We start from the raw sequence: 110,523 nt of genomic DNA on the forward strand, positions 1-110,523 counted from the left end.
CGCATCGAGCCCATGCGCACGGTGGAGATGGGTAACGAGCGACGCTTTGGCCCTGGCTCCATCCACCTGTGGCTGATGCTGGCGCTGGTGCTGGCAGGGCTGGCCGCTGTGGGGATTGGACAGCTTCTCTACCAGAACCTGCTGGCCCTGTTCACCCCTTTTCAGGGTCAGGTGGTGCGTCCGGTATTCTATTTCCTGCTGGGCGTATTTGCGCTCCTGATTGCTTACCAGAATGTCAGCCGAGAAGGTATGCAAAACGCCCTAGGGCCGCGCTCGAGCTGGGTCGAGGGCACCTGGGCGGGGCTGGTTTTGCTGGCCTTGCTGGCTCTGTATGCCTATATGGCCAAACCCCTGGGGCTGAGCGGACTGGGCACCATGTACCCCATCTTTTTTGGGCTGGCCTTGTTGGAATTGGTCATTCGTGGGGTGGGTTATCCGGTCTTTAAGGAGCGCTACAAAGAGCTGAGCAACTTCATGATCCCGGTGCTGTTTGCCCTGGCGATTCCCGGCCCAACGGCCTTCTTCCTGATGGCCAGCCTTTTCCTGGGATGGCTCTATATGCGTACCAAGGGGGCCCTGGCCGGTGCTACGGCCTGGGTGTTGGCTGGGCTGATTCTGGCTTTGATTGCCAACCTGCCCCTTACACGCACGTTGCTGGGTAGCTGAGGTGAGGCCCAAGGCTTAAAGCGCCTGTATTGTGAGATTGATCAGAGTGGTCAATACCCGATAGTCCACGGCCTGTAGCTGATTGACCTGCGCCCTGCGACATTTTTTTGGATAGACTGCGGGTAGATGCGGGAAATTTTCTTTCTATCTGACTTTGGTCTGGCTGATCCCTACGCCGCGGTGGTCAAGGCGGTAATGCGACAAACCGCCCCTGGGGTGGCCGTGCACGACCTGGCCCATAACCTCCCCCCAGGCGACCTGAACCGGGCTAGTTACATTTTGTATGAGTCGGTGCCCTATCTACCTCGGCAGTCGGTGGTGCTGGCGGTGGTTGACCCGGGGGTGGGCTCGAGCCGCAGGGCAGTCTTGGTGGTAGGGGAGCGGCTTTGCTATGTGGCGCCGGACAACGGGCTCCTCACCCTGGCCTATCTGCAAGACCCGCCCCGGAAAGCCTATCTGCTGGAGAACCCCGCCTACCACCTGCCCCGCAAATCGGCTACCTTCCACGGGCGGGATGTGTTTGGACCGGTTGCCGCTCACCTGGCGGCGGGGGTTGAGCCTTCGCGCTTTGGCCCGGAGCTGCCGGTATCCGAACTTGTACATTTGCCCATTCACTTGAACTTTGGCACCCACGGCGAAATCCTGACCTTTGACCGTTTTGGTAACGCCATCACCACCCTGCTGGCCACGCCTGCCCAGATTCGCGGTAAAACGGTACGCATCCGCTACCACCGCATCCCCGTCGCCACGCACTATGCCGAGGTGCCGGTAGGGAGTGCCCTGGCCTATGTGGGGAGTGCGGGGCTTTTGGAGGTGGCGATTCACCTGGGCAACGCCCGCGAACAGCTCGGCCTCAAGCAGGGCGACCAGGTGGAGCTGGGTTGACCTTTTGGGCTTCAGCTTGTAGATTGGAGAGCGGTTTGTCGGAAGCAACCCGCCGGGGTTGTTCATTACAAAAGGAAGTGACCTGAGATGGCCAAGCACCCAGTACCCAAGAAAAAAGTATCCAAGTCCCGTCGGGACATCCGCCGCGCTGCGGTATCCACCCTGACGGCCCCCACCCTCATCAAATGCGCCAACTGTGGGGCCATGATTCCCCCCCACACCGTTTGCGATAGCTGCGGCTACTACGCTGGGAAAAAGGTTCTGGAAATCCGGGCCTAGGTCCTCAAGTTCTTCAGCACCCCAGACCAACAGAAGTTGCCGTCTGGGGTGCTGTCTTTCCGGTGCATTGAGGGCAGGCGTTGGTTTAGGGAGATGGCAGGGGAAATCCCCTGAGGTTATCCTCTAGATTGAAGATGAAACAAGCGCATCATCTGAACTTGGTTCAAGCCACATCCCGGCACGAAAGTGTGCGGGGGTGTTATCTTTGTTGGAGTGCCCAGAGCTTTATGGGCGGTTTTAGGAGGCAACGTTGAACATCGGTATCCTTGCCCTTGGCACCTATGCTCCCGAGCGGGTGATGACCAACCACGACTTCGAAAAGATTCTGGACACCTCCGACGAGTGGATCGTCAGCCGTACCGGTATCCGTGAACGGAGACTGGCTGCTGAGGGGGAGTTTACCTCACACCTGGCTTTTCGGGCAGTAGAAGACTTGATTCGCCGCCACGGGCGCAGTGCCCTGGAGGGGGTGGATCTGGTAATTGTGGCGACCAACACCCCCGATGCTCTTTTCCCGGCTACGGCGGCCCTGGTGCAGAACCGCTTTGGCCTGAACGCGGGAGCCTACGACCTTCTGGCCGGCTGCCCCGGCTGGGGCTATGCCATTGCCCAGGCCCACGCCATGGTGCAGAGTGGTCTGGCCCGCAAGGTGCTCACCATTGGTTCAGAGACCCTCTCCAAAATCCTCGACTACACCGACCGCTCCACTGCCGTGCTGTTTGGCGATGGGGCCGGGGCGGCAGTGATTGGCCCGGTGCCCGAAGGCTATGGTTTCAAGTCGTTTGTGCTGGGGGCCGATGGTTCGGGGGGTAAGGAACTCATGTTGCGTTGCATTGCCGACAAGCTGCCCGATGGCAGCCCCATGGGGCAGTACGCCTACATGAACGGGCGCGAGGTTTTCAAGTTCGCGGTGCGGGTGATGAACACGGCCACCCTCGAGGCCATTGAGAAAGCCGGTCTCCAGCCCGAGGACATCAAGTACCTGATTCCCCACCAGGCCAACGCCCGTATCATCGAGGCTGCCCGTGAGCGCCTGGGGTTGCCCCCTGAGCAGGTCTGGGTCAACGTAGACCGCTATGGCAACACATCTACGGCCTCCATGCCCATCGCCCTGCAAGAGGCCCTGGATGCTGGCCAGATCCACAACGGCGACCACATTCTGTTTGTTACCTTTGGCGCCGGTCTGACCTGGGCAGCCAGTGTGATGACCTGGTGGCAGCCGGATTGAGGCGGAATGCCGAAAGCCCCCAACAGAGTTTGCGGTGCAGCTTCGCCGTTTTTGAGATGGAGGTGAGGAATGATTGCAGCGTTGTTCCCCGGCCAGGGGTCGCAAGAAATCGGTATGGGCAAGGCTTTGTACGAGGGCTCGAGGGCGGCCCGCGAGGCCCTGGATCGGGCGGAGGTGACCCTGCCCGGATTACTCCGTCTGATGTGGGAAGGCCCCGAAGAAGAGCTCAAGCTAACCGCGAACCAGCAGCCCGCCTTGCTGGCCGTGGGGTATGCGGCTTTTGAGGCCTATCGGGAAGCGGGTGGACCTCCCCCCGATTTTGCGGCGGGCCACAGCCTGGGCGAGTGGACGGCCCACGTGGCAGCCGGAACCCTGAGCCTGGAGGATGGTTTGCGCCTGGTACGTAAACGCGGCGAGTACATGCAGGAGGCTGTGCCGGTGGGGGCAGGAGCGATGGCGGCGGTGCTTAAGGTGCCGGCCCAGACCCTTCAGGAACTCATTGCTGGCATAACCGGGGTGGAGGTGGCCAACTACAACTCACCCGAACAAACCGTAATCTCCGGAACCGCTGAGGGGGTGGCCCAGGCTGCCGAGGTGCTCAAAGGCCACAAAGCCCGGGTGATACCCCTGCCGGTTTCGGCTCCATTTCACTCCTCGTTAATGCGGCCTGCGCGGGATCGTCTCCACGCCGATTTGTTCCAGGTGGAGATGCATTCGCCTCGCTTTCCGGTTTATTCCAATGTGCTCGCCCAGCCCGAGACCCGGCCCGCCCTGATTCGGGAACTGCTTTTGGAGCAGATTACCCATGCAGTGCGCTGGGTAGAAATTTTGCAACATCTTAAGCAGAAGGGGGCCAAGACCTACCTCGAGTTCGGTTCGGGTAAGGTTTTGACTGGCCTGGTAGGGCGGACGCTGGATGGGGTTGAAGCCCGCAGCCTTACAAACCCGAGGGAGATTGCCGAGCACCTGGCGGTGGTCAGGTAGGTTCTCTGGCATGGAGCAGATACCTTTTTGGATTGCCCGACATGATACCGGATTCAAAAAGATAATCATCCAAACTAAAGACCCCCAGAGGCTATCTTTTTGAATCCTAGAGCACTCCCTTCGGTCGGGTTAGTTCGCCGCCGGATGGCGGCGAACTAACCGAATCTGGTATAAGGCCTGCGACAGGGGCCTACAGGCTCAAAAATGACAGCCAGAACTGGCGTTTGTTGGGCAAAGGAGAGGAACGATGCGAAAAGCGCTGGTAACAGGTTCTTCGAGAGGAATCGGTAAGGCTATTGCGCTCGAGCTGGCCCGTCGGGGTTATGCGCTGGCCGTACACTATGCGGGCAACCAGGCGTCTGCCGAGGCTACGGCTGCCGAAGCCAGGGAGCTTGGTGCGAGCCAGGTGGTGGTTCTGGGGGCCGACCTGAGCAGCCCGCAGGCCGCTCAGAAGCTTGTGGCGGATGCTAATACGGCCCTGGGGGGCCTCGAGGTTCTGGTCAACAATGCCGGCATCACCCGCGACACCCTGCTGATCCGCATGAAAGACGAAGACTGGGACACCGTGATCGCCACCAACCTGAGCGCCATCTTTCACACCACCCGCGAGGCCATCAAGCTCATGATGCGGGCTAAATGGGGCCGGGTGGTCAACATCAGCAGCGTGGTGGGCATTCTGGGTAACCCTGGTCAGGCCAATTATGTGGCGGCCAAGGCGGGTCTAATTGGCTTTACCAAATCGGTGGCCAAGGAGTACGCCACCCGGGGCATCACGGTCAATGCAGTGGCGCCAGGTTTTATCGAGTCGGACATGACCGCCAAGCTGCCGGAGAACGTGGTGGCCGAATACCTCAAACAAATTCCCGCGGGGCGCTTAGGCCAGCCCGAGGAGGTGGCCAAGGCAGTAGCTTTTTTGGCTTCGGACGATGCCGCTTATATCAATGGACAGACCCTGTGTGTGGATGGCGGGATGACCCCACACTAAAGCCAAGTCCCTAGGCTGGTTTTGATGTGGTAGAATCCCGCACGGTAGAGCAAACCCTGACCGATGGAGGTTGAAGTATGGCTATCCTAGACGATGTAAAAGAAGTAATCGTAGACAAACTGGGCGTAGACGCAGACAAAGTAGTGCCTGAGGCTCGCTTTATTGAAGACCTGGGCGCAGACAGCCTCGATACGGTAGAACTCATCATGGGTCTGGAGGACAAGTTCGGTCTGGAAATCTCCGATGAAGACGCGGAAAAGATCCGCACCGTACAGGATGCGATCAACTTCATCCAGAGCAAGCAAGCCTGAAGGTTGTTCTGCTCGAATAGGCTTGAGCAGCTGATGTAGCGGGTTGGCATACAACTGTCTGCCAGACAGAAAAAGCGGTTCTGGGAGCGCAAAGCGCCCTTCATACCAGATTCGGTTAGTTCGGCGCCGGATGGCAGCGAACTAACAGGGCCGAAGTTATCCGCGTAGCGGAGGGCGATACCGCCCCTTGGAAGGGAGACGCTTTTTTCGCCGACCGACAGGGAGGGGTGTGCTCTAGGATTCAAAAAGACAGCCTCTGGTGTTTTTCTATTCCTTCGTGTGCTACTTGATCTGGACCCTCGGGGTGTGAAAAAAGAGGGGGTGCTATGCTTCCAGACCGAGAGCACCCCCTTTACTATCTTGACGCGGAGACCCTCTTGACGGCTACCTACGTCTGGGTGGATGACGAGCTCAAGGCTTTACAGGCCCAGAGCTTCAAGCTCCCCCCAAAGCAAAAGCATCAAAAGGCCACCCTGGCCGAGCTCCTGACCCTCGCTATCTTTTTGCTCCTCCAGGGCCAGGACCTCGCCAAAGGTTACCTGGCCGCCAAGACCACCCTGAAGGCTTACTTTCCCTCCCTGCCCCACCTCTCCCGCTTCTACCGGGTGCTCCAAAAAGCCCACGTCCTTTGGGCCCATCTCGCCCATCGTTTGGCCGGGGGAGAAGGCTTGCTCCAGGTGGTGGACCTCAAGCCCCTCCCCCTGGCCCACGGACAGCGTATCCACGGCCTCGCTCTCCCCGACGCCGCAGTAGGGGTAGGACCCTTGGGGGCCTTCGGCGGATACGTCCTCATGCCGGTGATGAACGAGCGGGGCCTCTTTTTTCGCTGGCTCATCCTGCCCGGCAACGCCCGGGAGACCTGGGGGAGGGAGCTGGTGGAGGGCTTGCCTGCGGTCTTGGGAGACCGAGGCTTTCGCTGGGTCCAGGGGGTCAAGACGCCGCCCTATCGGGTCAGGGGAGGAAGGGTGGTGGAGACGGGGTGGAAAGGGTGGATGGGGAGGGTCAGGAACTGGATAGAGACCCGCTTCAGCGTGATGGTGCGGTCTTTGGGGCTTCACCGGATTGAAGCCCGCTCCTACTGGGGCTTGGTGGCCCGGGTGAACCTGATCCTTCTGGTGCACAACCTGATTCGGAGCCGGGTACTGCTGAGGATGGCTGGGGTGGAGCTATGAGGTAGCACACGAAGGTATTTTGCAAACTGTTTTTTTTGAATCCGGTATAACATGCATCTCGACCCAGACGCATTCTCGTGTTTGCGGGCAGCAAAGTCTGTGAAGGGTGCGATGGACTTTGAGTTTTAACACGTGCTAGACACACCGCACTTCGGAGTGCTATCTTGAGGCGTCTGGGAGTTCTCTGAGGTGGCCCATGTTGTTCGTCCGCAAGGTCTGGCTATGGTAGGTACTGTCTCCATGGCCCAAAAGGCGGGCGGGTAGTCTTTGGGTAGTTCAGCGCCTTGGTCCTGGGCCGGGTTACGTACTGTAGCAGGGGTTGCCCGTGGTAAGGAGCAGTATGCAAAAAGGCAAAGTGAAGTGGTTCAATGCGGAAAAGGGCTATGGCTTTATTCAGCGTGAAGAAGGAGAGCCGGACGTATTTGTGCACTACAGTGCTATTCAGTCCCGTGGCTTCCGCACCCTGAACGAAGGCGATGTGGTGACCTTCGAGATTGAGCCGGGCAAGAATGGTAAAGGCCCCCAGGCCGCCAATGTAAACGTGGTGGAAGCGGCCAAGCGTTTTTAGTTAGATATCTCGGCTAAAGAACCCTCGGGAAACCGAGGGTTGTTGTTTTGGGGAGCGGCATTGTGTGCTCGATCAGGCACCCAGGGCCATTCTCCTTAATACCCGGCCCTGCGGTTTTCGCTGTACCCTAACTACTCACCACATGATGTCAGACCCATGTTCAATCGTGCGTCACAATGGGAAGCAGCATCACTTCCTCGCCTTCCGACAATACTCGAAGCCAAAGATTACCTACACGTGATTAACTGCACGAGCCCTGGGTTGCAAATTACAACCAAATCTAATGTTAGCCAATACAATCAGGGCAAACTATGAAAGTCTCTGCACATCTCGACTTCCTGCCCGTTAGTACCGATTCGGCTTCTGTTGTGCATAGCCTTTACTTGAATTGCCCCACTTATATCGCCCTGATTGGGGGCGACACGCCTACCCTCAACGATATTCAGCGCGAGCTCGAGACCCTGCGCCACGATACCCGGCGGCAGGCTTTGTTGTTGCGACAAGAGGATCTTGTGGTAGGTTTCCTCGACTACAAGGTAGCCTACCCCGATCTGCACTCGGCTACCATCAGCCTGTTGCTGATCGATGAAAGCCTGCAAGGACGGGGCCTGGGCAAGGCTGCCGTGGAGCAGCTCGAGACCCTGCTACGTGGCCGGATGGATCGGCTCTACGCTGTGGTGTATGGCAACAACGAACAGGCTAAACGCTTCTGGGAACGGGTCGGCTTTGAGCACCTGCGCGATAGTGGCCCCACCCTGAGCTGGTATGTAAAGCCCTTGAAGTAGCCGTAGCAAGGCTTATCCTTATACCTGGGCCATCAAGGGAACCATGCCCTTTGGCAAAACTGCATTTCCCAATACCTCAGGGAAACTGCAGGGCTTTTGGGACAGCTTCATTGTTCCGAGCTTCCGCTTTCCCCCAGGTAGCGAAACCGGGGCACGGGCTTGCCATCGACCTCCACATCCTGCAAAAACATGCTAAGCGGGCGCACCCAGAGGGTTTCGGGCTCCGTGCCGTAGCGGGTTTCGTAGACCACGTACCACTCCTCGGTCTCGGAATGCCGGGCCAGGCCATGCACCCAGTAGTGCTTGCCCTTGTAGTGTTGGTAGAGGCCAGGTTTGAGTTGCATCTTTACCCGCCTTGCGAAACTTGTCTTATGTAATCTTTACACAAACTACGGCCGGTAACCAGAGCTGTTGTGCGCCTAGTTCCAATAAGGGCGCACCGACTCCAGCATCCGCTCGGTCACCTGGCGGTTGCGTCGCTCAATTTCGGGTTTGCGGGGAATTTCGGGGTAAGCCCCCTCGGGGTCGAGCAGGGTGTGGGTGAGGAAGTGGCCGAGCTGGGTGCCCCAGCGCCTGAGCCAGGGTTCGGGAAGGTGATCGGGCAGGGGCAGGCCTTGCAGGGTCAGGTAGAGGATGGCCCAGATGCGGCTGGTGGCATCCAGGCTATACCCACCGCCCAGGGTATAGAGGGCATTTCCGCCGGAGAAATGGGCAGCGTACTGACGCAGGAGGGGGAAAATTTTGCTATAGGCCCGGGTGGTGAGGAGAATTTCGGCCAGGGGGTCCTGGTAGTGCGCGTCGGCGCCGCACTGGATGACCAGAGCGTCGGGGCGGAACCAACGCAGGGCGGGCTCGAGGCCCATCTGCAGCACCTCCAGGTAGGAGTCATCCTCGGTAAAGGGTTCCAGCGGAATGTTCAGCTTGCGGCCGGTGCCCAGGGCCTTGCCGATTTCGTGGGTGTGACCGGTGCCGGGGTAGAGATAGCGGCCCGATTCATGTATCGAGAAGGTGAGCACACCCGGTTCGTCGTAGTGAATCCACTGCACCCCATCGCCGTGATGCACGTCAATATCAATGTAGGCGACCCGCAGCCCCTGGTTGGTGAGGTGGCGAATGGCCACGGAAAGGTCGTTGTAGACGCAAAAACCCGAGGCCAGGTCTTTCTGAGCATGGTGCAGACCGCCCCCCAGTTGCAAGACCTCCTTGGCCTGGCCGCTCGAGATCATCCGCGCCGCTGTAAGGGTGCCCCCCACCAGCCAGCGGGCGGCCTCGTCCATACCGGGAAAGATGGGGGTGTCGGCGGTGCCGATGCCGTAGTGGTCGAAGTCGGGCGAGTGTTCGCCCCGCCCGGCGGCCTCGACGCGCCGCACGAACGACTCCAGGTGCACGCTGCGCACGTCCTCGCGGGCGGCCTGGGCCGCTTCGACAAAATGCAACGGGTGGCCCAGGTGCTCCAGCAAGTCCAGGAGCATCTCGAGCCGCACCGGGCTAAAAGGATGCTGCGGTCCAAAGTTGTACAGCTTGTACTGGGGGCTATATACGACCGGAACGCTCATATGCTCTTGCCAGGAATTTCGGGGGGCCAGCGCACCTCGTAGCCCTTCTGACGCAGATCTCGGGCTATCTTACGCGTATCCAGTGTGCCCACCCGCACCACTGTGGTGACGGTACCTTCGCCACAGGGGTAGGTCAGCAGGGAGTGGATGTTGATGTTCTGCCGGGCCAGCTCGCCGCTCAGCCGGGCCAGCTCGCCGGGCCGGTCATCGAGGCAGACCTCGAGCCGCCCGCTGGGCTTTTGCACCCCGGTCAGGCGCAAAAGCGCATCCAGCAGGTCAATCCCGGTCACGATGCCCACCAGCTCCTGGCCCTCGAGGATGGGCAGGGCTCCAATTTTGCGCTCCCGCATGACCCGGGCCGCCTCCTCGACCGCATCCAACGGTTCGCCGGTGAACACCGGCCGGGTCATCACCTGCTCGACGGGGGTCTCGGTGGATTTAGCTCCCCCGGGAGCAAAGGGGCTGGTGGCCAGCCGAATGTCGCGGTCGGTAATCATGCCGACCAGGCGGCCCTCCTTCATCACCGGAATGTGCCGAATGTTGCGCTGTAGCATGATGTGGTAGGTGGCCTCGAGGGTTACCGAAGCATCCACCGTCAGCACCGGGCTATGCATCACGTCTTTGACTAACATTTGCTTCAGTCTACGGTATGGCCACCAGGGGCATTTGTCAGGAGGCTGAAAACCAGGAGCCAAACGCTAAAAGCTCTATACTTTGAGCTTGGCAGCGCAAACGCACCAAAGGTTGGCCCTGGATGCTCTACACTTTAGGCTGGATGATTACCCTGCGCTTGCAACTTCTGTGGAACGGCTTTCGCCAGGCCCCGGCTTCAGCCCTGATGGGTCTGTTGCTGGGGGCTGGGCTGGCCTATGGGGCCTGGGCAGGGACAAGCTGGTTTCTGAGCTTCATCTCCAATGAACTCTTTGGCAGCAATACATTTGTGAACCGCCTGGCGGCGGCCTTTACCCGCGATGTGCTGGTGGAGCGCATGCTGGGCAGCCTGCTGCTGGTGCTCTCGAGCTCGGTGGTGCTTTCTGCGCTGCCCAACGCGGTGGCGGTGCTTTACACCTCCGAAGACCTGCCCCTGCACCTGGCCCTCCCCCAGAAGGCCAGCCGGGTTTTTATGTTCAAGGTGGGCGAGGTATTCGTGACCACTGCCCTGCTCCCCACCCTGCTGGTGCTGCCGGTGCTGTTTGCTTATGGGGCACATTACGGCGCACCTCCACTGTTCTTTGCGGGCGCAACCCTGGTGGCCTTAGCCCTGTTCGCCTTTCCGGTGGTGCTGGGGGTGGGGCTGGCCCTCCCGCTGGTGCGGTATGCCCCCGCAGGCCGGGCCCGCGAGTGGGCAGCTGCGCTGGGGGCAGTGCTGGGGGGGCTGCTCATCTTCCTGCTGCGGGCTTTGCGGCCCGAGGTGCTACTCCAGACCAACTTTGCCAACCCGGAGGAGCTCGACCGCTTCCTCCAGACCTTCCGCGACCCCAGCGCCCCCTTTTTGCCTTCGGCCCTGGCCCAGCAGGCCCTCAAGGGGCTTTCCAGGGGCGAGGTAGAGCCACAGTTCTGGTTGTTGCTGGCCCTCTCGGGGGGGCTGCTGATGCTGGCAGGGCTGGTAGCGGGCTATGCCTACCAGCAGGGCTGGGTGCGGGCTTTGGAGGGCACCGTGCGTGAACGCGGGATTTTGCGCCCTGGCCTGCTGGACCGTGGGTCGGCCTCCAGTGTGGCCCTGGCGCTGTGGGTGCGCGACCTGCGCCTGTTCTTCCGCGATGCCAACCAGGCCTCGCAGCTCATTCTGGTGGGGGTGCTGGTGCTGCTATACACCACCAGCCTGCAATACCTGCCCCTGGGCGATACCCGCTTCCAGCTGGTGGCGGGTTTCATGCACCTGGCCTTCCAGGGGTTTGTGATTGGGGGGGTAGGGGTGCGGCTGGCGTATCCGCTTTATAGCCTCGAGGGCCCCGCCTACTGGATGCTCCAGACCGGGCCGGTTTCCAAGCTAACCCTCCTGCTGACCCGGTTTGGGCTGGCCCTGTTCTTCCTGTTGCCGCTGGGCCTGGCCCTGGGCTTGTACTCCCCCCGGGTGATTGGCCTGGACGACAACCTCACCCAAATCTCCTTGATTTTGGCGCTGGCCTCGGCCATTGCAGCCGCTGGCCTGGGGGTGGGCCTGGGGGCGGCCTTCCCCAAGTTCGATGCCTCCAACCCTGCCGAGGTGCCCGTTGGCATCGGCGGCTTTTTGTACATGGGCCTCACCTTGCTGCATGCGGGGCTGCTGGTGGTACTGGCCAGCCGCCCCGTGTACCTGGCCATTACCCAGCGCCAGTCCGACTACCTGGGGAGCGGAGAAGGCCCCTTATGGCTATTAATCGTGGTAGCCACAACCCTTGTTCCGGCTGTACTGATGCTGTGGTTTGGCTACCGCAGAATGGGAGAGAGATAAACTATGCGCATACTGTTAGCACTGCTCGTGTTGGCCCTGGGGGTTGGGCTGGCCCAGTGGCAAAATCGTCAGGCCCTCATCACCGATTTTCGGCAGATGCAGGGGGTCTGGACGGTCAAGCTCGATTATGTCGAGGTGAAGGACTGCAATCGAGACGACTGTCCGGCGGGTATCGAGGTTTCCAACCAGAACCCCCTGATTCGCACCTTTCGCTTCACCCCCAGCACCAAAATCTGGCTGCTCAAAAATGCCGGGGAATACTTCCAGGCCACCCCCCAGCAGCTTATCCAGGGCCTGGGGGGCCGGAATTTTGGCTGGTCTTTTAATAAATACACCCCCTTTTACATCAAGGTTAACGAAGCCCGGCGCGAGATCCTCGAGCTCAAGCAAATGTACCTGCCCTGAGGTTGGTGGGGGGGGGATCTGGGATTGGCTATTCGTTTTGTGGGGCTTGCCTGAACAGGCATTTTTCTGCTACGGATAAAAAATACAACCCTCTGCGCCTGATGATCTTGGCCAGCCTGGTACTTTACTTTATCTACCTGGCCAACAAGCCACAAAATGAAGCTGTTTCTAGCCAAGCACAGCCAGTCCCGGTTACAAAACCAACTACCTGCAATGCCCGGGTTGAACAGGTGGGGCTATCCAACTACGAACTCCGCCTCCGCATCAGCGGGGCCGCCGAAAGTATCGTCGTTTACACCGAGCAGGGCAACCTGACTGCCAGCACAACCGAGGTCGGCAGCGCCGGTGAGTATCGTATCCGTACCCCTGGCCCGGCTACGGCTATTCAAATCGATGACTGTTCGGCGCTTAACCTGAGGTAAGCGCCAGCCCTGGACGATCTGCCATAAGGCTAGATCGATTTGATATCTCTAATCAGCATGGAAGGCAGGGGCTGAAGTAGAATTGCCCTCGAGGTTCCTTATGTTCGACTTTTTCCAAGTTGCCGACCTGCTTACGCCCGAGGAGCGGGAAATCCAGAAGGCCGCCCGCAAGTTCCTGGAGGCTGAGTGCCTGCCCCATATTGCCGAATGGTGGGAAAACGCCGAGTTTCCCACCCACCTGATTCGCAAGTTTGGCGAGATGGGCTTTCTGGGCACCACCATCCCCACCGAGTATGGGGGCATGGGCGCCAGTGCCGCGGCCTACGGGATGGTGGGGTACGAGCTCGAGCGCATAGACTCGGGCCTGCGCAGCTTTTGTAGCGTGCAGAGCAGCCTGGTGATGTACCCCATCTGGGCCTATGGCTCGGAGGAACACAAACGCGAATACCTGCCCAAGCTGGCTACCGGCGAGTACGTGGGCTGCTTTGGCCTCACCGAGGCCGATGGCGGCAGCGACCCCGATGCCAACATGAAGACCCGCGCCCGACGCGACGGCGGCGATTATGTGCTGAACGGTTCCAAGATGTGGATTACCAACGGCAACCTCGCCCACATTGCGCTGGTTTGGGCCAAGGACGACGAGGGCGTGGTGCGGGGTTTTATCGTGCCCACCAGTACCAGAGGCTTTAGGGCCAACAAGATTCAGCACAAAGCGTCCTTGCGGGCCTCCGTCACCAGCGAGCTGGTGCTGGAGGATGTACGGGTTCCGGCCAGCGCCATGCTGCCGGGGGTGAAGGGCCTCAAGGGGCCGCTTTCCTGCCTAACGCAAGCCCGCTATGGCATTGCCTGGGGCGCTTTGGGGGCGCTGGAGGCGGTGTATACCGAGGCCCTCGAGTTCGCCAAGAGCCGCACCACCTTTGGAGCGCCTATCGCCAGCCGACAGCTCGTGCAGGAGAAGCTTGTGCGCATGGCTGCCGACCACACCAAGGGCCTGTTGCTGGCCTGGCGCCTGGCCCAGCTCAAGGACGCCGGGCAGCTCAAACCCGCCCAGGTTTCGCTCGGCAAGCGCGACAACGTGCGGGCGGCTTTGAATGCGGCCCGTGCGGCACGGGAAATTCTGGGAGGTAGCGGGATTACCCTCGAGTACCACAGCATCCGCCACATGCTGAACCTGGAGACCGTGGACACCTACGAGGGTACCCACGACATCCACACCCTTATTCTGGGCCGCGAGTTCACCGGCGAGAACGCCCTGGGCGAAAGCCCCAAGCCTAAAGCTGTAGTAGGTCGCTAGGGGTCTGGTAAGCAAGAATTCAGTATGCGTTTTGAGTCTCCCAATGAGCCGCAGATCGCAATTATGGTCAGTCGGCGCGCTTCATAATGCGCCGCAAAACAAGTTACCTGTGCATTAGGCACCAAAGCCTGCCTCCCATAGCCAGCAAAGCTGGCCGGATGGGGCTGGTGTTGGTGGTCTCACCCACGGCTGATATACTGCGGGAATATGCTCGAGGCTCCCAGCAAATCCCGTTCCAGAACAGAAAAAATCCAACAAGAGGGCCTGACCTTCGACGATGTGCTGCTCATTCCCGCCTACTCGGAGGTGCTGCCCCGTGAGGTGGATACCCGCACCCGCCTGACCCGGAAGCTCTGGCTCAACATTCCCGTCCTCTCGGCGGCCATGGACACCGTGACCGAGGCCGAGATGGCCATTGCCATGGCCCGCGAGGGCGGTCTGGGGGTTATTCACAAAAACATGAGCCCCGAGGAGCAGGCCGCCATGGTGCGTAAGGTCAAGCGCAGCGAGGCCGGCATGATTCAAGACCCGGTCACCCTGGCCCCCAACGCCACCCTGGAAGACGCCGAGCGGCTGATGCGCGAGTTCAGAATAGGGGGCCTGCCGGTGGTGGACTTTTACGGCAAGCTGCTGGGCCTGGTCACCAACCGCGACCTGCGTTTCGAGCGCGATATGGGGCGGTTGGTCTCCGAGGTCATGACCCCGGTGGAGCGCCTCATCACCGCGCCGCCCGGCACCATTCTGGAAGAGGCCGAGGCCCTGCTCCGTCAGCACAAAATCGAGAAACTTCCGCTGGTAGACCACGAAGGGCGACTCAGGGGCCTCCTGACCCTCAAAGACCTGACCAAGCGCCAGAAGTTCCCCTTTGCCGCCAAGGACGCCCAGGGCCGCTTGCTGGTGGGGGCCGCCGTCGGGGTCTCGAAGGATTTGAAGGCCAGAGCCCAAGCGCTGGTGGAAGCCGGGGTGGATGTGCTGGTGCTGGACAGCGCCCATGGCCACAGCCGGGGCATCCTGGAGGCCCTGCGCAACCTCAAACAAACCTTTGGCGAGGCGGCGCAGGTTATCGCTGGCAACGTAGCCACCGCCGAAGGGGCACGGGCGCTGGCCGAAGCTGGGGCTGATGCGGTCAAGGTGGGGATTGGGCCGGGCTCCATCTGCACGACCCGGGTGGTCACGGGGGTGGGGGTTCCCCAGATTACCGCCATCCTGGAAGCAGTAGCGGGTCTGGAAGGCCTGGACGTACCGGTCATCGCCGACGGCGGCATCAAATACTCCGGCGACGTGGCCAAGGCCCTGGCCGCCGGGGCCCACACGGTGATGCTCGGCTCGATGCTGGCCGGCACCCAGGAAGCCCCGGGCGAAGAAGTGCTTAAGGATGGCCGTCGCTACAAGCTCTACCGGGGTATGGGCAGCATGGGGGCCATGCGCCAGGGCTCCGCCGACCGTTACTTCCAGGACTCGGGTGCACCACCCCACAGCGCAGGCTCAGGCCAGGTGGAAGCCAAAAAGCTGGTTCCCGAGGGTATCGAGGGCATGGTGCCCTACAAGGGCCCGATAGGCGATGTGCTCTACCAGGTGGTGGGGGGCCTGCGGGCCTCGATGGGCTACTGCGGTGCGCCCGACCTCGAGACCTTCCGCAGGGAGACCCGCTTTACCCGCATCTCCAGCGCAGGCCTGATCGAGAGTCACCCCCACGGGGTCACCATTACCAAAGAAGCACCGAACTACTCGAGGTAGCTCACCTCGAGCCCTGCGCCCGCAACCCTTGCAACGCCAGGGCCGCTTCGCGGTAGCCGGGCTTGTAGCGCAGCGCTGCCTGAAAATCGGCCCGGGCACCATCCAGGTTGCCCAGGGCTTTGCGGGCCAGACCGCGCCAGTAGTAGCTTTCCTCGTGGTCATTCACCCGGCCCAGCACATCGCTGGCCAGTGCAACAACCTCAGAGAAGCGCCCGGTTTTGAAGTAGGCCTCGTAGGGGCCAAACTGGTACCAGAGCATCCGCCAGGGCCAGTTGCTCACCGCATTGGCCGGGCGGCGGGGGTCAAGGGTGCGGCTGGGGGCAATTTGGCGCGAGCGGTCGTAGGCTTTGCTTGCTTCCGCTGCATTACCCAGGCGCAACAGGCTGCTGCCCAGGTTGAACCAGGCAAAGGTATTCTGGGGGTTTTGCTGGGTTTCGCGCCGGGCCTGCTCCAATGCCAGTTGCCACTCGACCCCTTCCTGCATCCGGTTCCCTAGAATGGCGGCCAGTTTGTCTTGCTGGCCCCCGGCAAACACCACCAGGTAGGTGCGGTTAAAGACCTGCCACAGCCCATCCAGCTCGTTGTAGCGCAGCGTGACCTTGGGGCCATAGTAGCTGTCGAAGGCGTTGAAGAGGCCCTGGCTGTCGTTGTAGCCCACCAGCAAGCGGTAGTGCCCCATACCGCCGTGGTCGGGGGTCACGAACCAGGTCTCGATAATCACTGGGAAACCCGCGGCAATCAGGCGTTTGAGTAGGTTCAGATCACCCGCCACGCCCAGGTGCACCCCAAAGCCGCGGCTGCGGGCATACGATGCCATCTCGTCGGCGTTCACGTTTTTGTCGTTTTTGTTGGGTTTGAGTGTGGGGGCAATCTGGTACTGCGTGTCGCGACTGCCCCAAAAGCTCATAGCCATTCCCAGCGTGACGGGGCCGCAGTTGTTGTAGCGCTGGTATTCGTGGCGGGCGCCATTCAGAAAAACATTCGCCGGCTGAGCGAACGCGGCGCCTAGCAGTACAAGCAATAAGAAGAGCGTTGGATACACCCGTTCAGTATGCCAGATGGGCCTTGGGCCCGATTGTGGCCTCAAACCTCGGCGGTCTGGGTGCTGCTTTTGGGAATAAGGCCCTTTAGTTCCAGCTCCCGCACCCACTCCCGAACCTTGTGGGCAACCTGGTCTCGCACCTTGCGAAAGACCTCGAGGCGCTCGGCATCGCCGCCCTGGGCGGCGCTGGGGTCTTCGAAGGGCCAGAATAGCCGGTAGGTGCTGAAGGGGAACAATGGACACTCCTGCTCGGCCCGGTCGCACACAACCACCAGGTAAGTGAAGCTGTACTTGCCGCCCCAGTACTCCATCAGGCTTTTGGCGTGCTGTCCTTCCATGTCCAGATCCATCTCCGAGAGCACCTGGCGGGTCAAGGGGTTGATCTCGCTGGGGTGCAGTCCGGCGCTATAGACCTCGAAGCGGTCGCCCGCGTAATGGCGCAGCAGGGCCTCGGCCATCTGGCTGCGGGCCGAGTTGTGGCTGCACAAAAACAGCACCGAGATTTTGCGTTTTCTCATACCGACCTCCCGCTAGCGTGCCTGGGTAAGCCCTGCGGCCTCCGCCAGGTCATGGTCGCTTGGCACCTGACCCTGCGTCAGGCTTTGAATCAGGCCCTGACTCATTCGGCCCAGGGCATCGCGTACCCTGCGCCATTCCCCCAGGCCCTTGCCGGAAGGGTCGGGGAAGGAAACATGGAGCTTCTGGGTCTGGGCCGGGTAAGCCGGGCAGTTCTCGGCAGCCAAATCGCAAACCGTGAGCACGAGATCGAAGTTCCAGGGGTCGGGCAGGTCGTAAAGGGTCTTGGAGGTGTGGGCGCTCAGGTCTATGCCCACCTCGCCCATAACCGCGATGGCATCGGGCTTGACAAGGGTTTTCTCGGTGCCGGCCGACCAGATTTCGGCGGGAAGCTTTAGCTGCTCGGCCCAGTACCTGAGCCAACCTTCGGCCATCTGGCTGCGGGCAGAGTTGTGGGTGCAGAGTACCAGAATGCGCATCGAGTTACAGTATCGGCCTTTTTTCATGGAAATGTCAGGACGTGAGAGGTGTTATTAAACCACCTCGCCTGAACACTTTGCATACCGCAGTGGCGATGGAGGTAGGGAATAGGGGGCAGGGGTTTGAAGACAGACGTAGGAACCCCCTACCCACCTCCTACCACCCACTTCCATATGTGTATCGTTAAATGTTGATTATTCGCCTCGAGTTGCCATCGGAAACGTCTGGAACTTCCTCAGGGTTATGCCAGCACTGCTCTGGGCCGGGCCTGCCATATCGCCAGTGCTGAAATTGCCCCCAGTGCCGCAAAAAGCCATAACACCAGATTGTAGTTGCCGGAAAGCCCGTGCAGGGCGCCTGCCCCAAAGGGGGCGATGGTCTGGGCCACCGCCACAATGGAGGTCATGCTACCGTTGATGGTGCCATAGTGCTTTGCACCGTAGATCTCGGCCACCAGGGCAGGTTTGGCCAGGGAGATGGAGCCGTTGGCCAGGCCAAAAAAGAGCACAAAGGCCCAAAGGCCCGCGCCCTCCGGCAATAACAGCAGGCCAAGCAGACTCAGGGCGTAGCCCCCCAGAAAAGCACCGCTGAGGTGAAAGAGCGAGATGCGCTCACTGAGAGGTGTATAGAAGATGCGGCCTGCCAACTGCACCACGCCTACCCCTCCGGCAGCCAAGGCCACCAGGGCGGGTGTGTAGCCTTTCTCGGTCAGCAGAGGCACCATGTGGGCGGTGAGGGCAATGCTGGTGGCCCTGGACAGGGCAAACCCGAGCGAAAGCCACCAGAAAGTGGGTTGGCGCAGGGCCTCTTTTGCGCTGAGGCTGTTTTCCAGGGCCGGACTCCTAGAACCCGGCGCTACAGCCTCGCCGTCTGGCACCTGCCCTATGTCTTCTGGCCGGCGGCGCAAAATCAGGGCGTGCAGGGGGATGGTGCCCAGGGCAAAGATGAGGGCCAGAATTTCCAGCGCCCCGCGCCAGCCCGCAAGCTGCACCAGCCAGGTGGAGAGGGGCACAAAGATGGTGCTGGCCAGTCCGGCCATCAGGGTGACCACGAGCATCGCCCGCGGGCGGTAGCGGCGAAACCAGACCGCCAGCACCGCAAAGGCCACTTCGTAGAGCACCATGGCCATAGCCAACCCCAGCCCCGCCCAGAGCAGGTAAAAGGTGGTCAGGTTATGCACATGGGCCCAGCCCCAGACCAGCAAGGCGCCCCAGATAGATCCTGCGGTCATGAGGGCCCGGGCCCCGTGTCGATCGAACCAGCGCCCTACCGGAATGGCCGCCAGCCCCGAGATCAGCAAAGCTAGCGAGAAAGCCGCCGAGGTCTCGGCCCGGTTCCAGCCCAGCTCGGCTTCCATGGGCTTCACAAAAACGCCAAAGGCATAGTATAGGACGCCAAAGCCGATGGTCTGGGTGAGGGCCAGTGCCCAGGCAATGCGCCAGCCGTAATAGGCGGTAGTGGGGGAGGGGTGGGTCATAGGCTGGCTAGGAGTCAGGTGTTTGTGAGGGGGTCAATCTTCTGCGCTAGAGACCGTCGGGGCCCCAAGGTCCAGGAGGATTTCGCGGGCTGGATTGGGTGATGTGATGGTTTTCTAAAAAAAAGTTGTGTTTCTCAGGTCTCATGCGGCATGTCCGAAGGCTTGCGGCTACTCGAGTTTGAGCAGCATGGCGGTGGCGGTGTCCGGGCATGCACCCTGGAGTTCCTCTGAAGCACTCAGGGCTGCAGGCAGTTCTGCATGCGTGACCTGCACAAAGCCAAAGCGAGGAAAGTAATCCTGGGCTGTCTCGGTCAGGAGCGAGATAGAGGTCAGGCTTTTTTGTTGGGCCAGCTCAATCATGCCCTCGGTCAGCTTGGCCCCAATTCTGTGGGCGCGATAGCCCGGCGCGACCACCACAGAGCGCAAGAGACCGCTATCTTGATGGACTTCCAGGCCCGCGCACCCCACCACCTTTTCGCCGTCGAGGGCCAGGATGAAATTTAGAATGTGTGCTTCCAGACCTGCTGTGGGCAGTTGGGCATCGTTTAGCAGGGCCTTTATCTCGGGCAAATCGTCGGTAGTGGCGGTGCAGTAGGTAATCATGATTCCTCTAGCTTATGGTTCAAAAGGGTTTGTAATACCAGATTCGGTTAGTTCGTCACCCTTTGGTGACGAACTAACCCGACCGAAGGGAGTGCTCTAGGATTCAAAAAGACAGCCTATGCTGTTTTTGGTTTTGTAAACTGTCTTTTTGAATCTGGTATAAGTATGGGCTGAACCGTTGTTCACAAGGGCGATTCATGCACCCACCCACACTCAGCAGCAACGAGCAGACGGGGTTGTCATGTCCAGCTCGAGCAACGCTCCACAGCACGCATTGCTGGCCCGCTCACGGGCCTTGCAAGTTACGCCGGGCGGCATCAGGTGCACCACCAGATGGTCGCCCTCGAGGGCAATCGAGCCCACATGGTAGTGAATGGCGGGAAGGTCAGTATTCCCGTACTCGAAGCGAACTTCTGTATCTGGCTGTACCGGCACCAAGGCCGCGACCCGGTTATAAATGCTAAGGAACTTTTGTACTGTCATGAATTCGGGTTTGTCGTCCGGGCCTGGCCCCATAAGCTGTACCACGGTCTCGCGCCAGAAGTTGGCCTGTCCGCCGCAATCCATGCTCTCGTAGGTGACATTCATGACCTCGGTAACGTGGTAGCCGGGGGCGATCTGCTGGCCCTGGGCATACTTGAAGACCAGCGGTTTGTCCTGGTGGGGAGCCAGGGCCTCGAGCAGTTCTTGTGTTTTCATACGTTCCTCCCTGCGGTTTTTGAAATTAACCACCGATAGTCGGTAAAAAGGTCTTGATCAGGGCAAAACCCCTAGGGTCAATCCGGTAATACATCCATTTGCCCCGTTTTTCGCCCTTGACCAGATGGGCCGAGACCAGGCACTTCATGTGGTGCGACACGGTGGGCTGAGAAAGCCCGGTCACGGTTTCCAGGTCGCAGGCGCACAACCCCGGTTGGGGGCCACAACAGGCGCCATCGGGGTTTTGGTTTTGGGCTAAGTGGGCCAGAATCTTGAGCCGGGCTGGGTCGGAAAGGGCTTTGAATACTAAGGCGCTGGCCTCGAGCGCACTTTCTTCCGGGTCTCTTGTGTCTGGCTGCAATACCAGTGAACTCATATCGCCACAATACATTGATAAATCTAAATGTGTCAATACGATAAGTTATACGGGACTTATCCGAAACGTTCCTTTGGGCAAAAAAATCACCCTGTCAATACAAGCAATCCAAGGAAGAGCGGCCAACAAAGAATCTGGTGGTGCCGAAGAATCTGGTGGCGCGAAGGGACATTGAACGCAAGGGGGCGCTCGCGTATCACAAAACCAACAAGGTCATGGCCTAATCTTTGAACAGGTTATCAAAGGCCTGGTGGCTGCATTCCTTGCGCTTGAGGCGGAACAGGTCGTTTTTGAGCTCGAGCTGACCCTCCTTGAGCAGGTGCTCGAGGGTACGCTGAAGCTCGTCTTTGGACAGGTTTTCGCCTTCCTCGTCCAGCCAGCGCACAATTTCTTTCTCGCTGGCAAAACGCAAACTCTCGATGGCTTTGAGAACCCAGCCTCGGGTGTCCATACCTGAATATACCGCGATACACACACACTAAATCATGAGAACAATACCGGATTCGGTTCGTTCGGCGCCGAACGGTGGCGAACCAACAGGGCCGAAGTTATCCGCATAGCGGAGGGCGATACCGCCCCTTGGAAGTTATCCGCGTAGCGGAGGGCGATACCGCCCCTTGGAAGTTATCCGCGTAGCGGAGGGCGATACCGCCCCTTGGAAAGGGAGACGCTTTTTCGCCTATCGACAGGGAGGTGCTTCAGAATTCAAAAAGACAGCCTTAAGAGCTTTTGGATTTGACAACGGTTTTTTTGGATATGGTATAACCCCACGAACAGGGGTAATCTTCCATTAATTTGCTCCCATGTCGCACAATAGGGTTGTGGATCCCTTCCGGGAGTACCAGGACTATGCCATGGCGCACCGGCTGCGCGAGGCCCTGGACTTTTACCCCGGTAAACTCTACTCGCTCAGTGAGTACGCGACCTTGCGCCTGCGGCGCAGTGAGCTGGTACGCAAGCTGGTGGGCCGTCAGGGCGACCCCGCCCTGCTCTCCCGTATCGAACAGATCACCGACGACCTCAACTACGGCTTCTGGTCGAATCCGGGCCTGCTCAAGGCTTTCCTGAGGCGGCTCTCTCCGGTGCAGTACCCGGTACTCTGTAGCCCCGAGGGTTTTGAAACCCTTCTATCGGGCACCGAGCGGCTCCGGCTCAAAAAGCCGGGTCTGGCCGGGCGTTACTACCTGGGATGGCTTCGCTTGCCCGAATTGCTGGATGAACCCTTAAAGTTTGAGCAAGCCATGCTCGAGCAAGAGCTTCTGGCCGAGGAGATGGGGCTCTTTTTGGATGAATTTCACAAAGTAGCAGGCTCTGGGTAGGCAATTAATACCCCGTAACCGGCCTCGAGCTCAATCTCTACCCGCTCCAAAGCCCGGTTGGAAAGGGTGCGGGTACTGCCCAGGGGTATCTCGGCATTCTGGAGCGGCCAGCGAACACCGCGAAGACTCAGGCCTACCAGACCGCCCAACGGCAACAAACTCAGCTTGCTATTGGGTGGTAAATCCAGTCGCAGGGCGCCCGGCAACAGGGGGTGGGCCTCCTCGAGGCCCGAGCTGAGCAGGGTTGGAATACCCTGGCCTACCAGCCGGACTCCCAGCAGCATATGGGCCAGGGTTTGATCGGTCTGACCGCCCATGGCCCCTACCAGAATCAGCCGGTCGGCCCCCCGGGCCAGAGCCGCTTCGATGGCCAGCTCGCCATCGGTAAAGTCCTTGCTTACCGGGTGCTCCTCGCGGGGCACGTGGGCATAGGTCTGCTGAAGTTCCGCAGAGGCCGAGTCGAAGTCGCCGACCCACAACTCTGGCTCGAGCCCCAGGGGCCCGGCGTGCGCCATGCCGCCATCGGCTGCAATAACCCGGCTCCCGGCTATCTGGGCTTTGAGCCGCCGGGTAGGCGTGAGCGAACCGCTAAGTAAAATGCTGAAGGTGCGCATAGGAGATCAGGGGGTCGAGCGTTACGGGCCAGAATATCCGAATCCTGCACAGTGCATGGGCTTCTAAGGTTTTATGCCCGAGGTTTGGGCGTCTAAGAGCTCCCGGAGTTCACTTTTTTCGCCTTCTTCCTCCAGTGGAACGACCTTCGACCAATCTACCCGGATGCAGGCGGTGTCGCCCGGATAAAGGCCCGGCTCCGGTCCTTCTAGATAAAGCCTCTGACCGCGCCAGGCCAGCTCCAGGGCCACTGTGAAACCTTTGAAGATTCGCTCCAGTACCCTGGCTTCTTCTCCTTCCCCCAGCGTGAGGGCCTCCTGGGGCAGTAGGTGCGGGCGGGCGGGCAAGCCCATCTGTCGGCTTTGCTCGGTGGTAAGAACATTGCGGTGGCCCAGAAAGGTGGCAATCCAGGGGTTCTTAGGCCGGTTGAAAAGTTGTTCGGGTGTGCCCTGCTGCACGATGGTACCTGCTCGCAGAATGCTCACTTGATGGGCAAATACAAAAGCCTCGGACTGGTCATGCGTTACCACGATGGCAGGCACCGCCGTCTGGCGCAAAATGGCCCGCAACTCTAACAGCAACTCCTGGCGTAGCTTTAAGTCCAGCGCACCCAAAGGCTCGTCTAAAAGCAGTACCTGGGGCCGGTGGGCCAGGGCGCGGGCCAGGGCCGCCCGCTGACGCTCGCCGCCCGATAGCTGCTCGGGGCGTTTGTGGGCGTGGGGGGAGAGATGCGTCAAGTCCAGCAACTCGGCCACGCGCTTGCGGACGCGGGCAGTGTCCCAGCGGGCTTCCCGCAGACCAAAGGCGATGTTTTCGCTTACCGAAAGGTGGGGGAACAAAGCGTAATCCTGAAATACAAAGCCAACCTGGCGGGCCTCGGGAGCCAAAGGGGTCAGTTCGGTCTCATCCAGCCAGACCTGGCCGGAATCGGGCACCTCCAGGCCCGCCACCAGCCGCAGGAGGGTGCTTTTGCCGCTGCCCGAGGGCCCCAGGAGCGCCAGGGTTTGCCCTGGGCGAACCTCGAGCGATACCGACAGCGCAAAACCAGGATAGGTTTTTTGCAGACCCACCAGGCGTAGCATAGCTTTAGGGTACAGCAATCTATGAACCTGCCGTTTGTGCCATGCTGCAGCGCAGGGCGTTGCTCAAGCCGAAAGGCTGAGGCCGAACGCATCCCGACCCGGGATATGTGACCTTCGACATGCGACATCAGTGCACTGGTAGCCAAACACTAAACTTGGCCCCCTGGCCCTCCTGTGACTCCACCCAGATGCGCCCATGGTGGGCCTCCACGATGGCCCTGGAGATGTAGAGCCCCAGGCCCGTTCCTGCAATCCCCCTCGAGATGGCGCTCTGGGTGCGGCTGTAGCGGTTGAAGAGCTGGCCCTGCTCCTCCAGCGGGATGCCGGGGCCGGTGTCCTCGACCTCGAGCAGCACCCCCCCATGTGACCTGGCCCGCAGCCAGATGGTGCCTTGCTGTGGGCAGAATTTGAATGCATTGGAAAGGAGGTTGCCCACCACTTGCCCGATGCGCTCCGGATCGGCTTCAATGATGGGCAGGGGATCCAACTCCCAGACAAAGCGAATTTGGCTGAGCTTGGCTACCCCGGCAAAGCTGCGGGCGGTCTGGGCCAGGGTGAACTGGAGGTCTACCGGCTGCGGGCTGATACTAAACCGTCCGGCCTCCAGCCGGGAGGTGTCCAGCAGGTTGTTGACCATATCCTTCAGTCGCAAACTGCTGTACTGGATGTTTTCCAGAAACTCCTTGAGTTCGGCATGGCTGTAACGGTCGTTTAGCAACAGTTCGCTAAAGCCCAGAATGGAAGCCAGCGGCGTCTTCAGCTCATGCGAAACAGCAGCAATGAACTCCGATTTCACTCGCTCAGTTTCGCGCTCTGCGGTCACATCACGAAAAAGAATTAGGGCAGTATCCTTTTCCATCGCTACAATACGGGCCTCGAAGTCGCGCCCATCAAGGCTAAACTCAATTACTTGGGCTGGTTCACGGTCTAAAACGGTCTGAATAGCCGCTTGAAGCTGCTCTGCCACACCTTGGGCAAAAAGCTCTCCCAGGGTGGTGCCCAGGAAACGATCCATGGGCAGGTGGTGGGCGCTTTTGCCCATTTTGTACTCGCGAATATTGCCCGCCGAGTCCACCAACATCAAATCGTCGGGAATCGCCTCCAGAATGGTGCGAATGCGCTGTTCACGCTGATGTTCCGGAATATTTTCTTGCATCGCCGCCATCATACCCAGCAATTCTTGAAAGAATTACGAATGTCCTTGCCGGGCTGGGCTATTCTGACAGCTATGAGCCTGACCGCTGCCTTCTTGGCCGGGATTCTTTCGTTTCTTTCCCCCTGTGTGCTACCGCTGGTGCCCACCTATTTGCTTTATTTAGGGGGGGAGCGGGGACGGCCCTTATATAACGCTTTCTTCTTTGTGGGGGGCTTTTCGCTGGTGTTTTTGTTGTTGGGGCTACCCTTTACCCTTCTGGGAGGGGTATTGTTCGAAAACCGGCAACTGTTGGGCCAGGTGGGCGGGGTGATTCTGGTGCTGTTTGGGCTTTACATGCTGGGCCTGAAGCCAAAATGGGGGGTCAACCTGCGCTACCAGGGCGATACCAGTCGGCCCTGGGGTGCATTTGTGCTGGGCATGGTTTTGGGCCTGGGCTGGACGCCTTGTATTGGTCCGATTCTGGGCGGTATTTTGACCCTTACCGCCGCCGGAGGGGGGGTCAACTTTTTGCTGGCTTACATTCTGGGTCTGGCGGTGCCGTTTTTGCTGGTGGCCCTTTTTGCCGACCGGGTTCGCCCGGTTTTACGCAAGGCGGCGCGTTTCTCTCGCTGGGCCGAAGTAATAGCAGGGGTGGCCCTGGTTGTTGTGGGGGTGCTGATGTTAACCGGTACCCTCACCCAACTCAACAGTTTTTTTATCAAGATTACGCCCGAGTGGCTGCTGAACCTCGAGAAAAGCCTGATCGGCCAGTAATACAAACTCTGTAGCAGGTAACGTTGAGGCGTTTGATGAACCTCTCATCCGGCGAGACCCCAAGAGCAACCTCGGTCGCAACCACCTTTTTTTGTGGCCAGAGTGGGTAGAGTGTCGCCACCTTTTCCCGCAAGGGAAGATGGCAGTATAAATCAACCAGATTTGCTATAAACGCATATGATGAAATCTATGCTGATTGAAGCCCAGGCCGTCGCCAAACGCTATGGGCGCGATTGGGTATTGCGCGACCTGGATTTCCAACTGGCTAAACACGAAGCGGTGGCCCTGGTAGGGCCCAACGGCGTGGGCAAGACCACCTTGCTGCGGGTGCTGGCCGGGTTGGTGCGACCTACCCAGGGTTCTATCAGGCTGTTAGGAAGGGTGGGTTTTTTGGCCAATCCCCCCGCTTTTCACCGGCATTTTAGTGGAGCCGAAAATCTGCATTATGCTCTGCGGCTCGATGGACGGGCTGGTGACCGCGCCGAGATTGACAGGGCCCTGAAGCAAGTGGGCCTTCCCCACGACAAGCCCGTGCTGAGCTACAGCAGCGGTATGAAAAAGCGCCTGGCTATGGCCCGTTTGCGCTTGCAAAACCCGGACATCTGGCTACTGGACGAACCCGAGGCCGCCCTGGATGTACAGGGGCGGGATTTGCTGGAAGACCTGGTGCGCTTTGCCAGGGCTTCGGGAGGGGTGGTGATTGCGACCCACGACAAAAGCTGGCTTTCCCTGGTAGACCGGGTGGTGGAGCTAAAATCCCCTTAACTTCCACGGCCTTGTCGGATGAAGCTTGTCTATATCTCTGAACCAAACCCCAGGCCTTTACGTTCTGCACCCAAACCGATAGCCTTAGCCCTGTGCAGCGGATTTTCTGGCTGGCCTGGCGCGACCTGGTACTGGAGTTTCGCGGGCGCACGGGCATCCTGTCGGCAGTTTTTTTTCTGGCCGTCATGCTATTTATATTGGCCATGGCTTTTGGCCCCAACCCCCAGGATCTGCAAAAAGCGGCCCCGGGGGTGTTGTGGGTGGCCCTGGCTTTTGCCGGTAGTCTGCTGGCTGGGCGGGCTTTTGGCCTCGAGGTCGAGGACGGCACCCTGGACGACCTGCTCCTGACCCCCGGTAGTCGGGAGTGGATTTATTTTGGAAAGCTTCTGTTTCAGTTTTCGCTGCTAATTTTGGTTGGGCTGGTGCTGCTCTTGCTGACGGCGGGGTTGTTTTACCTGCCCTTGCAAAACTGGGGTTGGTTCGTGGTGGTGTTGTTGCTGGGCTCGCTGGGTTACGCGGCCATTTCCACCTTCTATGCGGGAATGCTGGCCCGCCTGCGGGGGCGGGAGGTGCTCTTGCCCCTCTTGCTTTTTCCGCTGGTGATTCCGGTGGTGCTGGCGGCGGTGCGTTTTACGCAGGGCCTGGCCCAGGGTATTCCGATGGCCGAGCTTTCGGACTGGCTTCGTTTGCTGGCGGTCTTCGATGTTATTTACGTGACGGTCTGCGCAATGGTGTTTCCGTATATGCTCGAGGGATAGGTTATGTCGGTTATAACCCCGAGTACGGCCGGTTGTTAACGAAAACTTACCCTGCCGGGGTATTCTGGAAATACTAAACGAGGCGCAAGAGCCACTCAAGTCTGTAGATGTAACGTGGTTTACGCCGCTTAATCTATTTCAGGTCAGAATACATATAAAAGGAGAGGACTTGAATGCAGCTAGCACGCTCCAATCAAACCAACCGTCTGGATAGCCTGACCCTGGGCATTCTGGGCCTGGGTGTGGTGGGCGCAGGGGTGGGGTTCATCCTGGCTATGGGTGCGCCGCCCGACCAGAGCCAGGGCTTTGTGGCCCGAATTTTCCATATGCACGTCCCAATGGCCTGGATGGCCTACCTGGCCAGCTTTGCTGCGCTGGGTTACTCGGTGGCTTACCTGATCCGGCGCAAAGCCCATCACGACCGTGTAGCAGCCGCGGTGGTGGAGGTGGGCCTGATCTTCATGGCCCTGGCTTTGCTGTCGGGCATGTTGTGGGCCCGCCCCACCTGGGGGGTGTACTGGGACTGGGAGCCCCGCCTGACCACCACGGCTATCCTGTTTGCCATCTACGTGGGGTATGTGGTGGTACGGGGTGCCATCGAAGACCCCGAACTGCGGGCCAAGGCTGCTGCGGGGGTGGCCATACTGGGCTCCATTAACGTGCCCATCAGCTATATGTCTGTTAAGTGGTGGCGCAGCCTGCACCAGACCCAGTCCATCGACCTCACCACCGGAAAGATCAATGTGGATGCGGCCATTCTCATTCCCATGCTGATCAACCTGGCTGCTTTTACGCTACTGTTCATCGGTTTGGTGCGGCTACGCGGCATCATTGCGGCCCGCGAGGCGGCCAGGGAAGAGGTATAAAATGCCCGATAACCCCCTGTGGAACCCGGTCAACCCCTTTGTGGTCTGGACCTATCTGGCGGTGTATGTGTCGGTGTTTGGTTATTTGGGCTATCTCATCTGGCGCTACCAGAAGAATAAGTAGAACCAAAGGCAGGTTTATATGAAACCCAAATACATCATCGGACTGCTGGTGATAGCCGGTGCCCTGGCCTACCTGGTTTTTGGGGGCCTGGGCCAGAACCTGGTTTACTTCATCACCCCCAGCGAATACTTCCAGCAGATAGACCGCTACCAGAACCGTCAGGTGCGCCTGGGTGGCCTGGTTAAGGAAGGCTCGCTTTCCTACAACCCCCAAACCCTCGAGCTGCGCTTTGTGGTAACCGACGGGGTCAAGGAGGTTCCCATTCGTTCTTCGGGCGCTACCCCACCGGCCCTTTTTGGCGAAAACCGGGGTGTGGTGGTGGAGGGGAGGTTCCAGGGCGAAACGTTTGTGAGCCAGAATCTGCTGGTCAAGCACTCCGAGACCTACCAGGCCCCCAAAGAGGGCTGGACGCCCGAACAGGTACGCAAGCTGATCGAGGAGACCCAGTGATGGACAGGAGGTTCTCTTGACGCCGGGGCTTTTGGGAGGAGTCTCCCTTGTTGCTGCACTCATTCTTTCGGTGCTCGGCCTGGTGCTTTCTAGCCTGGCCTTCGTCTTGCGGGATGGGCGCTACCTCGAGGCCGCCAAGCGCCTATCGGCGCTGAGCCTGCTGGCGGCGGTGCTGAGTTTTGGGGCGCTCGAGTGGGCCATTCTGACCGACGACTTTAGCGTCTCCTATGTGGCCAACCACAGCTCCGCCAATAACCCGCTGTGGGTCAAGCTGGTCACGCCCTGGGCGGCGCTGGAGGGCTCCATCCTGCTGTGGGCCATGCTCCAGACCGCCTACACCTGGCTGGTAAGTCTGCGGGCAGGCCATAGCCTGGACATCTGGCGGGCCCCGGTGGCGCTGGGTACGCTGTTTGCTGTTCAGGTGTTCTTTTTTGCGGTGATGGTCTTCGTGGCACATCCCTTTGATGCTGTGCCCAACCCACCCCCCGATGGCCGGGGTACCAACCCCCTGCTGCAAAACCACTGGATGATGGCCGTACACCCGGTCTTGATGTACTTGGGTTTTGTGGGCCTGTCGGTACCTTTTGCCTATGCGGTGGCGGCCATGGTAGCCCGGCGCTACCAGAGCTGGATTTTCGAAACCCGCTGGTGGACCCTGGTGGCCTGGGGCTTCCTGACGGCGGCCATCTTCACCGGCAAGTGGTGGAGCTACGAGATTCTCGGCTGGGGGGGGTACTGGGCCTGGGACCCGGTCGAAAACGCCTCCATCATCCCCTGGTTGCTGGCCACCGCTTTCCTGCACACCGCCCAGGTGCAAGAGCGCAAGGGGCTTTTTAAGGGTTGGAACTTTGCCTTCATCACCCTGGCCTTTGCGGCTACGGTGTTTGGCACCTTCCTGACTCGCTCAGGTGTGATTCAGTCGGTGCATGCTTTTGCCAGTGGGCCGGTGGGGGCTTGGTTCTTGCTCTTTTTGCTCGCCGTGATGGCGGGGGGGCTGGGGCTTTTGGCCAGGGTTTCTTCCGAGATTCGCGAGGCCGGCGAAGTGCGCTGGAAAAGCCGCGAGGGGGCCTTGCTGGCCGGGGCTTTGTTTTTTGGCACCTTTGCTTTTGTGGTGGTGCTGGGCACCTTGTGGCCGCTGGTGGTGGAGATCGCGAGTGGGGCCAAGGTCTCGGTGGGGGCCCCCTTCTTCAATCAGGTCTCCATCCCCCTGGGTATTTTCATGCTGCTTCTGATGGGCGTCGGGCCGGTGTTGCCCTGGCGTAACTCCAGCGCCCAGGTGCTGCGAAACCTGACCGCCATGCTCATAGCCCTGGGGGCGGGCACCCTCCTGGGCTTCGTGCTGGGCCTGAGCCTGGGGGTCTCGCTGGCTATTGGCCTATTTGCCTACAATCTGACCGCCATCTGGCTGATGGTGGCCCAGGGTGTGGGCGAACGGGCCCGCGCACTGGGGATCTCGCCCGCGCAGGCGCTTATGGAGCTGGCGACCAGCCACAAACGCCGCTTCGGTTCGCACATTGTGCACTTCGGCGTTGCTTTGGCTGCCCTGACCATCGCCTTTAGCCAGACCTACCGCTTTACCGAGCAAAAGACCCTCCAGGTCGGCGAAACCTGGCAGACCCGGGGCGTGGAGGTGCGCTTGTTGTCTATTGGCGCCCGGGAAGAGTCCAACCGTTTTGCCGCCGTTGCACCCATTGAGGTTCGCTCGACCGGCCGCGAGGGCTGGGGTTCGGATGGCCGCTACGAGACCCGGCTCAACTTCTACCCCCAGATGGGCTCGCCGCTGGCTACGCCGGTGGTCAAGTACTCCCTTTACAACGACTACTATTTTGTGCTGATGCAGTTTGACCAGGAAAATGGCCAGTGGGCCACCCTCAAGATTATCGTGACCCCCATGGTCTGGTGGCTATGGGTGGCTGGCCTGATTATCGTGCTGGGTACGGTGTACATCCTGTGGCCCAGCGGGGCCCGGGTGTCCAGCCGCCAGCTGTCGCCCACAGCAGGAGATTGATGTTGAGGCTAGGTGCAAAAGAGGTGGCTCGTGCTTAGGTTCTGGCCCATCTGGGTGTTATTGCTGGGGGGCTTGTTTTACTGGGGCATGCAACGCCCCAATCCCAACGAGCTTAAGTCGGTGCTGGTTGGCAAGCCGGCCCCCAGCTTCAGCCTGCCCTTATTGGAGCCCTACCGCGCCCAGTACGGTCCTGAGATGGGCATTGGTGAGCGTTTAGAAAAACCAGTATTGCTCAACATCTGGGCCAGCTGGTGCGTCCCCTGCCGCACCGAGGCCCCGCTACTGGAGCGCTATCACCAGCAGTACAAAGACAGGATGCTCTTTCTGGGGGTCAATGTCCAGGATAAGGAAAGCGAGGCCCTGAAATTTGTCCAGCAGTACGGCCTGACCTTTCCCAGCGTTTACGATGGCCGCGGGCGTGTCGGCATCGAGTATGGCTACTACGGCGTACCCGAGACCTTTGTGATTGACCGCAACGGTACCGTGCTGGCCCGGCATGCCGGTGAGCTGACCGAAGCCCAGCTGCAGGGGTATTTGAGGCAGGTGTTGCAGTGAAGGTGCGGGGAACGGGCAGCAGAGGAGTAGCGTTATGGAACCAGCTTTTGGCTGTAGGCCTTTGGCTTTTGGCTATTGCCCTGGCCCAGCCCACCCCCAACACCCCACCGCCCGATCTCTCCCCCAGGGTTTTTGAAATTGCCCGTGCGCTGCGTTGCCCGGTCTGTCAAGGGGAGTCGGCAGCAGAGTCCAACGCCGGGATTGCGGTGGAGATGCGCCGCATCATTGCCGAGCAACTGGCCGAGGGCAAGTCCGAAGCCGAGATACGGCAGTTTTTTGTGCAGCGCTATGGCGACTGGATACTGTACGAGCCCCCCGCACGCGGCCTGACTCTATGGGTCTGGCTTTCCCCTTTGATAGGACTGGGATTGCTGAGTTTTGGTTTGTGGCGCTACCTGAGCAGGGTCAGGGCCCAGGCCAAAGCACCCCTGAACGATGTCTCTGAGGAAGAAATTACCCGCCTCGAGGCTGAGCTAAACACCGAGCGTCCGTCATGATATTTGCCTACCTGCTTCTTGCGTTGTTGTTTGGGCTGGCCCTGGCCTATGCCCTATGGCCCTTCTACCGCACTCAGGCCCAGCCCTTTCCCGAAAGCCCCCGCCCGGAGGAGCTGCGGGCTGAGCTCGAGGTGCTCAAGTCGCTGGCTAAAGAAGCCGAAGGAGACGAGCGCAAACGCCTGCTGGTCCAGGCGGTGCGGCTCGAGCGCCAACTGGCCGAGCTGGGCAGTGAAAAACCGGTTCCTCGCCGCCTGAGCCCTGTAACGCTGGGCGCCGTGACCCTAAGCCTGATAGCCCTGGGGGCGGGGCTTTGGGCCTACACGGTGCCCCGGCTGCCTGGTGAGACCATCATCACCAGCCGCAACGAGGCCCGCGAACTGGGCAGCCTGCAACGCAAAGCCGAGCAGAGCGGCAAAGCCGCCGACTGGCTGGCCTATGCCAACAAAGCCTACGACTTGCAAGACTTCGAGCGGGCCGTGCAGGGCTACCTGAAGGTGATCGAGCTCGAGCCCCGCAACGCCAACGCCGTGCGGCGCATTGGCATGCTCCTCTTCATGAGCGGCAGGCCCGAGGAAGGAGCGCAGGCCCTCGAGCTCGCCGTGCGGGCCGAGCCCGATGTGCCGGAGGGCTGGCTGTTTTTGGGCAACGCCTATTTCCAGCTCGGCCGTCCTGCCGAGGCCATTGTGGCCTGGGAAGGCTACTTGAAGGCCGGCGGTGAGGCCCGCGAGCGGGTCCAGAACCTAATCCAAACAGCCAAGAACCAGCTCAATACCACCTCTACCGGTCAGCAGGTGTATCTGGCCAGGTGTGCGGCCTGCCACGGGGCCCAGGCCCAGGGCGGTATCGGTCCCCGTTTGCAGGGCAACCCCATCAGTAAAGTGCCGGAGGCGGTGAGGGAAATTGTCCTCAAGGGCCGGGGCCAGATGCCGGCGGTTCCCCTGACTGAGGCCGAGATGCAGGCTTTGCTGCAGTATCTGGGGGGTTTGTAGCCCTGCGGGCCGCTTTGTTTAGTGGGTGCACGGTATGGACGAGCCCAACCTGCAAAACCTTCGTCGCATCAGCCGTCGCGACCTGATCTGGATTATCCCCAGCGCCATCAGTGTCGGTTTTTTTGGCTGGCTGGCCTGGCGCACCTACTCCATCCACTTCACCAAGGCCGGCGTTGCTGAGCCGCTCTGGCGCGAAGGCCCGCGGGTACGGGCTGCGGCGCTCAATGAACTCGGCGCCCCCTGGCGCTTCAAATACTTCGAGTACCAGTACCAGGGCAGCCCCCTCAAGGCCGTGGTGTTTCGGCTCTCGGAGCCGGTGGTAGGGGGTCTGACGGTAGGGGGGGGCCACTTTCTAGCCCTGTCGCGTATCTGCACCCACCAGGGCTGTGTGGTCAACTACGTGGACAACCCCGAGCTCGGCTCCATTGCCTACAACTACCGCACCGACCATCCCTTTCTGGGCTGCCCCTGCCACTTTGGGGCCTATGAGCCGCTAAAGGGGGGTAAGGCGGTGTACGGGCCGCCGCGCTTCCCGCTGCCCCGGTTGCGCCTGGAAGAGGACGAGGGGGTTCTTTATGCCACCGGCTACGAGACTCCTTTTCGCCCCCTCGAGCAAGGTTAGGCGGGCTTGGGCTTGACCCGCACGAACCTGTCCTTGCCACGCTGGAGCACCATTGGCTTGCTAAGGGCAATCTCCATCCTGGGGTCGGTGAGCACCTCGCCATCGAGCCGCAGTCCTTTTTGTTCAATTAGGCGCCGCGCCTCCCCGTTCGAGACGGTCAGACCGGCCAGGGTGAAGAGCCTTGCCACCGAAATATGGCCCTCCGAAAGCTCGTCGGTGGGAATGATCACTTCCGGCATTTCGTCGGGGATGCCCCCATGGGCAATTTCGTAGTAGCGCTCTTCGGCGTGCTGCACCACGGGGTTCTGGCCGCCCTGGTCCTGCCCAAAAGCCTCCCAGCGGTAGCCCAGCGATTCGTAGAGTGGGCGGTCTAAGCGGGCGGGAATCCTGGGCTGTGCGTACGCGCCCGTCACCAGCCGCGCCAGCACCCTGTGCGCCCCCACGGGGCCGCCTTGCTCCAGGGCTTCCTTGATTTCACCGGGGCTCAGGTCGGTGCAGAGTTCAAAATAGGTTTGCAGGTACCGGTCTTCAATCTTCATCAGTTTGCGGAAGATTTCGCTGGGCTCCTCGGTAATGCCGATGTAGTTGTCGTAGCTTTTGGACATTTTTTGCCCGTCGCCCCCCACCAAAAGCGGCATGATGAAGGCCACCTGACGCTCCAGGCCGTAGGCTTCCTGCACCTCGCGCCCCACCAGCAGGTTGAATTTCTGGTCGGTGCCGCCCATTTCTACGTCGCAGGCGATGGGCACCGAGTCGTAGCCCTGGGCAAAGGGGTAGAGGAACTCGTGCAGCGAGATGGGAACGCCCTCGCTATAGCGTTTTTTGAAGTCTTCGCGCTCGAGCATTTGGGCCACGGTCAGGAGCGAGGCCAGCTTAATCACCTCTTTGAAGCCCAGGTTTTCCAGCCACTCCGAGTTGTAGCGCAGCTCGAAGCGGTTAGGGTCGTCGGTGATGAGGATTTTGCCCACCTGCTCCACGTAGCTTTTGGCGTTGGCGCGGGTTTCCTCGAGGGTGAGGGGCGGGCGGGTTCTGGAGCGGCCCGAGGGGTCGCCAATCATGGCGGTAAAGTCGCCAATGATGATGACTACCTTGTGGCCCAACTCCTGGAACTGCCGCATTTTGCGTAGCACCACCGCGTGCCCGATGTGAATGTCGGGCCGGGTGGGGTCGAGCCCTAGCTTGACCACCAGTTTTTTCCCCGATTGTAGCTTTTTGAGCAAGTCCTCCTGGGGGATGATTTCCACCGCCCCAATCCGCAGCAGGCCAAACGCTTCCTCCGCCGTCATGCCCCCAAGTATACCGATTTGTGCAGGGTCTTTAGCACACCGCCCGAAGTGGGAGAGTTTGCGCCTCGATGGGCATACCTCTGATGCGGGCGGGGTGCGGGGCGGTGGCCATTTTGCTTGTCGGCGATAAAATGACGAAAACCGAGCAGGCCACTGCGCGACGCATTTGCACCTGGCTTATACTTGAAGCGTGCGAACGCTTTTATTTCTGGCGCTGATTGTGGGCGGAGTATACTTTTACGCAGAGCGGTATGGTCTCGCGGTGGGCTATGCCCCTTTTACCCCGGTTTACTACTGGAACTACACCGGCGAAACCCGGAACCAGGTACGGGCCACGGGCATTCGTGCTTTCGTAAAGGTCACGGTAAGCGGCGATTTGCGCAAGGGCAGCTTTGAGGTCGAGGTTCGCCGCGCGGGCCAGACCAGCCCAGGCCTGCTCAAGCGCTACCAGGGCCGCTTTGCCGAAGAAATTCGCTACCCGGTTGACGCCAACTTGTACGATGTCATCTTCCGTTTCAAGGATGCGCGGGGCCAGATTCGCATGGACTGGGTGGCAGCTCGGAACGAATTCTAAAAGGGTCTAGGCATGGCCCCCGGCAATGTGCTAGACTTGTGAGCGGTTTGCCTCGAGGCTGCCGGTACTGTTATTGCAGCAAGCTGCGCAGCCCCCAAATGGGCAATTATGGAGAACTATGGCACAAAAGAAATCTGCTCGTAACCCCTCGGCCATGAAGCGCCACCGGCAATCGCTCAAGCGCCGCGCCCGCAACAAGTCCAAAATGTCGGCCATCAAGACCGTTAGCAAAAAAGCGGTCGCCCTGGCCAAAGAAGGCAACGCCAACGAAGCGGTGCGTGTGATGCGCTATGCCGAAAGCCTCATTGACAAGGCCGCCAAAGGTTCGACCCTGCACAAGAATGCGGCCAGTCGTCGCAAGTCGCGCTTGATGAGCAAAGTGAACCAGCTTCTGAGTGGAGCCAAAGCCTAGGAGTAGAGCATGGGCAAAGGTGATCGTCGCACCCGTCGTGGCAAAATTTTCCGTGGTTCTTACGGCAAGTACCGCCCCCGCAAGAAGTAGCGCCGTATTCTAGCCCTCGCCGGAGGAAGCCCTCCGGTTTTTTTATTTCAGGCTGCCCCGATGTGTTTTCCAGGCCTCCCGAGCTGCCTCGAGGGCCGCGGCCAGATCGGCTTCGAGTTGCTTCTTGAAGGTTATGGGTATCCGGCCCCCATCGGCTTCAAAGGCGGCCAGATACCGCCTGGTAAAGCTCAGGTCGCCTGCCTGTCCAAAAACCTCCTGGAGGGTTTTTATGGCCTGGCTGTTTAGTCCCAGCCATTCCCTGGCATAGCGCAGGCGACGAAGGGCCCGCCGCAAAGCATGGAGATGCTCGAGGTCTCCTTCCCGCTGCCATTCCTCTTCCCGACGCCGTACCTGCAACAAAAAGCGCTCAAGGCGTGGCAGGGCTGCTTGTGCATCCAGGGGCGGTAGGTTGGATAGAGCCTGGATCAGCCCGGACAGTCGGGGGGCTCCCAGCAGGGGCACGAAGGCCGCTCGAGCCTGTGCGAGCCGGGTCTCGGTCCAGCGCCGGAAGGCTTTGGGAAGGGTGGGGTGCTGTAGCAGCACTTCTAGGTCGCGCACCTCACCGGCCGCCCGCACCAGCCAGGCCAGGTCGTCCTCGAGCACGCGCATACCGGCCAGGCGCAGCCATACCCGCAGGCGGCGCACGGCCACCCGCACCTGGTGCACACCCTCGGGGTTCTGGCCCTCGCGGGCGATGGGTAGGTGCTCAAGCAGGTGTTGGAGCCAGCGCTCCAGCCCAATGGTCGCCATAAAACCAGCCTAGCATTGACTTCGGTGGAAAACCATGCCGCCTCGGCATCGCGCAGGGGCAGTGCATAAAGTAATACTAACTTTATTTGGACCCTTAGCTTTAAGGGTCGTCCCAAGCTCGCTCATCCGGCGATACCCAGGTGCAGTCAAGCGTGTTCCTATCGCTGTTTGTAAATAGCGCGGTCGGGGTGTCGCCACAGCTCCCTCCAGGAGAAGGCAAGGGGTTCATGTGGATTTGGTATAAAACCGCTCCTTCCTCCCCCAACGGGGGAGGCTAGGTGGGGGCCTGATACCCAGCTAGGTTGCCTGGCTGGACTGCTCGTACAAAACCCCCACCCGACCCCCACCCGGCAACACCGGATGGCCGCTGATGAAACCTCTCTTCCACTACGGGATAAGGCCGGTAGCAAAACCATTAAGGCCCGACATGAGACGGGCGGGGCCGCGCTTAGTCCAAATCGCCCAGCAAACGGGAGAGTTCAGCGCCCAGTTTGGTCTGGGGTTTGGGCTGGTGGCCGCAGTCTACTTCGTTCAGATTGGCCCCACAGACCGGGCAGAGACCCTTGCAGTCTTCTTTGCAGAGGGTGGTGTAGGGCAGCTCGAGGGCAAAAGCTTCGCCGAGCAGAGGCGCCAGGTCGAAGTCGGGATGGCCAAAGAGCAGGATTTCCTCTTCACCTTCCTCGATGACCTCGAGCTGCTGCAAACCGGCCTCATAGCGCAGCATGTACTGGAAGTGGGCACGCACCGGGGTGGGCGTGGGGGTCAGGCAGCGGCGGCACTCCAGCAGGGCGTTGCCGGCGATCTCGCCCGACAACCAGAACTCCTGCCCGCCTTCACCCTCCAGGCGGGTCACGCTCACCTTCCATTTGGCCGGGCCCTCGAGGGGAATGCGCTCCTCTTGCAGGGCGATGTACTCGAGAATTTCGTCTCTGGCATCGGTGCTGCCGCCCTCCCGCAGCAGGCGCGAGAGGTTGATACTTTGGATATGCGGTTCTTTCATTGCGATATAACCTACGCCCCAGCGCGTAGCTCTTTATGTTAGCGCCGAAACGGCTTTGGGTCAATGGCCAGGGCATGGACCGGATTCGGATGATCCCTACTCCACCGACGTTATCGAGCACGAGGTGCGGGTGCTTGACCCCGGCGGTAGACTAGTTCGCATGAAGCAGATTGGCGTTCTAGGGGTTCCGATGGATCTGGGCCAGGGGCGGCGTGGGGTGGATATGGGGCCCAGCGCCATGCGCTATGGGCGCTTACAGGAGGTGCTCGAGGGCCTCGGTCACCACGTGCACGACTACGGCGACATCAAGGTGCCGGTGGTCGAGAGTCTGCGCCATCAGCCAAAGGAACAGGGGGGGATGGGCTACCTCGAGGCCATCCGCACGGTCTGCCTGGACACCATCGAAGCCCTGCACCAGATGCCCGCCGGGGTGTTTCCCATTGTGCTCGGGGGCGACCACTCCATTGCCATGGGGTCGGTGACCGGGGCCAGCCGCGGTGAGCGCATTGGGGTGATCTGGGTAGATGCCCACGCCGACTTCAACACCCCCCAGACCAGCCCCAGCGGCAACATTCACGGGATGCCCCTGGCGCACCTGTGCGGCCTGGGTGATCCCCGCCTGGTAGACCTGAGCCGCCCGGGGGCCAAGGTGCGACCCGAGGATGTGGTGCTGGTCGGAATTCGCAGCCTGGACACAGGGGAGGTCAAACTGCTGCGGGAGCGCGGGGTCACGGTCTTCACCATGAAAGAAATTGACGTGCAGGGCATCCCGGCCATCGCTGAACAGGTCGCGGCGCAGTTCGATGGTTTTGGCCGGGTACACGTTTCGCTGGATGCCGACGTGCTCGACCCCGAAATTGCCCCGGGGGTGGGTACCCCGGTGGCCGGCGGCCTGACCTACCGCGAGGCCCACCTCCTGATGGAGCTACTGGCCGACGCCCAAATCGTCACCAGCCTGGATCTGGTCGAGGTGAACCCCATCCTGGACATCGCCAACCGTACCGCCCGGATGATGGTTGAGCTTGCCAGCAGCCTGTTGGGGAAGAAAATTTACTGATGGCCTGGCCAAACTGATACAATCCCCCCGTGCTGGTTATTCCTGCAGTAGATATCCAGACGGGGCGCGCCGTGCGCTTATTTGAGGGCGACCCCCGCCAGGAGACCGTTTACTACGAAAACCCCGTGGAGGCTGCCCTGCACTGGCAAAGGCAGGGGGCGCGGATGCTCCACCTGGTCGACCTGGACGCCGCTACGGGCCGGGGGGAAAACCGGGCGGCGCTGCGTGAGATTGCGCAGTCTATCACCATCCCTTTTGAGGTGGGGGGCGGGGTGCGCAGCGTGGAGGCAGCCCAGGAGATACTCGCTCTGGGAGCGGCGCGGGTGGTGGTGGGCACCGCGGCTGTGAAAGCGCCGGAGGTGCTGAGCCGGATGCTGCAAGCGTTTGGAGCCGAGCGGGTGGTGGTAAGCCTGGACGCTCGGGGCCTGGATGTGGTGGTCTCGGGCTGGGTGGAAGGAACGGCCCTCGAGGTGCCGGGCTTGAGCCTGCGCATGTGGGAGATGGGCGTGCGCACCCTGATTTATACCGATGTACGGCGGGATGGCACCCTGGCCGGGCTGGACCTCGAGGTCGTACGCCAGGTGCGGGCCGCCTGGCCGGGCTTTTTGATTGCCGGTGGGGGTATTGCCTCCGATGCCGACCTGAGGGGCTTGCAGAACCTGGGGGTAGAGGGTGCCATCACCGGCAAGGCCCTCTACGAGGGCCGCATCGACCTGAAGAAGTGGGTTTGACCTGCGCTCAGCCTCCCTGGGGGGCCTGGAGTAAACTTCTGGTATGAAAGTCCTGAACGGGCTGGCTTTCCTAATAGTGTTGCTGGTGACCGCGGTCGCCTGGGCCTTATATGCGCTGGAACCGGGGTTGTTGCTGGGGACACCCTGGGGCCTGGTGCACCTGAGCTTTTTGCTGATGGGAGCTTTTGGGCTAGGTCTGGCCGTCATGGGGCTGTATGTGCTGGCCGGCTGGGCGAATGCCCAGGCTGCCCTGAACAAGCGCAACCGCGAACTGCGCCAGGTCAGGAGCGAGCTCGAGGCCCTCAAGAAACAACACCCCGAGGAAACCCCGGTCATCCCCGACCGGCTGCCCTGAGGGCTTTGGCCCGGCAGGTGTGCTTCGTACCCTGTACTGCTTTGCTTTTGATTTTCAGCTTTCGGCTCGAGGCACCGCTCTGAAGGAGACCCTGGATGATCTGGAAATTCCGTGAATGGCCCCCCGTTTCCGAGCTTCGCCCCCTGGTGGAGCAACTAGGCGTCTCGCCCCTGGCCGCGGCGGTGCTCTGGAACCGGGGGTTCAGGCGCAAGGAAGACCTCGAGCCCCCGCTAGAACTCTTGCCCATCGAGGGGCTAGAGCCGGCGGCCCGACGGATTATCGAGGCCCTGGAAAAAAAAGAGCGCATTCGGGTACATGGCGACTACGACGCCGACGGTCTTACCGGTACGGCGGTTTTGCTGAACGGCTTGAGCCGGCTGGGGGCCGATATCCATGCCTTCATTCCCCACCGCCTGGGTGAGGGCTATGGGGTCTTGATGGACCGGGTGCCGGAGCACCTGGAAGCCTGCGACCTCTTCATCACTGTGGACTGCGGCATTACCAACCACGCCGAGCTACGCGAGCTGGTCGAGAACGGGGTCTCGGTACTGGTGACCGACCACCACTCGCCTGGCGCTGCGCCGCCACCGGGCCTGATTGTGCACCCCGCGCTTTCGCCGGGGCTCCGGGGCCAGGCCCATCCTACCGGTTCGGGGGTGGCTTTTTTGCTCTTGTGGCAGGTCTACAAGCTGTTGGGAAAAGACCCACCCCTGGAATATGCCGACCTGGCCGCCATTGGCACGGTGGCCGATGTGGCCCCCTTGCAGGGCTTCAACCGGGCCATCGTCAAGGAAGGGCTTCACCGCCTGCGTGCTTCAGCCAACCTGGGTCTGAGGGTACTGGCCGCCGAGCACTGCCGTGAGTTTAGCGCCAGCGAGATTGCCTTTCGCATCGCGCCCCGCATCAATGCCGCCTCGAGGCTGGGCCAGGCCGAGGTGGCTTTGCAGCTCCTCACCACCCAGGACATGCTCCAGGCGCGCCCCCTGGCCGAGCACCTGACGCGGCTCAATGTGCAGCGACAGCGTATCGAAGAGGAGATGCTACAGCGCATCTGGCCCACCATCGACGCCACCCGTCCTGCGCTGGTCATCCACGATGCAGAGGGGCATCCGGGTGTGATGGGCATTGTGGCCAGCCGGGTGTTGGAGCGCTACTACAAGCCGGTTTTTATCATCGCCGACGGTAAGGGCTCGGTACGCTCCACACCGGGCATCAGCGCGGTGGGGGCTTTGCGGCACGCCGCGCCCCACCTTAAGCGCTTTGGGGGCCATGCGCAGGCGGCGGGTTTTGCTATCCTGGAAGAGGAAATTCTAGCCTTTAAGGCGGCTATTGAGGAATATACCGCGCAATTTCCAGCACCGGTACCGGAAATTGTGCTGGATGGCTGGTTGAATGGGGAAGACCTGACTGAGCTGCACCAGGCCCTGCAACTGCTGGAGCCGCTGGGCGAGGGCAATCCCGAGCCGCTGTTTTTCTTGCAGGGCAGGCCGGAGCAGGTACGGATGCTGAGCGAGGGCAAGCACCTGTCGTTCAGGCTCCAGGGGGTCAGGGTCATCAAGTGGCGTGATAACGGCGAAAAATTACCGGATGAACTCGATCTGGCAGCCAGTCTAACGCTCAACGAATGGAACGGTGAACGTACCGTCGAGTTGCGTGCGGCGGCCTATCGCCCAACGCCCCGGCCGGAGGAGGCTCGAGGGGCCGAGTGGGCCATACCGGTGCCGTTCCGCGAAGCGGTTTATCGGGCGGTCGGCCAGGGAGCCCGGGTATATGTGCATTCCGAGGGCGCCGACTGGTTTATCAGCCGCGGGGCATCGGTGGTGAACCCTGAGGAAGCCGCCTACTGGTTCAGCTTGCCGAGTGTACCCCTGTACCCTGAAAAGGTGCAGATTGCCCTCTCGGATAAAGCCCTGGGCAACCTGGAAAAGAACCCCGATCCCCTGGTTCGGGCGCTGGGTAAACGGGTCGCAACGGCTTACCGGTTGGGCCAGTCTGCCCGGCTGGGAGAAAGCCTCAGGCTCTACTGGGAAGCGCTGGATTGCTCGGTCCCCGAGGTGTGTTGAGCAAGGGTTTCTAGCTCTTGTGCTAGGTTTTCGCGGGCGGGTTGCTCAAGGTGCGCGAAGGCTTCGGTTTGATAGATACGCTCGCGGGACAAGAACTTATGCAACAGCCGTGCACGGCGTTCCTGGAACAGCGCCTCGGGAACCCAGGCGTACTCCTGCCGGATGGCCCGGGCATACGCCCGGTAGATTTTGGGTTCGGCCCCCAGGATGGAAAGGTCGGCATCCAGGAACAAAGCGGTATCGGGGTCGTCTGACTGATGGTCTTGCGTGGCCCGGATGATGTGGGTAACTTTCTGGATGAGCGAAGGCTCCACACCCAGGCGTAGCAGGCTCTCCTGGGCCAGCCCTGCACTCTGGGCCTCGTTGTCGGCGCGGGTGGGGTCGTAGATGGCATCGTGGAACCAGACCGCAAACTCCAGATGGGGTTTTGCGGGCAATAGTTGTAGTAGCGTGTCCAGGTGGGCCAGATTGTGATATAAGCGCTGCGGTTCGGTATGGCGGACGAGCAGATTGTCGAGCATGGAGAAATGTGCTCCGGGATCTATCTTTAGCGATGCAAGTAGCGCATTCCAGCGGCCAATCAGCCGCTTGCGGCCTCCGTGAGAGAGTTTGAACCCCTGCTGCACACCTGTACTCTAATGCTTTTTTGGCCTGAAGCGCTGGCGCTTGGGAGATGGAGTTTAAATGAATGTTTCCGTTTGAGGATAGATTGGCGGGGCCCCCCTCGCCTCCCCTGCTGGGGGAGGGAAAAGGGGCTATTTATACCGGATTCAAAAAGATAATCATCCAAACTAAAGACCCCCAGAGGCTATCTTTTTGAATCCTAGAGCACTCCCTTCCAAGGGGCGGTATCGCCCTCCGCTACGCGGATAACTTCCAAGGGGCGGTATCGCCCTCCGCTACGCGGATAACTTCGGCCCTGTTAGTTCGGCGCCGTATGGCGGCGAACTAACCGAATCTGGTATTCCTGGGGCAAAGCGGAGTGAATCCGGTAGGTTTTTTTATGGCAGAGTGTGGCTTCATACCAACCGCGCCAGGTTCTCGCGGATGCGCTTTAGGTGGGCCTGATTCTCGGCCAGCCGCTCCCGCTCAGCCTGCACCACGGCGGGGTCGGCCCGCTCGACAAAACCGGGGTTGGCGAGTTTTTTCTGACCCTGCTCGACCAGTTTTTCCAGCTCGGTTAGCCGCTTTTTTTGGCGTTCCAGGAAGCTGCTCAGATCGCCTTCTGGTTTGAGGTAGACGGTGGTGGTGGCGGTAACCTGGGCAATGGCCTTTTCGGGAACCCCCAGCGAGGCCTGGGTCTTGCTCAGGAAGCGGAACAGGGCCTGGTTCTCCATCACCAGCGAGGCCCCGGGTCCCTCGAGGTGCACACCAATTTCCTGCTGCGGGGGGATGCCCAGCTCGGCCCGCAGGTTGCGGGTAGCGGTGATGGTTTCTTGCAGGGTCTCGAAGGCTTTTTCGGCCTCGAGGTCGCGCTCACCGGCCAGAGGCCAGTCCTGCAAGGCCAGTTGTTGATCTGCACCGGTCAGGGTCTGGTAAAGCTCCGAGGTAATGAAGGGCATGATGGGGTGCAGCAGCTTCAAGAGCGTGGCCAGGGCGGACTCCAGGGTGGCCTGGGTGGCAGCGTTCCCCTCGCGCAAAGCGGGCTTGGCAGCCTCTAGATACCAGTCGCAAAACTCACTCCAGACCAGGTCGTAGACCAGCCGGGCGGCGCGGCCCAGGTCGAAGGCTTCGTAGGCCTCGGTAATTTCGGCAATGCCTCGGTTGAGGCGGGAAATCATCCAGCGGTCGGCCAGGGTGAGGAAGCGCTTTTCGCTGGGTGGGCCTTCCTGGGCGGTGGGCCGGATTGTCTGCGCCCTATTCATGAGCACGAAGCGGGCCGCGTTGTAGAGCTTGTTGGCAAAGTTGCGCCCTTGCTCGTAGCGCCGGGGGTCGTGGCGGATGTCCTGCCCGCCGGTGGCCAGATAGTCCCAGGCGAAGCGGCAGGCGTCGGCTCCGTACTGATCCACCAGCTCGAGGGGGTCGATGCCGTTGCCCTTGCTCTTGGACATCTTCTGGCCTTTGGCATCCAGATATAGCCCGTGCAGCACGATGGTATGGAAAGGCGCCTGGCCGGTGAACTGGTAGCCCGACATCTGCATACGCGCCACCCAGAAGAAGATGATGTCATAGCCGGTGACCAGCACGTCGGTGGGGTAGTACTTTTTCAGGTCTGCGGACTCATCGGGCCAGCCCAGGGTGGAAAAGGGCCATAGGGCCGAGCTAAACCAGGTATCGAACACGTCCGGGTCGCGCCGCAGATTCAGGTGGGCGTAGCGGGGATCCTGGTCGCAGTCGAGGTCGGGGTTCTCGAGGTCGGGTACATAGACGTTGCCCTCATCGTCGTACCAGGCCGGTATCTGGTGGCCCCACCACAGCTGCCGGGCGATGGCCCAGTCCTTGATGTTTTCCAGCCAGTCGCGGTTAACCTTTTCCCAGCGCTCGGGCACGAAACGCATCTCGCCTTTGTCGAGGCCCGCCAGCACCTTTTCGGCCACTGGCTTCATGCGCACAAACCACTGCTCGAGCAATAGGGGCTCCACCGGGGCCTTGGTGCGCTCGGAGTAGCCCAGGGCAATAGTGTAGTCGCGGATTTCGCGGATGTGACCGGCCTCTTGCAAAGCCAGCACCACAGCTTTACGGGCCTGGAAGCGTTCTAAACCCCGGAAGGCCTCGGGCACCAGCTCGCCCACAAGGTGACCTTGCAGGTCAATCACGCTGGGCATCTCCAGGTTGTGCCGAGTGCCAATTTCAAAGTCGGTGGGGTCGTGGGCCGGGGTAATCTTGAGGGCCCCGGTGCCAAAGTCGGTCAATACCGACTCGTCGGCGATGATGGGAATGTAGCGCTCGGTGAGGGGGATGCAGGCCTTCTGGCCTACCAGGTGCCGGTAGCGCTCGTCGGCGGGATTCACCGCGATGGCCACATCGGCGAAGATGGTCTCGGGGCGCACGGTGGCAATCTGAATCTCGCCGCCCCCCAGGAGCGGATAGGCCAGGGTGTAGAGCTGGCCCGGGGTAGGCTCGATGTTCACCTCGAGGTCGCTCACCACCGTCTGGGCCACTGGGTCCCAGTTCACGATGCGTTTACCCCGGTAAGCCAGGCCCTGGTGATAGTACTCCACGAAGCTCCGCCGCACCGCGCGGGAAAGCCCTTCATCCATGGTGAAGCGCTCGCGGCTCCAGTCGCAGGACGCCCCGATGCGGCGCAACTGATAGAGAATGGTGCCGCCGTTTTTCTCCTTAAAAGCCCAGACCCGCTCCAGGAACTTCTCGCGCCCCAGATCGTGGCGGGAAAGCCCTTCCTGGGCCAGCTCCTTTTCCACCAGCACCTGGGTGGTGATGCCGGCGTGGTCGGTACCGGGCAGGTACAAGGCCTCGTAGCCCTGCATGCGCTTGAAGCGAACCAGGGTATCGATGAGGGTGTTGTCCAGGGCGTGCCCCAGGTGCAGGTTACCGGTCACGTTGGGGGGCGGGATCACGATGGTAAAGGGGCCTTTGCCTTTGTGGGCGTTGAGCTCCGGACGCAACGGGTTGCGGGCCCACTCTTCGGCCCAGTGCGGCTCCACGGCTTTGGGGTCGTAGGTTTTAGGGAGTTCTTTGGGTTCGGTCATTCTTTCGCCTCGCTGCTCAGGTAATAACTCATTTTCTCGTCTTCGAAGCTGGCTTCTTTGTAGGCTACCCCGTACACCGGGGTGTGGGCCTCGAAGGTGTGGCTCCAGAAGCCCACTGTAAGTCGGTTGCCCTCGAGATGCACCGTCCCCACCGCAAGCTCCTTCCATTCGGCCTCGAAGTCTTCGTCCTCGTCTTCGCGCTCGAGGTCTGCAAGGGTGGCTGCTTGCAGGGTGCAGACCTGGCCCACCAGGCTATAGATGGGATTGTTGGGTTGGTCAAAATAGGTGCTCAGCTCTGGACGGAAAGGGGTGTAATTGATGGCCGCGACCAACAGGTAGTTGCCGAGTTCCCATTTGCACTTTAGCAAGGGGGGTGGAGGTTCGTCCTTGTCGGGGTCGTAGCCAGGCGGAGGGGGGACAATGGGCGCGCCGAGTAGATCGGCCAGCATCTTTTTACGCTCGCTTTTGCTGGCCTGATACGGGGCCGGGCGGCCAAAGATGTCGCTCAGGTTCCAGTGTTTCAGACGCGACTTAAGCTGCGTCAGGGCCTCCTCGAGGCTATCTACAATCTGCGGAAAGCTGCCGTGCGAGAAGTACCAGCCGGGATAATCTTCCGACTCCCTCGGGGATATTTCCTGGCCCATAAACTGAAGGGTGTGGGGTTCACGACTGAACCAGCTAAACGTGGGTTCGTAGTGGGGCTCGAGCTGCCATTCCTTGGGAATCATAAGACCTCCTGGGTTCTAAGGAGACTGACCTTCTTGAGGACTAGTCCGACTACCGTGCACCAAGAATCTGCGTTGCAACACCGGCAAAAGCCAGGCAAACCGCGCTTACTCGTGGAGCCCTTTTGTATAGCCCCTCCCGACCAAGATCTACCATGCTCAGCTCTTTCATCTCCAAACACGTCCTTAAAAATAAAACGCCCCTGCAGACTCCGCTGCACGGACGAGGATTTACCCCGCGGTACCACCGCGCTTCCGATAGGGTCGAGGGTATCGAGTTGGACTTAAACTAGACCTGGACGTGCTATCGGCGCTCATGCGTGCTGTAACGGGCACTCCCGGCAGGCTCTACGCTCCAAAAAGAGTTTCTTCCTGCAAGCTCGCGGGCGACGTTCAGTTTCTGCGGTGTCCAGATGCCCTCTCAGCCAACGGAGCATCCTCTCTGGGGGCGCGAAAAACCTACTCCTCCCGGTCAACGCCTATAACAAGTATACAGCGGGCGAAATCAAAGCGCTTGAATACCAGATCACTCAGCATCAGGCCCGATAAATCTTTGCGAGGATGTAAGACGATGGAATAAGTAATACCAGATTCGGTTAGTTCGGCGCCGGATGGCGTCGAACTAACCCGACCGAAGTTATCCGCGTAGCGGAGGGCGATACCGCCCCTTGGAAGTTATCCGCGTAGCGGAGGGCGATACCGCCCCTTGGAAGGGAGTGCTCTAGGATTCAAAAAGATAGCCTCTGGGATCTTTGGTTTGGATGATTATCTTTTTGAATCCGGCATAAGGAGCCCTAAAAGCCCAGGATCATTTCTAGAACCAACCAGCCCAGGAAGACTACTGCTGAGAAAATTGAGACAACGTATCGCGCCGAGGCTTTGGGCTTGATTTCGTCGCGGTTTAGGAGGTTCTTGAGGGGGTTTTGGGCGTGACTGGTCATAGCAGACACTCCTTGCGCTAGTAATAAAGTCCGGGGAAGGTTTGGTTGCGGCCCGAGCTTTTGGCCTCGGCCTGAAAGCGATCGGCGCGGGCCAGCACTTCCTGGGCGGTAGGCTCATCGTCGCGGCCTGCAAAGCCCAGGCTGATGGTCACTTTGAGCTCAGGGTGCAGTTGATTCCAGGGGTATTTGAGCACTGCCAGGCGCAGCCGCTCACACACCCCGAAAGCCCGGTCGCCGGAAATACCACGCAGAATTAAGGCGAACTCCTCACCACCGATTCGTCCCGCCACATCCGAGGCCCGCAGGGCTTTGCGCACCAACTGACCCATCCGGCGCAACACCTCATCACCTGTTGCGCTGCCAAAGCGCTCGTTGATTCCCCTGAAGCCATCGAGATCGAAGGTCACCACCGTAAAAATTTCTCCGCTGACAAAAACCCGCTCGAGGGCTTTTTCAAAAGCTGCCTTGCTGGGCAATCCGGTGAGTGCGTCGTCGTCTTCGGCCCCGTACCCCTTCAGCAGGGGGCTGCGCGCATTGAGGAGGCTCTGATTGCGTTCTTCGACCAGGCGCTGGGCCAACTCGAGGGCCATCTTGAGGGATTCCAGGCTGCTGCTGGAATGCGCAATCTGAGTGCGCATCTGCTCGAGCAGTTGCACCAGTTTCAGGTCTTCGTCGCGGAGCTTGTCAATGCTCATATTGAAGCGGATTATATGGAGGTTTGGGCCTGCAACCTGTGGTATTTGACCATCACCAGGGAGTGCTGCGAAACGGCGGTAGATGGGTGTGGGCACTAACTGGAGGATGAAGGGCTTTAGGTTAAGGGCGAAGCACAAAAGGTGATGAGACCGCGCATCCACCGTTGGATGGATTGACAAATTGTGTTTTGGGTCTGCGGTAATGTGACGCTAACCTCGTTCGTCAGAGCATTTCCAGGCATAATCTGAATACGAGATGAGTGTGCTCACCGAAGCCCGGGTACTGGAAGCCCTGAAGACCGTCAACGATCCCGAGTTACACAAGGATTTGGTGTCGCTGGGAATGGTCGAAAAAATTGTGGTGGAAGGGGCCAGGGTAGCAGTCAAGATTAACCTGACCACCCCGGCCTGCCCACTCAAGGAGCAGATTGAGGGGGATGTGCGCTCGGCTATCGGCAAGATTGGTGCTGCCGAGATTGAAGTGCACTTTGGCGCACAGGTGCGTGCCCCGCAAAACCTGCCCCTGCCTGGGATCAAGCACATTGTGGCTATCGCTTCGGGCAAAGGGGGGGTGGGCAAGAGTACCATTGCCGCCAACCTGGCCATCGCGCTGGCCCAGGAGGGCGCCCGTGTGGGTTTGCTGGATGCTGATATCTACGGCCCCAGCCAGGCCCAGATGTTTGGCACCCAGGGAGAGAAGCTCCGGGTAGATGAGCAAAAGCGCATGGTGCCTCTTGAGCGCTATGGAATCAAGCTCATCAGCATGGCCAATATCGTCCCACCGGGACAGGCCATGGTCTGGCGTGGCCCCATATTGCATGGCACCATCAAACAATTCTTGCAGGAAGTAGCCTGGGGCGATCTTGACTACTTGATTATTGATCTGCCCCCCGGTACAGGGGACGTGCAGCTTTCTCTGTCGCAACTCACCCGGCTTTCGGGGGGGGTGATTGTCACTACCCCGCAAGATGTGGCCCGGATTGATGCTGAGCGGGCGCTGGACATGTTCAAGCGGGTACAGGTCAACATCCTGGGTGTGATTGAGAATATGTCCTATTTTGAACAGAACGGCCAAAAGACCCACATCTTTGGACAGGGCGGGGGCCGGCAGATGGCCGAACAATACAAGACTGCTTTCCTGGGTGAGATTCCCATCGCGCTTTCGGTACGCGAGGGGGGCGATAGCGGTGTGCCGGTGGTCGTAGGTGCCCCGCAGTCGCCCGAGGCTGAGGCCTTCCGCCAGGCCGCGCGCAATCTGGCAGGACAGTTGTCGGTGCAGTCTTATCTGCTGCTGCCGATGGCCTAGGGGTGTTATGGCTGTGGGAATGGGTGAGACCAAGTTGCGCATCCTCGAGACCCTGCGCTCGCGCTCGAGCTGTGCAGGCTCGCTGGCCGAGTCGCTGGGCATCTCCAAAGTAGCGGTGCACCGCCACCTGGAAGACCTCGAGCGCGAGGGTTTGGTGCGGGCCCGTCTAGAGAAAAACGAGAGCCGGGGCCGCCCTAAGCAGGTGTACCAGGCTGTTGACGAGCAGGCCTCTTACGCCCGCGTCTGCGCCGATGTGCTCACCCACCTCAAGGAGCTTTTTGGGGAAGGGCTGGTGCTGGAAGTTCTGACCCGGCGCAACAACAAGCTGCTCGAGGAACTCGCCCCCCACATGGAAGGTCTGACCCTCGAGCAAAGAATCTATCGCTTGAGTGAATTTCTCACCGAGCAGGGCTACCAGGCCAGTTTTTACCTCGAAAATGGGGCCTGGTATCTCGAGCAGGGTCGCTGCCCCAAGCTGGCCCTTTCCATGGAGCACAGTGAATTCTGCCACGCCGAACTCGAGATGTATAAGCAACTGCTGGGGGCTTCGGTCGAGCGCGAAGAGCGTATCGCAGCCGGAGGCAACCGCTGTCGCTACCGCATAGATGCAACCGGTATTGAAGGCTAAAGATGGCAAAAAAACTCATACCAGGTTCGGTTAATTTGTCACCCTTCGGTGACGAACTAATAAGAAATCCGTTTATTAAGTTTCCAATTTTCCGAATAATCACCCAAAATGCCCCTCGAAAGAAAAGGTTTTGATAGAGGGTTCCGCGGATGGGCACTGCCCCCACCCGACCTCCCCCGCTGGGGGAGGGAAAGGAGGTTTTTCGCCAAGGCCAAATGGAATGCAACGGGCAGGTTTCTTACAACAGGGCCGAATTTATCCGCGTAGCGGAGGGTGTAAGCCCCTTGGAAGGGAGACGCTTTTTTCGCCGGCCGACAGGGAGGGGTGTGCTCAGGATTCAAAAAGACAGCCTCGTATTTCATCGTCTTCAGCGGAGGTTTTGTGGAATACTCTTGGTAAAGCCCTATCTTTGGCCAAAGTAGCCCAGTTGGTATAGCCGTTGCCAGACCCGACTCACCGGCAGTCCCATCACGGTGTAAAAATCGCCCTCGATGCGCTCGATAAGCACCATTCCCAAACCTTGTGCCCCATATCCTCCGGCCTTGTCCAGTCCCTCGCCGCTACTGGCGTACCACTCGAGCTCCCACTCTTGCAAATCCCGAAAGGCAACCTTTGCTTCGACCACTTCGCTGTGCAGGTGCCCCTCGGGCTGCTGGATGGCAAAGCCCGTATAGACCGTATGGGTGCGGCCTGAAAGCCGATGTAAGAAGGCCTTGTTTTCCTCAGGGCTTCGCGGTTTGCCCAGAACCTCGGTATCTAGCGCCACCACGGTATCGGCGGCCAGTACCCACTGCCCCGGCTGCCAGATGGTCTGGGCTTTTTTTGCGGCCAGGGCTTCGGCCATGGGAGCTGGCTCGAGGTGCCCCAAAGACTCTTCGTCTATATCAGCAGGGCGTGCTTCGAAGGGAATAGATAGTCGCTTTAGCAGCTCAGCACGGCGGGGGCTTTGCGAGGCCAGGATGAGGGTGGGGAGAGAAGTCATGGGAGCTTGGGGGAAGGGGAGAGGGGCTTGGTGCATGGGTAACTTATTTTGTAGCACATTTTTAAACACGTTGATTGCCCAAAATTGCGATGTGCGGCCCATTGGGAGGCACTGAAGTGCATACTGAATTCTTGCTTGCCAGACCACTTAGCCAAGGGGGCTGGGGTGTTTGGATAAGCTTTTCTCGTGGGTTGTGTAAGGCTAAACATGTCTACAAGCGGCTTCCAGCACGCCAGGTGGCCTCCACTTCACGCTGGTAGCGCTGTGCCAGGTTGCTGTCGCGCAAAATGAGCAGGTTTTCGTTGTTCCGACTAAAACCGGAGCTGGTAAAGTTGTAGCTTCCTGTGACCACCCACTCGCCATCCACCACCATCACTTTGTGGTGCATGGTGTAGGGGTTGTCGTCCTTGCGGACATCAATTCCAGCTTGCTTCAAGGTTTCATCCCGTGAGTTTTCCAGGTTTCGCGCTTCTATCACCACCCGGACCCGAACCCCCCTCCGGTGGGCTTGCACGAGCGCCTCGACCATGCGGGTGTCGGTCAGGACAAAAGCGGCAATCCAGATATCTCGATTGGCCCGCTTCAGCAACTCGAGAATAGCACCCCGGCCCTCGCGGCCTCCCGCCGGGCTAAAGTAGACGGTGCCCTCGGTGGAGCCGATCAGGAATCGCTCGGAGCGGCCCAGACCACTTTCCTGGCCCGCGAAGATGGTATTGAACTCGGCCCGGTATACGTCCACCAGACCCCGCACCGGAAGCCACAGGCTGTTTTCGTTGTTGCGCTCGAAGGCGTTCCAGGTCAGGTTGGCGCTGCCGGTCCAGACGCCCAGGTCGTCAATCAACACAAACTTGTGGTGCATCAGCGCGTTGTTGCGGCTGTCGTAGCAGACCCGCACTTGCTGGAGGGTTTCGCAGCGGGCCTGGCTGCTGCTTTTTACGCCCAGACTTTCGCGGGTTTCAATGCGGTAATCCGAATCGTTGAACATCCGCACCCGCACCCCCCGGACGGCAGCCCGAGCGAGGGCCTGGCCGATCTCGCGGTCTTCGAGCTCGAGCGCGGCTACCTCAATCCGGTTTTGGGCGGAATTAATCAGGTTAATCAGGCGGTTTTTGGCTGCCCGACCTTGCGCTGGAGCAAAATAGAGCTCGAGCCCCCCCGGGGCTTGGTAGACCTGGGGAACCGGGCGGAAGTAGGTATCCCAGACCAAATACCCCACCACCACCAGCAGCAGCAGAAAAAGCCAGATTCGGTCGCCGCTGCGGCGGGTTCGGCCACGACCCCCAAGGGGCCGCAGTAAGCTCCACACGCTGGGCAGTTGGCTGAAAATTGAGCGGCGACGCATAGCAGATGTCTACTGTACAACGCAGTGCGAAATTGTGCGGGCTAAAGTTTGACCTTGAAAAGACTCACGCCGCTCAGCTGGTATTCAGGGGATAAATGAAACGAGCTACAGAGCCCGTGCTCATCACGATACTGAATCGCGCAACCTATATTTTGGTAGCCAAAGGTGGCTAGCGCAATTTATTGGACTTGGGTACAATCTCTTCATGCTCAGTCTGCGGGAAAGGCAAAAGCTGCGTCGCCGTGATCGCATTTTTCGCACTGCCATCAACCTGTTTCGGGAGAAGGGGTTTCACCAGACCACCGCCACCGACATTGCCAAAGCCTCGCACGTATCGCGCGGTACTTTCTTCAATTACTACGCCTACAAAGAAGCTGTGCTGCTCGATTTTGGCGCGCAACTGCTGAGCGAGTTGCGCGAACAGGCCCTGGCCGAACTGGGCCAGGGAGAGCCTCCCCTCGAGGTCTTGCGCCGGTTGTGGGATCGGCTGGCCGAGGTGAGCGAGCGGGAACGTGTACTGCTCTCGCCGCTGGCTTACGAGCTCCTGAATCCCGATCCTGCACGAGCCAAAGCTGCCTTCGAGGCTCTGCCTCTGGGCGATCTGATTGCCGATATCCTGCGCCCGCTCAAGCTGCGCGGCAGGCTGCGGGAAGATATGTCGCTCGAGCGCATCTCCCGCTCGATTGCCGATGTATACCTGCTCTCGGCATTGCGCTGGGCGGCCTATACCCCGGGACGGCAGCTCAAGGAAGAGATGACCAAGTTTCTCGACCTCATGCTGGAAGGAGCCGTAACCCGCGAGACCAGCAAGCGCGAAAAAGCCGCTAAGGCTTGAGATGTACAGCCTGCTGATTCCCACGCCCATTGGCCCCCTTTTTGCCAGGGCTAGCCACCAAGGGTTGCTATCGGTGGAGTTGCTGGTGCTGGGTGAGGGCTTGCCGGAGCGCCCCAACCGGCTTCTGCGTAGCCTGGCCCGGCGGGTAGAAGGCTATTTTGCCGGTAAAGGGGAAACTTTTTTGGGGATACCCCTGGACTATGCCGGTTTCGATGTCCGGCGGATGGCCCTGTACGAAGCAGTTCGACGTATTCCCCTGGGTGAAACCCGCAGTTATGCCCAGATGGGACGCTTGTGCGGCCTGACCCCGAGGGCGGTAGGAGCGGGTATGCGGGCTTGCCCCTTCTTCCTGGTGGTTCCGGCCCAGCGGGTGATACATGCTGATGGCAGCCTGGGCGGTTTTGCTGGTCGCGAGGGCCTTAAGGAGTGGATGCTGCATTTTGAAGGCGCAAGATAGGGCCAGGGACGGTGGGGCAATCCTTGGCTGCATTACCTGTGCCTGACCCGTCGGTCAGGTAAAGTATGGGGGTGACAACCGACCTGCTGTATCAACTCCGCTTCTTGTCCGACCTGACCGAAGGCCCTGGTGGCAAACCCCTTTTTGTTTACACCGACATCGAGCGACCCGAAAAAGAGCCCCCTCGCTACCGCTCCCGCCTGGCCATGTGGGATGGGGAGATGCATTTGCTAACACAGGGCGAGGCCAAATCGCCCTTCTGGCGGGGGCGCTACATTTATTTCACCCGCAAGGTAGACAAGGCACCGCAACTTTTTCGCTTGCCCCTTTCGGGTGGCGAGGCCGAGCAGATCACACAGTTCAAAGCTGGCATAGAGGGTTACAAGGTGAGCCCCGATGGCAGCCGGATCGCCCTGCTAACCCGAGGCGACTACGAGCCCCCCAAACCCGACGAACCCCGCACATACGAAACCTGGCCGGTCAAATTCGATGCTAGGGGTTTGTTGCCGGGGCAGCCCAGGGAACTCTGGCTGTGGGAAAACGCAACCGCCAGGCCGCTGGTCAAACTCGCTCAGGACGTCGAAGAGGTGGTTTGGAACGCGGTGGGCAACGGGTTATACTTCACCGCTTCGGGTTCGCCCCAGGAACGCTGGGGCTGGATTCAGCGGGCTTATCACGTAGGGTTGGACGGGCATATAGATGAGCTGTTTGGAGGGGTGGGGCCTATCGGCGGCCTCGAGCCCACCCCGGACGGCGGGCTGGTCTACCTGGCCCATGCCTGGGAACGGGGGGGTGGTACGGAGTCCAGGCTCTATTACCGGGGGCTGGACGGAAATATTCGCTTGCTGGCCCAGGGTTCTTTCCTTAACTCGGTGAACTCAGATATGCGTATCGGCGCCGGCGTACAAACCCCCAGGGTGGGGCCCGATGGTCGGGTTTACGTGGTGGTCACCCACCAGGGTTCGGCCCGCCTGCTGGCGGTGACCTTGGGGGGAGAGGTGCGGTTCTTCAGCCCGCAGGAGTTCAACATCCTGGGCTTTGCCTTTTGTGGCAACGACCTTTACACCCTCTCGGAAAATTTCACCCACGGCGCTCGCCTGACCCGCCGGGGAGAGGTACTCTTCGACCCCAATGCCGGTGTGTTGCCCGAACTGCCCACCCCCCAAGAGGTGCGCTACGAGGCACCCGAGGGTCATACCGTGCAGGGCTGGGTGTTGCTGCCCGAAGGCGAGGGCCCCCATCCCGTTGTTCTCTACATTCACGGCGGCCCCCACACCGCTTTTGGCAATGCCCTGATGTTGCAGTTGCAGCTCTTCCGGGCCGCTGGCATTGCCGTGGCCTACTGCAACCCCAGGGGTTCGACGGGCTACGGTCAGGACTATGTGGAGCTGGATAAGCGCTGGGGCGATATTGACGAAAAAGACTTATTGGGCTTTTTGGATCATGTGCTGGCGCAGTTTCCCCTGGATTCCCGCCGGATTGGGGTGGCGGGGGGCTCGTATGGCGGCTTTATGACCAACTGGCTTACCGCCCGGCACCCAGCCCGATTCAAAGCCGCCGTGACCGACCGAAGCATCTGCAACTGGACGAGCTTTTATGGGGCCTCCGATATCGGGCCGCGCTTTACCTATCTGCAACTGGGGGCCAGACCCTGGGAGAACCCCGAGGTGCTGTGGCAAAAAAGCCCGCTCTCGCTGGCGCACCAGGTACAAACCCCCACCCTGGTGGTGCACTCTGAACAAGACCACCGTTGCCCCATAGATCAGGGCGAGACCTGGTATACGGTCTTGCTGCAAAAAGGGGTGCCCACCCGGTTTTTCCGAGTGCCCGAGGAGGGCCACGAACTGAGTCGGGCGGGTCGCCCTGACCGCCGCATTGCGCGTCTAAATGCTTATCTGGAGTGGTTTAAGGTGCATTTGTAAAGGGCTCTGAAAGGAACATCAAGGTTCTCAGGGCGGTTTCAGGTAATGACCTTGGGGTGAGGAGAGCGCTACTATCATCCGGGGGGTGAGGGGGAGGCCGCTGCGCGGCTACCCTGGGCTTGCTATCCCTATATCCATCGGATCAAATCGCAAACCGCTCTATACTGGGTTCAAAAAGATAGTCTTCAAAACCCACGACCCCCAGAGGCTATCTTTTTGAATACTGGAGCACACCCCTCCCGAACGGTCGATGAAGAAGGCGTCACCCTTTTCAAAGAGCCGTATCGCCCTCCGCTACGCGGGTAGCCTCAGTCGGGTTAGTTCGTCACCAAATGGCGGACGAACCCGCCGCATCTGGTTTTACCTTGATACGCTTAGGGGCCTGGGTCCACACAAAACCAACAGAAGTGTTGGAATCTTCCCACCTCTTCTGTGAACCCCCAGGGCTCAAGCTTTGGAAGTGTCCACGGCCTCGGGGATGACCCCGAAGGTTTCCTCGTAGCGCTGGATGTTCTCGGCCAAGCTACGCAGCAGCGCTTTGGCGTGCTGGGGACTGGTGATCACTCTGCTGGTGACCACAGCCACGACCTGATTGGGTTGTCCGCCGGGTTGCATCAAGGCGAAGTCGAGGTAGAACTCGTTTTTTTGGTGCGAGAAGATGGCGAAATTGGCATACTTGCCAAGGGCGGTTTCGCGGTCAATATCTACACGTAGCTCGGGTACTTGTGAAACCTCACTCACGATAAAGCCTCCTGGAGGCGTGGGACACTCTTTTTCAGCTGGAAGCGCACCCGGCCCAGGCTTTGCATGGAATCCATCAGCACAACCAGCAAGTACCCAGCCTCGAGCGGAACCAGCAGCACTGGCCCCTCGGGGTACTCTACCATGACCTCTTCGACCTCGCCGCGACCAAGTTCTTGGGATAGAGCCCGCGCAGAGGCCAGCGCCGTAGAAGCTGCACCCCCTAGAAAATCCACATCCGGGGCTTGCTCGGCACGGAGACTCTCGACCACAAAGCCATCCTCGGCTACCAGCGCCGAGGCCAACACGCCTTTGGTGACTTGCAACTCACCAAGCACTTCTTGAATCATAGATTGACTCCTAGATTGTTTGCGCCAGGCGCAGGGCTAGACGTGAAAGCTCGTTGCCGATGCTCTTGCGATCCGCGCCCTTCTCAACCACTGCTCCCAGAAAATAGCCACCAAATACCACCACCAGCACCTCCCGGTGTTCAGTAGCGATGGTGAAGCGCCGTAAGTCTCCTCCCAGGCTCTTGGCCAGAGTGCGGCTGGCTCTGGCGAGGGTGGCCAGCTCGGCAGCCAACAGCTCGGGCTCTGGAGTTTCCTTGCCTGCGCTTTCGATCACCAGCCCGTCCTGACTGGTTAGGATGGCCTGGCGGACTCCCAGTGGTACGAGGGTCTCGAGCATTTTCATGCGCTGCCCCCACAATCGTCCCAACCCATACGGATTTTAGCCTAGCATAGCCCCCGCCAGGGTTCTGCCCATTTGCACAGAAAAGCGTTATGTGGCGAGGGCACTTGAATGAGAAACCTTCCGAGCACCAGCAGCTTCTTTCCTGACCGCAAGCAGGCAGTCCAAAGCGATGTCCACCCAGTTTTGTCCTCCGACTTGGCCACGGCTTTATCTCTGGGATGCGCACATGGGAGATTACCGCTGGACGGGCTACTGATAGCCGCGGCGGTTCTCCAGTGCCCGGGCCAGGGTCACTTCGTCGGCGTACTCGAGGCTCCCTCCGACCGGCAGGCCATAGGCCAGTCGGGTCGAGCGGACGTGTTGCTGGTTCAGGCGCTCGGCCAGATAACCGGCGGTGGCCTCGCCCTCGACGGTCATGCCGGTGGCCAGAATGACTTCAGCCACACCCTCCAGCCGAGAAAAGAGCTTTTCCAGATAAAGTTGCTCGGGCCCAATTCCCTCCAGGGGGTTGAGCGCGCCGCCCAGCACGTGATAAAGGCCGTTGTACTCGCCGCTACGCTCGATGGCCATGAGGTCGGAGATGGTCTCGACCACACAGATCACCGTCTTGTCACGCTCGGGGTCGGCACAGATGGGGCACAATGCGCCTTCGGCCAGATTGCCGCATACCGGGCATGGGTGCAGGGCCTGGGCTGCTTCCAGGCTGCCAAGCAACTCTGCCGACATATCGGGGTTTTGCACCAAAAACAACCCCAGCTTCTGGGCGCTTTTGGGGCCCACCCCCGGCAGGCCAGCCAGGGCCCGCACTAGTTTGAGGAGTCGCTCAGGGTAGCGCATAACAAGGCCGATAGCCGATAGCCTTTAGCCATTTGCTACTGGCTATAAGCTACCAGCCAGCTTAGAACATCCCCCCCAGCATGTTGCCGATGCCGCCGAGTTCCCGGCTCATCTCTTTTTCTGAAAGGTCGTGGGCCTTTTTTTGGGCATCCTGGACAGCCACTAGGAGCAGGTCTTCGAGGGCCTCGAGGTCGTCCTTGTCCACGGCTTCGGGTTTGAGCTTGACCCCCACAATTTGCCCGTGACCGTTGGCCGTGACCTCGACCAGGCCCCCGCCAGCGCTGCCCACCACCATCATGCCGCCCAGCCTCTCCTGTACCTCGGCAGCTTTTTTCTGGGCTTTTTGGGCCTCTTTCATGATTTTCTGGATGTTCATCTATGCCTCCACAACAACATCCACCATTATGGCATCAAGCAGCGCCCCATACCATCACCCCGGTCTGGCTTCACTGGGCTGGCGCGGGATGCCACCCCATAAAAACACCGTAAAGACCGCCAAAAATACCGCGAAACCAGACATGTACAGCACCGTCAGTACCCCCAGCCGTGGCTCCAGAACCCCGGCCAGAAAGGTGCCGATCAAGACCGCACTTTGCATGGTGGCTCCAAAAGCCGCCATGATGCGACCCCGCAGCTCGGGCGGTGCGGCCAGTTGAATAATGGAGCGGGCCGGTACGATAAACATGGTGTTCAGGATGCCCAGCGCAACCATGGCAACCCCGGCCCAGACTGGAAAAGGAAACAAGCCGGTGGAGGCTAAAAAGAGTCCCCATGTTCCCAGCCCCAGCAGGAACACCGTCTCGCGGGATAGGCGTTTAATTAGAGGTATGGTCACAAACAAGCCCATAATGGCCCCTCCGGCCATCAGGCCCTCGAGCACCCCAAACCCCTGTACCCCAATTTTGAGGGCGCCCACCGCATATACAATCCCCAGGGCTGCCTCTACCGAGCCAAAAGCAGCGGCCAGGGCCAATATTCCAATGGTTCGGCTGAGGGTGGGGTTTTGCCACAGCGGGCGCAGGCCTTCGGCCACGGCGGCAAAGTAGTTGCTCTTGCCCGCCTTGCCAGGAAGCGGGGGTAGAAGGGCCAGCAACACAGCGGCAATCAGGTAAGACGTAGCATCTATCCAGAAGGCCGGGGCTGGCCCCACATTTGCGACCAGCACCCCTGCCAGGGCCACAAAGGCCACATCGGCGAAGCGGCTGACAAAAGTCATCAGGCCGTTGGCCCCATCGAGTGCTGATTCGGGCACCATGTCGGGAATGGCGCTGTTGCTGGCTGAGTAATGCAGCGACTCAAAAACGGCCATCAGAAAGGCAATAACCATCAAGAAGGGCATCGAGCCAATAGCAAAAAGCGGTATGCAGGCGACCAGAAGAGCTCGAACCAGGTCGGATAGAACCATTAGGGTACGGCGGTCGTAGCGGTCGGACAGGGGCCCCAACAGCGGCCCCAGCACTGCGCTGGCCAAAAACTGTGCGCCCAGAATCAGGGAGACCCAGACAGCATTCTGGGTTTCCTGATAGGCCACAAACAGCAAAGCGATGCGATGAATCTTGCTGCCAACCAGCGATATCAGGCTGGATATAAACAGCCAGCGAAATCCTATATGTTGTAATGCGCTCCACATAAGTTGCTCAATCATACATTGTCAATCTTTTATCGTAAATATAAACCGAGTACAGTCTTATAATGATAAGTGCGCTCAAGCAGCTTCCCGCTTTGCTGGTGCGTCGTATTGCAGTTCAGGGCGGTTTGCGATTTGATTCGAGGTACATGCGAGTGGCAAATCGCTTCCCAGATGATGTTAGCGCTTACCTCACCCCAAGGTTATTTCCTTCAGACCGCCCTTATGCAGTCCATATCGCTTTATCGACCATTTGTGGGCAGCGTGCACTGAATTGCCAGCGATTGAGTTTGGCAGCATTTATGCATCTTCACGTTGGAATCTACCATATGCGATCCAGAGCCGGGTCTAATACCAGATTCGGTTAGTTCGTCACTGTTGAGTGACGAACTAACCCGACTGAAAGGAGTGCTCTAGGATTCAAAAAGATAGCCTCTGGGGGGATCTTTGGTTTGGATGATTATCTTTTTGAATCCGGTATTATGAGATGCAGCATGCTGGTAAACGTTGAGCGGTCGAGTTCGGCAATGAGCCTCAAGAAACGGCCTGGCTCTGAGGTTGAATGATGACCAGGCTATGGGCTACCCGTGCCCCTTCACGTGCCAGCACCAACCCTCCCTCGGGCACCATCCAGATCATCAAATCCTGTAGTTTGCGAGGTACCAGCCCGGTAGAAGAGACATACACGGCATCATCCTGGTAGCGCAGCGAAAGCACAGCGCTACCTGCCTTGACTGTGCTGGGGCTGTCACCCACAGTCGTGGAGCCTACATCCTCTCCCAGGGTATCGCGGGAGGGGGGGCTAAAGCCCAGCCATTCGGAAAGCTCGAGCCGCAAGACCTGGGCGTAACTTTCTAGCTCGAGCGCCCGCGCCACTTCGGCTAGATAGGCTGTCCAGCTCGAGTTCCTTTCAATGCGGCCCTTGACTACCTCGAGGCCCTTGCGGGCAAAGTCCTGGAGATTGTCTATGGGGGCTTCGCCGTATTTGCCAGCCGATTCGGGGCTGAACAGGGCATAGTTGACCTCGCCCTTGAACCGGGCTGAAAGTGCCCGTAGCAAGCGCAGGTAGGCAAAGTGGTTTTCCGGCCACATCAGGAAGGTCATCACCCGCCCTTCGGCCAGGAGGTTGGAAAGGGTGGCCGCCTCGCGGGGTTCGATGCGCAAATGCAGGTAGTCCTGATAGCGGATTACATGTAGCTCGGCATCCGGAAGGGTCAAGCTGAAAGTTGCGCCTTCTTCGATCATTCGCTCTTGTCCACCCACACTCAGGCCAAAGAGTTTGCCTGCCTGCGAGATGCCAATTTCGTGGTTCCAGAAGTAAAAGCGTTGCGGCATCAGGCGCAGACTAAGGGCCCTGGCATCGTGGGGAACGGCCTGGAGTCCATACTCCGGGCTCTGGCTGCCCAGAATTTTGGGGGGGATATGCGGCCAACTGGCCTCGCCCCTGGGGCTGGGCAGGTAGCGGGAGAGCAGGGTGGTCAGGCGTTCGATGGCCGCTGAAAAACGCCCCCGGTCGTCCTCCATGACCAAGGACATCCGGCGCTCCTCGGCAGCGGCGGCCTGGAGACGCTCCTCCAGGGCCCGAATTTCCCCAATGCTCAGGTTCTGGCGGTGGGCCTCCTCGAGCGCCCGGCGCAGGGTCTCGAGACTGGGCCCCCGAATGCTGGTGCGGAGCGAACCTTCGCTTTCCAGCACTCGCCGGGCAAAGCGCCTTATGTAAGGCACGGTTTCTTCCGGCGGCAGTTTGAGCTTACTTGAAAGGGCAAAGGCCTCACGGAACAGCTCCATCAGCATGTTTTTGGCAACGACGGGGTCCTCCAGATGTACCCTGGGATCGGAGACGCTGGGAATGGGGTGGGCCAGCACAAAGCGCGAGAGGTTGTAGTCCTGAGCAAACTGGGGGCTTTTGGAATAGGCCTCGAGGTTTTGCAGGATCGCATAGGTCATGCGCAGCTCGTCCCGCTTGCCATGATTGAACGACTTGGCGGTACGCAGGAGGTCGCGCTCGAGCCGGCTCCAGTACACGGCCTCGGCCAGCTTTTCCAGGGCCTCGCGCTCGGGGCTGGCCGCAGGGCTGTCCTCTTCAACCAGGATGGTGCCCAGATCGGGGGTGCTGCCCTCGTCCACGGCGGTCTTGTAACCGGGCCGGTGGGCTTTGAAACGTGCATCTATATCGCGAAACTTCTTAGCCAGCGGGCCCGGCAGGTTGGACTGGATTAAAGTCTGGCGCAGACGGGTCAGGCCCGCCATCCCCCCTTTGGGTTCGGTGCCCGCTACAAGGTCGTCTACCTTGTATTCATATAGCTCGAGTAATTCAACCAGGCCTGCCTTCATTCAGACGGTATTATAAGGTGTCATGCGATTGGCACGGCTTGAAATTGCCACAGAATCCAATATTGGTCGTCGTCGTAGAAACAACGAGGACTTTCACCGCGTTGCCGTACACCCGACCCCCGCCGGCAACCTGGTCTTGCTGGCCGTGGCCGATGGTATGGGGGGGGCCGAAGCGGGTGAGCTGGCCAGCAAGCTGGCTATTGAAGGCGTTAGCTCCGCCGCCAAATCCTACGCCGAACACGCCGCTACGGGTCGCCCTGGGGTGGGGCTCAACCTGGTCATGGACAAGGCCTTCAAACTATCCCAGCGGCGGATCGTACAAGAAGGCGAGCGGGTGCCTTCACGCAAGGGCATGGGCACCACCCTCACCGCCGTCATGCTGACCGAATGGAACCGGCAAGCCGTGATTGGGCACGTGGGCGATACCCGCGCCTACCGCTACTCCTCGGGCCGCTGGACGATGTTGACCCAGGATCACTCCTGGGTGGCCCAGCAGGTGCGCCAGGGGGTACTCACCGCCGACCAGGCCGAAGACCACCCCTGGAAGCACATGTTGACCCAAGCCCTGGGGCTGTCCGATGTCCGGCACGACATTATCTCGGTGAACTTTGCTCCTGGCGAGGTGCTGGTGCTGGCCACCGATGGACTCTATGGCCTGGTGCCCCCGGAAGAATGGAACATTACCGGCGATTTGCAGTCGGCTCTCGAGAGCTGGGTCAGCAAGGCTTTGGTGCGTGGTGGAACAGACAACATCACGGTGGTTGCTGCGAGGTTCAAATGAGCTACCTGATTGCTTTGTTGCTGGTCGGCATCTCCGCCGCTCTGATCTTGCGCGTAGGACGTACCTGGATGATGCTGGCATTGGTAGCGCTGGTGCTGGGTGGATTGGTGGTGCTGGGGGCTCAGCCCCTGGTGCTGGCTACGGCCCTGTTGTTGGGCCTGGCTTCGATGTGGGCTCCTAAATCCACCCGGGTGGCCTTCAAACCCCGCCCCAAGCCCGCACCCCGACCCCCCAAGACCAAGCCCAACCCCAAGGTATCGCTCGGGAACAGCGTCACTGGCCTCGAGGCCCTCTACGATATCCAGGAAAAGGTCGGCATCGGTGGTATGGCCACGGTTTACAAGGGTCGCAGCAAAAAAGATGGCCGTCTGATTGCCCTCAAAATTCCCCAGGAAAAATACATTGGCGACCCCCGGTTTGTACGACGCTTCCACCGCGAGGCCGAACTGCTGGCCCACCTCGACCATCCGGGCATCGTAAAGGTGTATGACCACGGCAACCAGGGCGATACCCACTACATCGCCATGGAATTTCTCGATGGTGAGGGGCTGGATCGCTTGATCGAAAACAAGCGCCTGGGGATCAGGAGCATCGTGGAAGTGATGAGCCGGGTAGCCGAGGCCCTCCAGCACATTCACGCGCAGGGCATCATTCACCGCGACATCAAGCCCGGCAACATCATGGTGCTCAAGAATGCCGTGCGTGACGATGGCAGCGTGGATCCTCGGGGGGTGCGCCTGATGGACTTCGGGATTGCCGCCGGTAAGGTGCTGACCCGCCTGACCATCACCGGGGCCCGCATCGGTACCCCGGTCTACATGAGCCCCGAACAGGCCAAGGGCCAGCGCATCGATCACAAGTCCGACATTTACAGCTTTGGGGTGGTGTTCTACGAAGCCCTGTGCGGTCAACCCCCCTTCCAGGGGGCCTACGAGGCGGTCATCCATCAACAGATTACCCAGATGCCCACCCCGCCCAAGCAGGTTAACCCGGATATTCCGCAGGTGCTCTCCGATCTGGTCTACCGCATGCTGGAAAAAGACCCGGAAAAACGCCCTGGTCTGGAGGCAGTGCTGGAAGTGTTGCGCGGTAAGTGGCAGGAAGACCCGGGTCTTACTGCCCCCCTCTACCTGGCCCTGGCCGTGGAGACCAAGAAGGGCACCCTGCGCCTGATGGACCTGAATGGCACCCTGATGCGGATGTGGAGTGGGGTGGGCAGCGGGCGGGGTATGTTCCCCTCGCCCCCGCTCTCCATTTCGGTGGATAAAGACGGCGGCTTCTGGATTAGCCTGTTCGAGTATGGCGGTGGTGCGGTACGGTTGGTACACCGCTTCGATGTGGAGGGTGAGATCACCCACTCGATTGCGCCCTATGGGATGAAGCTGGGTGAACTGCTTTATCCCATCTCGCTGGCGGCGGTGCCCGATGGCCTGCTGGTGCTGGATGGTGAGGCCTGTACCATTACCCGCTTCGACCTGGAAGGTAACCCCGTGGCCCGCTTTGGGGGTTCTGGGCAGGGCCGGGGCACCTTCGAATCGCCCCGGGCCATGCTGGCCAGCCGCAACTATATTTTCGTCCTCGACTACGGCAATCGCCAGGTACAGCGCCTGGATCATAGCGGACAGTACGTTTCGCGCTACGCCTTTCGCAAAAGCCGGGAGTCGCAAGAACTGCGGCTGCTGGGTGGCCTGGGCCTGACCCCCGACGACCAGCTTTTGATTTACGACGCGGACAGCCAGAAAATTCGCAAACTCTCGCTCGAGGGCGAAGTCTTGCTCTCGCTGCCGCTGCCAGTGGCCGATGGCGAAGACCCCACCAGCCAGGTGGAGATGGTGGTACTGGACGATACCATCTACGCCATCCGCCGGGGCGGCACCAGGATTCACCGGGTCAAGCTAAGCGGTCAGTCTCTTCCGAGCCTGGAAGTCTATGCCCCTTTACGGGGTATCGCCTTTTGGCACAATACCCAGAAAGCCAAGGTCAATGCGCCCATAGACCTCTCGGCCCAGGCCTTTGATTGAGAAATCTGCAAGCGGCTAATTTTGCCCTGACCCACACCCGGGGTTTGCTAAAAACGCCATACTGGGCACATGAAGTTGAAGACCGGTGACCCAGCTCCACTGATCCGGGTGCAGGATGCTTTTGGCAAAACCATAGACCTGGCCGAACTGGTGCAGCAGGGGCGCTACATTGTACTATGGTTTTACCCTAAAGCCAGTTCCCCGGGCTGTACGGCCCAGGGGAAACAGTACGCCGAACTGTACGAAACCTTCAGGCAGCTTGGTGCAGAGGTGTTTGGTGTAAGTGCCGACCCGGCTTCGGCCCAGTGCAGCTTTATTGACCAACTGGCGCTCAAAGGCGGCATGATTCCCGACCGGTCTGGCTCTTTGGGGCGTGCGTTTGGGGTGGGGGGGTGGCTCGGTTTTGGTCTGCTGCTGGGCATGTACAACCGCGACACCATCCTGATCAACCCCCAGGGCCGGATCGAAAAAATCTGGCGCAACGTCAACCCCTTCCAAGACGCCAAGGTGGTGCTGCAATACCTGAAGTCGAAAGCGGGCGCTGCTCTTGCCCAGCCCGGACTTAACCAAACTTGAAGCCTGGCCCACAGCAACCCCTGGTCTGGTGCGGGCACACTCTAGGGTATGAAACTTTTGTGGTTTTTGCTTTTGCTGCTGGCCCCGGTGCTGGCGTTGGCTCCCGGTGACCCGGTGTCCTTGCCCAAAGTGCAGGACTCCTTTGGTAAGCCTGTAGACCTGGCGGCTACGGCCAGGGAGGGGAAATATCTGTTGTTCTGGTTTTATCCTAAGGCCAGCTCGCCCGGTTGCACCGCCCAGGGCAAGCGCTATGCCGAGCTTTATGGCGAGTTCGAGAAGCTGGGTGTGGAAATTTTCGGGGTAAGTGCCGACCCTGCCGCCGACCAGTGCGCCTTCATCGAGCAGATGGCACTCAAAGGGGCCATGCTGCCCGACCGGGATGGCACCCTGGCCAGGCTCTTCAAGGTGGGTGGGATTTTTGGCTTCTACAACCGCGACACCATTTTGGTTAACCCCAGGGGCCGCATCGAGCGCATCTGGCGCAACGTGAATCCCTTCCGCGACCCCGATACGGTGCTGGCGTACGTGCGTGAACTGAAGCGGTGAGTTTTACTTTTGCTGTCTGAGTGTCCGAATGCACACTCTTGAGCTAATGCCTTATTCAAAAAGGCAAGAGACTGTAACCATTCCGCAAGTCTTTGTTCGCCTGGAATCGCAAAATAACAGTTGATGAAAGTAGTGGTGATCGGTGCGGGGGTCGGGGGTCTTACTACCGCCGCTTTGTTGGCGCAGGCGGGCCTCGAGGTTACCGTGCTCGAGCACCACACTTACCCCGGCGGCTCGGCAGGCACCTTCTGGCACCAGGGTTTTCGCTTCGATGCAGGTGCAACCTTGCTGGCCGGTTTTGATGAGGCGGGGGTTTTTACCCGACTGGAGCGCCAGTTGGGCGTTCGTTTTCCTGTGCGCAAGCTGGCCCCGGGCGAACCTTTGATGGAGGTCTGGCTGCCGGATGGCCGGGTCGTGACCCGTCCGGTGGGTCGGGCCCACGAGTTGGAAGCACAGCGGGAGGCATTTGGCAAAACCGTGCTGCGGTTCTGGACCTGGCAAGAAAGGCGGGCTCATGCCCTGTGGAAACTGGCCCAGGGTTTGCCGTTTCCACCGGCCGACTTGCTCGAGTTGCGGCGTATGGTGCAGCAGGGGCTGCCCTGGGCACTGGAGCACCTGGCCGATTTACCGGGAATTCTGGCCGATTTGCTGCGCCGCACGGGGGCCCATGCGCCCTCTCATCCGTCATTCAGGCGCTTTCTGGATGCCCAGCTTCTGATTGCCTCTCAAACCGATGCCCAGGGCACCTACGCGCTGTTTGGAGCGGCGGCCCTGGATCTGCCCCACCGGGGCCCGGCCATGCCTATGGGGGGGATGGGCGCTGTGCCCGAGACCCTGGCCGAGGCCGTACGCCAGCACGGGGGTCGGGTGCTTTACCGCCACCGGGTGGAAAAACTGGAGGTTCAGAAGGGACGGGTTGTGGCCGTGGAAGTTGCGCTGGGTGGGAAGCGACGCGGGGAGCGAGAGGTGCTCGAGGCCGACCTCTTCATCGCCAACCTGACCCCCGGCGACCTGGCGGCCCTCATCCCCGGCGGCTCCCAGCAGAACCCACCAGCCGATGGCTGGGGGGCCTTCATGCTGCACGCTGTGGTGCCCGAGGACGTGGTTCCACCGGGCGCCCCCTACCGGCAGTGGGCGGGGGAAGGCGATTGGACGTTTGTGAGCCTGGCGGATGCCGGTGATCCTTTGCGCGGCCCGGCGGGTTTGCGGGTGTTATCGGCCTCGGTGCATACCCGGCTGGTCGAGTGGCGGGGCTTATCCAAAGAAGCCTATCAGGCCCAGAAACAAGTTTGGCAGAAACGGGTTTTGCGACAGGTAGAGCGGCTGATCCCCGGCTTCCTGGAGTCGGCAGTGCTTGTGCTGGGTGGAACCCCTCGCACCTATCACTTTTACACCCGCCGACGGGACGGCTGGGTGGGGGGGTATCCACAGGTACACCCCTTCCGCACCCCCAGCCCCAGAACGCCCTACTCCAACCTGTGGCGGGTAGGGGAGACCATCTTTCCCGGGCAGTCAGTGCCGGCGGTGGCGCTGGGGGGCGAGCGGGTGGCGGCGCTGGTTCTGACCCGACTGGGGGTAATACCAGATTCGGTTAGTTCGTCACCGCAGGGTGACGAACTAACCCGACCGAAGGGAGTGCTCTAGGATTCAAAAAGACAACCTCTGGGGTTTTTGGTTTTGTAAACTGTCTTTTTGAATCCGGTATAACCCAGCCTAGCGGGCCGCGAAACTCTGCCCCACTTTCCAGTAAGCAGCCATGACCTTGCGCACAGCGGGCAGGGCTACCCCACTGCCCTCGCCTCCGTTCTCGAAGAAGGCCACTACCACCAGCGGGGGCCGGGGGTCACTGGGGTCTACCGGGCCGTAGCCCATATACCAGGCGTGCTCGAGGCCGGGGGTGAGTGTTTCGTTCTGGGCAGTACCGGTCTTGCCTGCGGTGGCTACGGGAAAATTGCCCAGCACATGCCGCGCGGTACCCCAGGTGACGGTTTTGCGCAGTCCTTCCTGTAGTTCATTCCAGTAGCGCCCCGGCACAAAAGTAGTGGGCCGCCTTACCTCTTGATTACCAATCCGGCGAACCAGGTGTAGCTCAGGTTGCTGACCGCTCTGGGCAATGGTAGCGAGCATACGGGCAATCTGAACAGGGGTGGCCTTGTTGTATCCCTGCCCGATGGCAATCGAAAGGGTCTCGCCCGGCCACCAGCGGGGGTCTTTAGGAATGTTCTGGCGCTTCCATTGCAGGGTGGGCACAATGCCGGTTTGCTCGCCGATTTCCAGCCCGGTCGAGCGGCCTACCCCCAGTTCCAGCGCCCGCTTGTGGAGTTTGTCCACCATGCCGATGGGGTCGAGCATGGCCACCTGGTAGTACCAGGTGTTGCAGCTTTGTGCGATGGCTTCCTTGACGGTCATCATGCCCATGTCCACCCGGGCCCAGTTGCGGCGAATGCCGCCAAAAACGATGTAGGGGCTACAGCGGAAAGCGGTGTTGCTGGTGACATAGCCGCTTTCCAGGGCCAGGCTCGAGGTCGCCAGTTTGTAGGTAGAGCCCGGTGGATAGGCATTCACCGCCCGGTTCAGGGTAGGCCGGTCTTTGTCGGCAAACAGTTCGCGGATTTTGTCGTTGGGGCGCGGTCTGCGGCCAAACAGGTTGGGGTCGAAGGCGGGGGCAGTGGCCATGGCCAGTACCTCGCCGTTGCGCGGGTCGAGGGCCACGATGGCCCCCTTGGCCTGGCGGGCCAGCGGAAGCCCATTGCGAAGGCGGATGCGGTTGATGTCCTCCACCCCCTCCCGTAGCGCCTGCTCGGCAGCCCGTTGCAGGTTCAGGTCGAGGGTCAGGTACACATCGGTGCCGGCCTGCGGTTCTTTGAGTTCCTCGTAGCGCACCCGCTGGCCCCGGGCATTCACCTCGGCCAGCACCACACCCTTGATGCCCTTGAGCTGGGCTTCCAGGGCCGCCTCGAGGCCCGCCGCTCCCACCAGTTCCTCGGGGTCGTAGCCCTCCTGGAGCTGTTCCTGGGTGGGCAGCGCAGTATATCCAATCACCGGCCCCGCGATGGGGTTGGGGTAAACCCGCTCGATACGCTCCAGAAGCTTCAGATTGGGTTCCCCGGCGGCCAGCTCGGCCAGGGTGGGAATCAGTACCTCTGGAATATTGACCATCAGCTCCTGCGGCTCCCGCTCCACCTTGGGCAGTTCCTTGAGCCCGGCCAGCGCCAGAATGCGCTCCTTGAAATGTACTTCCCCACCCAAATAAATCAAATCCACCGCCAGTCGGTTGGTGGCGATTACCTGCCCGTTTCGATCCAGAATGCGCCCCCTGGGGGCTAGCGAGGTTTCGGTACGAAGGTAGTTGCCCTGGCTGCGGGTGGCATACTGCTCGTACTGCACCACCTGTAACTGCCACAGCCGCCCCACAAACAGCATCAGTATGAGGTAGAAAAGCCCCAGCAGGATCCAGACACGGCTGTTCACGCGGTACTCCTATTTGCTGCGAACTGCAAAAAGCTGCTGAGAGAGTCGGATAACGAAAGGCGCGATCAGAAGGGTCAGCAGCATCTCCGGTAGAATAACCGACCACAGCGTGAGAGGATTGAAGTTGGAGAGCCGCAACCAGTAGGCTACCAGCAAGATACCCAACCACTTGGCTACGAAGCTGCCCCCCAGAATGACGACCTGCCCGGCCAACTCGTCCCAATGTACCAGCCGCGAAAGACGGTAGTAAGCATAGGCGGCAAATAGCAGTCCCACCGCATGCAATCCTGGATACCCTGCCGAAAGCAGGTCTTGCAGCAACCCTAGGGCAAAGGCCAGAGGCAAGCCCACATAAGGCGATATTGAAGCCACCAGTAACAGGGTGGCCAGATAAATCAAATCGGGGGGTGTAAAGCTATCGCCCAGCAACCCAGAAACAAAGCCCTGGAGGAGAAAAGCCGAAACTGCAATTAGAATAATTCGCATAGCTGGGAAAGGGCTGATCCAGTCGATACACGGATGACGATGAAAAGTGGGTTCACCGATCGCATTTGCGTTCCTTTTGGGTCTTTCCCGACAGCCCAAAGCTGTCGCTATAACCCTTGCTGTGCCAAGGTCTGTGAGGCTTTGTGTTCATAGCGGCTTGAGCACCTGCACTTCTTCCAACAGTGAGAGCTGCACGGCGGGCCGTACCATCAGGACCTTTTTTAGGGCACCGGGCGAAATGGGCAGCACCTGTTCGACGGTGCCCACGGTAATACCGGCAGGGTAAAGTCCTTGCAATGCGCCCGACACCACCTTGTCGCCAGGTTTGACGCTGGCTTCGGGAGCAATCTCAACCCGCAGCATGCTTGGGGGGGCACCATAAGCAATACCACGCCCTGGGGCGCCTGCGAGCCGTACCCCCACCCGCGATTCGGGGTCGAGCACCGTGCGAACCACGGCATTGTTTGGTGTGACCTCGGTGATGATCCCTACCAGTCCGCTGGCGGTCGTGACAGGCATGCCGACCCGCAGACCCTGGGCTGAACCGGCGCCCAGATAAAGCCTGCGATAAAGCCCCGAGGGATCATCGTCAATCACCGGCGCAACCGCTACCACGCCCAAACCTTGCACAGTCTGTACCCGCAGGGTGGCCTGAAGCTTGCGGTTTTCCAGCGTCAGGCGCTGGTTTTCTTGCTGGAGTTGTTGCAACTCGGCTTGCATCTTACGTTGTTCGGCCCGCAGGTCACGGCGGTCAAAAATAGCAGCCAGGCTGGCCTTGACATTCTGGCCCAGGCGAAAGGAATAGCCAAACAAAGGGGCAGTGCGGGCGGCAAACTCACCTGGCAAGGTGGGGGCCGATTGCCGGGTGAGGGTTGCCAACAAGACCCCCAGCAACAATAAGCCGACCAGCAAAGCCCTGCGAATCGCGGTATCGCTCATAATCTAGCGCCTGATCGAAGAATGCAGAAAGTGATGGTGGACTGCCTAAAAAAACTCAAAAAAATCAACTCCCAAACAAGAGTCTAGCGTATATGGTAACTGTTGTCTCACGGCGGGCCGCATTACGCAGAGCACCAGCACGTGAGTCGAGATTATTCAACTATCGGCTTAGGTTTGGCGCCGATGTAGCGTGTGGCCGTCCAGATCAACACCACTGCAAATACTAACCGTAGCCAGAATTCAGGTAGCTGGTTGGCCACCAGACCCCCCGCAAAAGCCCCAAGCAAAATGCCCACCACCAGCCCCGGCACATACTCCTGGGCCAGGTTGCCGTGGCGGTAGTGCGTATAAGACCCAACCAGGGCCGAGGGAATCATGGCCAGCAGGGAGGTACCCTGGGCAGTGTGCTGCTCGAGGCCCACCAGCAAAACCATAATGGGCACCGTGATGGTGCCGCCCCCCACCCCCAGCAGGCCCGAGGCAAAGCCCGCAGCCGCCCCCGTAAAGATGAGAGGAATAATCCGCAGCCAGCCTTGCAGGGGCTCCTCGACATGCGGAATATAGGGCTTAAGCAGCAGGCTCAGGGCTACTACCACCAGGTACCAGCCAAAGACCCGCTTAAGTCTCCATTCCGGCAACTGGTTGGCGTAGCGCGCGCCCCAGTTGGCCGTGACCATAGCGCTGGGGAAAATCAGCAAGGCTGCCAGCCAGTCCACCGTGCCCTGGGTGGCATAGGTGAGGGCCCCGGCCAGGCCGGTAAATACCACCATAACCAGGCTGGTGGCCACGGCTCGGTGCTGGGTTAGCTTAAGAAAGGTGGCCATCAACGGAACCGCTACAATGCCCCCGCCCAGACCTACCAACCCCCCAAAGGCCCCCGCTACCAGTCCGATCCACAGGCTAGAAAGATTCACAGCCCCCGTTATACCACGGCTTGTCAGATTTTAGATTCAAAATGGCAAGACGCCTTGCAACCAACGCAGCCAGTTCTGGCCCAGCACCCCTTGTCGGAAAGGTGCGGGAACCAGTTCACCGACTTTGTGCAGGTCGGCCGGCTGGTTAAGGCCCTCGGGGTTTTCGTGCAGACCAAAACCGCCATCGAAGTCGGAGCCGATGCCCACCTTGTCCCAGCCAACCAAGGCAGCGGTGTGGGCCATGTGCCGTCCGACGACGTCCAGCTTCACCCGCTCGGTGCCCCGCTGCCAGGTGTGATCCAGGAAAAACCCAAACAAGACCGTGCCAATTACCCCGCCCCGCTGCCCGATGGCCCGGATCATGGCATCGCTCAGGTGGCGGTTGGCAAAAGGGGGCTCTTCGCCCCCCAGCAAGGCCCGAGGGTTGCTGTGGGTAGCGCAAACTGACCCCTCAAATACCTCTAGGGCCTGCCAGAGGGCCTGTTCGTCCATGTGGGAGAAGTCCAGGGCCAGGCGGTTCTCGTCCATGGCGTGCATCAGTTCGAATCCCAGCTCGCTCAGGCCGCCGGGTTCACGGGTGCCGCCCGAGTAGCGGGTGCGGTTCCAGGCAGGGCCGATGAGCCGCACCCCCTGGGCCTTCCAGAACCCCACCTCGCCTGGTTCGCGGATGCACTCGGCGCCCTCGATCAGGATGACCAGGGCGGTCACGCGGTCCTCCGGCCACAACGCCAGATGCCTTTGCAGGCTGGCCTGGTCGCGCAGAATGCGAATCCACCCCTGTTCTTCCCAGCGCAGATACACCTCGAGTTGCCGCAGGGCATGCTGGTGAGCACTCTCTGGGTCGGTGTACTTGCGCGGATCCACCCAGAGGGTGGCGAAACAGATGCCGACCTGGCCTTCCCGTAAGGCTGGCAGGGTCACGACCGGCACATCGGGATGGGTGTCCTGTTGGCGCAGCTCCGCCAGCGGCAGGGTGAGGTTGCGCCCCAGGTCTACTACGTTGTGGGCCAGGTCGAGATGGGCGTCTACGATCATGGCCCACATACTATTCAAACTGGTGACATATTCCCAGGCCTGGGGTTGTGCGGGCTTTGCGCGGCGGTTTGTAGGGTAGGCCGGTGCAGTTCATAGCTTTTGCCTTTAAAAACAGGCTTATGAACCTGATCTGGCACCGCGCCGATTTGCGGTTGCACGACAACCCTGCCCTGAGTGAAGCGCTGAAAGCGGGTCCTGCGGTGGGCCTGGTGGTGTTTGACCCTAACATTTTGCGAAACTCCACCCCCCGCCGGCGGGCCTGGTTTTTTCGGAACACCGCGGCTTTGCGCGAGGCCTATGCACGGCGGGGCGGAACCCTGCTGGTGCGCAGCGGCCAGCCCTGGGAGGTGCTGCCTCAGGCTATCAGCGAGTTGGGGGTGAACCGGGTTTACGCAGTTCGGAACTCGACTCCCTATGCTCGCTATCGCGATCAGAAGGTGGCTGCGGCCCTGCCTGGTCGCATTGTGTGGTTGGAGGGCCAGTACATCCACGAACCCGGCAGCATTTTGAAGCCCGATGGTGGCCCCTACACCGTTTTTACGCCTTTCTCCAAACGCTGGTGGGCAGCCCGCGAGCCGGTTTTGCTTGAAGCACCCGCCCACTTTCCGGATGTGACCCTTCCGTTAGGCTTCAACCCAGGCATCATCCCCGAGGAGGCCTCGGACATACCGCTCCCGCCTGCAGGGGAGGAGGCCGCGTTGGGTGCGCTCGAGGTCTTTTTGCAGAACAAACTGTCTCGGTACCACCAGAACCGCGACGGGCTGGCTGGAGAAGGGGTCTCGAGGCTTTCCTACTACTTCACCCTGGGGGTGTTATCGCCCCGGCTGGCTGCTCGGAGAGCCTTGCAAATTGGCGGCGAGGGCGCTCGCAAATGGGTGAACGAGTTGTGCTGGCGCGACTTTAGCGGCGATCTGCTCTACCACCGCCCCCAGATGCTTCACTCGGCTTTTGACCCCCGTTGGGACGACCTCCCCTGGAACGATGACCGCGAGCTTTTTGCAGCCTGGCTACAGGGCCACACCGGCATCCCGGTGGTGGACGCCTGTATGCGTGAGTTGCGGGCCACGGGCTTTTTGTCTAACCGGGGCCGCATGGTGGTAGCCCAGTTTGCGGTCAAGTTGGCCCTCTTGCCCTGGCAACAGTGCGAACGGGCTTTTCGCGACCTGCTGCTCGATGGTGACAACGCCTCCAACCTCCAGGGCTGGCACTGGGCGGGGGGGCTGGGAGTAGATGCGGCACCCTACTTTCGGGTCTTTAACCTGATCACCCAGGCCAAGACCCACGACCCCGGCGGGGCATGGCTCAGGCGCTGGGTGCCCGAGTCGGGCGGACAGCCCCATCCTTACAAAGCCCCGGTGCTGGATTTAGAGCTGGCCCGCAAGCGCTACCTGGCCGCGGCGGAGAAAATCGCCAGGAAAACCGGGGCCGGTGTCCCTGACCAAAGCTTTCAACGGGTGGCCCCAAGACCTCCTGAGAATGAGCCGGGTGGCTCCTAATAAGCTTCTAAGCGCTTAGAAGATTAGATCCGAAACCCAGCAGCAAAGGAACTCGGTAATGCGCGACGTCCAGGGCATATATAGGCTTGATATGGGATACAAAGGTTTCAAGGCGCACCTGCCCATCAAGGTTTGTCCGGTGTGTAGTAGGCCTTTTCAGTGGCGCAAGAAATGGGCTCAAAACTGGCCAGATGTGATGTACTGTTCGGAACGCTGCCGGGCCTGGGCCCGGAGGAGGAAGACTTGAGTGAGCTGGTAGGCGAACGCATCGCCCAGCAACTAATGCTATGGGCGCTGGTGTGCTTTGCAGGCGCTATTTTCGGTTTGTGGCGCACTCGGCATGGCTATTGGAGGCCCTTTTGGTTTATGACCGGGGTCTGGGCATGGGTGAATGCGGCGATTGCCTACGGGGGCTGGCTGGGGGCCGAGCCCAACCCCGCCAGCCTGCGCCAACTCCTGTGGATTAATGCGGGTCTGGATACCCTGTATATAACGGTAGGACTCATCTTGAACATGCGACAAGAACCGATGTATAAGGGGTTTGGGCTCGCTATTGTGCTTCAAGGATTATTCCTATTGGGCTTTGATGTGTTTCATGCCCTACAAATTTGAACGTATTTTAGACAAATATTCTACTAATGTTCTACGTATACCCTATACCTAGAGGTTGAGAGGGCAGTGATTTTACAGCCAATGGCCGATGAATATCGGCACAGGCCGGGGTTGAATACTTGCCCTCTAACCCAATACAAAGTTGTACAAGGAGGCAGCATATGAAGATCAAAGCCCTACTGGTAGCAGGTAGTCTGGCCCTGGCCGCTTTAGGCCTAACCCTCACCAACGCCCAGAGCGCCACCCAGAACCAGACCATCGCGCAAATTGTGGCCACCAACCCCAACTTCAGCACTTTGCTGGCGGCTGTGCAGGCGGCTGGACTGGCCCAGACCCTGTCGGGCCCTGGCCCCTTCACGGTTTTTGCACCGACCAACGAAGCCTTCGCCAAGATTCCCAAGGCCGATCTGGATAAGCTGCTGGCCGACAAAGCAGCCCTGACCAAGGTGCTTACCTACCATGTGGTGGCCGGACGGGTGCCCTCGAGCCAAGTCGTCACACTCAAGGAAGCCAAAACCGTAGAGGGTCAGAACGTGACCATCGCGGTCAAGGATGGCAAGGTGGTTTTGAACGGCAACTCCACGGTCACGGCGGTGGATATCCAGGCCAGCAACGGCATCATCCACGTTATTGACACGGTTCTGTTGCCCAAGTAGCAGCGCGCATTGTGCAAACGCCCCTGGGCAACGCTCAGGGGCGTTTGTTGTTTTGCAGGATGGGGTGGATGAGCCGCCCATACCTTGGTCTGGTCAGCTTGCTCTGTAATCCAAAGAGGTTGTAGAAGAATGCTTCTCACGATACGATGACCTAGCAAGCTTATAACCCTAGCGGTAGAAAGGAGTGTTCTATGCGGTGGATGAGGTGGATCGCAGGTCTATTGGTGGTACTGGGTGTTGCGCTGGCCCAGGAAGGTACGGCCTATGTGCGGTTTGCCCACCTGGTTCCCGATGCGCCGGCGGTGGATATCGTCTCGGGGGGCAACAAAGTTTTCGAGGCCCAGGCTTTCAAAGACGTAACCTACTACGCCGAAGTGCCCGCTGGCAGCCTGACCCTGACCGTTCAGACCACGGGGCAGAACCCGGCCAAGGTTGCCGACGTAGCCATTCGCGTACAAGTAGGCAAGTACTACACGGTCATGGCGCTGGGTACGGCCTCGAGCCTTAAGGCCCGACTGGTCGAAGACCGCATTGCCCCTGCCGAAGGGGTGGCCAAGGTTCGCATCGTCCATGCCTCGCCGGATGCTCCGGCGGTAGATGTGGCCCTCAAGGGCGGGCCGGTGCTGTTCCGCAACCTGGCCTTCAACCAGATCTCGGGCTACGGCATTGTGCCGGCTGCGGCCTACAACCTTGAGGTACGTCCCACCGGCACCACCACGGTAGCGCTGCCGCTCGAGGGGGTGGCTTTTGAAGGCGGCAAGGTTTATAGCGTGTTTGCGGTGGGTTTGCTGGCCGGCGAGACCCTCGAGGTGATCGTGGTCGAGGATAGTTTTGCCAGTCCATAAGGGCAAAGCGGGCTGGAGGGTGGGCTTCGGCCCACCTTTTTTGTGGGCCCTGGTCAAGTCTTAAGCCCTTTGTGGCCTCAGGATAAGAGAATGCAGAAGTGGATGGTTCTGGCTTTGGGACTGTTGAGCATGGGGCTGGCCCAAACCGACCGCTGGATGGGCCAGCCGGAGTATCGGGCTATTCCGGGCGCTCCCACGGCAGCAGGGGCGGCCCTGGACCGAAGTTATGTGCTGGTCTACCCAGCCCAGGGAACGCCGCACGGCACTGTCGTTTTGGTGCCGGGGTTCCTGGGGGGGGCCACCAACTTCGACGCCCTGGCCCGGCGGCTGGTGCTGGCGGCCCCCGGCTGGGCGGTCTGGGCCTGGGATCGGCGCGCCAACGGCCTCGAGGATCGCCGGGGCTTCACCTCGCCCGACCCCTGGGCCTACTACCAGAACTACCCCCTGCCCGATTTTCCTTTCCTCAAGGACTGGGGCCTGAAGGTACACCTGGACGACCTCGAGCAGGTGATAGACCAGGCCCGCAGGAGCGGCCCCGTGGTGCTGGCGGGGCACTCCCTGGGGGCCAGTATGGCCTCGCTGTTTGCCCTTTATAGAGGCGATAAAATCAGCGGCCTTATTTTGCTGGACGGCGCGCCCCGCCTGATTCCCCTCACCCGTGAGCAATACTTTAGCGGTACCGAAGGGGGCTTTGGGCGGCTGGCCGGGCTCAACGAACTCTTAGAAGGCAAAGCCTCCCCCTACATCACCGCTTTCGGGCTCAACCCGGTGGGCTTTGCCCAGGCCGAAGCCCAGGCTTTCATGACTGCGCAGAACCCCCAGGCCGATGCCCCGCCGGGCTGGGTTCCTTTCCGGGCGAGTCGGCTGGCGGCAGCCCTTTCCCGCGTGGACGACCGCTATGCCCTGTCGCCCATTTTCTCGGTCTCGGTGGGGCAGTCTACCGGGCGCGAGGGGATTAGCCTGTTCAGCTTTTTTGTGGGGAGTGTGGTCTACACCATCCGGGGCCCAAGGGGGAGTCGGGTAGAGTGGCGCGATAGCGGTGAGGCCACCGATCCGATGGAATTTATTTCATCGTATGCCAGCCCCACCACCGGCTTCTCGGAGTGGTTTTTCCCCTACCGCCTCTCCCTCGACATCTCGGCCTACGATGTGGCCATGCCCGAACTGAGGCCGCGTTCGGTGGCGTATCCGGTGCTGGCCCTGGGCGCGGGGCGGGGGTTGCTCCCACAAACCCGCAATTTTCAAAGTGTAGGGGAGGTTTTCCCCAATACTCGAGTAGATATCCGAATCCTGCCGGGCCTCACGCACCTGGACATCCTGACCAGCCGCAACGGCGCTGCGGTGGGCCCTATTGCGGCTTACCTGCAAGGGGTGCGCTGAGCGAAACTCTCTCACCTCTGACCCCAGGCCCTCAAGATTGGTATGACCCTCTGGATTCTCGGCGACCAACTCAACCATGCTGCCCTGGAGCAGCTATCGCCCCGGCGGGTGCTGCTCTTGGAGGCCTACGAGCTGGGGCGTACCCCGCCCATGCACCCGCAGAAGCTGGTGCTCTTCTTCAGCGCCATGCGCCACTTTGCCCAGGAACTGCGGGCAAGCGGAAGGGAGGTCATCTACCTGCAAGCCGAGACCCTGGCCGAAGCCCTGGGTCAGTTTTTCCAGGCGCACCCCGGCGCAACCCTGGCTCAGATGCAACCGGCCGACTACGGCTTCGCCGAGCGGGCGGGGGCCATCGTGGAAGGCCTGGGTGGCATTTATCGCCTGCTGCCCAACCGGCTGTGGCTGCTAGAGCCGGAGGAATTTGACCGCTGGGCTGGGAACCGCAAGACCTACAGGCTGGAATACTTCTACCGCTTCATGCGCCAGCGCACCGGCTATCTGATGCAGGGCGGCCAGCCGGTAGGCGGAGCCTGGAACTACGATGCCGAGAACCGCAAGGCGCCGCCCCCAGGCTACCAGCCCCCGGCCCCGCGCCGTTTTGCCCCCGATGCCATTACCCTGGCGGTCGTCGAGACCGTACGGGAAAAGTTCAGGGGGCATTTTGGTTCGCTCGAGGGTTTTGCGTGGCCGGTGACGCGGCAGCAGGGCCTGGAAGCCCTGGAAGATTTCGTTCAGCACCGTCTGGCGGCCTTTGGCCCTTACCAGGACGCCCTGGTGGAGCAAAGCTGGAGCCTGCACCACTCGCTGCTTTCTCCAGCCCTCAACCTGGGCCTGCTGCACCCCGCCGAGGTGGTGGAGCGGGCCCTATCGGAGTATGACAAGGGCAGCATTCCCCTGGCCAGCATCGAAGGTTTTGTGCGACAAATCATCGGCTGGCGTGAGTACATCTACCATGTGTACCGCCGCGAGATGCCGGGGCTTTTAGAGGCCAATCAACTTCAGGCCTCGAGGCCCCTGCCCCCGCTTTTTTGGGGGGCCCCCACCCGGATGCGCTGCTTGTCCACGGTCATTGAGCGTGCCAGGCAGCGGGGTTATGCTCATCACATCGAGCGGCTGATGTTGCTCGCCAACTTTGCGCTCCTGTATGGCATCGAACCGCAGGCCCTCAATGCCTGGTTTGTGGCCGCCTTTGTGGACTCTGCCGACTGGGTGATGGTGCCCAACGTGCTGGGCATGGGGGTATTTGCCTCGCCCATCCTTTCCTCCAAGCCCTATGCGGCCAGCGGGAAGTACATCGCCCGCATGGGCAACCACTGCCAGCACTGCGCTTTCAAGGTAGCAGAAACCCTGGGCGAGCAAGCCTGTCCCTTCAACAGCCTGTACTGGGACTTCATGGCCCGGCACCGCGCCTTGCTGGAGGGCAACCCCCGCCTGGGGGTGCTGTACAAGACCTGGGACAAGCGTAAGCCAGGAGAACATACGGCTATCCGTCAGCGGGCCCAGGAACTGCGCGAGCGCATTGCCCAAGGTGAGGTTTGAATGACAACTGACTTAACCCAAAATAAAACAGGCGTTACCCGCGTACGAGCCGACAAGGCACAAGCTTCAATAAAGCCCGTGCAGGCGAGACCTTGCAGATGTGACGGGGGAGCGGCCTGGGGCGTGACTAAAGGGGCTGGTGTAAATAACGTTTTGAAGACCGGCTTCTGTGAGTAGAATCACCGGGTACGATGGTAACCGAAAGATATACGCTAAACGCTCAAGATTAGATTGTGGCTGTGATGTTTGGGAACCGGAGGGCTTTTTGCTTTCGCCGATAACGACCTGGTTAAAGCCGCGCAGGCTCGAGCTCACTTTGGGTTTGCTGTTCATTTTGGCCTATGCACTGATTTTCCCTGAGGCATACCGCAGCCTGAATCATGGGGTGTTGCTGCTAATTTGGCCCGGCGTGGCCCTGCTGAGCTGGGGGCTGGGGCTTTGGGGTGCGGTGGGGGTGGGTTTGCTTTTGTTTCCCTTTCTTGCGGGCCTGCTGGGCGTGGCGGGGGTTTCCTGGGATAAGGAACTGCGCGATGCGGTGTACCTAATCAGTGCGATGGGGCTGCTGACGAGCCTGGTGGTGGGGTTGTTTCGTTTTCAGTACGACCGTCGCTGGAGCGCCGAGGCCGCCATGCAAAAAAGCCAGGCTCAGGCCGAGGAGCGCAACCTCGAGCTTTCCCTCTTCTCTAAGGTGCGCGATGGGCTGGCCCGAGACCTCGAGCCGCTGGCCCTGATGCGGGGGGTGGTGGATACCCTTCAAGAACACCCCCATTTTGACAGTGTGGCCGCATATCGGCTCGAAGGGGATCAGCCTAGCTTGCTCTGGTGGAGCGGCAAACAAACCCTGCCCGAGCACTTTGACTCGACCCACGAGGTGGTTCATCGGGCGGCCCATCTGGGCGAAACCGTGGTCTTGTACAGTACCGAGGAGCGCAGCAAGGCCGGTTTGGTGGGCCAGCGAAGCCTGGTCGCGGTGCCCCTATTGGTCAAGGGCCAGATAAACGGCTTGTTGGTCGTGAGCAGCGCCGCCGACCTCGAGCCGCGCGATGTGCGTTTTCTGGAGGGGGTGGCCGGTCAGCTTAGCCTGGCCATTGACCGGGCCCAGGTCTACGATGCCTTACGTGAACAGGAAGCCACATACCGAACCCTCATGGAGACCCTGCCTGATGCGGTAGCGCTATTTGACGGCTCCAAAGTGCTCTACCTCAACCCGGTGGGGCTGCGGGGGCTCGGGTACCAACGTTTGGACGAAGTGGTGGGGCAGTCCTTGACCCAGTTTGTGCACCCTAACTCGCTGCCGCGGGTGGCTGAACGAATCCAGCGTATCCTCAGCGGGGAGCGCGATGCCCTCGAGGAGGTTCGCCTACTCACCCGAGATGGGCGCGAACTTGAGGTTGAGGCCCTGGGGGTGCTGGTGCAGATTGCCGGCCACAAGCAGGTTCTGATTTCCGTCCGCGATGTGGGCGAGCGCAAACGCCAGCAAGCCCGCATCGAGTACCTGGCCTATCACGATCCGCTCACCGACCTGCCCAACCGTCGCAAGCTGTGGGCGGTGGCCGAGTCGCTTTTTGTGGCCGACCGCCGCAAGCGCGAAAGCCCGGCCTTGATCTACCTCGACCTCGATAACTTCAAGGTGGTTAACGACACCCTGGGTCACCAGGCTGGCGACGAGCTTTTGCGCCAGCTAGCCCTGCGCATCAAGGAGGTGCTGCGACAAGACGACCTGCTGGCCCGCATGGGGGGTGACGAGTTTGCGGTTTTGCTGCCCTCAGCCGACCAAGCCTCGGCTACCGCGGCGGCCCGCCGCATGATGGAGGTGTTTGACACCCCCTTTGTGCTGGGTGAACACACCCTGTATGTGCAGGCCAGCCTGGGTTTGGCTTTACACCCCGAGCACGGCCAGACCCTTGACGAACTGGCCCGGGCCGCCGATGTGGCCATGTACCAGGCCAAGCACGCCCGCACCGGGATTGCCGTCTACGATCCTGCGCAGGATTTGAACTCCCTCGAGCGCCTCGAGACGGTGCAGCAGCTCCGCAAGACCATCCAGGAGGGCTGTTTCCTGATCCAGTACCAGCCTATTCTGAGCATCCAGGATCGCTTCATAAGCAAATGGGAGGCCCTGGTGCGCTGGGAGCACCCGACCCGGGGGCTTTTGCGCCCCAGCGAGTTTGTGCCCCTGGCTGAAGAGGCCGGTCTGATTGGCGAGCTCGACCTGGCTGTGCTCAAACAGGCCGTGCAGAATCAGAAGCAGTTGGGAGCCGAATTGGCCATTAATTTTTCGGCAGTGACGCTGGCCCACCCCAACTGGGTGCGGGAGGTGGTGCGTTCGCTGGTAGAAGAAGCTTTGCAACCAAGCATGCTGTGGATCGAGATTACCGAGTCGGCGTTGCTGCCCGAGCGACAGAAGTGGTTGGGTGGATTGGTGGCCCTGCGCGGACTGGGTGTGCGGGTGTCCCTCGACGACTTCGGCATGGGTTACTCCTCGCTGGCCCACCTCAAGCAGGTGCCGATAGACCTGATCAAAATCGATAAAAGCTTCGTGGCCGAAATTGGCCAAAGCCATACCTCCGAGGAGATTTTGCGGGCTATGCTGCAACTGGCCAATGCGTTTGGCCTCAAGACCCTAGCGGAGGGCGTGGAAAACCGGGAGCAGCTAGAATGGCTGGCCCACCACGGCTGCCACTATGCCCAGGGCTATTACATCGGTCTGCCGATGTCCGTCGAGCAGGCTTTAGAGGAAGTTTTTTCCAAAGTGTTTTGAAGGTATGTGGATCTGGATTTGCTTCTGCCCCACGGTGTAAATAGCACAACAAGCGTAGGCTCGAGGCGTGAATACCCTGTTGATAGGAGCCACGGGTGGCGTTGGACAGTCTTTAGCACATCAACTGGCGGGCCGGGTAAGCCGTTTGTGGCTTTCCGGACGCAATGGGCAGATTCTGGCTGGCCTGGCCCGCGACCTGAGTGCGCTGGCGGTTCCCGCCGAACTCGGCAACGAACTCGAGGTTCAGGCTCTGGCCGAAGAGGTGGGGCCGCTCGACCTGCTGCTATATGCGGCGGGGGCAGTACAGAAGGCAGGTCTGCGCGAACAAAGTATGGCCGACCTCGAGCGCCTCACCACCGCCAACATGGGCGGCCTGGCCATATTGCTCAAATATGTGCGGTTCAACCCCCAGGCCCGGGTGGCCGTACTGGGCGTATACCCCGAGCTGATTGCAGTTCCTGGGCTCTCGGCGTATGTGGCGACCAAGCTGGGGGCCGAGGGCCTGGTGAGCGTGGCCCGCAAAGAGTTTCGTCGCGAGGGGGTACGTTTTTGCCTGGTGCGCTTGCCTGCAGTTGCAACCGGCCTGTGGGCGCCCCTGGGGGGCGCTCCTAAAACGGCTCTGCATCCAGATGAGGCGGCGGCGCGTATCCTGGAAGGCGTTCTGGCCGAGCCCATGCCGGAGGTACTGGAGATCCGCTCCACCTGAGGAGAGAACCTATGAATCATGTGAAATGGCTTATCCCTCTGCTGGCTGGCCTATTCTTCGGCCTGTCGCAGGCCCAGACCAACCAGTATGCCATCGAAGGGCGCGTGACCTACGCAGCCAGTTATAACCTGGGCCGCTGGGAGGGCGCCAACACCAGCGTTCGCGGCACGGTGCGCTGGAACAGCCAGACGGGCGAGGCCTCGGGCCAGGTGTGCGTGGAGCTGGGCCGCTTCGACTCCGGCAATGCCCTGCGCGATGCCGATGCGCGGGGCGTGTTTGATGTCAACCGGTTCCCCCAGAGTTGTCTCGAGGTTGAGCGGCTGGTGCAAACCGGCGAGGACGCCGTGCTCAGCGGCACCCTGGAGATCAGCGGCACCCGGCGGGCGGTGCGGATTAGCGGCAAACTGACCCGCGAGGGCAATACCTATCGGTTTGCCGGAGGGTTCAACACCAGCTTTTCGGAGTGGAAACTCAACCCGCCCAGTTTGCTGTTTCTTCGGGTCAACGACCCGGTGGAAGTACGCCTCGAGGCCCGGGCGGTTTTGCGTTAAGTAAAGCAAAGTTAAACACCCATTCAACTTAGCTTTGGGACAGGTTGATAGGCTTAGAGCTGGAGGTTCCCATGCAGAAAAACCCCCTCCTGCTTTGGGCCCTGGTTGCGTTGTGGGGATGTAACGCGCCGGATGCCATTCCTCCCGTACTTCCACCCGGTCAGCCCGCCCCGGTAGCGGGGCAGGCCTGCCCCGACTGGGTGCACAATCGCTACACCGTGCGCGGCCCCGACGGCGAGCTCTATCCCACCTGGCATCCCCAGGTAGACCCGGAGTACAAATGCTACTTTACCCACGAGCACGGCGATGACCCCCGCACCAGCCTGGCCAACCCCGAGCTGCCCCCCTTTGGCTACGTGGGCAAGCTTGCCGGTATGCCCGAGGCCCACGAGGGCTTCAAAGTTTTTGTGGCCAACCGGGGCACCCGCAACGACGAAGACCGCATAGCCCTGACCAGTACCCGTATCGTGGCACACATGGGTACCGGCGGGGTGCGGCGATACAGCGTGCGCCAGCACTCCCTGATGTTCGACCTGGTAGCCCCTAGCGGGCACCGGGTGCGCGTGCAGGGCATGGCCGACACCGGCCTGGTGGGCTCCATCTGCGAGCGCGACCCCACCCTGAACGATGCCAACCCCAACAACGACATTGGCCGCAGCGTGATGACCCTCCCCGGAACCGGCTGCCACAGCCAGAATCCCGGCTCGCTTTACGAAATCTGGGCCTTCAGGCTACGCCTGGCCGACAAAGTGCAGGTGATTGCCTCGACCGCCGTCTTCGACCCCATCACCACCATGAACCCCGCCAACCTGAGCGAGCTGCACTACACCGAGCAGGTTTTTATGGGCTTTAGCGGCCTGCGTGGCTGCGACCGTGAGGCCTACCACGGGCCGGTTTACTGGTATAACCAAAACGGCCCGGAAAGGTTTTACACCGATGCCTTCGGAAGGCCTGGGGGGTCCATCCAGCAAGAGGTCTCGCGCCACAACGACATTGGCATCTGGATGTCGCAGCGCTCGGATGGCTTTCAGAATCAGTTCAAGCTGCCTAAAAACCATTGTGCGCTGGGGTTGGGTCTTCTAAACTAGCCACACACTGCGGCAGGTGAAGGGGGTGTTTGCAAAGCAGGTCTGCGCCGTGGGCCTGGAGTTCCCCCGGGCTTCCATAGCCCCATAGAACCCCCACGGAGCGCATCTGGTGGGCTTTTGCCCCCAGGATGTCATACCGGATTCAAAAAGATAATCATCCAAACCAAAGATCCCCCAGAGGCTATCTTTTTGAATCCTAGAGCACACCCCCTCCCGAACGGTCGGCGAAGAAAGCGTCTGCCTTCCAGGGGGCGGTATCGCCCTCCGCTACGCGGATAACTTCCAAGGGGCGGTATCGCCCTCCGCTACGCGGATAACTTCCAAGGGGCGGTATCGCCCTCCGCTACGCGGATAACTTCGGCCCGGTTAGTTCGCCGCCATCCGGCGCCGCTGGTATTAAATCCTCCCCAACCCTCCCTACGAAAGGGGTAGAGTCGGCCCGCACTGAGTGCGTCTGATTGGGCAGTATAGGGGTGCGCAGATTCCTGGGTAGCAGAGTTAATCAATCAAAAATCTTACCTGGGTTAAGCAGGTTTTGGGGGTCGAAAAGCTGCTTGATCTGCCGCATCCAGTCCAGGGCTGGGCCATGTTCTTTGGAGAGGTATTTTTTCTTGCGCAGCCCCACCCCGTGTTCGCCGGTGCAGGTGCCACCCAGGGCTAAGGTGTGCTCTACCAGTCGCTCAGAGAAGACCTCGCCTCGAGGGTCGCCCGGTTCACAGACCACAAGGGTGTGGAAATTGCCGTCGCCCACGTGCCCCAGGATGTTGCCGGTCAGGCCCATTTCGCGCAGCAGGCGGCTGGAATATTCCACCAGGTCAGGCATCCTGGAGATGGGCACGGCTGTATCGGTGGAGAGGTACTCCTTGCCGGGAAACAGGTTGACCAGGGCCCAGTAGGCCTGATGACGGGCCTCCCACTGGGCGTTGCGCTCCTCCTGGGTGCGGGCAGTATCTATGCTGATGGCGCCGGTCTCCTGCATCAGCCCCAGGGCCATGCTTGACTCGGCTTCCAGGGCTTCTTTAGTCGAGGAGTGAAACTCCACAAACAAAGCCGGTTTTTCTGGGTAGCTGCGCCCCAGGTAGTGATTGATGGCCCGGATACCTACCTCGTCCACCAGTTCCAGCCTGGCCACCGGCAGCCCACTGGCCATCACGGCGTAAGCGGCCTGGGCCGTGTCGGAAAGGTCGTCAAAAAAGACCCGCAGGGTGTGGATGTGCTCGGGAATGGGGTGCAGCTTTAGGGTCAGGCGGGTGATGATGCCCAGGGTGCCTTCGGAGCCGATAAACAAATCCTTGAGGTTGTAGCCGGCGCTGGTTTTGCGAACCCCCCGACCCAGTTCCAGTACCTGGCCATTGGCCAGCACCACCTGCAAGGCCAGCACATTGTGCCGCATGCCCCCGTAGCGTACGGTGGTAGTGCCCGAGGCGTTGGTAGCCGCCATTCCGCCCAGGCTGGCATCCGCACCGGGGTCTACTGGAAAGAATAATCCGGTGCCCTTGAGGGCTTCATTCAGGGCCTTGCGGGTTAGACCCGGCTCCACCACTGCCATGAAGTCCTGGGGTTGAACTTCCAGCACGCGGTTCATCCTGGAAACATCCAGCGAGATGGCCCGTACCTGCGGAATAACGTGTCCTTCTATGCTGGTGCCTGCCCCGAAGGGGATTACTGGCAGATGGTGCTCCCGGGCCCAGGCCAGGGTGGTCTGTATGTCGGTTGGGCTCTCGGCAAAGACCACCGCCAGGGGTGGGTGTCGCACAGGGTAGCTTTCATCTTTGCCGTGGGTCTCGAGGTCGGTCGGGGCGGTACTGACCTTTCGAGGTAAGAGGGTTTTCAGGCTTTCCAGCATGACCATAGCCTAGCATGATATGGAAGGTGGGCAGCGTGTCTTGCTGTCCCCTGGGTTGGTGATATTTGGCCCGTCAAAAGATCCTGAGCGTTAAGTAAATCCCGTTGGTGACGAATGCGCCGAACAACCCCGAATAAGCTGCTACCCTGACCCTTGGCAATGAGTACCTTGACCGACGCCTACCCACCTACCGAACGCGAGAATCTGCAACAACTCCTCGCCGTTGCCTGGCTCAAACTTGAGCAGCAACCGCTGGAGGCGGCAGTGTTGGCACGCAGAACAGAGCATCTGGCACGGCGCTCCGGCAATAACCGGGCCTGGGCTCAGAGCCTTTTTATCTGGGGTGTGTGCAGCCTCTACGGGGGAGATAACCACGAAGCCATCGTGCTTTTGTCGAGAGCGCTGGCCGTGTATCGCTTTTTGGATGACGAACAGGGACAGTGGTCTTGCCTGAAAGCCATTGCCCTGGCCTGGGGCTATCTTGGCGATGCTGTGCAGGCCCTCGAGACCCACTCCCAGGCAAACACCTTCAAGCGTCAGGCCGAATTCGCCGGCAAAGCCCGCTGGCTGCGCTGGTTTGCTAACAACTGAGATTTTTTCCAAGCTTTGACACTTTTGCTACTGGAGTGTCAAAGCTTGTATCGCCGTTTTTATTGTCTGGCACGGGTTATTTGCTCTTGACCATGCGTCGGCTTTGTTGCAAGCTGAAGTATGGCAAGTGCTGTGAAACGGGAAGTGTGGCAAGACGTAGAGGTGAGTCTGGAGCTTTCGCTCGAGTTCGACCCGGAGGAGTTTTCGCGGCGCTACCCAGGGTTGTCGCTGGTGCTGGCCGAACTGCTTATTGGCCCTCCCCGGCGCTGGCGCGACCCGGCCGAGCTGTTGCCCTATGCCGGTTGCAAAAGCCTGGAGGCCAGGTTACCCCATCTTCGCTTCAGCCCCCTGGAGACCCGCCCGCTGGGTCAGGCGCTCGACAAGCTGTTCACCATGATTGAGTTCAGTATTGTCGGGCATAAAGTCATCGCAGTTCCGCCGCCCCATAAGGCCATTGAATTATCAGAGGGTTGGCGGGCGCGGAGCGGGGTGTGGCTGTGCCACCAGCCGCTGGGGTGAGGCAAGACCACCAGTTTCGCTGGATCGCTTTCACAACTCGACTATAGTTGTGCAATAGCCGTGTATTTTCGACTAATCGCGCTCTCAATTCCTCGAGTTTGGGTTTCTTTCGATAGCCCGATAATCAAGCCCAGACAAGACATACCAGCATCGCCGGATATTAAGTGCAGTTACCTGTACTTTGGTGCTTCTGGTTGCTATACTTGACAGGTTACTGTGGAAACGTTTACATAGCGTTTCTTGCAGTAAAAAGGAGTTTGAAGTGAGCCCTTCGTTTACGGTTGAAAGTGGTGTGATGGTCGAAAAGGTGGAGGCGCTTATTGCTCAAACCTGGCAACTGTTGGTTAACCATGAGGATGACCTCGAGTACCAGCACACCGTTCGGAAACTCGGGCTTGAAATTGAACAGCAGGCCCGTAACCTGGGCAGCGAAAGGGCTTTTGCCATGTCCCAGCTGATTCTGGGGGTCAGCGCTCTGGATCGCCATCAACCCGACGAGGCCGTGCAGCGCCTGACCACGGCCCTGACCCGCTTCCGCTGGCAGTCCGATGTGCACCACGAATGGTACAGCCTGGCCGCCATTGCCCAGGCCTGGTATCTGCTGGACGACTACGATCAGATGCACGAAACCCTGGTTGGAGCCAAAGACCTCTCCCAGCCCAGCACGCAGGATAAAGTCCGCTGGCTTGACCGACTCGGCATGATTCGCTAACGTGCCGGACCCTACCAATCCAAAAATGTTCTAATCTATAGGGGCCTGGCCCTGTGGCCATGCGCCTTATGCCACAACGCATCCTTTTGGTCTATACCAAGGCGGGGGGTGGGCACTTTGCCCTGGCCCAGAACCTGCACAAGCTGCTGACCGAACTCGAGCCCGAATCCGAGGTTCGGCTGTTCAACTTTTTCGATGTGGGGCCGCGCTGGATTGCCCAGGCCATCCAGGACGGCTACAACTTTGCTGTTAATAAGCAGCGCTGGTTGTTTACCGTGTTTCAAGCCTTCTACCAGACCCGCCCGGCCATCCAGTCCTTTGCGCGGGTGCTGGGCATGCGCCTGGCCCCGGCCATCAACGAGTACTTAGAGGAGTTTCGTCCAGATAAGATAATTTATTGCTATCCGGTTAACCACGGTTTTCGCCGCTTGCCCTATGTACGAAAGCACAAACCCAAGACCCTTACGGTGGTGAGCGATATTTTCAGCCCCCACCTGTACTGGTTCATCGACACCAAAGATCAGTATGTGGTGGCCAGCCCCGAAGCCTACAGCATAGCCCGGCGCTACCGGGTTCCCCCGGAAAACCTGCACTACTTCCAGACCCTGATTGACCCTAAATACGACCAACCCCTGGCCCCCGAGGAGGTGGCCCGCTTGCGTCGGGAGTGGGGCCTGGTTCACCCCTACACGGTGCTGGTAACGGGGGGTGGAGCGGGTCTCAAAATTAGCCACAGGCTGGTGCGGGAGCTGGTCAAAATCGAGGGCATCAATGTGGTGGTGGTGTGTGGCTACAACCAAAAGCTCTACCGCCAGCTCGAGGCCTTCAAGCAAAAGAACCAGATTGCCAACCTGATCCTGTTTGGCTTCACCAAGCAGATGTACGAACTGATCAACGTGTCCAACGTGGTGGTCTCCAAAGCTGGCCCCGCCACCATTGCCGAGGTGCTTTCGCAACACAAAGACTTGATTGTTTGCGATTACGTATGGCCGCAGGAGCACGGCAACGTAGAGCTCATTCGGCACGAGAAGCTGGGCTACTATATCCGCCGGCCCCGCAAGATTGCCGAAAAAATCCGGGAGCTAAAGAGCCGCCCCCCCGAACGCAAAACCCTCAACCTGCAAAACGATATTGTTCGCCTGGCCAGGTACATCCTGGCGTTGTGAGGCTGGAGGCCCAGAGCCGAAGGCCGAAACCTGGAGAACTGGGAGGCGAATGTTGCAAGCCAGGTTCTGATGCCAATGCCCTCGAAAAGGGTATTTGGATTAACCTCGAGCCCTGCCGAGAATTTGCTCGATGCGCTCCAGGGCCTCCTGGGGTAGGTCTACCCCCGCCGCTCCCAGGCTTTCTTTGAGTTGCTCGGGCTTGGTGGCCCCGGTAATGGCACTGCTCAGGCCTTTTTGCCGTAAGACCCAGGCCAGGGCCAGCAGGGTACGGGTCAGGCCCAGGTCGGCGGCTACTTTTTTGAGGGCCCTGACCTTTTTTACGTTTTCGTCCGTCAGGAAGCGGTTACCAAACTGCGGATAGCGCTCGAAACGGCTGTCTTTGGGTACGCCCTTGTCGTAGCGCCCGGTCAGCATACCCATGGCCAGGGGGCTCCAGACTACCATGCCCAGCCCAAAGCGCTCGGTCTCGGGCAGGATTTCCTGCTCGACGCGTTCGCGGTAGAGCATGGAGTATTGCGGTTGCTCCACTGCAGGCGGATGCAGGCCGTTGGCCCTGGCAAACTGCACTGCTTCGACAATGCGGGCCGCCGGCCATTCGGAAGTGCCCCAGTAGAGCACCAGGCCCCGCTCTACCAGATTGCTCACGGTGGTCACGATTTCTTCCATGGGCACCTCGGGGTCGTAGCGGTGGCAAAAGTAGAGATCGAGGTAGTCGGTGCCCATGCGCTTCAGGCTGCGCTCGAGGCTTTCCCGAACGTGCTTGCGCGATAGGCCCCGCCCGTTGGCATCCTCGCTGGTGGGCCAGTAGACCTTGCTGGAGAGCACCAGCTCGTGGCGGGGGAACTGTTCCAGGAGGGCTTTGCTCATCAGCTCCTCGGCCAGGCCCTTAGCGTATACATCGGCGTTGTCGAAGAAGTTGATGCCGCCCTCGTAAGCGATGCGGGTGATTTGTTTGATGCGCTCGAGGTCGTTTACGGCGTCGCCGTAGGTGACCCAGGCCCCCAGCGAAATTTCCGAAACCTTCAAGCCCCACTGACCAAGTTTGCGATAGCGCATGGGCATGCTAACCTCCGCCTGCCATCTTAGGGCCTGAAGGCAGGCCCAATGTGTTTTTGCTCTCCTTGGGCCATGATCGGAGCGTGAACCCTGGCAAACCTCAGCCAGAAGCGCTTCAAACGCTTGGTGTTGCAAAAAATGCTCGTAGTTAGGCGACCTGACTGGGTGTAATGCCCCCACCTAGCCTCCCCCGTTGGAAGAGGAAGGCGTTGTTTTACTTTATGAACCAGCCCTGCTCCTTAGGCCAACTGCCTTTTCTGCAGCCTTTTTTGGCTGTGCTAGGCGTTGGTGTTTAGCTCGATTACGGCGGCTGGCGCTACAAACCCGGCGGCCTTGTGGGAGCCGTCGCAGAAGGGTTTGTTGCCAGAGTGCCCGCAGCGACAGAGGGAAACCCTGGCCTTCTCGATGACCACTTCCTGGTCGCCCTGGCGGAATACGTACTTACCGCCCGTTTCGATGCCGATGGAGCCATTTTCGCGGAACTCAATCTTCATAACCCAATTCTATCGGGGCTTCCAGATTGGCAAAATGGGTCTGGAGGCCAAACCCACCTTGGGGTTTGGCTGAGCGAGGGGCCCGTTTGACCTGGGGGGCGGGGCGTTCCAAAATACCCTGGATGTACACCACCCGTCTGGCCTACGTTCACCTGAGGGTGCGGCACCTCGAGGCCGCCGTCACCTTTTACACCCGCTTTTTGGATTTACAGCTTTCCGAGCGCTTTGCGAATACTTCGCTGCTGGTTTCGTCGGAGAACCCGGCCCACTACGAGCTGGCCCTGACCGAGGGTGAGCCTTCGGGTTCGGTTACGCTGGGTTTTGCCGTGGCCTCAGAGGAAGACTTTAAAGCGGCCCAAGACTTTGTCCACCTCGAGGGCGTACCCCACCGGCTCGAGGATCGGGGTATTGCCCTGGTGCTCAGTCTGCAAGACCCCGACGGCAACACGGTGGAGCTTTTTTTGCGGCGTAAGCTGGGTGGGCGAGCCTTCTGGCGTGGAGAGAGCAAGCCAATCTGATCAAGGTTGCCTGTAGGCCTGCTTCAGAGGTCTGGTTTTATACTAGGTTCAAAGCGGGGAGGAACCATGCTTTGGTTACGTTTTCTGGGACGTTTGTTGCTGGTACTGGTAGGTCTGGTGCTGCTCTTGGGCGTGGGCGGTTGGTTCTGGCTGCGGGGGGCTACCCTCCCGCAGCATGCGGGGAGGCTGGCCCTCAAAGGGCTTTCTGCGCCCGTCGAGATGAACCGCACTGCTGAGGGGGTACTGCACATCAAAGCCCAGACCGATGCCGATGCTTTTTTTGCGCTGGGGGTGGCCCATGCCCAGGATCGGCTGTGGCAGATGGAGTTCCAGCGCCGGGTGGGGGCCGGGCGTCTTTCAGAGGTGGTGGGAAAAGCGACCCTAACGCAAGACCGCTTTTTACGTACCTGGGGCTTCTACCGTGCAGCCGAACAGGCCTACGTGGGGTTGTCCCCCTACGCCCGATCGGCCGTGGATGCCTATGTGGCCGGCATCAATGCCTACCTTTCCACCAACCCGCCTCTGCCGCTCGAGTTCCGCCTGCTGGGCTTCCGGCCCGAGCCCTGGAAACCCGCCGACGTGCTGGTCTGGGCCAAGATGATGTCCTACGACCTTTCGGGTAACTGGCGGAGCGAGCTCCAGCGCCTGCAATGGGCCGCCAAGGGCATGACCCCCGAGCGCATGAGCCGCCTCAAACCGCCCTATCCAACCGATGCCCCTACGGTGCTACAGGCCGAGGACCTGCAACTACCCCCACCGACCAGGCCCGATGGCGAGTCGGCCCGCTCCTTGCTCACCCTGGCCGCCCGGCTGCCCCAGGCCCTGCATCTGCCGGGTGAGCAGATGGCCCGGGCCTCCAACAACTGGGTGATTGGCCCTTCTCGTACCGTGAGTGGCAAACCCTTGCTGGCCAACGACCCGCACCTGGGGTTGGGTGCGCCCTCGGTGTGGTATCTGGTGCATATGGAAGCCCCCACCTACAAGGCCATCGGCACCAGCTTTCCGGGCCTTCCGGCGGTGGTGATTGGCCGCAACGAGCGTATCGGCTGGGGTGTTACCACCGTGGGCGCCGATGTGCAGGATCTTTACATTATGGAAGAGGTAGCGGGGGGCTACCGCTACAAGGGACAGGTGGAGCCCTGGCGTACCCGCACCGAGGTAATCAAAGTCAAGGGTGAGCCCGACGTGACCCTACAGGTGCGGGAAAGCCGCTATGGGCCGGTCATCAACGATGTGGTGAATAACCCGGGTGCAAGGCCGCTGTCGCTACGCTGGACCAGCCTGGATGACACCGACCGCACCATGGAAGCCTTTTTGGGTATTGCCCGGGCACAAAACTGGGAACAGTTCAAAGCTGCGCTGGCTTTGTACAACGCCCCGAGCCAGAACTTTGTCTACGCAGATGTAGACGGCAACATCGGCTATATGGCCCCAGCCCGCTTTCCCATCCGCAAGCCCGGTCATTCGGGCCTCATGCCCGTACCGGGGGATGGCAACTGGGACTGGCAGGGCTACCTGCCGCAAGACCAGTGGCCCCAGGTCTATAATCCCAAAGAAGGTTTTATCGTAACCGCGAACAACAAGGTAACCGCGCCAGGCTACCCCCACACCATCTCGCTCGAGTGGGAGGAGCCCTACCGCGCCCAGCGCATCCGGGAGCTTATTTTGGCCAAAGACAAGCTCTCCGCTGATGATATGGTTTCGATGCAGCAGGATATTACCAGCCTGCTCTACCGCGAGTTCAAGCCTGTTCTGGAAGTGATCAACCCGCTCTCGGAAAATGCCCGCCAGTGGAAGGCCCGTTTGCTGGCCTGGGATGGGGTGATGCGGGCCGAGCAAGTAGAGCCCACCGTCTTTCAGGTCTGGTACACCGAGCTTTCCCGCCTGCCCAGCAAAGAGGTGGGGCAGGAGTTCTGGGAACAACCCAGGTATTTGCTGGCCGCCATGCGCCAGGGTGACCCTGCCTGTCAGACCGCCGATACCCAGACCTGCCTGGATTACGCCGCCCTTGCCCTGGATAAGGCCCTGGATCGCTTTGGCAACAACCCCCCGCGCTGGGGCGAGGTTCACCGGGCCACCTTTCCCCATGCCATTCTGACCAATGTGTCGCCGCTCAACCGCTTGTCCGACCGGGCCGTGCCCCACGGCGGCGACCGCTACACCTTGAACCGGGCTTCCTACGACCCCGCCAACTTCCGTATGACCGTGGGGAGCAGCTACCGCCACATCCTGGACTTTGCCGACCTCGAGCGCTCCCTTTTTATCATCCCGATGGGCCAGTCGGGGGGGTTGCTCTCGCCGGCCTACGATAGCCTCTTGAAAAAGTGGGCCTCAGGGCAGTACCTGCCCATGCGAATGAGGGAGACCGGCTTCAGAACAGGCCAGACCCTCGAGCCCCAGCCATAGGCTGCGAACCAGAGTTTGACAACAGGGCTTTCATCGGGTAGTGTATTATATAACTAGTGCACTAAGGAGGTGGCTCTATTGTGGAATTTAGACCTGGAAAGTGGGCCCATTTATGCACAGATCGTGCGGGGGGTGGAGCGGATGTTGGCTAGCGGTCAGATGAAACCCGGGGATAAGCTGCCTTCGGCGCGGGAGCTGGCGGCCTCTTTGAAGGTGAACCCCAACACGGTGATCCACGCCTACAGCCAGCTCGAGATGGCCCGGATGACCGAGACCCGGCGTGGCCTGGGAACGTTTGTGCGAGAGGACGTGAATGTGGAGGGTATCCGGCTGCGCATCTTGCAGGAGGCTGCTTTGCGCTTTTTGATGGAGGTGCAGAGCTTGGGGCTGAGCCTGGAAGATGCCCAGAAGGCCCTTAAAAAAGTGAGCCCCAACGGCCAGAGGGAGGAGTAATGCTGGCGAAGCTCTCGAACGTGACAAAGCGCTTTGGCAAGACCGACGGGGTACATGACCTAAGCCTCGAGCTCTACCCAGGGCAGGCGGTTGGGCTGCTGGGACTGAACGGTTCGGGTAAGACCACTACCCTCAAGCTTCTGGCTGGGATGTTGTTTCCCACCCAGGGGCAGGTAGAAGTGTTGGGTAAAACCCCTCGCGAGAACCGTGGTCAGATTGCTTATTTGTCGGACGCTGACAACCTCTATGCCTGGATGACCCCCCGCGATGCCGAGCGCTTGATGGCGGGCCTGTATCCAGACTTCAACCCAGGCCGCTACCGCGAACTGCTGGCTTTTCTGGAAGTGCCCCAGCAGGGCTATCGCTCGATGTCGCGGGGGCAACGGGCGAGGTTGCGTTTGGCGATGGTATTGGCCCGCGATGCCAGGCTATTTTTGCTAGACGAGCCGCTCTCGGGCATAGACGTAATTTCACGTGACCGCATCCTCAAGAGCCTGGTGCGGGAGTGGCGCGAGGACGCCTGCTTGGTGCTCTCGACTCACGAGGTCAGCGAAGCCGAGGGAATTTTTGAACGGGTGCTGCTCTTGAAAGAAGGCAGGCTAGCGATGGATGCTAAGGCCGAAGATTTGCGGGTCAAGGGGCAAAGTGTGAAAGATGCCTTTATCGAGGTGTTGGCTTGATAGGTCTAGGGAGCAGGGGAGTTGTGGTGCAGGGGCGAGAGAGTTCCAGGCGGTATGTAGTTGGCGGTTTGCCGGTTCTTTACACGCATCAACGATTGATCCAGCTGGGAGGTACATCTAAATGAACGCACTTACCACACTCTTGTGGCTCGAGCTTCGCAAGTTCGGCGTATTCGGGCTGGGGCTTTTACTGGTCGTGGCGGGATGGTTCTTTATGGCCCGACAAACTTTCGAGTGGAACGGCTACAAGCTCGAGTCGGCGGCAATCGTGTTGGCGTTCACCGCGTTTGTTGCGGTGGGGGGAAGCATAGCCTACCTGGCTGCTCTGATTATGGACTTCGGGCGGGAGTACCGTGCCGGGCGGTGGTCTTTGCTCCTGGGCTCACCTCAACCTGGTTGGCTATACCTGGCTGCCCGAACCCTGATGGGCGTGGGGGTTCTAACCCTCTTCAATGGCGGCTTGTGGCTGGTGCAGACCTTCTGGCTGAGCCAGGTCGGGGTCAGCCTGCCCATTGGCCTGGGGGCAGGGATCTGGCTCTATCTGCTGGGCGGTCTGGCCCTGGTGGTTCCGGCACTTTTCCTGGGTCTCTGGGTGGCGGCTTACATCCCCGGTAAGGCCACCCTGATCGCCTTGATCATCGGTGTGATGGGTCTGGGGCAGGCATTGGAATGGGGCGCTCGGCTTTGGGGTAGCCAGTTTTATAGGTGGTTGCCTGCCTGGAAACTACCAGCGCCCGGTGTGGAGCAGAACCCGGCGGTGCGGATGGAGTGGGAAAACTTCCCGGGCCTGCCGAGCGAGGCCTTTGTGATTTTGTCGGTGCTGACTGCGCTTTTCTTTTTCGCCGCCAGCCGTTTGTGGCAGGAAGTGGAGGCCTGAGATGCCTGGTGCGCAATTCGGAACCGTGGAGATTATTGTGTTTGGGGCGGTGTTTGCCTGGCTGGTCTATGCTGGCTACCGCTTGTGGACCGCAACCTATAGCCCAACAGCTCGCTGGCTGGGAATGGGCTTTGTTGCCTTAGCCGTCCTTGGGTTGATTGAGGGTTTGCTTAAGTAACCCTATTGTTTTGGGCTTCGCTAGGGCACACTAAAGGGGGTGAAGGGAAATGCTCGATGTGCTGCTACAGCCCACTAACTTTTTCCGTGCGCTCTCGGAGCGCAAACCCAACCTGGTGGCTCCATTTTTTATCATCGTGGCCAGTACAGTCGCGGCCTCGCTGGGGCAGGTGTTGCTGGTTCGACTCTTGCCCAGTTTTCTGCCGGGGGGATTACCCGTGCAACTGGTGTTTGCGCTTTTGGGTGGGGTGGTATTTGGCATGCTGCTGTGGGGGATAGGGGGGCTGATTATTCGCCTGCTGGCCGGGCCGGATAGCCGGGCCTGGGAGGTCTATGGTTGGGCCTCGGTACCGGCTTTGCTGGTGGGGCTGGTACTGGTTCCCCTGGGGGCTTTGTTTCCCATCACCGGCGATCTGCCCCCCCTGCCGCCGGCCACCGACCCCGAGGCTCTGCGGGCCTGGCAGCGCGAGTACCAGCAGGTCGTCGGGGCGGCCAGTGGAACCCGCGTGCTGCAAGGGCTGGGGATAGTGGGCTCCCTCTGGTCGCTCTGGATTATCTGGTCGGGCCTCAGGGTGCTGGCGCCCAGCCGGGCCCTGCTGGCCACTTTGGGCGTGGCGGTGGTTTCGCTGGCCTTTACACTTTGGGGCATTCTGGGTTCGCGTTAGGGCTCTGTCCGGGTTCATTGAGGGGTGGCCCGAATTAGCTAACTGGAGGCAATGCGCATGAAACGCTGGATTTGGATCGGGCTGGTGGCCCTCTCGCTGGGCCTGACCCTTTTTGGGCTGCTGCGCCCCAGGGCCGAGCAGGGCCTGGCGGTCACGGTGGTGCAAGCCGAACGGGGTGAGTTTGTACGGGAAGTGCGGGCGACCGGCGTGGTGGAGGCGCGGGTTTACACCCTCACCTTTTCTCGGCCGGGGCGGGTGGCCGAGGTGCGGGTCCAGGAGGGGCAAACCGTGGAGGCGGGGCAGGTGCTGGCCGTGCTCGAGACCGCGGGCGAACAGGCCCAACTGCGCTCGATACGAGAGGCGCTTTTGGCCTTGCAGTCCCGCGCCCAGGCCGCCGAGGCCGACTACCAGAGCAACCGCACCCGCCTGCAAAACCAGCTGCTCGAGGTCAGGCGTAACCTGCGCATCTCCGAGGAGCTCCTGCGGGTGGGTGGGGTGGCCCGCAGCGAGGTGGAGCGCCTGGAGCGCCAGGTGGCCGACCTCGAGGCCCAGCTCGCCAGCCTGGGCCAGGCCCGCACCAGTACCCAGCGCGACCTGCAGGCCCAGCTTCAGGCCCGCCAGACCGAGCTGGCCAACCTCGAGCGCAATCTTGCCCAATCAACCTTGCGCACACCCGTGGCCGGTACGGTGGCTGCGGTGGGCTATCTGGCGGGGGTCGAGACCACTGCGCCCAGCGGTGGAACCGGCCTGAGCGCCGCCTCGATCCGGTTGGTGGAAGCCGGAAGTCTGCGGGTACAGGCCCGCCTGTCCGAGGCCGATGTCCCCTGGGTGCGACCTGGCCAACCGGTGCGCCTCGAACTCGACGCCGCGCCCGGCCAGCCCCTGGTGGGCAAGGTGGATCGCCTGGGGGTGCAGGCCGAGGTGGCCGGAACCGGGGGGAGTGCGGTGCTGCCGGTGTTTATTCGTTTTCTCGACGAGAAGGCCGAATCGCTGGCCCGGCCTGGCCTGACCGCTACGGCCCGCATCACCACCCTGCGCCTGCCCAGTGCGCTCAAGGTGCCCCTGGAAACCCTGGTGGAAGGGGGGGGCCAAACCTACCTGTGGGTGGTGGATTCGGCCACCCGCACGGTGCGCAAGCAAGCGGTTACGGTACTCGCCCGTAACCTCACCCAGGCCGCCATAGAAGGTATTCCCGACCAAAGCATCCTGATCTCGCTACCCCCCGAAGCCCTCAAGGAGGGGGCCCGGGTTAGCTACCGCTTGAGTAGCCCGGAGGCTCGTCCATGACCCCAGTGGTGCAGATGCAGGGCGTGACCAAGGTCTACCGCTCGGGCTCGAGCACCCGCACGGTGGAGGTGCATGCGCTCTCGGGTGTAGACCTGGTCATTTATCCAGGTGAATATGTGGCCCTGATGGGCCCTTCGGGCTCGGGTAAGTCCACCCTGATGCACATCATCGGCCTGCTCGATTCGCCCACCGAGGGCCAGTACAGCCTGGGGGGCGAGCCCGTTCGGGGTCTGGGCGAAGCGCAGCTAGCCCGCATCCGCAACCAGCGGGTGGGGTTTGTGTTTCAGGCGTTTTTCTTGTTGCCACGCCTGACCGCCCTGCACAACGTGGCCCTGCCCCTGGTCTACCGGGGGCTGCCTGCTGCCGAACGGCTCAAACGAGCCAGGAAGGCCCTGGAGTCGGTGGGTTTGGGCGACCGCCTCGACCACCTGCCCTCCGAGCTTTCGGGCGGGCAAAAACAGCGGGTGGCCATTGCCCGGGCCCTGGTGCAGGAACCCGACTTACTCCTGGCCGATGAACCGACCGGCAACCTCGACTCCAAATCCTCCGATGAAATTATGGAGCTGTTCGACGCCCTGCACCGCCAGGGCAAGACCATCGTGATGGTCACCCACGAACCCGATGTGGGGGCCCGGGCCGAGCGCATCGTGCGCCTGCGCGATGGCAAGGTGGCCGATGGGGGGATGGCATGAACCCGGCTCAACGGGCTACGTCTGCGGCGAACACAGCCCCAATGGGCATGAACCCGCTGGAGAACTTCCGCATGGCCTTCGAGTCGCTGTGGGGCAACAAGCTCCGCAGCTTCCTGGCCTTGCTGGGCATCGTGATCGGGGTGTTTGCGGTCACGGCCATGATCTCGCTGGGCCAGATGGCCACCGCAGGCATTACCCAGGACCTGGAAGCGGTGGCGGGTCGCTCGATCTTTGTGCAGCCCAACTTCAACGAGGGCCAGGACTTTAGCTCTGCTCCCATCCGTGAGGAAGACCTACAGGCCCTGCAGGCGCTGCCCGTCACGGTGATCCCTCAACTCTTTACCAGCATTCAGTACGAAAGCAAGCCCGGAGAGCGACGCTCCATGCAACTGCAAGGCACCCCGGGGGATTTACCCAAACTCGATCCCACCAACAAAATCGCCAGGGGGCGCTATTTTACCGACCTCGAGGCCCGGGGTGGTCTGGCGGTGGCGGTACTCTCCGACCGGGCCGCCAAAGATCTTTTTCCAGGCCGTGAAGCGGTGGGTCAGGTGGCCCGCCTGTACTACCCCGGCGGGGCCCGCATCGACCTCACGGTGGTAGGGGTTTTGGAGCCTCCCAGTGGTATTTTTGGGGGGCTTGGCTCGAGCGCAACCGTCTATACCCCCATCCAGCTTATCTGGAATACCTCTCCTACCGCACGGCGGGGCGAGTATGCGTTTGTTATTCTGCCCCTCAAGAAAGGAGCCGACGCCCAGCAGGTCACGCGGCAGGTGCAGCGCATCTTTGAGAGCCGCTACGGCAAAGGCAAGTACCAGGTGCAGTCCACCGAAAGCTTCCAGGGCACCCTGCGTTCAGTCACCCTCATCTTGCAAGCGCTGCTGGGAGCCATTGCAGGCTTATCGCTCCTGGTAGGGGGTATTGGCATCATGAACATCATGCTGGTTTCGGTGACCGAGCGCACCCGTGAAATTGGCCTGCGGAAAGCCCTGGGGGCCACCTCGGGACAGATCCGCCAGCAGTTCTTGATTGAGGCGGTGGTACTGACGCTCGTGGGGGGTCTGCTGGGAGTAGTTCTGGCCGCAGGGCTGCTCTTGCTCATAACCGCCACGGTGCCTTTCTTCAAGGTGTACATTCTGAGCCCCACCACGGTTGTTCTGGCTCTGGCAGTGAGCGCCCTGGTGGGCTTGTTTTTTGGGGTATGGCCTGCTGCGCGGGCGGCTGCACTTGACCCGATTGAGGCCCTCCGGTACGAATAAAAAAACCAGGGACTTTTGAGTCCCTGGCCGGTGCTGTAGCGGTTAGCGGAAGTAGAGCCTGGGCCCAAATTCGATTCCCAGGACAAAATCGCTGGCGCCGCCAGAAAAGCGAAGCGCGGGTTGTAGCTCCACAAAAAAGTTGAAATCGCGGCTTACGGGAATTTCCAGCCCGGCGTTGCCGTTGATGCTGAACAGCGTGCCGCCGCCTGCCACCAGGCCCAGACCTCCCCCAAAGTAGAAGTCGAGACTGCCGCTCGAGCGCAGGAAGTAAATCACATCGGCCCCGATGGCAAACTGGGTTCCGCCACCGGTGAACAGCCCAAAGCCGCCCCGCAGCGCCAGCGGACCAATCACATTCTCGGCGCCCATGCGGGCCTGAACGCTCAGGCTAAACCCAGGAACCAGGCTCATGTTGCCGCTGGCAATCTCGCCGAACAACCGTCCCTGGGCGAAGGCCCCGCTCAAAATTGCGACCATCACAAGAGCAATCAGTTTTTTCATTTGTAACCTCCCCAGGGCAGTATATCAGAGCTTTCCTAATGGGGCCTTGGGCTTAGAGCACACACTTGAGGTAAGCTAACTTTCCAAAGGAGGCAACATGCAGCGTTGGTTCGTGGTGCTTGTCGCGTATTTTGGGTTTGCGTTGGCGCAGGGTTCGGTTCAGGCTCCTGCAGGCTGGCAGGAGATTCGTCCTGGGGGTGCGGCGGTCTGCTCGGACGGCTCACCCTGGCGTTTTTATGTGGCGCCTGGGGCTACCGATAAGGTGATTGTAAATTTCCAAGGAGGCGGGGCTTGCTGGGACGCCGCGACATGTAACCCCCAGTCGCGCCTGTACACCACCCGGCTGCAAATCCAGGACTTGCAAGCAGGGCAGGGGGTCTTCAATCGCAACAACCCCGAAAACCCCTTCCGCGACTGGACCCACGTGTTTGTACCCTACTGCACCGCCGACCTACACTGGGGCAACAATCTCGCCCGCTATGGCGACCTGAGCATTCAGCACAAAGGGGCGGTGAATGCCCGGCAGGCTGTGCTGTGGGTTTTTAACAACATTCCCAACCCCCAGAACGTGATGGTTACGGGCTGTAGCGCAGGGGGATATGGCTCCATTATGTGGGCGCCCTACTTCATGCGCCGCTATCCCAACGCCAACGTGGTGCAGTTGGGGGATGCAGCGCTGGGGGTGGCCCCCGCGTCCTTTTTCCCGGTGGCCTCGGCAGCCTGGGGCATCCAGGGGGCCCTGCCGGGCTGGATAGGGGGCCTCGAGCCCGCCCGGCTTGGCTCCAACGACCTGTACCAGGTCTTTGCCAGGGCCTACCCCAGCCGCAGTTTTGCCCAGTACAGCACCCTGCTGGACGAGGTTCAGATTTTCTTCTATAGCCTGATCCTGGGCCAGCCGCGTCCCACGCCAGAAATTGCCCAGCAGTGGGTTCGGGGTGCCCTTTCGAACCTCGCGGCCATCAAGCAGTCGGCCCCCAACTTCTATAGCTACCTGGCCCCCGGCAGCCAGCACTGCATCATCGGGCGGCCCGAGTTCTACAGCACCAAGGTGGGTGATGTAAGTTTTGCCGACTGGGTGCGCAAGCTGGTCTCGGACGGGAAGCCCGGGGATGTGGCCCCGCCCAGGTAAGTCCAAACCGCAGGGCCCCGGGCGAGTATTGGGGCTTTGGGTCACGATCCTTCCAGTTCTTCCCAGTGAAGTCCCTGCGGGGTTGTCCCGGTAGAGGGCTTTCGCTGGGGGGAAAAGCTGGCAAACCAGTCACGCAGGTGCGGCTCGAGGCCGACCAACAGCTTGTGTACCGTAGACTTCTTAAGGGGAGCTGCTTGTAGCAGGCCTTTTAGGAGCATGTCGCTCTTTTCCTCCACCAGTCGTGCGGCCTCGAGGGTAAACTGCCCCTGGAACCACAGCTGATCGGAAAGCCCTTTGGGCTTGCTATCGTAGCTGCCCAGGCTGGGCTGGCTGGGCGTGAGGTGGGCCAGCAGCAGGCCCCACTGCCTGGCCTGGGGGTAGAGTTCCGGTAGGGCCTGCTGGAGCGCCAGAAGATAAAGGTAGTTGGCCAGAAACTCGTCTACCCAGCGAACCCGGGTACGCAGCTTCCAGGCCACGGCTACGGCGTGGGCGTACTCGTGTCCCAGGTTGAGATCCAGAAAGTCGCTGGGCTGGCCGGGAGGCTTGCCGGCCCTCTTGATGGCCGGCACCAGGGTCTCGCGCAGCCGCCAAATTAAACGTTCGGGGTAGTGGGCCGGCAGGAACAAATAAAGGCCTTCCCGCAGGCTGGTGCGTTGGAAAGGAAAGCCATAGGGGTGCTTGACCCGGGTCTTCCAGTCGGTCTCATCCAGCACCATCAGGTGCACCGGAGGCACCTCGGCGTAGCGCGCTAGCACCGCTCGCAAGTCCAGCAGGTAGGCCTGCATGGCCCTGGCCCGCAGCACCGAGCCCTCCGAGGCCTGCAGGGGGATATGGGGGTGGGGGAGGGCCTGCACAGCTTGATTGTAAGCGTCAGGCGTACCCCAGAATTGCCTTGCGCTTCTGCCCCCAGGCCAGGGCGCTGGCAATGCCTTCGTCAATCGAGTGCTCGGCCCTCCAGCCCAAAAGCTCCAAAGCCCGGTCGGCGTTGGCGTAGGCTCCGGCTACATCTCCTGGGCGGGGTGGGGCTTCGCGCTTGGGGATTGGCTTTCCGTACACACGCTCGAAGGCTGCGACCAGCTCCTTCACCGTGACCCCGTTGCCGGTGCCCAGGTTTATCACCACATAGGGGCTTTTGGTTTTTTGTATGACCGTGTCGAACTGCTCTACCGCCTTCACGTGGGCCATGGCTAGATCCCACACGTGGATATAGTCACGAATGCCCGAGCCGTCGCGGGTGGGCCAATCCACGCCGGTAATGGTGAACTCGGGCAGCTTGCCCAGGGCCACGTCTACCATCTTGCCCAGTACGTGGCTGGGTTCGCGCACATGGATGCCGGTGCGCAGTTTGGGGTCGGCCCCGATGGGGTTGAAGTATCGAAGGGCAATGCCGCGCAGGGGGGTGGCTTTCGCCAGGTCTTCCAGCACCATCTCCATCATGTACTTGGTGCGGGCGTAGGGTGAGCTGGGTTTGAGCGGCGAGGTCTCGGTCACCTTGAACCCCGGCACGGCGTCGTAGATGGAGGCCGAGGAGCTGAACACCACCCGGGGGTAGCCGAGTTCCCCCAGGTTTTTGAATAGCTCGAGGCTTTTGCAGACGTTCTCGCGGTAATAGAGGTAAGGCTCCTGCACCGACTCCGGCACCACAATGCGCGCAGCGCAGTGGATGGTGCTGTGAATATCGGGGTGCTCCAGAAAGATCCGCTCCAGTAAGGCTTTGTCGGCGATGTCGCCCTGGTAGAAAATTTTGCCCTCGGTAAAGGCCCGGGGGCCCGTTACCAGCGAGTCCAGCAGCACTGGCACATGGCCGGTGTCCTCTAGCGCGTTGGCGACGGTGCTGCCGATGTACCCTGCTCCGCCTGTAATTAGAACCTTCATGGGCCCGATTGTACCTGCAATACCGGATTCAAAAAGGCAGTCAACAAGACCAAAAGCCCTGGCGACTGTCTTTTTGAATCCTAGAGCACACCCCTCCCGAACGGTCGGCGAAGAAAGCGTCTCCATTCCAAAGGGGCTTACGCCCTCCGCTACGCGGATAACTTCCAAGGGGCGGTGTCGCCCTCGGCTACGCGGATAACTTCGGTTGGGTTGGTTCGTCACGGTTTGGCGACGAACCAACCGAATCTGGTATGAAGCCTTAGTATTTTGACCATGGGTGCACTGGACGGTCTCAAAGTGCTCGACCTTTCCCGTATTCTGGCGGGCCCTTACTGTACCCAGATGCTGGCTGACCTGGGCGCAGAGGTTTGGAAAATCGAGCCCCCCAGGGGCGACGACACCCGCAGTTGGGGCCCCCCCTTTATCAGGGGATGGGGGTTAGGGGTTAGCAATTCGCTGGAGAAAGGTAAATTCTCCTTAGAAACTGCCTCGCCGAGATGGGAGGTTGCACCCGAGGGCGAAAGCGCTTACTTCCTCTCCTGCAACCGGGGCAAGAAGAGCTTGGTGGTGAATCTCAAAGACCCCCGGGGCCAGCAGATTGTGCAGGCGCTGGCCAGGCAGGCCGATGTGCTGGTGGAGAACTACAAAACCGGCGACCTGGCCCGCTATGGCCTGGACTATGCCAGCCTCTCCCGGCTGAACCCAGGGCTTATATACCTCTCCATCACCGGCTACGGCCAGACCGGCCCCCGCGCACAGGAACCCGGCTACGACGTGGCGGTGCAGGGGCTTTGCGGCATCATGTCGGTGACGGGGGAACCGGAAGGCCCGCCCATGCGGGTTCCGGTGGCCTGGATAGACCTGATGACCGGGATGAACGGGGCCATTGCGGTGCTGGGGGCCCTCCAGGAGCGGACTCGAAGCGGGTTGGGTCAGCATATTGACCTAGCGCTTTTTGATGTGGGGTTGGCGGCCATGGTTAACCTGGCCCAGAGTTACCTGGTGACCCAGCAGTTACCCGAGCGGCTGGGCAACGCCCATCCCCAGATTGTCCCCTACGGCGCTTTTGCCGCCTCGGATGGCTGGTTCATGCTGACCGTGGGCAACGACGAGCAGTACCGGCGGGTCTGCGAGGCTGCCGAGCACCCAGAACTCTGGGAGGATGTGCGTTTTCAGACAAATGCAGGCCGGGTGACCCATCGCGCCGAGCTACTGCCCAGGCTCGAGGCTATTCTGCGCACCCGCTCCCGCCGGGAGTGGCTGCGGCGCTTCAGCCAGGCCGGCGTTCCGGTCACCCCCATCAACAACCTGGCCGAGGCCTTTGCCGAGCCCCAAGCCCAGGCCCGGGGTATGCGCCTGGAGGTTGCGCACCCGACCCTGGGCGCCATTCCCCTGGTGGGCTCCCCGCTGGCCCACCTGTCGCGCACCCCTGCTCAGGTTCAAGCCCACCCGCCGCTGTTGGGAGAGCATACGCGGGCCGTGCTCACGGAGGTGCTGGGCTACACGCCGGAGCAAGTCCAGAACCTGGTAGACGCCGGGGTGGTCAAGGTTTGAGATAGGGCGGTAGAAAAGAAGATTTTGCCACCGTGAGCCTGAGCGGTGCCGGCCTGGTGTGCTCGAGGCCCCTATTTGAGCCCGGCGCGCGTGCTTCCTACGGGGGAACGATGTCGAAGATGACGCTGGTGCTGGCCGCCACCCCCATCTCCGAGGTGGGCAGCACCGGCCCGCTGAAGCTGGCCTTGCCGTCGTTGATGGCATACAGGAACAAGAAGGTTCTGCCGGCAGGAACTACCACCTGGTCGGCTGGGATGGTAAAGCTGCGGTTCGTACCGGGGATGCTGGTAACCACATAGTTGAGCGGGCCGTTGCCCAGCAGGTGCAGGTAGAAGCGGTCGGGGTCGGGGCCAGTATAACTCCAGGTGACGGTCAGGGGTTGGTTTGCTGTGATGCGAGCGTCGGCAGCGGGAGCGGTGAGGATAGGGGCCGGGGGGATGGCCGCCGAGCCGTTGATGGTGCCTTCCGGCACGGTGATGCTCAGGTTGAGCACGGTGCCCGCCGTTGCGCCGGGAATGCTGGTTGCGGAGTAGGAACCGGGCGGGTTTAGGTAGGTGAGTGGGGTACCGTTGATGGTGACGGTAGCCGAACTGAAGGCCACGCCCGTATCGGTGGAGAGGTACAGGTTGGGGTTGCTGGCCCCCAACCAGTTACCCCATACCCGGTACTTTGTGGAAGCCAACGCTGGGGTCTCCACCTCGGCGGAGTTGTTCCATTCGCTCTGGAGGCTGGCGTTCACCGCCCGGATGCGGTAGGTGTAGCGGGTGCTGGGGGCCAGGCCGCTGTCGGTGTGGCTCTGTCCCGGAGGGCCGCCCATCTCGTGGGGGATGCTTGTGAGCAGGCTGAAGCTGCCACTGCCCACCTTGCGTTCAATCTGGTAAGCGGTAGCGCCGTCCACCTTTAGCCAGGTCAAGCCGATGGTGGTGCTCGAGCCCACCGTGGCCGTGAAATTGCCCGGTTTGCCCAGGGTGGGCGGGGGTGGGTTCTGCGGGCAAGCGGTCAGGAAGACCATAGCTACCAGGTAGAGCCAGGGATAAGGTTTCACGGGCTTTTCTCCTATTTACGGCATTCGAGCCGCACCCGGAAGCTGGGATCCGGTACGGTGTAGCGGATCTTGAGCGAGGTGAGCATCTTGTTGGCATCCAGCAGTAGCAATAGCTTGGTGGGGGTGCGCTCGATTTCGTCGGAGTAGAAGAGGGCCTCCTCCACCATGCTGGTGCCCTGGGCAAAGGGCTTGTCGCGCATTTCGAGGTATTGCGACTCTATGGTGTTGCCGTTGTCGAGTACCAGCCTGAGGCCCTGCCAACCGGTGCCCGCCAGGGCCGCGCCGTTGGCAGTGGTGCCGTTGCGCAGCTCGAGCCTGGCCTTCCAGCCCCTACGGCCCTCCGCAGGCAGCGGCTCCAGGCTAAGCACCCGGAAGCGCCAGATGCCGTTAAAGAGCCACTCGTTCTGACAGCCCTCCAGCGCAGCAATCTGGTTGGCCCCGCCCTGGGCCGTCGGTGTGCTGGGTAGGGTTAGGCTCAGGGTGGCGCCGGAGAGACTGACCCCCACCCCGGCGGCCCTCAGCGCATCCAGCGGCACGTAGGTCTTGCCGCCTACCACGATGGCCGGGGCGCTGGCGGCCTTGCTGTTGATGAGCAAGCGGTAGGTTTTCTGGGCGGCCTGGGCCAGGGCCAGGGTTGTAAATAGCAGGAAAAGTGCCATCAAGATTCTTTGCATAGGCTAGCTCCTAAGGGTTAATCACCAGAATGTTGAACTGGGTGCCGCTTGGGATGTTGGTGGTGGCGCTGGGGCTGATCAAACACCACCGGTTGACAGCAGTGCTGTAATAAACTCCCACCGGAATGGAGAGGGTTCCGGTGGAGGGGCCGCTGCGGAAGGTTACCAGCACGATGGCATTAGGCTCGTTGTTGAGGAACGGGTGATCCATGCAGGAGGTGGATGCAGCGCTGGTGGTGGTGTGAATAAAGGCCGGTGAGCGGTTGTCTGTGGCGGTAGGATAGGTCTTGATGCGACCATAAATGGCTAGAGCTGTACCGCCGGGCTCTGAATTGCCTGCATAAACTGCAATAGCATCGTTCCTGTAAGCCACGGCAGAAAAGCCTTTATCGCCAGAGCCGTAGACATCAGCCCTGAAAGCGTCTTTGGCTGCACCGTTTGTGGTCAGGCGCAGACCCCAGGGTGGGGGTGACGCGGATGGAACCGATCCGTTGTACGGGAGTGAGAGACCATCTTCACCCCAGGTCAGATTCCCGCTGCTGACCTTGAGCACGCGGTTGTCGGCTGCTCCGATGGCGGAGAGCTTGTTCAAGGTGACCCCACCGTTTTTGATGGAGAATGTGCTGCCGGAAAGCTCGAGGCTGCTGCCATCGGCGCTGTAGGTGCTGCCCCCGCTGCCCGCGTCGTCTGGCTCGCAGACTACGGTGCCGTCGGCATAGATGGCTCGGATGCTGCTACCCTCGCCACAGGTGGCGGTGACGCGGTTTTGCTTGCCGGTCTCGAGGGCCTCGATCCCTGCTTTGAGGGTGCTAAAGTTGGCGTTGACCTCGCTCGACTTGATGGGGGTATTGGGGGAAAAGAGGATGAGATTGCCCACCGCTGTCACATAGAGCCCCCCGGCGGCCAGCAAGGCCCCCAGGGCGAAAAACATCAGGCTGCGTCCGCGCATGGCTCCCTCCTTACTGCCAGTTGGCCCCATCCCAAGTGCTGCTATCCCAGATAGCGCCTTGTGGGGCGGTGGAACCACCACAGGCCGCTAGCAGCAACAAGATCACCAATAACCTGAGCTTCCAGGGCTTTTTCATTGCTCTGACCTCCTATTGGGGGGGAGGTTCTCGAGCGCAAACACCCCTTCCAGATACCGCGCCAAAGCCTTCAGGCTGGCAAAGTAGCGTGGTGGGCTGTGGTCGGAGGGTTGCAGCTCAATACGCAACTGCCCTTCATCGTCCCGGGAAAGCTTAAGCAGGTAGGTCTGCCTAAGTGGGGGCACCTTCTCACCTCCCGGCGCCAGTATGCCGGGCGCGGTGTCGCAAGAGCGTCACAAGGTGTGGGCAGGACTACAAGAGCAGCGGGGCCAGGGGCCAGCGGCCCTGCAAGGCCTCCTGGATGCCCCGGTTGTAGGCGAAAGCCTCCAGGTAGCGGGCCTGCTGAGCAGGGGGGAGCTGGGTCAGGGACTCCAGGAGCAGCTTCCCGGCTTGTTGCAAGGCTTCCTGGGCAGCCTCTGGTTGGTTCAGCCGGTGCAGAATTTGGGCCTGTATCCAGGCCACCTGCTGGATGGGTAGGTCGGCCTTCAGGCAGTGGAGGCGGGCGTAGGCCAGCCTCGAGGCTTCCAGCGCCTCACGGAGCCGGCCCTGCTGCAAGAGGTTGAAGGCCCGCATACTCTGGCAAAGTTCCAGCAGGGTAGGCTCCGGGCTTTGCAGGGTTTCGCGGAGCCAGCGCTCGCTTTCGTGGGGTTGATTGGCGCGGGTCTCCACCAAAGCCGCCACATACCGGGCCTCGCGGGCCTGCCAGGAGTGGGCTCCCAGGCCGGGCAAGGCAAAGGTAATCTGCTCGCGGGCCTCCTCCAGCCGGCCCAGGTGTACCAGCGCCAAGGCCCGTAGCATGGCCCGGTAGTGATGGGCGTAGGGGGTGGGGGCTTGTAAGCGCTCGAGCGCTGGCTCAAACGAGCCCAAGCCAATCTCGATCAGGGCCAGGTGGGTCTGGGCGCTTTGCCAGATGAACTCCATGCCCAGCTCTCTCGCCAGGGCCTGGGTCTGCGCAAAACGCCGCAGGGCCTCCTGGGTATGGCGGGCGGTGTGCAGGGCCACCGCCAGGTTGTGCAAGAGGGCCACCTCATCGCCCTGGAGGTGCAGTTCCTGGGCGAGGGCCAGCCCCTCCTGACCCAGGGCAATGCTCCCCTCCGCATTGCCGCTGTGGTAAAGAAAGCGGGCCTTGGAGCGCAGAAAGCGCACCCGGTGAACGGGCGCGCCCTGGGTGTAGGGCTCGGCCCGGTCGTACCAGTGCAAGGCCTGTTCGGGCTGGGCCTGCTCGAGGGCCAGCTCGGCCAGCAGCAAAGCGGCGCGGAAGGCGTTTTCCGGCGATTCGGGTTGCTGCAAGACCGCCAGGGCAGCCTCGCGGGCCCCCTCGACGATGCCCAGGTGCTCAAGGGCATACACCAGCTCCAGCCGGGCGGCCTGGTTCTGGCTTTGGCGCAGCCAGTGGACGGCTTGTTCAAAGTCGCCCAGCACCCGCGCCAGCCGCCCTTTGCGGTAGGCCAGTTCCGAGGCCAGCTCGGGCCGGGCCAGGGCTCCCAGGCGGGCCAGTTCGGCCTGTTGGGCCTGGGGGTCGGCCATCTGGTAGTAGATTTCCTCGAGCTCGAGGCGAAGCTGGGCCTCGAGGGCAGGGTCGTGGTGGAGCAGGCCCAAAGCCCGTTCGAGGTGCGCCAGGGCCTGGGGCCAGACCGCCAGCCTGCGGGCCTCCTGGGCGGCCTGCCGGCTCAAACGCAACATGGCCTGGGGTTCCCCGGCCCCAATGGCGTGATCCAGCAGGACGGCAGCGGGGACGGGCTCGTCCTGGGCGCTCAGGGCCTCGAGCAGCCGCCCATGCAGGTAACGCCGGGTGGCCGGGGGCATGAGCGCCTGGGTGGCTTCCAGCAGCAGGTCGTGGGCGAAGCATCCGTTCTTTAGGAGGCCGGCTTGCTCGAGTAGATCGCCATTCTCCGCAATGCTCAGGGGGCTTTTTTGCAATGCCTGAGTGGCCAGCCGGGGGGTGTAGCGTTCGCCGGCCAGGGCAGCCAGTCGGAGCAGTTCCAGGGCATCCGGCAAAAGCCGCCCCAGGCGTTGCTGGAGCATGGCCTGCACCCGCCCGGAGCGGGGCAGCCTGGGCCAGGCCGCCTCAAAGTCGGTCTCGCTTAGCTCCAGCCACCCCTGTTCCTCCAGGCTGCGCAGGGTTTCCAGCACGAACAGCGGGTTGCCCCCGGTCAGCCGGTGCAGGGGCCGGGCCAGTCGACGGGTTGCAGGGGGTAGGGGCAGGGCCCCGATCATCTCCTCCAGGCCCGCCATCCCAAGGGGCGCCAGCGCCAACCCCAGCGCCTCCCCGGAGGCCAGCAGCTGCTGCACCAGGGCTTGCCCTCGAGCCGAGAGTTCGTCCGGACGGTAGGCCAGCAGGAAGGGGGTGCCCGGAAGCTCGGCCAGTACGTAGTCCAAAAGCTCGAGGCTGGCTCCGTCCACAAACTGCACATCGTCGGCCCCCAGTGCCGGCTTTTGGGCCTGCTGCCACGCTTGGAGCAGGGTCAGAATGGCCTTATATAAGCGCAGGCGGTCTTCCGCACCGTGCAAAGGAGGTGGGCTTTCGTCCAGGTCGGGCAGCAAACGGGCCAGTTCCCGGCGCACCCAAGGGGGTAGCCCGCCGGGTGATACCTGGGCCAGGGCCTGCTCGAGCCACCGGGTCGCGCTGGCGTAGGGCACCCCGGCATCGCCGGGCCGCCCCTGCATTAGCCCAGAAGCGACCCCCTGCGCGGCGATGAATTCCTGCAGTAGCCGGGTCTTGCCCACCCCCGGCTCGCCCTCCATCAAAATCCGCTTTCCTGTCCGCCAAGCGGACTGAAGCCATGCCCACTCGGGGCTACGGCCCACCAGAGGAGGGCTGCTGAGCTCGGAGGCCGGGTGCATAGTTCGACCTGTGCGCAGGCTCTCGGCCAGCAGCCGGGTCTCCCGGCTAGGGGCCAGGCCCAGCTCCCGCTCCAAAAAAGCGGCGTAGCGATGGTATTGTTCCAGCGCTTGGGCCGCCTGGCCCAGCCCGGCCCAGAGTTCCATGCACTCGCGCCAGACCTCCTCCTGCAAAGGGTCGCGGGTCAGGAGCTCCTGATAGCTCAGAAGGGCCTCGTTTGGCTGGCCGGCGGCTTTTTGTTGTCGGGCCAGGCCCAGCAAGGCGCCGTTGTAACGTTCTTCCCAACGGGCCCGGGCAAGCTCCAGCCAGTCCTCGAAGGCCGGAGCCTCGGCGAGCTCGAGGCCCAACAGCAGCGGCCCCCGGTACAGGCGCTTGGCCTCGGCATACTGCCCGGCCTGCTGGAGCTGCTCAAACTGGGCGGCGTCCGTCTCGAGGTTATCCAGGTAAAGTACGCCCTGGTTTTCCCACACGGCTCCGACCAGATGAGTTTTTTTCAAGCGGTACAACTCGTTGCGCAGGTTGGC

The 110,523-nt window shown here is 60.7% G+C and carries 118 protein-coding genes and 1 pseudogene (2 of these 119 running past the window's edge); 71 read left to right on the forward strand and 48 right to left on the reverse strand.

The window, feature by feature from the left end; all coding sequences use genetic code 11:
- The 10 genes from Q0X23_RS10305 to Q0X23_RS10350 all read left to right on the forward strand — a co-directional run.
- Window positions 1-666, forward strand: partial view of a lipopolysaccharide assembly protein LapB gene (locus Q0X23_RS10305; protein WP_297860207.1) — the 3' end only. 831 nt of this gene lie to the left of the window's left edge; only the last 666 of its 1,497 coding nucleotides appear in the window; its start codon lies beyond the left edge, outside the window; the stop codon is at window positions 664-666.
- Between the two features lie 126 nt (window positions 667-792).
- Window positions 793-1,551, forward strand: coding sequence for an S-adenosyl-l-methionine hydroxide adenosyltransferase family protein (locus Q0X23_RS10310; protein ID WP_297860208.1), 759 nt, complete (start codon window positions 793-795; stop codon window positions 1,549-1,551).
- A gap of 87 nt (window positions 1,552-1,638) precedes the next feature.
- Window positions 1,639-1,830 carry a 50S ribosomal protein L32 gene (rpmF, locus tag Q0X23_RS10315; protein ID WP_119341713.1) on the forward strand — a complete coding sequence of 64 codons (192 nt, stop codon included), beginning with the start codon at window positions 1,639-1,641 and terminating at the stop codon, window positions 1,828-1,830.
- Between the two features lie 250 nt (window positions 1,831-2,080).
- A complete protein-coding gene (locus tag Q0X23_RS10320; protein ID WP_119341714.1) occupies window positions 2,081-3,058 on the forward strand; it encodes a beta-ketoacyl-ACP synthase III in 978 nt (325 codons plus the stop codon).
- 69 nt (window positions 3,059-3,127) lie between these two features.
- Window positions 3,128-4,042 carry an ACP S-malonyltransferase gene (gene fabD, locus Q0X23_RS10325; RefSeq protein WP_297860209.1) on the forward strand — a complete coding sequence of 305 codons (915 nt, stop codon included), beginning with the start codon at window positions 3,128-3,130 and terminating at the stop codon, window positions 4,040-4,042.
- Window positions 4,043-4,289: 247 nt separating this feature from the next.
- Window positions 4,290-5,027, forward strand: a complete 738-nt coding sequence (gene fabG / locus Q0X23_RS10330) for a 3-oxoacyl-[acyl-carrier-protein] reductase (protein ID WP_297860210.1) — start codon at window positions 4,290-4,292, stop codon at window positions 5,025-5,027.
- 77 nt (window positions 5,028-5,104) lie between these two features.
- Window positions 5,105-5,338 (forward strand): acyl carrier protein, encoded by a 234-nt coding sequence (acpP, locus tag Q0X23_RS10335; RefSeq protein WP_119341717.1) that lies wholly within the window; start codon window positions 5,105-5,107, stop codon window positions 5,336-5,338.
- Between the two features lie 326 nt (window positions 5,339-5,664).
- Complete coding sequence (locus Q0X23_RS10340) at window positions 5,665-6,510, forward strand: transposase (RefSeq protein ID WP_297860211.1); 846 nt, start codon at window positions 5,665-5,667, stop codon at window positions 6,508-6,510.
- A 340-nt stretch (window positions 6,511-6,850) separates the two neighbouring features.
- On the forward strand, window positions 6,851-7,078 hold the full coding sequence (locus tag Q0X23_RS10345; protein ID WP_027876425.1) for a cold-shock protein: 228 nt from the start codon (window positions 6,851-6,853) through the stop codon (window positions 7,076-7,078).
- Between the two features lie 311 nt (window positions 7,079-7,389).
- Window positions 7,390-7,863, forward strand: coding sequence for a GNAT family N-acetyltransferase (locus Q0X23_RS10350; protein WP_297860212.1), 474 nt, complete (start codon window positions 7,390-7,392; stop codon window positions 7,861-7,863).
- Window positions 7,864-7,970: 107 nt separating this feature from the next.
- Here Q0X23_RS10350 and Q0X23_RS10355 read toward each other — a convergent pair whose 3' ends face one another.
- The 3 genes from Q0X23_RS10355 to Q0X23_RS10365 form a co-directional block, all read right to left on the reverse strand.
- Complete coding sequence (locus Q0X23_RS10355; RefSeq protein WP_297860213.1) at window positions 7,971-8,207, reverse strand: DUF1653 domain-containing protein; 237 nt, start codon at window positions 8,205-8,207, stop codon at window positions 7,971-7,973.
- Between the two features lie 75 nt (window positions 8,208-8,282).
- Window positions 8,283-9,419 (reverse strand): acetoin utilization protein AcuC, encoded by a 1,137-nt coding sequence (locus Q0X23_RS10360; RefSeq protein ID WP_297860214.1) that lies wholly within the window; start codon window positions 9,417-9,419, stop codon window positions 8,283-8,285.
- The gene (locus tag Q0X23_RS10365) at window positions 9,416-10,051 is read right to left on the reverse strand and encodes a CBS and ACT domain-containing protein (protein WP_297860215.1); all 636 of its coding nucleotides are present in this window, start codon (window positions 10,049-10,051) and stop codon (window positions 9,416-9,418) included. The genes Q0X23_RS10360 and Q0X23_RS10365 overlap by 4 nt, the downstream gene beginning before the upstream one ends.
- 143 nt (window positions 10,052-10,194) lie before the next feature.
- On the opposite strand from Q0X23_RS10365, the gene Q0X23_RS10370 reads away from it, so the two are divergent.
- The 5 genes from Q0X23_RS10370 to guaB all read left to right on the forward strand — a co-directional run bounded on the left by Q0X23_RS10370 (window position 10,195) and on the right by guaB (window position 15,711).
- Complete coding sequence (locus Q0X23_RS10370) at window positions 10,195-11,853, forward strand: hypothetical protein (protein WP_297860216.1); 1,659 nt, start codon at window positions 10,195-10,197, stop codon at window positions 11,851-11,853.
- A gap of 3 nt (window positions 11,854-11,856) precedes the next feature.
- A complete protein-coding gene (locus Q0X23_RS10375) occupies window positions 11,857-12,258 on the forward strand; it encodes a hypothetical protein (RefSeq protein WP_297860217.1) in 402 nt (133 codons plus the stop codon).
- A gap of 101 nt (window positions 12,259-12,359) precedes the next feature.
- Window positions 12,360-12,680 (forward strand): hypothetical protein, encoded by a 321-nt coding sequence (locus tag Q0X23_RS10380; protein WP_297860218.1) that lies wholly within the window; start codon window positions 12,360-12,362, stop codon window positions 12,678-12,680.
- Between the two features lie 100 nt (window positions 12,681-12,780).
- Complete coding sequence (locus Q0X23_RS10385; RefSeq protein WP_297860219.1) at window positions 12,781-13,974, forward strand: acyl-CoA dehydrogenase family protein; 1,194 nt, start codon at window positions 12,781-12,783, stop codon at window positions 13,972-13,974.
- A 207-nt stretch (window positions 13,975-14,181) separates the two neighbouring features.
- Window positions 14,182-15,711, forward strand: coding sequence for an IMP dehydrogenase (gene guaB / locus Q0X23_RS10390; RefSeq protein WP_297860220.1), 1,530 nt, complete (start codon window positions 14,182-14,184; stop codon window positions 15,709-15,711).
- A gap of 1 nt (window position 15,712) precedes the next feature.
- On the opposite strand, the gene Q0X23_RS10395 is transcribed toward guaB, so the two are convergent.
- The 8 genes from Q0X23_RS10395 to Q0X23_RS10430 form a co-directional block, all read right to left on the reverse strand.
- A complete protein-coding gene (locus Q0X23_RS10395) occupies window positions 15,713-16,753 on the reverse strand; it encodes a tetratricopeptide repeat protein (RefSeq protein ID WP_297860221.1) in 1,041 nt (346 codons plus the stop codon).
- 41 nt (window positions 16,754-16,794) lie between these two features.
- Window positions 16,795-17,271 carry an arsenate reductase ArsC gene (locus Q0X23_RS10400; protein ID WP_297860222.1) on the reverse strand — a complete coding sequence of 159 codons (477 nt, stop codon included), beginning with the start codon at window positions 17,269-17,271 and terminating at the stop codon, window positions 16,795-16,797.
- A 12-nt stretch (window positions 17,272-17,283) separates the two neighbouring features.
- Entirely contained in the window at window positions 17,284-17,748 is a 465-nt protein-coding gene (locus tag Q0X23_RS10405) for an arsenate reductase ArsC (RefSeq protein ID WP_297860223.1), read from the reverse strand.
- A 242-nt stretch (window positions 17,749-17,990) separates the two neighbouring features.
- Window positions 17,991-19,226 (reverse strand): MFS transporter, encoded by a 1,236-nt coding sequence (locus tag Q0X23_RS10410; RefSeq protein ID WP_297860224.1) that lies wholly within the window; start codon window positions 19,224-19,226, stop codon window positions 17,991-17,993.
- A 168-nt stretch (window positions 19,227-19,394) separates the two neighbouring features.
- Window positions 19,395-19,829 (reverse strand): arsenic resistance N-acetyltransferase ArsN2, encoded by a 435-nt coding sequence (gene arsN2, locus Q0X23_RS10415; protein ID WP_297860225.1) that lies wholly within the window; start codon window positions 19,827-19,829, stop codon window positions 19,395-19,397.
- A gap of 213 nt (window positions 19,830-20,042) precedes the next feature.
- Window positions 20,043-20,528, reverse strand: coding sequence for a DUF6428 family protein (locus tag Q0X23_RS10420; RefSeq protein WP_297860226.1), 486 nt, complete (start codon window positions 20,526-20,528; stop codon window positions 20,043-20,045).
- A gap of 25 nt (window positions 20,529-20,553) precedes the next feature.
- Window positions 20,554-20,904, reverse strand: coding sequence for a helix-turn-helix transcriptional regulator (locus Q0X23_RS10425; RefSeq protein WP_297860227.1), 351 nt, complete (start codon window positions 20,902-20,904; stop codon window positions 20,554-20,556).
- Window positions 20,905-21,124: 220 nt separating this feature from the next.
- Window positions 21,125-21,355, reverse strand: coding sequence for a hypothetical protein (locus tag Q0X23_RS10430; protein WP_297860228.1), 231 nt, complete (start codon window positions 21,353-21,355; stop codon window positions 21,125-21,127).
- A gap of 370 nt (window positions 21,356-21,725) precedes the next feature.
- Between Q0X23_RS10430 and Q0X23_RS10435 the strand changes: the two genes are divergently transcribed.
- Entirely contained in the window at window positions 21,726-22,223 is a 498-nt protein-coding gene (locus tag Q0X23_RS10435; protein ID WP_297860229.1) for a hypothetical protein, read from the forward strand.
- Here the strand turns inward: Q0X23_RS10435 and Q0X23_RS10440 are convergent.
- From Q0X23_RS10440 to Q0X23_RS10450, 3 genes are all read right to left on the reverse strand, one after another.
- Entirely contained in the window at window positions 22,199-22,837 is a 639-nt protein-coding gene (locus tag Q0X23_RS10440; RefSeq protein ID WP_297860230.1) for a thiamine diphosphokinase, read from the reverse strand. The two genes, Q0X23_RS10435 and Q0X23_RS10440, sit on opposite strands and share 25 nt — an antisense overlap.
- Window positions 22,838-22,900: 63 nt before the next feature.
- Window positions 22,901-23,917: an ABC transporter ATP-binding protein gene (locus Q0X23_RS10445; protein ID WP_297860231.1), complete on the reverse strand. Its 1,017-nt coding sequence runs from the start codon at window positions 23,915-23,917 to the stop codon at window positions 22,901-22,903.
- Window positions 23,918-24,044: 127 nt separating this feature from the next.
- Entirely contained in the window at window positions 24,045-25,073 is a 1,029-nt protein-coding gene (locus Q0X23_RS10450) for a cell wall metabolism sensor histidine kinase WalK (protein WP_297860232.1), read from the reverse strand.
- Window positions 25,074-25,112: 39 nt separating this feature from the next.
- On the opposite strand from Q0X23_RS10450, the gene Q0X23_RS10455 reads away from it, so the two are divergent.
- The 11 genes and pseudogenes from Q0X23_RS10455 to Q0X23_RS10505 all read left to right on the forward strand — a co-directional run bounded on the left by Q0X23_RS10455 (window position 25,113) and on the right by Q0X23_RS10505 (window position 33,460).
- Window positions 25,113-25,826, forward strand: a complete 714-nt coding sequence (locus tag Q0X23_RS10455) for a cytochrome c biogenesis CcdA family protein (RefSeq protein ID WP_297861205.1) — start codon at window positions 25,113-25,115, stop codon at window positions 25,824-25,826.
- A gap of 189 nt (window positions 25,827-26,015) precedes the next feature.
- Window positions 26,016-26,591, forward strand: a complete 576-nt coding sequence (gene ccmA / locus Q0X23_RS10460; RefSeq protein ID WP_297860233.1) for a heme ABC exporter ATP-binding protein CcmA — start codon at window positions 26,016-26,018, stop codon at window positions 26,589-26,591.
- Between the two features lie 92 nt (window positions 26,592-26,683).
- Entirely contained in the window at window positions 26,684-27,349 is a 666-nt protein-coding gene (locus Q0X23_RS10465; protein ID WP_297860234.1) for a heme exporter protein CcmB, read from the forward strand.
- Window positions 27,350-27,522: 173 nt separating this feature from the next.
- Window positions 27,523-28,215 (forward strand): cytochrome c biogenesis protein CcsA, encoded by a 693-nt coding sequence (gene ccsA / locus Q0X23_RS10470; RefSeq protein ID WP_297860235.1) that lies wholly within the window; start codon window positions 27,523-27,525, stop codon window positions 28,213-28,215.
- A gap of 1 nt (window position 28,216) precedes the next feature.
- The gene (locus Q0X23_RS10475) at window positions 28,217-28,339 is read left to right on the forward strand and encodes a hypothetical protein (RefSeq protein WP_276309754.1); all 123 of its coding nucleotides are present in this window, start codon (window positions 28,217-28,219) and stop codon (window positions 28,337-28,339) included.
- 15 nt (window positions 28,340-28,354) lie between these two features.
- Window positions 28,355-28,789 (forward strand): annotated as a pseudogene (gene ccmE / locus Q0X23_RS10480) (cytochrome c maturation protein CcmE); the annotation flags it as partial.
- A 16-nt stretch (window positions 28,790-28,805) separates the two neighbouring features.
- The gene (locus Q0X23_RS10485) at window positions 28,806-30,797 is read left to right on the forward strand and encodes a heme lyase CcmF/NrfE family subunit (protein ID WP_297860236.1); all 1,992 of its coding nucleotides are present in this window, start codon (window positions 28,806-28,808) and stop codon (window positions 30,795-30,797) included.
- 30 nt (window positions 30,798-30,827) lie between these two features.
- A complete protein-coding gene (locus Q0X23_RS10490; protein ID WP_374707457.1) occupies window positions 30,828-31,352 on the forward strand; it encodes a TlpA family protein disulfide reductase in 525 nt (174 codons plus the stop codon).
- A 47-nt stretch (window positions 31,353-31,399) separates the two neighbouring features.
- Window positions 31,400-31,849, forward strand: a complete 450-nt coding sequence (locus Q0X23_RS10495) for a cytochrome c-type biogenesis protein (RefSeq protein ID WP_297860237.1) — start codon at window positions 31,400-31,402, stop codon at window positions 31,847-31,849.
- Window positions 31,846-32,838 carry a c-type cytochrome gene (locus tag Q0X23_RS10500; RefSeq protein WP_297860238.1) on the forward strand — a complete coding sequence of 331 codons (993 nt, stop codon included), beginning with the start codon at window positions 31,846-31,848 and terminating at the stop codon, window positions 32,836-32,838. The genes Q0X23_RS10495 and Q0X23_RS10500 overlap by 4 nt, the downstream gene beginning before the upstream one ends.
- A 34-nt stretch (window positions 32,839-32,872) precedes the next feature.
- Entirely contained in the window at window positions 32,873-33,460 is a 588-nt protein-coding gene (locus tag Q0X23_RS10505) for a ubiquinol-cytochrome c reductase iron-sulfur subunit (protein ID WP_297860239.1), read from the forward strand.
- Here the strand turns inward: Q0X23_RS10505 and tyrS are convergent.
- Window positions 33,457-34,746: a tyrosine--tRNA ligase gene (gene tyrS / locus Q0X23_RS10510; protein WP_297860240.1), complete on the reverse strand. Its 1,290-nt coding sequence runs from the start codon at window positions 34,744-34,746 to the stop codon at window positions 33,457-33,459. The genes Q0X23_RS10505 and tyrS overlap by 4 nt on opposite strands.
- A 190-nt stretch (window positions 34,747-34,936) precedes the next feature.
- On the opposite strand from tyrS, the gene Q0X23_RS10515 reads away from it, so the two are divergent.
- From Q0X23_RS10515 to Q0X23_RS10525, 3 genes are all read left to right on the forward strand, one after another.
- Window positions 34,937-35,320: a hypothetical protein gene (locus Q0X23_RS10515; RefSeq protein ID WP_297860241.1), complete on the forward strand. Its 384-nt coding sequence runs from the start codon at window positions 34,937-34,939 to the stop codon at window positions 35,318-35,320.
- Between the two features lie 118 nt (window positions 35,321-35,438).
- Window positions 35,439-35,732, forward strand: a complete 294-nt coding sequence (rpsT, locus tag Q0X23_RS10520; protein WP_119342532.1) for a 30S ribosomal protein S20 — start codon at window positions 35,439-35,441, stop codon at window positions 35,730-35,732.
- Between the two features lie 9 nt (window positions 35,733-35,741).
- Window positions 35,742-35,822 (forward strand): 30S ribosomal protein THX, encoded by an 81-nt coding sequence (locus tag Q0X23_RS10525; protein WP_114799484.1) that lies wholly within the window; start codon window positions 35,742-35,744, stop codon window positions 35,820-35,822.
- Window positions 35,823-35,864: 42 nt separating this feature from the next.
- Here the strand turns inward: Q0X23_RS10525 and Q0X23_RS10530 are convergent, their stop codons facing one another.
- Both Q0X23_RS10530 and Q0X23_RS10535 read right to left on the reverse strand, forming a co-directional pair.
- On the reverse strand, window positions 35,865-36,572 hold the full coding sequence (locus Q0X23_RS10530) for a CHAD domain-containing protein (protein WP_297860242.1): 708 nt from the start codon (window positions 36,570-36,572) through the stop codon (window positions 35,865-35,867).
- Window positions 36,573-37,020: 448 nt separating this feature from the next.
- Window positions 37,021-37,572, reverse strand: coding sequence for a DUF177 domain-containing protein (locus tag Q0X23_RS10535; protein ID WP_297860243.1), 552 nt, complete (start codon window positions 37,570-37,572; stop codon window positions 37,021-37,023).
- A gap of 160 nt (window positions 37,573-37,732) precedes the next feature.
- Here Q0X23_RS10535 and rocF point away from each other — a divergent pair, with 160 nt between their 5' ends.
- The 4 genes from rocF to Q0X23_RS10555 all read left to right on the forward strand — a co-directional run bounded on the left by rocF (window position 37,733) and on the right by Q0X23_RS10555 (window position 41,778).
- The gene (gene rocF, locus Q0X23_RS10540; protein WP_297860244.1) at window positions 37,733-38,629 is read left to right on the forward strand and encodes an arginase; all 897 of its coding nucleotides are present in this window, start codon (window positions 37,733-37,735) and stop codon (window positions 38,627-38,629) included.
- A 29-nt stretch (window positions 38,630-38,658) separates the two neighbouring features.
- Window positions 38,659-39,360: a 1-(5-phosphoribosyl)-5-[(5-phosphoribosylamino)methylideneamino]imidazole-4-carboxamide isomerase gene (gene hisA, locus Q0X23_RS10545; protein WP_297860245.1), complete on the forward strand. Its 702-nt coding sequence runs from the start codon at window positions 38,659-38,661 to the stop codon at window positions 39,358-39,360.
- Between the two features lie 43 nt (window positions 39,361-39,403).
- Window positions 39,404-39,715 (forward strand): LapA family protein, encoded by a 312-nt coding sequence (locus tag Q0X23_RS10550; protein WP_297860246.1) that lies wholly within the window; start codon window positions 39,404-39,406, stop codon window positions 39,713-39,715.
- A gap of 95 nt (window positions 39,716-39,810) precedes the next feature.
- Window positions 39,811-41,778: a DHH family phosphoesterase gene (locus Q0X23_RS10555; protein WP_297860247.1), complete on the forward strand. Its 1,968-nt coding sequence runs from the start codon at window positions 39,811-39,813 to the stop codon at window positions 41,776-41,778.
- On the opposite strand, the gene Q0X23_RS10560 is transcribed toward Q0X23_RS10555, so the two are convergent.
- The 5 genes from Q0X23_RS10560 to Q0X23_RS10580 all read right to left on the reverse strand — a co-directional run bounded on the left by Q0X23_RS10560 (window position 41,736) and on the right by Q0X23_RS10580 (window position 47,789).
- On the reverse strand, window positions 41,736-42,404 hold the full coding sequence (locus tag Q0X23_RS10560) for a hypothetical protein (RefSeq protein ID WP_297860248.1): 669 nt from the start codon (window positions 42,402-42,404) through the stop codon (window positions 41,736-41,738). The two genes, Q0X23_RS10555 and Q0X23_RS10560, sit on opposite strands and share 43 nt — an antisense overlap.
- 393 nt (window positions 42,405-42,797) lie before the next feature.
- Window positions 42,798-45,428: a valine--tRNA ligase gene (locus Q0X23_RS10565; RefSeq protein ID WP_297860249.1), complete on the reverse strand. Its 2,631-nt coding sequence runs from the start codon at window positions 45,426-45,428 to the stop codon at window positions 42,798-42,800.
- Window positions 45,425-46,156 (reverse strand): hypothetical protein, encoded by a 732-nt coding sequence (locus tag Q0X23_RS10570; protein ID WP_297860250.1) that lies wholly within the window; start codon window positions 46,154-46,156, stop codon window positions 45,425-45,427. Before Q0X23_RS10570 ends, Q0X23_RS10565 begins: the two co-directional genes overlap by 4 nt.
- 791 nt (window positions 46,157-46,947) lie before the next feature.
- A complete protein-coding gene (locus tag Q0X23_RS10575; RefSeq protein WP_297860251.1) occupies window positions 46,948-47,094 on the reverse strand; it encodes a hypothetical protein in 147 nt (48 codons plus the stop codon).
- A 17-nt stretch (window positions 47,095-47,111) separates the two neighbouring features.
- Window positions 47,112-47,789: a GGDEF domain-containing protein gene (locus Q0X23_RS10580; protein ID WP_297860252.1), complete on the reverse strand. Its 678-nt coding sequence runs from the start codon at window positions 47,787-47,789 to the stop codon at window positions 47,112-47,114.
- A 256-nt stretch (window positions 47,790-48,045) separates the two neighbouring features.
- Here Q0X23_RS10580 and Q0X23_RS10585 point away from each other — a divergent pair, with 256 nt between their 5' ends.
- Window positions 48,046-49,095, forward strand: coding sequence for an Mrp/NBP35 family ATP-binding protein (locus tag Q0X23_RS10585; RefSeq protein ID WP_297860253.1), 1,050 nt, complete (start codon window positions 48,046-48,048; stop codon window positions 49,093-49,095).
- Window positions 49,096-49,102: 7 nt separating this feature from the next.
- Window positions 49,103-49,723 carry a metalloregulator ArsR/SmtB family transcription factor gene (locus Q0X23_RS10590; protein WP_297860254.1) on the forward strand — a complete coding sequence of 207 codons (621 nt, stop codon included), beginning with the start codon at window positions 49,103-49,105 and terminating at the stop codon, window positions 49,721-49,723.
- A gap of 403 nt (window positions 49,724-50,126) precedes the next feature.
- On the opposite strand, the gene Q0X23_RS10595 is transcribed toward Q0X23_RS10590, so the two are convergent.
- On the reverse strand, window positions 50,127-50,705 hold the full coding sequence (locus Q0X23_RS10595; RefSeq protein ID WP_297861207.1) for a nucleoside triphosphate pyrophosphatase: 579 nt from the start codon (window positions 50,703-50,705) through the stop codon (window positions 50,127-50,129).
- A gap of 211 nt (window positions 50,706-50,916) precedes the next feature.
- A complete protein-coding gene (locus Q0X23_RS10600) occupies window positions 50,917-52,047 on the reverse strand; it encodes a phospholipase D-like domain-containing protein (RefSeq protein ID WP_297860255.1) in 1,131 nt (376 codons plus the stop codon).
- 205 nt (window positions 52,048-52,252) lie between these two features.
- On the opposite strand from Q0X23_RS10600, the gene Q0X23_RS10605 reads away from it, so the two are divergent.
- From Q0X23_RS10605 to Q0X23_RS10615, 3 genes are all read left to right on the forward strand, one after another.
- A complete protein-coding gene (locus tag Q0X23_RS10605; protein WP_297860256.1) occupies window positions 52,253-52,882 on the forward strand; it encodes a TetR/AcrR family transcriptional regulator in 630 nt (209 codons plus the stop codon).
- Between the two features lies 1 nt (window position 52,883).
- Complete coding sequence (locus tag Q0X23_RS10610) at window positions 52,884-53,339, forward strand: methylated-DNA--[protein]-cysteine S-methyltransferase (protein WP_297860257.1); 456 nt, start codon at window positions 52,884-52,886, stop codon at window positions 53,337-53,339.
- Between the two features lie 71 nt (window positions 53,340-53,410).
- On the forward strand, window positions 53,411-55,261 hold the full coding sequence (locus Q0X23_RS10615; protein ID WP_297860258.1) for a S9 family peptidase: 1,851 nt from the start codon (window positions 53,411-53,413) through the stop codon (window positions 55,259-55,261).
- 447 nt (window positions 55,262-55,708) lie between these two features.
- On the opposite strand, the gene Q0X23_RS10620 is transcribed toward Q0X23_RS10615, so the two are convergent.
- From Q0X23_RS10620 to Q0X23_RS10650, 7 genes are all read right to left on the reverse strand, one after another.
- On the reverse strand, window positions 55,709-56,002 hold the full coding sequence (locus Q0X23_RS10620) for a DUF3467 domain-containing protein (RefSeq protein WP_297860259.1): 294 nt from the start codon (window positions 56,000-56,002) through the stop codon (window positions 55,709-55,711).
- A complete protein-coding gene (locus Q0X23_RS10625; RefSeq protein WP_297860260.1) occupies window positions 55,999-56,352 on the reverse strand; it encodes a roadblock/LC7 domain-containing protein in 354 nt (117 codons plus the stop codon). Before Q0X23_RS10625 ends, Q0X23_RS10620 begins: the two co-directional genes overlap by 4 nt.
- Window positions 56,353-56,362: 10 nt before the next feature.
- Window positions 56,363-56,695, reverse strand: a complete 333-nt coding sequence (locus Q0X23_RS10630; RefSeq protein WP_297860261.1) for a roadblock/LC7 domain-containing protein — start codon at window positions 56,693-56,695, stop codon at window positions 56,363-56,365.
- 249 nt (window positions 56,696-56,944) lie between these two features.
- A complete protein-coding gene (gene recR, locus Q0X23_RS10635) occupies window positions 56,945-57,532 on the reverse strand; it encodes a recombination mediator RecR (protein ID WP_297860262.1) in 588 nt (195 codons plus the stop codon).
- Window positions 57,533-57,593: 61 nt separating this feature from the next.
- Window positions 57,594-57,908, reverse strand: a complete 315-nt coding sequence (locus Q0X23_RS10640) for a YbaB/EbfC family nucleoid-associated protein (protein ID WP_297860263.1) — start codon at window positions 57,906-57,908, stop codon at window positions 57,594-57,596.
- A gap of 54 nt (window positions 57,909-57,962) precedes the next feature.
- Window positions 57,963-59,177 (reverse strand): MFS transporter, encoded by a 1,215-nt coding sequence (locus tag Q0X23_RS10645; protein ID WP_297860264.1) that lies wholly within the window; start codon window positions 59,175-59,177, stop codon window positions 57,963-57,965.
- A gap of 516 nt (window positions 59,178-59,693) precedes the next feature.
- Window positions 59,694-61,493, reverse strand: coding sequence for a hypothetical protein (locus Q0X23_RS10650; RefSeq protein ID WP_297860265.1), 1,800 nt, complete (start codon window positions 61,491-61,493; stop codon window positions 59,694-59,696).
- 22 nt (window positions 61,494-61,515) lie between these two features.
- On the opposite strand from Q0X23_RS10650, the gene Q0X23_RS10655 reads away from it, so the two are divergent.
- The 5 genes from Q0X23_RS10655 (at window position 61,516) to Q0X23_RS10675 (ending at window position 67,061) form a co-directional block, all read left to right on the forward strand.
- A complete protein-coding gene (locus Q0X23_RS10655) occupies window positions 61,516-62,274 on the forward strand; it encodes a PP2C family serine/threonine-protein phosphatase (protein WP_297860266.1) in 759 nt (252 codons plus the stop codon).
- Window positions 62,271-64,295, forward strand: coding sequence for a protein kinase (locus Q0X23_RS10660; RefSeq protein ID WP_297860267.1), 2,025 nt, complete (start codon window positions 62,271-62,273; stop codon window positions 64,293-64,295). The genes Q0X23_RS10655 and Q0X23_RS10660 overlap by 4 nt, the downstream gene beginning before the upstream one ends.
- A 69-nt stretch (window positions 64,296-64,364) precedes the next feature.
- Window positions 64,365-64,871, forward strand: coding sequence for a peroxiredoxin (locus tag Q0X23_RS10665; RefSeq protein ID WP_297860268.1), 507 nt, complete (start codon window positions 64,365-64,367; stop codon window positions 64,869-64,871).
- A 48-nt stretch (window positions 64,872-64,919) separates the two neighbouring features.
- Complete coding sequence (locus Q0X23_RS10670; protein WP_297860269.1) at window positions 64,920-65,417, forward strand: peroxiredoxin; 498 nt, start codon at window positions 64,920-64,922, stop codon at window positions 65,415-65,417.
- Between the two features lie 123 nt (window positions 65,418-65,540).
- Complete coding sequence (locus Q0X23_RS10675; protein WP_297860270.1) at window positions 65,541-67,061, forward strand: NAD(P)/FAD-dependent oxidoreductase; 1,521 nt, start codon at window positions 65,541-65,543, stop codon at window positions 67,059-67,061.
- Window positions 67,062-67,130: 69 nt separating this feature from the next.
- Here the strand turns inward: Q0X23_RS10675 and Q0X23_RS10680 are convergent, their stop codons facing one another.
- The 5 genes from Q0X23_RS10680 to Q0X23_RS10700 form a co-directional block, all read right to left on the reverse strand.
- Window positions 67,131-68,888, reverse strand: coding sequence for a penicillin-binding transpeptidase domain-containing protein (locus tag Q0X23_RS10680; RefSeq protein ID WP_374707458.1), 1,758 nt, complete (start codon window positions 68,886-68,888; stop codon window positions 67,131-67,133).
- Window positions 68,889-68,897: 9 nt separating this feature from the next.
- Window positions 68,898-69,374, reverse strand: coding sequence for a rod shape-determining protein MreD (mreD, locus tag Q0X23_RS10685; protein WP_297860271.1), 477 nt, complete (start codon window positions 69,372-69,374; stop codon window positions 68,898-68,900).
- 147 nt (window positions 69,375-69,521) lie between these two features.
- Window positions 69,522-70,313, reverse strand: a complete 792-nt coding sequence (mreC, locus tag Q0X23_RS10690; protein WP_297860272.1) for a rod shape-determining protein MreC — start codon at window positions 70,311-70,313, stop codon at window positions 69,522-69,524.
- A gap of 152 nt (window positions 70,314-70,465) precedes the next feature.
- Window positions 70,466-71,227, reverse strand: coding sequence for a sulfite exporter TauE/SafE family protein (locus Q0X23_RS10695; RefSeq protein ID WP_297860273.1), 762 nt, complete (start codon window positions 71,225-71,227; stop codon window positions 70,466-70,468).
- Between the two features lie 36 nt (window positions 71,228-71,263).
- Window positions 71,264-72,262, reverse strand: a complete 999-nt coding sequence (locus Q0X23_RS10700; protein ID WP_297860274.1) for a dipeptidase — start codon at window positions 72,260-72,262, stop codon at window positions 71,264-71,266.
- A gap of 119 nt (window positions 72,263-72,381) precedes the next feature.
- On the opposite strand from Q0X23_RS10700, the gene Q0X23_RS10705 reads away from it, so the two are divergent.
- From Q0X23_RS10705 to Q0X23_RS10750, 11 genes are all read left to right on the forward strand, one after another.
- A complete protein-coding gene (locus Q0X23_RS10705) occupies window positions 72,382-73,758 on the forward strand; it encodes a deoxyribodipyrimidine photo-lyase (protein ID WP_297860275.1) in 1,377 nt (458 codons plus the stop codon).
- A 58-nt stretch (window positions 73,759-73,816) separates the two neighbouring features.
- Window positions 73,817-74,005, forward strand: a complete 189-nt coding sequence (locus Q0X23_RS16165) for a DUF2256 domain-containing protein (protein WP_374707459.1) — start codon at window positions 73,817-73,819, stop codon at window positions 74,003-74,005.
- Window positions 73,918-74,370 carry a hypothetical protein gene (locus tag Q0X23_RS10710; RefSeq protein WP_297860276.1) on the forward strand — a complete coding sequence of 151 codons (453 nt, stop codon included), beginning with the start codon at window positions 73,918-73,920 and terminating at the stop codon, window positions 74,368-74,370. Before Q0X23_RS16165 ends, Q0X23_RS10710 begins: the two co-directional genes overlap by 88 nt.
- Before the next feature lie 161 nt (window positions 74,371-74,531).
- Window positions 74,532-75,026, forward strand: coding sequence for a fasciclin domain-containing protein (locus Q0X23_RS10715; protein WP_297860277.1), 495 nt, complete (start codon window positions 74,532-74,534; stop codon window positions 75,024-75,026).
- Between the two features lie 191 nt (window positions 75,027-75,217).
- A complete protein-coding gene (locus tag Q0X23_RS10720; protein ID WP_297860278.1) occupies window positions 75,218-75,871 on the forward strand; it encodes a DUF4397 domain-containing protein in 654 nt (217 codons plus the stop codon).
- A 90-nt stretch (window positions 75,872-75,961) separates the two neighbouring features.
- Window positions 75,962-77,251 carry an alpha/beta hydrolase gene (locus Q0X23_RS10725; protein WP_297860279.1) on the forward strand — a complete coding sequence of 430 codons (1,290 nt, stop codon included), beginning with the start codon at window positions 75,962-75,964 and terminating at the stop codon, window positions 77,249-77,251.
- 42 nt (window positions 77,252-77,293) lie between these two features.
- Window positions 77,294-78,790 (forward strand): cryptochrome/photolyase family protein, encoded by a 1,497-nt coding sequence (locus Q0X23_RS10730; protein WP_297860280.1) that lies wholly within the window; start codon window positions 77,294-77,296, stop codon window positions 78,788-78,790.
- 265 nt (window positions 78,791-79,055) lie between these two features.
- Window positions 79,056-81,551: a bifunctional diguanylate cyclase/phosphodiesterase gene (locus Q0X23_RS10735; protein ID WP_297860281.1), complete on the forward strand. Its 2,496-nt coding sequence runs from the start codon at window positions 79,056-79,058 to the stop codon at window positions 81,549-81,551.
- Between the two features lie 67 nt (window positions 81,552-81,618).
- On the forward strand, window positions 81,619-82,257 hold the full coding sequence (locus Q0X23_RS10740) for an SDR family NAD(P)-dependent oxidoreductase (protein WP_297860282.1): 639 nt from the start codon (window positions 81,619-81,621) through the stop codon (window positions 82,255-82,257).
- Between the two features lie 11 nt (window positions 82,258-82,268).
- Window positions 82,269-82,808, forward strand: coding sequence for a YceI family protein (locus Q0X23_RS10745; RefSeq protein ID WP_297860283.1), 540 nt, complete (start codon window positions 82,269-82,271; stop codon window positions 82,806-82,808).
- Between the two features lie 71 nt (window positions 82,809-82,879).
- The gene (locus Q0X23_RS10750; protein ID WP_297860284.1) at window positions 82,880-83,896 is read left to right on the forward strand and encodes a hypothetical protein; all 1,017 of its coding nucleotides are present in this window, start codon (window positions 82,880-82,882) and stop codon (window positions 83,894-83,896) included.
- Window positions 83,897-84,398: 502 nt separating this feature from the next.
- Here the strand turns inward: Q0X23_RS10750 and Q0X23_RS10755 are convergent.
- Window positions 84,399-85,748: an FAD-binding oxidoreductase gene (locus Q0X23_RS10755; protein ID WP_297860285.1), complete on the reverse strand. Its 1,350-nt coding sequence runs from the start codon at window positions 85,746-85,748 to the stop codon at window positions 84,399-84,401.
- 153 nt (window positions 85,749-85,901) lie between these two features.
- Here Q0X23_RS10755 and Q0X23_RS10760 point away from each other — a divergent pair, with 153 nt between their 5' ends.
- From Q0X23_RS10760 to Q0X23_RS10775, 4 genes are all read left to right on the forward strand, one after another.
- Window positions 85,902-86,333 carry a hypothetical protein gene (locus Q0X23_RS10760; RefSeq protein WP_297860286.1) on the forward strand — a complete coding sequence of 144 codons (432 nt, stop codon included), beginning with the start codon at window positions 85,902-85,904 and terminating at the stop codon, window positions 86,331-86,333.
- A 132-nt stretch (window positions 86,334-86,465) separates the two neighbouring features.
- A complete protein-coding gene (locus Q0X23_RS10765; protein WP_297860287.1) occupies window positions 86,466-86,852 on the forward strand; it encodes a hypothetical protein in 387 nt (128 codons plus the stop codon).
- Window positions 86,853-87,144: 292 nt separating this feature from the next.
- Window positions 87,145-87,564 (forward strand): hypothetical protein, encoded by a 420-nt coding sequence (locus Q0X23_RS10770; RefSeq protein WP_297860288.1) that lies wholly within the window; start codon window positions 87,145-87,147, stop codon window positions 87,562-87,564.
- Between the two features lie 68 nt (window positions 87,565-87,632).
- Entirely contained in the window at window positions 87,633-88,730 is a 1,098-nt protein-coding gene (locus Q0X23_RS10775; protein WP_297860289.1) for a glycosyltransferase, read from the forward strand.
- Window positions 88,731-88,829: 99 nt separating this feature from the next.
- On the opposite strand, the gene Q0X23_RS10780 is transcribed toward Q0X23_RS10775, so the two are convergent.
- Complete coding sequence (locus tag Q0X23_RS10780) at window positions 88,830-89,786, reverse strand: aldo/keto reductase family protein (protein WP_297861209.1); 957 nt, start codon at window positions 89,784-89,786, stop codon at window positions 88,830-88,832.
- A 278-nt stretch (window positions 89,787-90,064) separates the two neighbouring features.
- A complete protein-coding gene (locus tag Q0X23_RS10785) occupies window positions 90,065-90,280 on the reverse strand; it encodes a CDGSH iron-sulfur domain-containing protein (RefSeq protein ID WP_297860290.1) in 216 nt (71 codons plus the stop codon).
- A gap of 122 nt (window positions 90,281-90,402) precedes the next feature.
- On the opposite strand from Q0X23_RS10785, the gene Q0X23_RS10790 reads away from it, so the two are divergent.
- From Q0X23_RS10790 to Q0X23_RS10835, 10 genes are all read left to right on the forward strand, one after another.
- Window positions 90,403-90,798: a VOC family protein gene (locus Q0X23_RS10790; RefSeq protein ID WP_297860291.1), complete on the forward strand. Its 396-nt coding sequence runs from the start codon at window positions 90,403-90,405 to the stop codon at window positions 90,796-90,798.
- Between the two features lie 66 nt (window positions 90,799-90,864).
- Window positions 90,865-93,204, forward strand: coding sequence for a penicillin acylase family protein (locus Q0X23_RS10795; RefSeq protein ID WP_297860292.1), 2,340 nt, complete (start codon window positions 90,865-90,867; stop codon window positions 93,202-93,204).
- Between the two features lie 78 nt (window positions 93,205-93,282).
- Window positions 93,283-93,657 carry a GntR family transcriptional regulator gene (locus Q0X23_RS10800; RefSeq protein WP_297860293.1) on the forward strand — a complete coding sequence of 125 codons (375 nt, stop codon included), beginning with the start codon at window positions 93,283-93,285 and terminating at the stop codon, window positions 93,655-93,657.
- Window positions 93,657-94,337 (forward strand): ABC transporter ATP-binding protein, encoded by a 681-nt coding sequence (locus Q0X23_RS10805; RefSeq protein ID WP_297860294.1) that lies wholly within the window; start codon window positions 93,657-93,659, stop codon window positions 94,335-94,337. The genes Q0X23_RS10800 and Q0X23_RS10805 overlap by 1 nt, the downstream gene beginning before the upstream one ends.
- A gap of 121 nt (window positions 94,338-94,458) precedes the next feature.
- Window positions 94,459-95,214, forward strand: a complete 756-nt coding sequence (locus Q0X23_RS10810; protein WP_297860295.1) for a hypothetical protein — start codon at window positions 94,459-94,461, stop codon at window positions 95,212-95,214.
- A gap of 1 nt (window position 95,215) precedes the next feature.
- On the forward strand, window positions 95,216-95,392 hold the full coding sequence (locus tag Q0X23_RS10815; protein WP_297860296.1) for a hypothetical protein: 177 nt from the start codon (window positions 95,216-95,218) through the stop codon (window positions 95,390-95,392).
- A gap of 49 nt (window positions 95,393-95,441) precedes the next feature.
- Complete coding sequence (locus Q0X23_RS10820) at window positions 95,442-96,056, forward strand: YIP1 family protein (RefSeq protein ID WP_297860297.1); 615 nt, start codon at window positions 95,442-95,444, stop codon at window positions 96,054-96,056.
- A gap of 57 nt (window positions 96,057-96,113) precedes the next feature.
- Window positions 96,114-97,343, forward strand: a complete 1,230-nt coding sequence (locus tag Q0X23_RS10825) for an efflux RND transporter periplasmic adaptor subunit (protein ID WP_297860298.1) — start codon at window positions 96,114-96,116, stop codon at window positions 97,341-97,343.
- Complete coding sequence (locus Q0X23_RS10830; RefSeq protein ID WP_297860299.1) at window positions 97,340-98,035, forward strand: ABC transporter ATP-binding protein; 696 nt, start codon at window positions 97,340-97,342, stop codon at window positions 98,033-98,035. The genes Q0X23_RS10825 and Q0X23_RS10830 overlap by 4 nt, the downstream gene beginning before the upstream one ends.
- Window positions 98,032-99,294 (forward strand): ABC transporter permease, encoded by a 1,263-nt coding sequence (locus tag Q0X23_RS10835; RefSeq protein ID WP_297860300.1) that lies wholly within the window; start codon window positions 98,032-98,034, stop codon window positions 99,292-99,294. The genes Q0X23_RS10830 and Q0X23_RS10835 overlap by 4 nt, the downstream gene beginning before the upstream one ends.
- Window positions 99,295-99,336: 42 nt before the next feature.
- Here the strand turns inward: Q0X23_RS10835 and Q0X23_RS10840 are convergent, their stop codons facing one another.
- A complete protein-coding gene (locus Q0X23_RS10840) occupies window positions 99,337-99,795 on the reverse strand; it encodes a hypothetical protein (RefSeq protein ID WP_297860301.1) in 459 nt (152 codons plus the stop codon).
- Between the two features lie 97 nt (window positions 99,796-99,892).
- Between Q0X23_RS10840 and Q0X23_RS10845 the strand changes: the two genes are divergently transcribed.
- Window positions 99,893-100,924, forward strand: a complete 1,032-nt coding sequence (locus Q0X23_RS10845) for a pectin acetylesterase-family hydrolase (protein WP_297860302.1) — start codon at window positions 99,893-99,895, stop codon at window positions 100,922-100,924.
- Window positions 100,925-100,965: 41 nt separating this feature from the next.
- Here Q0X23_RS10845 and Q0X23_RS10850 read toward each other — a convergent pair whose 3' ends face one another.
- Both Q0X23_RS10850 and galE read right to left on the reverse strand, forming a co-directional pair.
- Window positions 100,966-101,778 carry a hypothetical protein gene (locus Q0X23_RS10850; RefSeq protein ID WP_297860303.1) on the reverse strand — a complete coding sequence of 271 codons (813 nt, stop codon included), beginning with the start codon at window positions 101,776-101,778 and terminating at the stop codon, window positions 100,966-100,968.
- A 16-nt stretch (window positions 101,779-101,794) separates the two neighbouring features.
- Entirely contained in the window at window positions 101,795-102,799 is a 1,005-nt protein-coding gene (gene galE / locus Q0X23_RS10855; protein WP_297860304.1) for a UDP-glucose 4-epimerase GalE, read from the reverse strand.
- 273 nt (window positions 102,800-103,072) lie between these two features.
- On the opposite strand from galE, the gene Q0X23_RS10860 reads away from it, so the two are divergent.
- Entirely contained in the window at window positions 103,073-104,353 is a 1,281-nt protein-coding gene (locus Q0X23_RS10860) for a CaiB/BaiF CoA-transferase family protein (protein ID WP_297860305.1), read from the forward strand.
- A gap of 97 nt (window positions 104,354-104,450) precedes the next feature.
- On the opposite strand, the gene Q0X23_RS10865 is transcribed toward Q0X23_RS10860, so the two are convergent.
- From Q0X23_RS10865 to Q0X23_RS10890, 6 genes are all read right to left on the reverse strand, one after another.
- A complete protein-coding gene (locus Q0X23_RS10865) occupies window positions 104,451-105,398 on the reverse strand; it encodes a fibronectin type III domain-containing protein (RefSeq protein ID WP_297860306.1) in 948 nt (315 codons plus the stop codon).
- Window positions 105,399-105,409: 11 nt separating this feature from the next.
- Window positions 105,410-106,072 carry a hypothetical protein gene (locus Q0X23_RS10870; protein ID WP_297860307.1) on the reverse strand — a complete coding sequence of 221 codons (663 nt, stop codon included), beginning with the start codon at window positions 106,070-106,072 and terminating at the stop codon, window positions 105,410-105,412.
- Between the two features lie 10 nt (window positions 106,073-106,082).
- On the reverse strand, window positions 106,083-107,021 hold the full coding sequence (locus tag Q0X23_RS10875) for a hypothetical protein (protein ID WP_297860308.1): 939 nt from the start codon (window positions 107,019-107,021) through the stop codon (window positions 106,083-106,085).
- Between the two features lie 10 nt (window positions 107,022-107,031).
- Window positions 107,032-107,157, reverse strand: coding sequence for a hypothetical protein (locus Q0X23_RS10880; protein WP_297860309.1), 126 nt, complete (start codon window positions 107,155-107,157; stop codon window positions 107,032-107,034).
- On the reverse strand, window positions 107,154-107,342 hold the full coding sequence (locus Q0X23_RS10885; RefSeq protein WP_297860310.1) for a hypothetical protein: 189 nt from the start codon (window positions 107,340-107,342) through the stop codon (window positions 107,154-107,156). Before Q0X23_RS10885 ends, Q0X23_RS10880 begins: the two co-directional genes overlap by 4 nt.
- A 67-nt stretch (window positions 107,343-107,409) precedes the next feature.
- A protein-coding gene (locus Q0X23_RS10890; RefSeq protein WP_297860311.1) for a BTAD domain-containing putative transcriptional regulator crosses the window boundary here: on the reverse strand, window positions 107,410-110,523 show its 3' portion. 174 nt of this gene lie beyond the right edge of the window; 3,114 of the gene's 3,288 nt are visible here — the last part of the coding sequence; the start codon falls outside the window, past its right edge; the stop codon is at window positions 107,410-107,412.

It is taken from the genome of Meiothermus sp., from assembly GCF_026004115.1.
Taxonomy (GTDB): domain Bacteria; phylum Deinococcota; class Deinococci; order Deinococcales; family Thermaceae; genus Meiothermus.

Bases quoted from the DNA above. Each gene is read 5' to 3' on its own strand.
- Q0X23_RS10575 (WP_297860251.1), bottom strand. From the start codon at position 47,094: ATGACCAGTCACGCCCAAAACCCCCTCAAGAACCTCCTAAACCGCGAC.
- Q0X23_RS10365 (WP_297860215.1), bottom strand. From the start codon at position 10,051: ATGTTAGTCAAAGACGTGATGCATAGCCCGGTGCTGACGGTGGATGCT.
- Q0X23_RS10655 (WP_297860266.1), top strand. From the start codon at position 61,516: ATGCGATTGGCACGGCTTGAAATTGCCACAGAATCCAATATTGGTCGT.
- Q0X23_RS10820 (WP_297860297.1), top strand. From the start codon at position 95,442: ATGCTCGATGTGCTGCTACAGCCCACTAACTTTTTCCGTGCGCTCTCG.
- Q0X23_RS10750 (WP_297860284.1), top strand. From the start codon at position 82,880: ATGCAGAAAAACCCCCTCCTGCTTTGGGCCCTGGTTGCGTTGTGGGGA.
- Q0X23_RS10660 (WP_297860267.1), top strand. From the start codon at position 62,271: ATGAGCTACCTGATTGCTTTGTTGCTGGTCGGCATCTCCGCCGCTCTG.
- Q0X23_RS10380 (WP_297860218.1), top strand. From the start codon at position 12,360: ATGATCTTGGCCAGCCTGGTACTTTACTTTATCTACCTGGCCAACAAG.
- Q0X23_RS10665 (WP_297860268.1), top strand. From the start codon at position 64,365: ATGAAGTTGAAGACCGGTGACCCAGCTCCACTGATCCGGGTGCAGGAT.
- recR (WP_297860262.1), bottom strand. From the start codon at position 57,532: ATGCGCTACCCTGAGCGACTCCTCAAACTAGTGCGGGCCCTGGCTGGC.
- fabD (WP_297860209.1), top strand. From the start codon at position 3,128: ATGATTGCAGCGTTGTTCCCCGGCCAGGGGTCGCAAGAAATCGGTATG.
- Q0X23_RS10355 (WP_297860213.1), bottom strand. From the start codon at position 8,207: ATGCAACTCAAACCTGGCCTCTACCAACACTACAAGGGCAAGCACTAC.
- Q0X23_RS10405 (WP_297860223.1), bottom strand. From the start codon at position 17,748: ATGCGCATTCTGGTACTCTGCACCCACAACTCTGCCCGCAGCCAGATG.
- rpsT (WP_119342532.1), top strand. From the start codon at position 35,439: ATGGCACAAAAGAAATCTGCTCGTAACCCCTCGGCCATGAAGCGCCAC.
- Q0X23_RS10535 (WP_297860243.1), bottom strand. From the start codon at position 37,572: ATGAAAGAACCGCATATCCAAAGTATCAACCTCTCGCGCCTGCTGCGG.
- rpmF (WP_119341713.1), top strand. From the start codon at position 1,639: ATGGCCAAGCACCCAGTACCCAAGAAAAAAGTATCCAAGTCCCGTCGG.
- Q0X23_RS10700 (WP_297860274.1), bottom strand. From the start codon at position 72,262: ATGATCGTAGACGCCCATCTCGACCTGGCCCACAACGTAGTAGACCTG.
- Q0X23_RS16165 (WP_374707459.1), top strand. From the start codon at position 73,817: ATGCGCGACGTCCAGGGCATATATAGGCTTGATATGGGATACAAAGGT.
- Q0X23_RS10370 (WP_297860216.1), top strand. From the start codon at position 10,195: ATGATTACCCTGCGCTTGCAACTTCTGTGGAACGGCTTTCGCCAGGCC.
- Q0X23_RS10385 (WP_297860219.1), top strand. From the start codon at position 12,781: ATGTTCGACTTTTTCCAAGTTGCCGACCTGCTTACGCCCGAGGAGCGG.
- mreC (WP_297860272.1), bottom strand. From the start codon at position 70,313: ATGAGCGATACCGCGATTCGCAGGGCTTTGCTGGTCGGCTTATTGTTG.
- Q0X23_RS10440 (WP_297860230.1), bottom strand. From the start codon at position 22,837: ATGCGCACCTTCAGCATTTTACTTAGCGGTTCGCTCACGCCTACCCGG.
- Q0X23_RS10580 (WP_297860252.1), bottom strand. From the start codon at position 47,789: ATGAGCATTGACAAGCTCCGCGACGAAGACCTGAAACTGGTGCAACTG.
- Q0X23_RS10590 (WP_297860254.1), top strand. From the start codon at position 49,103: ATGGCTGTGGGAATGGGTGAGACCAAGTTGCGCATCCTCGAGACCCTG.
- Q0X23_RS10795 (WP_297860292.1), top strand. From the start codon at position 90,865: ATGCTTTGGTTACGTTTTCTGGGACGTTTGTTGCTGGTACTGGTAGGT.
- Q0X23_RS10860 (WP_297860305.1), top strand. From the start codon at position 103,073: ATGGGTGCACTGGACGGTCTCAAAGTGCTCGACCTTTCCCGTATTCTG.
- Q0X23_RS10420 (WP_297860226.1), bottom strand. From the start codon at position 20,528: ATGAAAACACAAGAACTGCTCGAGGCCCTGGCTCCCCACCAGGACAAA.
- ccmA (WP_297860233.1), top strand. From the start codon at position 26,016: ATGCTGATTGAAGCCCAGGCCGTCGCCAAACGCTATGGGCGCGATTGG.
- Q0X23_RS10760 (WP_297860286.1), top strand. From the start codon at position 85,902: ATGAGTACCTTGACCGACGCCTACCCACCTACCGAACGCGAGAATCTG.
- Q0X23_RS10595 (WP_297861207.1), bottom strand. From the start codon at position 50,705: ATGACTTCTCTCCCCACCCTCATCCTGGCCTCGCAAAGCCCCCGCCGT.
- Q0X23_RS10815 (WP_297860296.1), top strand. From the start codon at position 95,216: ATGCCTGGTGCGCAATTCGGAACCGTGGAGATTATTGTGTTTGGGGCG.
- Q0X23_RS10785 (WP_297860290.1), bottom strand. From the start codon at position 90,280: ATGAAGATTGAGTTCCGCGAAAATGGCTCCATCGGCATCGAAACGGGC.
- Q0X23_RS10555 (WP_297860247.1), top strand. From the start codon at position 39,811: ATGATCTGGAAATTCCGTGAATGGCCCCCCGTTTCCGAGCTTCGCCCC.
- Q0X23_RS10530 (WP_297860242.1), bottom strand. From the start codon at position 36,572: ATGGCGACCATTGGGCTGGAGCGCTGGCTCCAACACCTGCTTGAGCAC.
- Q0X23_RS10875 (WP_297860308.1), bottom strand. From the start codon at position 107,021: ATGCGCGGACGCAGCCTGATGTTTTTCGCCCTGGGGGCCTTGCTGGCC.
- Q0X23_RS10705 (WP_297860275.1), top strand. From the start codon at position 72,382: ATGAACCTGATCTGGCACCGCGCCGATTTGCGGTTGCACGACAACCCT.
- Q0X23_RS10500 (WP_297860238.1), top strand. From the start codon at position 31,846: ATGATATTTGCCTACCTGCTTCTTGCGTTGTTGTTTGGGCTGGCCCTG.
- Q0X23_RS10430 (WP_297860228.1), bottom strand. From the start codon at position 21,355: ATGGACACCCGAGGCTGGGTTCTCAAAGCCATCGAGAGTTTGCGTTTT.
- Q0X23_RS10400 (WP_297860222.1), bottom strand. From the start codon at position 17,271: ATGAGAAAACGCAAAATCTCGGTGCTGTTTTTGTGCAGCCACAACTCG.
- Q0X23_RS10375 (WP_297860217.1), top strand. From the start codon at position 11,857: ATGCGCATACTGTTAGCACTGCTCGTGTTGGCCCTGGGGGTTGGGCTG.
- Q0X23_RS10630 (WP_297860261.1), bottom strand. From the start codon at position 56,695: ATGAAAATGCTCGAGACCCTCGTACCACTGGGAGTCCGCCAGGCCATC.
- Q0X23_RS10345 (WP_027876425.1), top strand. From the start codon at position 6,851: ATGCAAAAAGGCAAAGTGAAGTGGTTCAATGCGGAAAAGGGCTATGGC.
- Q0X23_RS10310 (WP_297860208.1), top strand. From the start codon at position 793: ATGCGGGAAATTTTCTTTCTATCTGACTTTGGTCTGGCTGATCCCTAC.
- Q0X23_RS10780 (WP_297861209.1), bottom strand. From the start codon at position 89,786: ATGCGCTATCGCAAACTTGGTCAGTGGGGCTTGAAGGTTTCGGAAATT.
- Q0X23_RS10805 (WP_297860294.1), top strand. From the start codon at position 93,657: ATGCTGGCGAAGCTCTCGAACGTGACAAAGCGCTTTGGCAAGACCGAC.
- Q0X23_RS10715 (WP_297860277.1), top strand. From the start codon at position 74,532: ATGAAGATCAAAGCCCTACTGGTAGCAGGTAGTCTGGCCCTGGCCGCT.
- Q0X23_RS10425 (WP_297860227.1), bottom strand. From the start codon at position 20,904: ATGAGTTCACTGGTATTGCAGCCAGACACAAGAGACCCGGAAGAAAGT.
- Q0X23_RS10350 (WP_297860212.1), top strand. From the start codon at position 7,390: ATGAAAGTCTCTGCACATCTCGACTTCCTGCCCGTTAGTACCGATTCG.
- Q0X23_RS10475 (WP_276309754.1), top strand. From the start codon at position 28,217: ATGCCCGATAACCCCCTGTGGAACCCGGTCAACCCCTTTGTGGTCTGG.
- Q0X23_RS10625 (WP_297860260.1), bottom strand. From the start codon at position 56,352: ATGATTCAAGAAGTGCTTGGTGAGTTGCAAGTCACCAAAGGCGTGTTG.
- Q0X23_RS10445 (WP_297860231.1), bottom strand. From the start codon at position 23,917: ATGCTACGCCTGGTGGGTCTGCAAAAAACCTATCCTGGTTTTGCGCTG.
- Q0X23_RS10455 (WP_297861205.1), top strand. From the start codon at position 25,113: ATGTCCTTGCCGGGCTGGGCTATTCTGACAGCTATGAGCCTGACCGCT.
- mreD (WP_297860271.1), bottom strand. From the start codon at position 69,374: ATGCGAATTATTCTAATTGCAGTTTCGGCTTTTCTCCTCCAGGGCTTT.
- arsN2 (WP_297860225.1), bottom strand. From the start codon at position 19,829: ATGATTACCTACTGCACCGCCACTACCGACGATTTGCCCGAGATAAAG.
- Q0X23_RS10605 (WP_297860256.1), top strand. From the start codon at position 52,253: ATGCTCAGTCTGCGGGAAAGGCAAAAGCTGCGTCGCCGTGATCGCATT.
- Q0X23_RS10745 (WP_297860283.1), top strand. From the start codon at position 82,269: ATGAATCATGTGAAATGGCTTATCCCTCTGCTGGCTGGCCTATTCTTC.
- Q0X23_RS10645 (WP_297860264.1), bottom strand. From the start codon at position 59,177: ATGATTGAGCAACTTATGTGGAGCGCATTACAACATATAGGATTTCGC.
- Q0X23_RS10650 (WP_297860265.1), bottom strand. From the start codon at position 61,493: ATGAAGGCAGGCCTGGTTGAATTACTCGAGCTATATGAATACAAGGTA.
- Q0X23_RS10790 (WP_297860291.1), top strand. From the start codon at position 90,403: ATGTACACCACCCGTCTGGCCTACGTTCACCTGAGGGTGCGGCACCTC.
- Q0X23_RS10775 (WP_297860289.1), top strand. From the start codon at position 87,633: ATGCCACAACGCATCCTTTTGGTCTATACCAAGGCGGGGGGTGGGCAC.
- Q0X23_RS10525 (WP_114799484.1), top strand. From the start codon at position 35,742: ATGGGCAAAGGTGATCGTCGCACCCGTCGTGGCAAAATTTTCCGTGGT.
- Q0X23_RS10730 (WP_297860280.1), top strand. From the start codon at position 77,294: ATGACCCTCTGGATTCTCGGCGACCAACTCAACCATGCTGCCCTGGAG.
- fabG (WP_297860210.1), top strand. From the start codon at position 4,290: ATGCGAAAAGCGCTGGTAACAGGTTCTTCGAGAGGAATCGGTAAGGCT.
- Q0X23_RS10845 (WP_297860302.1), top strand. From the start codon at position 99,893: ATGCAGCGTTGGTTCGTGGTGCTTGTCGCGTATTTTGGGTTTGCGTTG.
- Q0X23_RS10840 (WP_297860301.1), bottom strand. From the start codon at position 99,795: ATGAAAAAACTGATTGCTCTTGTGATGGTCGCAATTTTGAGCGGGGCC.
- Q0X23_RS10585 (WP_297860253.1), top strand. From the start codon at position 48,046: ATGAGTGTGCTCACCGAAGCCCGGGTACTGGAAGCCCTGAAGACCGTC.
- galE (WP_297860304.1), bottom strand. From the start codon at position 102,799: ATGAAGGTTCTAATTACAGGCGGAGCAGGGTACATCGGCAGCACCGTC.
- Q0X23_RS10810 (WP_297860295.1), top strand. From the start codon at position 94,459: ATGAACGCACTTACCACACTCTTGTGGCTCGAGCTTCGCAAGTTCGGC.
- Q0X23_RS10755 (WP_297860285.1), bottom strand. From the start codon at position 85,748: ATGGTCATGCTGGAAAGCCTGAAAACCCTCTTACCTCGAAAGGTCAGT.
- Q0X23_RS10870 (WP_297860307.1), bottom strand. From the start codon at position 106,072: ATGCAAAGAATCTTGATGGCACTTTTCCTGCTATTTACAACCCTGGCC.
- ccsA (WP_297860235.1), top strand. From the start codon at position 27,523: ATGCAGCTAGCACGCTCCAATCAAACCAACCGTCTGGATAGCCTGACC.
- Q0X23_RS10360 (WP_297860214.1), bottom strand. From the start codon at position 9,419: ATGAGCGTTCCGGTCGTATATAGCCCCCAGTACAAGCTGTACAACTTT.
- Q0X23_RS10640 (WP_297860263.1), bottom strand. From the start codon at position 57,908: ATGAACATCCAGAAAATCATGAAAGAGGCCCAAAAAGCCCAGAAAAAA.
- Q0X23_RS10720 (WP_297860278.1), top strand. From the start codon at position 75,218: ATGCGGTGGATGAGGTGGATCGCAGGTCTATTGGTGGTACTGGGTGTT.
- guaB (WP_297860220.1), top strand. From the start codon at position 14,182: ATGCTCGAGGCTCCCAGCAAATCCCGTTCCAGAACAGAAAAAATCCAA.
- Q0X23_RS10670 (WP_297860269.1), top strand. From the start codon at position 64,920: ATGAAACTTTTGTGGTTTTTGCTTTTGCTGCTGGCCCCGGTGCTGGCG.
- Q0X23_RS10450 (WP_297860232.1), bottom strand. From the start codon at position 25,073: ATGCAAGAAAATATTCCGGAACATCAGCGTGAACAGCGCATTCGCACC.
- Q0X23_RS10565 (WP_297860249.1), bottom strand. From the start codon at position 45,428: ATGACCGAACCCAAAGAACTCCCTAAAACCTACGACCCCAAAGCCGTG.
- Q0X23_RS10550 (WP_297860246.1), top strand. From the start codon at position 39,404: ATGAAAGTCCTGAACGGGCTGGCTTTCCTAATAGTGTTGCTGGTGACC.
- Q0X23_RS10725 (WP_297860279.1), top strand. From the start codon at position 75,962: ATGCAGAAGTGGATGGTTCTGGCTTTGGGACTGTTGAGCATGGGGCTG.
- Q0X23_RS10880 (WP_297860309.1), bottom strand. From the start codon at position 107,157: ATGAAAAAGCCCTGGAAGCTCAGGTTATTGGTGATCTTGTTGCTGCTA.
- Q0X23_RS10675 (WP_297860270.1), top strand. From the start codon at position 65,541: ATGAAAGTAGTGGTGATCGGTGCGGGGGTCGGGGGTCTTACTACCGCC.
- acpP (WP_119341717.1), top strand. From the start codon at position 5,105: ATGGCTATCCTAGACGATGTAAAAGAAGTAATCGTAGACAAACTGGGC.
- Q0X23_RS10340 (WP_297860211.1), top strand. From the start codon at position 5,665: ATGCTTCCAGACCGAGAGCACCCCCTTTACTATCTTGACGCGGAGACC.
- Q0X23_RS10505 (WP_297860239.1), top strand. From the start codon at position 32,873: ATGGACGAGCCCAACCTGCAAAACCTTCGTCGCATCAGCCGTCGCGAC.
- Q0X23_RS10825 (WP_297860298.1), top strand. From the start codon at position 96,114: ATGAAACGCTGGATTTGGATCGGGCTGGTGGCCCTCTCGCTGGGCCTG.
- rocF (WP_297860244.1), top strand. From the start codon at position 37,733: ATGAAGCAGATTGGCGTTCTAGGGGTTCCGATGGATCTGGGCCAGGGG.
- Q0X23_RS10610 (WP_297860257.1), top strand. From the start codon at position 52,884: ATGTACAGCCTGCTGATTCCCACGCCCATTGGCCCCCTTTTTGCCAGG.
- Q0X23_RS10410 (WP_297860224.1), bottom strand. From the start codon at position 19,226: ATGACCCACCCCTCCCCCACTACCGCCTATTACGGCTGGCGCATTGCC.
- Q0X23_RS10830 (WP_297860299.1), top strand. From the start codon at position 97,340: ATGACCCCAGTGGTGCAGATGCAGGGCGTGACCAAGGTCTACCGCTCG.
- Q0X23_RS10570 (WP_297860250.1), bottom strand. From the start codon at position 46,156: ATGATTCCCAAGGAATGGCAGCTCGAGCCCCACTACGAACCCACGTTT.
- tyrS (WP_297860240.1), bottom strand. From the start codon at position 34,746: ATGACGGCGGAGGAAGCGTTTGGCCTGCTGCGGATTGGGGCGGTGGAA.
- Q0X23_RS10600 (WP_297860255.1), bottom strand. From the start codon at position 52,047: ATGCGTCGCCGCTCAATTTTCAGCCAACTGCCCAGCGTGTGGAGCTTA.
- Q0X23_RS10835 (WP_297860300.1), top strand. From the start codon at position 98,032: ATGAACCCGGCTCAACGGGCTACGTCTGCGGCGAACACAGCCCCAATG.